Genomic DNA, 115,343 nt, shown 5'->3' on the forward strand with positions numbered 1-115,343 from the left:
ACGAAAATGCCGCCTCTCACATCGCGCTTGGTCAGTGCTATTCGAAGTGCTTCATCGATGGCGACAAACTGTCCCCAGAGCAGATCGCAGCCCAAGGCGACAACAAGAGCTTGATCCACATCGACTGGATGATCGGCACGAACCAGACCGATATCGACGGCATTTATGCGGATGGGCGTCGGGTGCCCGTGTTCCGCAAGGGTGAATGGGCGACGGGTGTATAGCCACTGAAGGAGTCGGTGAAACAGCGGCGCCGCTCGGCATGAAAAGCTGGTACCGGGAAAAAGCGAAAGCTAAAGAGTACGCGGATCGCCTGGCTTGAGAGGAAAAGAGCGAGCAGCCCCGTACGAAGCTACGCGCTATCCAGTTGAAAAAACGGACCTCGTAAAGCAATTCATGGTTGAAGAGTGATTTTGGCAGTATAAGGATGATACATCGGTCAGCCATATGCCTCAGAGGAGAGCGCTCGGCGAGATGAGTGTTCGATGTGAGCGCGTTCGGAGGCGTTTAGGTTCCTGGTGGTCCTCCCGGTCTTCAAAACCGGTGAGACCGAGTAACTCGGTCTGGCAGGTTCGATTCCTGTCCGCCTCCGCCAATCGCCGCAACCCCGACGCCACCGCGATGGTCGACGGCAAGCAGGACGTGCGATGACGACGCACGTCGTCGCGACGGCTGGTCACGTCGATCACGGCAAGAGCACCCTCATCCGCGCGCTGACCGGGATGGAGCCGGACCGCTGGGAGGAAGAGCGCCGACGCGGACTCACCATCGACCTCGGATTCGCCTGGACGACTCTGCCCTCGGGCCGAGAGGTCGCCTTCGTGGACGTCCCCGGCCACGAGCGATTCATCCGCAACGCATTGGCCGGCTTGGCGACAGCGCCGGTGGTGTGTTTCGTGGTGGCCGCCGACGAGGGCTGGTCGGCGCAATCCAGCGACCACCGCGATGCCATCGCAGCGCTCGGCATCCGCCACGGGTTGATCGTGGTGACGAAGGCCGACCGCGCGCCCGACCTCGTGGCGGCGACCATCGAGCGTGCCCGCAGCGAGCTCGCGCACACCGGTCTGCGTGACGCACCTGCGGTCGCCGTGTCGGCCGTGCAGAGCATCGGCTTGGACACACTCAAGCAGGTCCTCGACGACGTTCTGGCCGAAACGCCCGCGCCCGACGCCGACGGTCGGCTCCGGCTATGGATCGACCGCTCGTTCAGCGTCTCGGGGGCAGGCACGGTGGTAACGGGCACCCTGGTTGCGGGTACGCTGACCAAGGATGCTCGGCTCGTGGTGGTCGGCGATGGGCGGGAGCCGCGCGAGGTCGTCGTTCGTGGCCTGGAATCGCGGGACTCGGCTGCCGATGTCCTCCGCCCCATGAACCGGGCCGCGGTCAATCTGCGCGGTGTGGCTGCGGGGGAGATCCGTCGCGGCCAAGCACTGATCGCACCGGGCGCCTGGTTCTTCGCCACAGTCGTCGATGCGCGCCGTATCGGGGGGGCCGCGCTCGACGAAGTGCCTGAACAACTCACCGTGCATATCGGGACTGCGACCGTGCCGGCCCGGCTGCGCCGCTTCGATGCCGAGCACGCCCGGATCACTCTCGACTGGCCGCTGCCGCTGATCGTGGGCGACCGGCTGCTGCTCCGCGATCCGGGACGCCATCTCGTGCTCGGCGGCGTCGGTGTGCTGGATCCGGATCCGCCGCCGCTACCGCGCCGTGGAGATGGTGCCCGGCGCGGAGTAGCATTGGCCGCCATGCCACCCGAGGGCGACGTGCTGGCCAAGGTCGCGAGCCGTGGCGCTGTGGAGGCGGACTATCTGCGCCGGATCGGCCTCTTAGATGCCGACACTGCACCGCCACCCGAAGTCCGTGAAGTCAGCAATTGGTGGGTCCACCTTCCAACATATGATGACTGGCGGCTGAAGCTGCGGGTTATGGTGGAGAACGACGCCCAGCAAGATCAGCTGACGCTGGGCATCTCGCAAGGAGCCGCGCGCGACCCGCTTGGTCCGTCCGCAGCGCATTTCATCGATCAACTCGTCGCGGATGCCGGCCTCGAGTTGCACAATGGTTACGTCCGGCTGCCACGGGTCCGTGTCGATCTTGGCCGCGCCGAGGTCGGGGTGGCCAAGCTGGAGGCGCGGCTTCTCGCAAATCCCTTCCTCGCACCGCTGGTCGGCGATCTGGCCGCCCTCGGCTTGGGGGCTCGCGAGTTGGCCGCAGCCGAGCGCGCCCAACGGGTGTTACGTCTTCAAGGAGGTGTCGTGCTGCTGCCGTCGGCGCCGGAGCTTGCGATACAGGCTCTCGCGCAACTGCCGCAACCGTTCACCACCAGCCAGGCACGACAGGCCTTGGGGACCAGCCGTCGGGTGGCGATCCCGCTGCTGGAGCACCTCGACGGACGCGGCTGGACGCGCCGGATCGACGACGAGCACCGCGAAGTGGTGCGGTGAGTCGGGTCGAGGCCACAGGTGTCGAGACAGAACACCGAATGGTGAGCCTCTAGTCGGCTCCGTCGTTTTCGCGGCTCTGGACGTGCACGAAACCAAACCTGCCCTTGATGCACAGGTTACCGTGACTGACCGAGTGATCGTGGGGCGAAGTCACCTTAACGATCTTGTTGTCCTGGACGTGCAGGTTCACGTTGCAACCGACACCGCAGTAAGTGCAGACCGTGGTGGTCTGGGTCTGCTGCGACTCGTCCCAAGTGCATGCGGCGCGCATGTCGTACTCGGACTTGAACGACAGCGCCCCCGTTGGACACACCTCTACGCAGTTGCCGCAGAAGACGCATGCGGAATCCGGCAACTCCGCAGCGAACTCGGTGGAGATCTGGGAGTCGAACCCGCGCCCCGCGATCTGGATCGCAAAGCTGTTCTGCCATTGGGACCCGCAGGCATCCACGCATTTGTAGCAGAGGATGCACTTGCTGTATTCGCGCACATAAAGATCGTTGTCGATCTTGTCCGGTTGGCTCATCGTGGCCGCGATACTGCCGTTCCCGGCGTGATGCTCGCCCGGGTCGTGAACATCGCGCGTGAGGCTCTCGCCCGCTCGTTCGCCGTAACGATCCGAGTCGGCGTTGTAGCGCTCTTTCCACTCGGTGATCCGTGGCGTGGTGGACAGATCCACCGAGGAATCGAGCAGCTCCAGCACGAGGCGACGGCTGTGCCGCACCCGGTCGGTGTCGGTCATGACCTCCATGCCGGCCTGGACCTTACGGGAGCATGAAGGAACGAGAACGCGCGAACCTTTGAGCTCGACCATGCAGATGCGGCAAGCATTCTTCGGCGTGAGAGTATCGCCGTAGCAAAGTGTAGGCGTGTCCTTCCCCGCCGCGTTACAGGCAGTCAGGATGGTGCTTCCCTCCGGAACGCTCACCTGCTCACCGTCGATGGTGATCGTGACCAGCGGGACGGACATCCTCCCGGCAGCACCCGGATCGTGCGCGTTCATTTACTTGCCTCCAAGACCTTGAGCCGGTCGATCGCCGACTCGATGGCATTCCAAGCAGCCTGGCCCAGGCCGCAGATCGAGGAATCCTTCATCACCAAACCGACATCGCGCAGCAGGTCAATGTCGCGTCCCTTGGCCGCAGCATCGCGGCGGTTGTTCGCAATGCGCAGGAGCGCCTCCTCCTGACGCACCGTGCCCACGCGACATGGTACGCACTGGCCGCAAGACTCATCGCGGAAGAAGCGCGCGATGCGGAGCAGAATGGCAGGAAGTTCGACGGTGTCGTCGAAGGCCAACACCACGCCCGATCCTAGAGTGGTATTGTTGGCGCGAGCGCCTTCAAGGGTGAGCGGGATGTCGAGTTCGTCAGGGCGCACAAACCCGCCAGCCGCGCCACCCAGCAGCACTGCCTGCAGTTTTCGGCCTTGCGGAACGCCGCCGGCCAGCTTGAGAACATCGCCCAAGGTCGCGCCGAACGGCACTTCGTAGACGCCGGGCCGCACGAGATTGCCCGAAACACAGAACAGTTTGGGTCCAGTGGAGCCCTCGGTTCCGATCTTGGCGTACTCCGCGCCGCCCATCCGCATGATCAGCGGCACGTTGCACAGGGTCTCGACGTTGTTGACCACCGTCGGCTTGCCGAAGAGTCCGGCCTCGAACGGGAACGGCGGCTTGGACCGCGGTTCGCCGCGATAACCTTCGATCGAGTTGAAGATCGCGGTCTCCTCGCCGCAGATGTAGGCGCCGGCACCGCGGCGAATCTCCAGATCGAAGCTCCAACCCTTGCCTTGAATGTCTGCACCCAGGAATCCGCGTTCGCGGGCCTTTTCGATGGCGTTGTGCAGTAGCCGGTGAGCGCGTGGATATTCGCCGCGCAGGTAGATGTAGCCACGCTCAGCGCCGAAGGCATAACCAGCGATGGTCATCGACTCGATCAACGCGAACGGGTCGCCCTCGAGGATAGCGCGATCCTTGAACGTGCCGGGCTCAGACTCGTCGGCGTTGCAGACGAGATAACGAGGTGTCGCGGGCTGCTTGGCGGTGCTCTCCCATTTGACGCCGGCCGGAAAAGCCGCGCCGCCGCGACCCATCAACCGAGACTCCTTGACCTCGCTGATGACCTGCCCGGGTCCCATCTCGAACGCCCGCTTCAACCCAGCGTAACCATCCTTCGCAAGGTAGTCGTCGATGCTTTCCGGATCGACTTGGCCGACGCGCTTAAGCAGCATCAGCCCCTCTTGGCCGGCCTGTGGCACCGCCATGACCGGGGGCGCCTCGGCTGCGAGTGCCGCAGGACCGTCATTCAGCGCAAGCAAGACTTCATCGACGGTCGCGGGTCCGATCAGGTGCTCATGAGGCGGATCGCCAGCCTCCACCGCCATTGCAGCAGGTGCGCGCTCGCACACCCCGAGGCAGGGGCTATGCTTCCAGCCGTTCATGGCACCGGCTGGACCCAGCTGCTTCTCGAGGTCGGCACAGACTTCTTTCGATCCGCGCGCCATGCAGGCAATGTCGGTGCAGACATGCACGATGCGCTTCGGCCGCGCGTTAGTAGAGAACAGCGCATAAAACGTCGCGACGCTGTAGACGTCAGCTGCCGCCATATTGAGCCGTCTTCCGATATAGTTCAGCGCGCCGGGAGTGATCCAACCGACGCGGTCGTTCACTGCATGCAGCGCCTCCAGGACGAGATGCCGTTGTGACCGCGCGGCGTGCCCGGTGTGCGCACGCCGGTGGTCCTCCTCGTCGCGTTCGCCTCCATGCCAGCCGCCTGCGCCTGCCCCAAGGAACCGATCGACCGCATCCCGTTCTTCTGCGAACGGCTCGGCATTGGAGAATTTCAGGTCCACAGATATTCCTTCCTAACTCACGGCTGCGATATCTTTTTTCTTGCGATCGGGCTTGGAGAAAACGTTTCTCTCCCAGGTCGGAACTTCGTTGGTCTTCTCCACCTTGACCGCTGTCGCCTTGAACTCGGCCGTGCCAGCAATCGGGTCGTTCGCCTCGATGGTCAGCGCGTTGACGTCCACTTCGTCGGGGAAGTTGCAAGCCATGAAGAGCAATCCGGGACGCAGTCCCGGCTCCCTACGCACTGGCGCCAGCACTGAGCCACGGCGCGAAGTCACCCGCACCCATTCGCCTTCATTCACATCAAGTCGAACCATATCCTCCGGAGAGAGATCGATGCAGGCACCAAAGCGGATCGGCGAGTTGAAGCCGCCGGACTGCACACCGGTGTTGTAGTCCGTCAGCCGCCGGCCAGTTGTCAGGCGCAGCGGGAATTCGTCGTCGAGCTTGTCCACCGGCAGGCTGTGTTCGGGGGTGCCGAACGCCGCCAACAGCCCGCGCCTCTCGGGATCCTTGTCCCAAAGCCGGGCGTGCAGGAACGGTGACTCAGGCCCGTTCTCATCGGGGAAGGGCCACTGCAACCCACCTCGTTCATCGAGCTGCCGGTAGGTCATTCCAAAATGTCTGGGAGACACCGCGCGCAGATCATCCCACACCTGCTCCGCGGTCTGTATCGGCCAGTGGTACCCCATGCGCTGCGCGACCAGGCGCATGATCTCGATGTCGTCCTTCGCGTTACCAGGTGGCTCGAGCGCTTTTCGCACGCGCTGGACCCGCCGTTCACTGTTGGTGAAGGTACCCTCGCTCTCGCACCACGCCGCGGCGGACGGGAGCACGACATCAGCATAAGAGGCCGTTCTTGTGAGGAAGATGTCCTGCACGACGATATGGTCGAGGTTTTCCAGCCGTTTGCCAACCGCAGAAGAATCGGCGTCGGACTGCACCGGGTTTTCACCAATGATGTAGAGGTTGGTGAGATGCCCTTCATCCATCGCGTGCATCATCTCCGAAAGCGTCATACCGTACTTCGGCGGCATCGTGACGTTCCACAGACGCTCGAACTTCGCGCGATGCTCGGGATTCCCGACGTCCTGGAAGCCCGGAAGATTCTTGGGGATCGCCCCCATGTCGCCGCCGCCCTGAACGTTGTTCTGACCGCGCAACGGAACGAGGCCTGAGCCCCAACGGCCGACATGGCCGGTGAGCAGCGCGAGGTTGCACAACGAACGCACGTTATCGGTGCCGTTGTGATGCTCGGTGATGCCGAGCGTCCAGCAGATCTGTGCACGCTCCGCCTTCGCGTAGTCGTGCGCGAGCGCACGGATCAGCTCCGCAGGCACACCGGTTTCACGCGAAGTGACTTCCAGAGTCCACGGTTCGCACTTTTTGATGTAGTCATCGAAGCCGGTGGTCGCGTTCGCGATGAACTCCTTGTTGGTCAAGCCGGCGTGAATGATCTCGCGACCAATGCCGTAGGCCAGCGCCACGTCGGTGCCGACGTCCAGCCCGAGCCAGCTGTCAGCCCACTCCGCCGTCTTCGATCGACGCGGATCGACCGAATAGACCTTGGCGCCCTTGTGGATCGCCTTCAGCGCGTGATGGAAGAAAATCGGATGCGCTTCGCGGGCGTTCGAGCCCCAGAAGACAAGCAAATCCGCGTCCTCGGCTTCCCGATAGGATGAAGTACCACCGCCAGCTCCGAATACCGTCACCAGACCGGCGACGCTAGGAGCGTGTCAAGTTCTGTTACAGGAGTCGATGTTGTTGGTGCCGATCACCGTGCGCGCAAACTTCTGGGCGATGAAGTTCATCTCGTTGGTCGAGCGAGAGCACGAGAACATGCCGAACGCATCCGGGCCATGAGCCTCGCGGTTGCGGAGGAAGCCTTCTGCCGCACGATCGAGGGCCTCGTCCCAGGACGCAGGCCGCAGGATGCCGTTGTCGCGGACGAGCGGTTCAGTGAGTCTCGTGTAGTTCTGCTTCCCTTGCCGGCCCATAAACCTGTCTCCTGCGTACTGCTCGAAGTATTTGGTATACCACGATCAATGTGGATCCTCATATATGAAGCCGACTGCACATGCTGGGACTTCTGCCCATTATGCGGCGCGCAGAATGTCGCAGGCCCACGGCTCCTGTTCGATCACTGATTCCGCAGGGGACAGTGCCGCAGGTGCGCACGGTGGGGCGGCCCTGCCGATCGCAAGCGTCCGAACATTTGAGAGGACTGCCCGTATGAGAGCGGGCATAATCAGTAGAAGGAGTCCCACGATGTCTCGACGCAAGGAGCCGGTGATCCCGGCTGAGTTACTGGATCAATGCCTGCCAAGACGCGGCCTTGCGACAGCGCTGGATCAAGGCGATGCTCACCTGGTAATTTCGCCAGCGCGGCCTCGTCTTCGATCGTCAGGACCGGCATGTCACGACCGTTTTGGCCGCGGCGGCGTCAATCCGTTTCTGATCTGCGACTAGGGAGGCCGATATGGATGCAGGGACTTCCCTCCCCAGCCGAATTCCGTCCGTCGATGAAATTCTCAAAACGCCGCAGGCGCAGGAGGCGGCGGTACGGTTCGGGCGGACGCGCGCGGTGCACGCGATCCGTCATGCGACCGCTGTCGTGCGGCGTGAAATCGGCGCCGGCGCGGCGGTCGTACCCGATGCCGAAGCCATCGCAGTCGATGCTCTTTTGTGGCTTGAGACAGATGCCCGACCGAATGCGCGGGCGGTGTTCAACCTGACGGGGACCATCCTGCATACCAATCTCGGCCGTGCCATTCTTGCGGAAGCAGCGATTGATGCGGCGACAGTCGCGATGCGTGAAGCGCTCGCGCTGGAATTCGATATCACGCAGGGCAAGCGCGGCGAGCGCGACACTCTGGTCCGCGGCCTGTTGTGTGAACTGACGGGCGCTGAGGATGCGACCATCGTGAACAACAACGCGGCCGCCGTGCTGCTCGCACTCAATACACTGGCCAAGGGTAAAGAAGCTATCGTTTCGCGCGGCGAATTGATTGAGATCGGCGGCGCCTTCCGCATGCCGGAGATCATGGCGCGCGCCGGTACCAGACTGGTCGAGGTGGGCACCACCAATCGCACGCATGAAAAGGACTATGCGGCGGCGATCAACCCGAAGACTGGGTTGATCCTCAAGGTCCATACGTCGAACTATCGCATCGAGGGCTTCACCAAATCGGTGTCTGGCAAGGCCATTTCTGCGCTGGCGCGCGCGAGTCACGTCCCGCTCCTCAATGATCTTGGCTCAGGCACATTGGTCGATCTGGCGCGCTACGGCTTGACCCACGAGCAGACCGTGGCCGAGGCGCTGGCCGAAGGTGCGGACCTCGTGACTTTCTCTGGCGACAAGCTGCTCGGCGGGCCGCAGGCCGGGTTCATCGTCGGATCACGGGAATTGATTGCGCGGCTGAACCGCAATCCGATGAAGCGCGCGCTGCGTATCGACAAAATCCGCCTCGCGGCAATCGAGGCGACGCTGCGGCTGTATCTCGACCCGGACCGGCTGGCGGAGCGATTGCCGACATTGCGGATGATGGCGCGTCCGCTCGCCGACATCGAGGCCGCAGCAGACCGTCTCAAGCCTGCGGTCGCAGCGGCGGCGGGGCCGGACTTTGCCGCCGACGTGATTGCCTGTGCAAGCCAGATCGGTTCGGGAGCGTTGCCGACCGAAGTGATTCCAAGTGCCGGCATCGCCTTGCGCGCGGTGAACACGCGCGGCAAGGGCCGTGCGCTGATGACATTGGCTGCAGCGCTCCGCGCTTTGGATCAACCGGTCATCGGCCGGGTTGAGAATGATACTCTCATCCTCGATCTCCGTTGCCTCGAAGATGAAGCCGCGTTTGTGCGCAATCTTGTGGCTCTCCGTCCGGAGGAGCAGCGCTGATCGACTTGCGCGGATTCCTTGCGGATTTGCGGCAGCCGCACGAAGCGAAGGCCGCCGCATAAAGGCCGGTCCTCCGACGGCGAATTGACCCCAAGCCCGAGCCGGACGATCTGCGATGTTACGTCGTGACGCGCACCTCGGCCGGGCCAGCTTCAGTATGGCCGATGATCCGCGCGGCGCCGTAGCCCGCACGCCGGATCGCCTCAAGTGTGGCCTCTGCGTGATCAGCGGCGCAGGAAATCAGCAACCCGCCCGACGTCTGCGGATCCACAAGTAAGCTGCGTTGCCAATCGGGCAGTTCATCGGGCAAGCGGATCGCGTCGCCGTAGCTCGCCCAGTTTCGCGTAGATGCGCCGGTGATGTAGCCCTGCTGCGCAAGGCGGGCGGCTTCCGTGAACAACGGCACGTCAGTGGCTTTCAGCGTAACAGTGAGTTTTGAGCCACGGGCCATCTCCAGCGCATGACCCAGCAGGCCGAAGCCGGTGACGTCGGTGATGGCATGCACGGCTTTGTCGTCAGCAAGCTCAGCGCCGACACGGTTGAGCTGCGTGGTGGAGGCGACCATTTCGGCATAGCCCTCGCCTGAAAGCTCTCCCTTCTTGATGGCGGCAGAGTAGATGCCGACGCCGATCGCCTTGGTCAGGATCAGCGCATCGCCGGGTTTTGCATCGGCGTTGCGGCGAACTTTATCGGGGTGGCAGAGGCCGATGACGACAAGGCCGTAGATCGGCTCGGGTGCATCGATCGAGTGACCGCCGGCGACCGGAATCCCGGCAGCGCTGCAGACGGCGTTACCGCCCGCGATGATCTTGCGCACGTCCTCGACCGAGACCTTGTTGAGTGGCATCCCCAGGATTGCGAGCGCCATGATCGGCTTTGCACCCATGGCGTAAATGTCGGAGATCGCGTTGGTCGCAGCGATCCGGCCAAAGTCGAACGGGTCGTCCACCACCGGCATGAAGAAGTCCGTGGTGGCCACGACGCAGGTGGAATCGTCGATCTTCCACACTGCGGCGTCGTCGCCAGTCTCGATTCCGACCAGCAGTTGACGGAAAGGTGCGGCGGCAGGCTGGTTGGCGAGCAATTCCTGCAAGACGGATGGCGCAAGCTTGCAGCCGCATCCGCCACCATGGGCAAGGCTCGTCAGGCGCACGATGGGAGCATTCATTGTCAGGTCTCCTGGGGTTGCGCCGGACAGCGGCAGCCTCCTCAACATTCCGCGCACTGGGCGGAGCGGCCAGCGGCAATATATGCAGAAATCATAGCGAAGGATATCGGCAGCTTCATTTAAACAATTGGCATCTCAGTTCATATTTCCGTCCACCTCAAATTACGTCAAAGCTAAACTTCGTGATGTATCTTTTTCGACGCTGAGAAGCCGATGGCTTTCATATCTTGCTGCATATCGGCATCTCATGGCGCTTGCTCATTTATCCATCATGTAGAGGCTCGCCTTGCCAGACACGGGATCTTTAAGGCATTTCGTCGCAGCACCGCGCGTTGACGACAGGGCTAACGAGTCACAGAATAAAAGCGTGGCGGCACAAACTGCTCCCGCGGGCCGGGGCTTTCAAAACAGACAAAGCCAACGCGATATATCCGCGAGGAATGGCGCTGCTTTCCGCAAACATGCGATATCTTCAATCTCATCTATGAGAGATATAAAGGCACGCCGCCTTTCACGCGTCAGTCCGCCACCAGTTTCGTTGTTGCGCTTTTCGGTGCCGCCTGGGTGTTGGCCTGCCCTCCTCTGTCTGCAACCGCCGGCTCTTCCGAGACGCGGCAAAATCCCATTCCGCCCACGCTAAAGACCTGGTCCGGGGCAGAGAAAGACCCGTTTTTACTCGACGATTTGCACGGCAACCGACGCGATCTCCAGGCATTCGCCGGAAAAGTTGTGCTGGTGCATTTCTTCGCAACATGGTGTGAGCCATGTGTGAGCGAAATGGCGTCGCTACAGCGGCTCGCGACAACGACCCGCGGAAAGCCGCTCGCTATTCTCGCTATCGACGTCGCGGAGGTCGATCTTCGCGTCCGGGCGTTCTTCGCAAAGCACCCGGTCGATTTCACCATCCTGCTCGACCGAGATCGCGCTGTCAGCAAATCCTGGGACGTCACGGCGCTGCCGACCACGTTCGTGCTCGACGCCAATCTCGCACCGAAATTCTTCATCGAAGGCGATCTCGACTGGTCGCGTCCTGATGTTTTGGCCGCGATTGAATCGCTCTATCCCGCGGCGGACCAACCGCAGGAAAAAACAATCAGCAGCAAATGATCTAGAGATTCAAAAGGAGGAAAGTATGCAACGGCGAGAATTTCTAAAAGGCACAGCAGCCCTTTCATTGGCAGCCGCATTGCCCGGCACCGCCTGGGCGGAAGTCGTATTTGCACCCAAGCCAGGCGCCTGGCGAGCAGTCGATCTCGTCACAAAAATCACGGTCGAAAAACCTGACGGAAAGATGCAGGCCTGGATTCCATTGCCCTCCGTCACTGAATCCGAATGGATCCGAAACGGCGAAACGACATGGACCGGCAACACCGCTTCCGCGACGCGCGTGCGAGACCAAAAATACGGTGCCGAAATGTTGCATGTGACATGGAAAGAGAGCGAGGCGGCACCGGTTCTTGAAGTCACGAGTCGGGTCGAGATGCGCGACCGGGCGGTCGACCTTAGTAAACCCGGAAAGGTCGCCCCACTCAGCGCGGCCGAGCGCAAGCTCAATCTCGAGGGGACTGCCCTCATCCCGGTTGACGGCATCGTCAAGCAGACATCGGACAAGATCGTCGCAGCGGCCAACGCCAAGTCGGATATAGAGAAGGCTCGTGCGATCTATGACTGGGTGGTCGAGAACACGGTTCGCGTCGCCGCAACGCGTGGCTGCGGCGTCGGCGATATCGCGGCCATGCTCAAAACCGGAAATCTCGGCGGCAAATGCGCCGATCTCAACGCACTCTATGTTGGCCTCACCCGCGCTGCTGGTGTGCCCGCGCGTGACGTCTATGGCATTCGCGTCATCCCCTCGCAGTTCGGCTACAAGAGCCTCGGCGCCGGATCGGCCAACGTCACCAAGGCGCAGCATTGCCGCGCCGAGGTTTTCCTCGAGGGCTTTGGCTGGGTGCCGACCGACCCCGCCGACGTGCGCAAGGTGATGCTGGAGGAGCCTCCGACAAACCTCGCCATCAGTGACCCGAAAGTCGTCGCCGCGCACAAGACGCTGTTCGGCGCGTGGGAGGGCAACTGGATCGCCTACAACACCGCGCACGACATCGCGCTGCCGGGCAGCACGCACCCGAAGCTCGGCTTCCTGATGTACCCGCAGGCGGAGCGCGCGTCGCTTCTCCTCGACTGTCACGACCCGGATAACTTCAAATACGCCCTCACCGCGACGGAAGTGAAGCCGAGCTGATCGCACCGCGCTAACGGGTAGACCATGCTGATACAAATCCGGCCCTGACGGCTATTCCCGTCAGGGCCGGATCGTTTCACAACGCTCTACATGTTGGAAAAAGCGGACGGCCCAAACGTCGGTGCGCGTCGGGACTCAAATTCTTCGGTGAAGACATCAGTCCGAGTACTCCGCCTAAGGAGGATCTGATGAATAGGATATATCGTTACGACAGCTATTGTGTGCAAAGGAGCCGGCCTAAGCGATGGATCCGGTAGAGAATACGGTCCCACCATTTGGGGTTTCGTAGAAGACGACATCACATCGCACCAACCGCAATGCCGGCACTTCTGCAGTCATGCACCGTGCGGATCGATTGACTGAGCGACACCGGCCGTTTCAGCGGCAGCGACATGCAACGTCCCTTACTAAATGCGTCCCCTAATTCTTACGTGCATGATTGACTCAGAAGGTCTCACAAGAAATGCGTTCGTCGAGCCGGTACCATCCGCCAGGAACTGGACGCAAATATTGAGGCAGTACGAACGCTTGCACCTGAGAGTGCGACTTAGGCAGCCTGCAACCGTTCGCGACGCTTAGCACATTGCGCCATACCTGTTATCTATAGAAAACATGCCCAACGGGAATTCCAAATCCGCCCTGTCAGGCAGTAGGTTTCTGCGAAGCGCGGTTACGTCGGCTGTTGATGTCAAGACATCCAGTACCGCCCGCCCCCAAAAGCGATGCGAAAGGACTCTGACAATGAAAACCTCAAGGGCAGTTATTCTCGCCGCTGCTGTGTCGCTGGCGGCTGGCTCGGTCGCAGCTCTGGCGCAAAGGAATGGAGCCGTGAAAAATAGCGCGGCTGAAGTGGTTGACGCCCAGGGTCACCTGCGTGTGCCGACTGACTACCAAACTGCGTATCAGGCGCTCGGAGCTTGGGCCATCGCGGCAGACAATGGACAAGGTTCGAAAGAGATGCATTCCGTCTATGCTTCGCCAGGAGCGATCGATGCCTATCGAAAGTCCGGGCATTTTCCGGACAACACAGTGCTCGTGAAGGAAGTCTTCGAGACGGCGACGGGTGACATGACAACCGGCACCGTCAGTCATGCTGACAAACTCAAGGGCTGGTTTGTGATGGTGAAGGACAGCAAGAATAGTCATCCCGGAAACCCACTTTGGGGTGATGGATGGGGTTGGTCATGGTTCGACGCCGACAAGCCATTGAAAACAACTTCAACGGACTACAAGGTCGACTGCCAGGGCTGCCACGAACCGGCAAAGTCGACAGATTGGATTTACGTCAACGGATATCCAGTCCTACGACACTAAATTTTGTATGTGTGTCGAGCACATTGATGGCAGGAACGACAAAAGCCGTTCCTTTGTCTTTCGCTGTTCGAGGCGTGGCAGGTAAGGCATGTCGTTTTCCATCTACGATATCGCCGTACCAGTGATACTGCATGGCTTCGGCGTGATGGAGAACCACCTGCGGTCCTCGGTGATAGTATCCAGATAACGGCGCTCGATCTGCGCCTTCAACCGCGTGACTGTGGTGGGCGCTTCATCATCAAAAGCTCCGTCACATCATGCCGATCACCTACGGATGAGATCCCAACGTTCAGCCATTTCCCGTCAGGGTATGTACGGGCTTCGTCGTAGAGGTTGACCAGCTGCGAACGCCAGCCATAACGCCGCGCCTCAAACTTCTCCCGCTCTGCTGTCCCCAGGACTACCTCGACCGAAAATCGCTTGTATCCCGGCAAGAAGGTGCAAAATGCCTTCGTCTTCTTGTAACGCAGGGACCAACCGCGCGTCTTGCCGCGATAGAGCCATTCCGGAGCGAAAACACTGGGGTAGTATTCCTCGATCCAGTTCTGTAGCTCCGACCAATGCTTGAATGCCGCCGTCCCGATCCAGTGGCGGACGGTGTTGTCATTGGGTGGCGCCGATTTGTCGGTGATCCTGTCGCCGATCTGGGGGGATTGTTCCATGCCGCTTTCCTTTGCTTCGAATCGGTGTTGCACCCGATATTTCTTCGGTCCTCAGCTCGGTATTGAGGCTTAGGCACACTGCCCGTCAAAGCGGAAAACCAGGTCGCAGATTCTCGGACACAGAATTTGGACTCCCAACACGTGACGCTATGGCAAACAGAGTTCACCTGTTTTCCCGACATCAAGTATCGACCCACAGAATCCACTCCTGAGAGTATGCGCAAAGTCGACCGCTCAAAGCTCGCGCCAGAAATTGCATCTTTATGAACGGCGTCGGATGTTTAACGGCGTCGAAGCGCCGCTGGGCGATGTTCTGCATCTTGCTAGGGCTTGGTCTAAGTTCCCTTGGAAGCGCGATCACGAATATCGCCTTGCCGAATATCTCGCGCTCATTCGCAAGTAGTGATGCCGCAACTGTTTGGGTCGTGAATGCCTATCAGCTTTCGGCAACGGTCTGCTTGTTGCCCGTTGCTAGTCTGGCCGAGTCACTCGGTCTGAAGCGCGTTTATGCCACCGGCCTGGCCATTTTTGTTCTCGCGTCGTTGGCTTGCGCGTTCGCTCCAACATTGCCGATGCTGGTGAGCGCGCGCTTGATTCAGGGGGCTGGCGCGGCCGGGGTTGCTGTGGCCGGCGTTGCATTTGTGCGCGTGATCTATCCGCACCGCATGGTCAGTAAGGGACTCGCGTTGGTCGCATTAGCGGTGGCGATACCTGGAGCATTGGGCCCCACCATCGCGGCGACAATACTTGTCGTGGCAAAATGGCCCTGGTTGTTTTTGGTGAACGTGCCATTCGCCATCGCAGTACCGCTATTTATTGCCGCCGCACCATCAGACGTTCGGGTTGCTCGCCCGCTCGATCTGACGGGGACCGCTCTCAATGCGTTCGCGTTCGGACTTTTCGTCGTTGGGGTGGGCACGCTGGGTACCGGCGATGGGCGCATTGCGACAGCAGAGATCGTAGCGGGTCTCCTATGCTTTGGTCTCTTCGTTCGACAGCAACGGCGGCACCCTATGCCAATGTTGCCGTTCGATCTTTTCTGTATCCCAGTGTTTACCTTATCGATGTGGACATCTGTCTGCGCCTACGCAGCACAAATTCTGGCTTATGTCTCCTTGCCGTTTTTATTTGAGACGGCGCTGCATCTCTCGGCCGTGGAAACGGGCTTTCTTGTGACGCCCTGGCCGTTAATGACCGCCGTCACGGCTCCAATCGCCGGTCGCTTGACAAGCCGCTACCCTGGTTCAGTGATTTGCAGCATCGGTCTGGCGTTGTTAGCATCCGGCCTGCTTCTGATGGTCTTCTTGCCGATGACTCCGACGAAGTGGGATGTCGTATGGCGGCTTGCCCTTTGTGGTATGGGCTTTGGCCTTTTCCAGACGCCGAACAACACGACGATGATGACGGCTGGACCTATTGGTCGTAGCGGCGCCGCAAGCGGGATGAATGCCGCGGCTCGCTACGTCGGATGGTCACTGGGTTCCACCTTGGTCTCACTGATCTTCGGTTTGGGCAGAGATCGTGGCGCGGTGTTTTGTTTGGTTGCCGGAATGGCCTTTGCTCTGATGGGGGCCGCTACGAGCAGCGCTCGTCGGTTCAGATAAATGAACACTTCATCGTCAGTAAGATCGATGCAGGCCATACGCCCGCTCAGCTTCAAACGACTGGCAAATGAGCGCGTACGCCAGGAATCGCTCGACTTAACCTGAGGGATTAGATCGTGGGCAGTGCGTCCTTGATCCTGACCGACAGCGGCCTGGCGCTCTCCGAGCCTAGGGCCATCGGCGCGCGGGGCAGCACCAAGGTGCTCGCCGCGTCGAGCCTGGGCAGCTGCCTCGTGTTCGTCAGCAGTGCCGTCGTCACAGTCGCGCTCGCGGCGATTGGCCGAGACATGCGCCTGTCACCGCTCGAGCTGCAGTGGGTGATGAACGCCGAGCTCCTACCGCTCGCGGCCCTGACCTTGGTCGCCGGCGCTCTGGGTGACCGGTTCGGACAGAAGCGGATTTTCCTCGTAGGGATCGCTCTCTATGGCCTGGGCGCGGTCGCGACTGGTTTCGCGCCGAGTTTCGCGCCGCTCATCGCTGGCCGATTCCAGCAAGGCTTGGGCGAAGCGTTGATCCTGCCCAACGGCCTTTCCGTGCTCGGGCGGGCCTTTCCCGCCGACAAGAAAGCCCATGCGGTCGGTGTCTGGTCCGCGGCCGCAGCCGTCGCCTGCGGCGTCGCGCCTGCTATCGCTGGCGCAATCCTCGATCACGGGTCTTGGCGGATGACCTTTCTGATGCTGCTGCCCGTGGTTGCCGGCGCGCTGGCCATCGGCGCCGCGTGGATACCAAAAGACTCGCCAACCAGCCACGTCCGGGTCGATGTCGGTGGCGCGGTTCTCTCGACAGTCGGCCTCGGCGGGCTCGGCGCAGGGCTCACCAGCCTGACCAACGGATCCGGTCTGAACCTTTGGGTTCTCATCACTCTGATCGCCGGTCTGGGCGGCTTAGCCGGTCTCATCGTGACCGAACGGCGATTAGGCGACAACGCAATGCTGCCCCCGTCCCTCTTCACCTCACGATCGGTCGTCGGCGCGAACCTCTTCACCGCACTCCTCTACGGGGCGTTCACGGTTATGCTGACCTTGATCCCGTTCGTGATGATCCGGGGCGCCGACCTGCCGACGCTTGTCGCGGGGCTGGCCTTCATTCCCTTGCAGGTTCTTATTACGGTCGTCTCGCCGCTCGCCGGCATACTCTGCCGCCAGTTCGGCCGACGAACGCCATTGTTCGCCGGCGGCGCCATCGCCTCGTTGGGATGCGCGATGGCGCTCCGCATCGGTCCGAACGCGACCTATTGGGCGGACATCTTCCCGTCCATCCTGTTGCTGGCGCTGGGCATGAGCGTAGCGATCGCGCCGTTGACGACCCTCGTTCTCACCTCAGTCGAAGCAGATCGCGCCGGCACTGCGTCTGGCGTCAACAGCGCGGTCTCGCGCGCCGCGTCGCTCTTCGCCATCGCCCTCCTCGGCGGCGTCCTGCAGCAGGGTGGTCCTCAGTTGTTCTCAGGGTTCCATATGGCAATGGCTGTCGCCGCGGGCGCATGCGTTCTCGCCACGCTCACGGTGTTCATCATCGAACCGGGGCCCCATGTCGACTTCATCCCGCGAGACTGACGCGTTCGGCGCCCACGACCGGCAGGACTGCGAGGCCGGCGGGAATTATGAAGAATAGAAATCAACCGATAGGCAAATGGAGAAGACGATGAAGATCCGAGCCATCGTTGCCGCCACATGCGCGGCAAATCGCGAGCGCCGGTTATGCAATCTCTGTCATGACCGTGAGGTCGATCGCCGCGAGCGCTTTGTCCCTCGCTGATGTGGCTTGGTCCCCGTCGAGAAACGCCGTAGCCTGCACAGAAAAGAATTGCAGGGTTTTCAGCCCGATGCTGCTCAGCACCACCGACAGATACGGCGTGAGAAAATCGGGCTGGTTGGCTCGGTCGCCGGTAAAGACGCCACCGGAGGCGATGCCGATAAACACCGGACGATCCCGGAGCATTCCCACCTTCCCGGCCGGCGTCGATTTGAAGGTGCGACCCGCGCGCAGGATTTGATCGATCCACGCCTTGAGGACCGAAGGGACGGTGAGATTGTTCATAGGCGTGCCGATGACAATCACATCGGCCGCCTCGACTTCCTGAATAAGAGTCTCGGAAAGCTCCAGCGCGCCCTTCAGCGGGGCCGCCAACGTGGCCGGCGACGACAGGGTCGTCGCGTATTCGGGCGAAGCGTGCGGCAGTGGGGTCGCGGCAAAGTCTCGCCGGCTGATGCTCGCGCTGGGCGCAACCGCAAGGAGCTGTTTGACGATTGCCGCTGAAAGCTGGCGACTGTGCGATTCCAGGCGCGGACTGCAATCGATATGGAGGATGTTCATGCGATCGATCCCAATGGCTTTACTCGGCCGCCGTCACTTGCAGCGCGCTAAGTCGACGGGCACTCAGACAGGGCCGTCATACTCGCCACGTGCCGGATAATTATTGGCGGTGGTGAAGTCGATCGCCTGAAGCAATTCCGAGAACAGCGGACGTGCGTACGGCATTGTTTGAACCGAGCCGTAATACAAGGTGCCGTCCGGTCGGACGAGGAATACACCTGGCTCCGAAAATAGTGGCGGCTCTTCGATGTTAATCGATGACTTTCCGCGCGACGACGAAATATAGAGTCCCCATTGGCGGGCAACCGTGAGCGGAAGCGAATATCCGAAACGCAGGTTGCTGCCGACCTTACTTGCCATTTCCTGAGCGCGCTCGCCAACGTCAGAGCTGATGGCGATGACCTTTGTGCCGCGACGCTCGTATTCAGGGAGCAGCTTGTCTAGGTCACGCAGATACTTGAGGCAGACCGGGCAATGGAGCCCCCGATAAAAGCATACCAAAGTAAACAGCTCCGGCGCATCGGTCGCGAGATCAAAGTCGCCATGAGCAAGGGTCGGCACACGCAATTCAGGAACTGGTCGGCGAGGCAGCAGCATTCTCTTCTCCGGGGTTATTGTCTACGAGCAGCACTCGTCGGTTCAGATGGATCCAAACCTGCGGCACGCGGCTCTGGCCGAAGCCGACATTATTGGCGTATTGGCCGATGATCCGCGTGCCTGCGTTTGTTTCGAAATGGAGTTCAGATCGAGCCAGCCGGCTTAACGGCGGGAAAGTCCTTCTCGGGATCGAACACGTTGTTGAAAAAGTTCGTCAGGGAGTACATGGCGACCAGCGCGACGATCTCCATGACGTTCGCATCCGTGTAGCCGGCATCGCGGACGGCTTTCAGGTCGGCATCATTGACGCGACCGCGAGTCTCGATGACTTTGCGCGCAAATTGGACGGCGGCGTCCCGCTTCGGGTCGGTGGCATGGCCCTTCCGAGCGAGAATGATTTCATCGGCCGACAGTTTGGCCATATGCTCGGCCGTAAAGCTGTGAACTGTTAGGCAGTAGTTGCAGCCATTTACTTCGGAGACAGCGAGGCCGATGCTGTCACGGGTCTTCACATCGAGCGCCTTACTCAAGGAGCCGAGCAGCGCCGCCCATGAATTGAACGCGATCGGGCTCTGCGCGAACGTCGCCATCATATTTGGGGTAAACCCGATGTTCTTGGTGAACATATCGAGAGTCGGTTTCGAATCGGCCGGCACCTGTTCCGGCTTTAGAGCCACACATCTAGCCATCGTAGTCTCCGTGAGTTACTGCTAAAAAAAATTCAAACGAGATTCAGCACATCAGTCACCGGGCGGCGCGGCTTCTGCGCCCAGTTTCCCGGACGCTCCGCTCCAATGGACAACAGCATGACCGGAACCTCGTCCTCGGCCAGTCCGAACTCGCGGTGGACTGCTTCTGCATCGAAGCCGATCATCGGCGTAGAACCCAGGCCCAGCGAACGTGCTGCATAGATCATCGCCGCCGCGCCGAAGGTGGCCGTGCGTACGGCTTCGTCTCGTCGGCGCTGCGGGTACGCCATGTACAGATTGCGTGCGGGGATTTCCCATTCCGGCACCATCGCTGCCGGCATGACCCCCGCTTCTACTAGCGGCGCCAGGCGTTCTGGTATCACGCTGGTCTCGACCAACTGTCCAACGACGATAAAGGTAACCGCCGCTTCGGTGATCGCGGGCTGATTCCAAGCGATCGGCTTCAACCTGGCTTTGGCTTCCGGTGTGCGTACGGCGATGAAGCGCCAGTTCTGCAAGTGGAAGGATGTCGGCGCCGCAGTGCCGATTCGCACCAGCTCGCGGATTTGATCGTCGCTCAAGGTAGCTGCAGTGTCGTAGTACTTCGCGGAGCTTCGGCTCAAGATACATTCGATGACGGCGTTGGTCATGGTCATTCCGTTGGTCATGGTTAGTCTTATGGATGAGAGAATGGATTGAGGGGCGCGAGCGCTTCGCGCTTTGCTGGAAATGCCGGGGGATGGAGCCCTTTCGACATCTCATGCGAAGGGCCATGAATAGCCTCCCTGCTCGCCCCGGCGCGTCCGATAGGACGCAGCCGGCTGCGTGCGTCGAAGGCGCGTGTCGATTACGGACGAACGCGGATGATCGTTTTCCCGGGGCGCCGCTCGGTCGGGTTGAAGGCGGCGACGGCGTCATCGAGGCTCGAGACGTTGCCGATGTTTGTCCGCAATCGTCCGTCCCGCACCCGCTGGCCGATCTCACTCAGCTGAGCGCGATCGGCTTCGACAACGAAGTCGATCGCTAGACCATCGGTGGGTCGCGCCTCTGACGGCCCAACGATGGACACCAGCGTTCCTCCGGCTCGAACCAGGCGCGCAGACCTCTTTCCGATGTCGCCGCCGATGAGATCGAACACCAGATCGACTCCGCCGACGTCTTCCAGCTTGTCGTTGTCGAGGTCGACGAACTCCTGCGCGCCGAAGTCGAGCGCCTTCTGACGGTCGGCGGCGCGTCCGGTGCCAATGACGTAGGCGCCCGCCAATCGCGCGAGTTGCGCCACCATTGACCCGACTGCGCCGGCCGCGCCATGCGCGAGGACGCTCTGCCCCGCCTGAAGGCGGCCGTGCTGGAACAATCCTTGCCACGCGGTGAGGCCCGAGATCGGCAGGCTCGCGCCCACGGTGAAGTCGACGTCGCCTGGGAGCGGCGCGAGGTTTCGTGCCTCGATGGCGATGTACTCCGCCAGTGTGCCGTCGCGATGCCAGTCGGCGAGACCGAACACCCGCTGTCCTACCGATAGCCCCGTCGTGCCATAGCCGAGCGCGGTGACCACTCCGGCGAGTTCGTGCCCGGGGATCGACGGTGTTCGGTCTCGGTTGAGACGATCGGTCCAGGTTGAGGGCCATGCCAACTCAGTCCCGACGAAGCCCGACGCATGAACCCGAACGAGGACGTCGTTGATTGCTGCCTGCGGCTCGGGTCGTTCCACCAGCTTCATCCCGGCCGTTCCCGCAGCCTGGTTCGTTACCACGATTGCCTTCATCGTCCACCTCCTGGTGTGTGGTATGTCGTCATCTTCCGAATTCCTTTGCGAACGAGAAAATGCGACCGCGACACGCGATGGTCCAATGACCTCTGGCTATGAAATCGATGCCATCGACGTGGCTGCCAAGGTTTTCAACGCCCCGCTCTAAGAACGCCGACGAGAGCGATCCGTTGCCGGTCGAGGATCCTGGGACGGTCAAACCCGTTCAAGGAGAGCCACGGTCCCTTGATCACCATTGGCGCAGATGCTGACGATCGCGCGTGGTCCCCGGCCCGCGAGCAGAGTTCCTTCACGGTCTGGCGGCACAAACTCGCTGAGGATCCAGCGATCGGCGGCTCCGTCGGCGAAGATGTCCTCTGGACGACATCATTCACCGGATACCGAAGCCTCCTCAGCCTGAGATTCGGCAAGTTGGCGAACGTTGTTGAGGATGTCGGATGGCTCTTGGCGGATCGTAAAATCGGGCTCGACGAAAGCGCCTTTGACGACGCCGTCTTCATCGATCACGAACGTCGCCGGGATTGGCAGCATCCACTCGGTCGATCCATGACGGTGCCCGAAGTCGTAACCGAGCCCTGCGTAGTGCGCCTTGGTTTCCTCAGGGACGCGAAATAGAACGCCGTAAGATATTGCCACGCCATGGTCGACGTCCGCGAGCATCGTCAAGTCAAGATTCAACTGCCGTTTCAACTGCCTCGGCAAATCACGGGTCTCGGGAGACAGCACGACAAGATTCGCCTTTAGCTTATCAAATTCGGTCTTGACCGCCTGAAGAGCGCGAAGTTCCGCGTTGCAGAATGGGCACCATCCACCCCGGTAGAAGCTAACGACAAGCGGCCCTTCACTGCGAAGGTGTTCAGACGAATGAAGTCGTCCATGTGCATCGGGCAGAAGAAAATCTGGCGCCCGATCGCCAACGCGCAATGCGCGAGACGCGACATCAGTCGCGCGAAGCCAATCGACGAGATGGATGTACGCGTCCCGGTCGGTGTCACTGAACCCGGCCAGAAGCTCATTACGCACCTGATCGAGGGTCTTGGTTAAATGGTCAGACATTACTTCGACGCTCACACTGGGCATCTCAAGGAACGGGCAATATGCGAGGTCACGCGGCCACACCGCTCGCTTCGAGGCGGCTTTGACAGTCGGTCTGTAGGGGCGATCCCGTGTGATGAGACCAGTCGCGTAGCCGTGCAACCTTTACGAAAGCGTCAAGCGCCGGTGAGTAGCGGCGCCCCTGTACGGCGAGAAGCCGGACCTCTCGCCATATTGGATCCCCCTCAATCGGAAGTGCCTTGAGGGATGGGAGCCGGGGCATATGCTCAGGAGCAAGAACAATTCCGAGACCTGCCGCTGCCAAATGCTGCAGGTGCAGATCCCGACTACTGCGATGATTGTGATGCGGCGGAGCGTCGGGAAACAAGAGATGCTGGAATTTTGGAGCCACGTCGCAGTTGGAGCGATCCAGAATAGTGGCTCCGCGAAGAGCTTCCATTCCGACCACTGGAAGATCTGCAAGCTGATGCGACGGGGAGAGAACGGCGACATAGCGCTCCGCAAACAACGCCCAATCGTCGATACGTTCTGGCTTGTCGTCAAGATCACCAACCAAGGCGACATTTATGTCGCCTTCTAACAGAAGCTCAACAAGGCGACTTGGAGACTCCTCCCGCAGCTCGACATCGAGGGCAGGAACGAATTTGCGAATTTCAGCGATAGGCTCGAGAACGAGCGAAGCGGAAATGGATGGAGCGAGACCGATAGCGAGTGGTGCCACCTCCTTTTGCTGAAACTCCCGCGCGCGACGTCGAACAGCCTCCGCCGATGCAAGCGTGCGCTTAAGCATAGGCAGCACCGCCTTCCCTAGGTCAGTGAGGTGGGTGAGTTGTCGCTCACGGTAGATGAGCTGCCCTCCGAGCTCCTGTTCCAGCTTTTGCACGCCCTTGGTCAGTGCCGGTTGTGTGACGTTACACATCTCCGCCGCGCGCGTGAAATTCAGCGTGTTTGCAAGGGCTAGAAAGTACCGAACCTGCTGAAGCTCCATGGGATGTTCACCGTCAACTGATACTGTCTCGACTGACACGCGCGATGGCAACGCAACATCGCGTAGCGAGCGGAGGCGCGATATCCAAAGCCACGTTGCCACTGGTGGCGGCGCGATAAAACCCGCGTCAGCCATCCCTGGACGGTTGGACACGTTTTCTGGAATCCAAAGCACTCGAGCGTCGAGCAGCAGTGCGCCGCGCTCGCGCAAATCTATCAGAAGATGGGAAAGAGCTCGGCTGGGTTGCAGCATCGGGTGTAGTCGGCGCTGCCTGCGGTGAAGTGATCGACGGCACGAGAGCCCCTCAATCCGGATCGATATACGGGATCCGGAGTTGAGCCAGATCATCCTCGTAGATGGCCTGAGTGCTGGCGTTGTGGCCGGAGGCAGGGATGTCCGGGCGCTCGCGAATATCCGCACTCATGCCAAGAATTTGTCCAACCGGGCAGAGGTTCGCGGCCTCCAGCAAGAATGCGCGCTGTTTTGCGTCGAGTTCTCCCTCCAGCACGAGAGTGCGCTCGAACGAATCTCTTTCGCCCCGGAGGCCGTGGCTAAAGCTGACGCCCACCTCCACCCGCTCCAGCGGAATTTTTTGGCGCCGGGCCTGAAAACGAACAGTCATAGCGGTGCAAGCAGCGAGAGACGCACTAAGAAGGTCGTAAGGATTTGGACCGGGTGATACGTGGCCGACTCCATCTGGACCGCCGATAGGAAACTCGGATGCGTCGACACGACCAACGAGCGCGCCGTGATTAGTGGGGTCGCTCGCGACGAAAACTTCTCTGAGCTTGGATGCTTTGTCTTGTGGTGTCATCGAGCGTCCTTTTCATCGTACTGAGCGTGTCAAGCGAAGGCGTTGCCAACTGCCGTACCGTTCGGTCTTGATCGAGGCGGCCTGCCATCGGCAGCGATATTGGGATTCCTGCTATCTCGGCGCCGCATGCGCCCCGGTCGGCGCGTTTAAATTCGGCGGCCATGCGGGTAAAGCAATCATATCCATAACCGGCAGGAATGATCCGCGACGTCAGCGTCGACGCTCCCCGACGAGCAAATCCGTGTATGCCCGCAACGGGCTTAGCGGTGCTGGCGTTCAAGAACAACGCATTTGCTTCCAGCTGAAGTCTAAGTCGAACAGGATGCGAACGAGCGCACCCGAGTGACAATAACGACCGTCTATCGACTTCATGGCGAGAGGTGATTTCCCTCGCCGGCGCCGCAAAGTCATTCTCGATAGCAGGATAGCGGTCTAGCGGACGAAGTGTTTCCGCGAAGGTTCGACTCCGATTTCGAGGCGAAGCCAGTTGGGCGAGGTTTCAGCAGGTCCAGCGATTTGTCCAAAATCCGAGGTCGTCGGAACAGCAGTGCGAATGCCGCTGCCTGTATCGAGACCGGCCGACGATAACCGTCGATCCAATTCAATTGCAACATTCTCGGGAGACGAAAGTGAGTACGACTGACAGAACGGAGTATCCGGCTCCGGCGGCCCGGCTCGATCGCGGTTCGTTTCACCGCCTTGCACGATGCGGTGGCGCATCGATCGGTATACTGTTCGCGCTCACGCTGGCCGGCTGCAATGAGAAGGCGCAATCGCAGGCGGCGCCGTCTCCTCCGCCAGTGACGGTGGCGCAACCGGTCAAACGGACCGTCACCGACTGGGACGAATTCACCGGTCGCTTCGAGGCGATCGAAGAAGTTCAGATCCGTGCCCGCGTCGGCGGTTTCATCAACAGTGTTGAGTTCAAGGATGGTGCGATCGTCCACGCCGGTGATCTGCTTTACGTCATCGATCCGCGCCCGTTCGAGGCGGTCGTAGAGCAAGCCGAGGGGCAGCTCGCCGACGCACGCGCTAAAGGGGAGCTTGCCAAGCGCGACCTCGAGCGAGGCTTGACCCTCGTGCAGACCAGCGCGGTCTCCGAGCAAGTCGTGGATCAGCGCCGTCAGGCGCTGCAGGCGGCGCGTGCCGCCGAGACGCAGGCCGATGGCGCGCTGAAGGCGGCGCAGCTCAACGTCGAATTCACCCGCGTGGTGGCGCCGATCACCGGCCGCGTCAGCCGCCATCTGGTGACCCCCGGTAATCTCGTGCAAGGCAGTGAGGGCGGCGCGACGCTACTGACCTCGATTGTATCGCTCGATCCAATCTACCTTTATTTCGACGTCGACGAGGCGACCTATCAGCGCAACAGCCGGCTGTGGTTCGAAGGCAAGCGACCGAGCTCGCGCGACACGCCGAACCCGGTGCAGGTGACGCTGACAGGCGAGACAAAACCCTCGCATGACGGGAAGATGGACTTCCTCGATAATCGACTGGACGTCTCGACCGCGACGCTGCGAAGCCGCGCGATCATCCCGAACAAGGATCTCTCGATCCTTCCCGGTCAATTTGGTCGGGTCCGGATCATCGGCTCCGCGCCCTACGAGGCGCTGCTGATCCCCGACACCGCTGTCGCCACCGACCAGTCCCGCAAGATCGTATTCGTGGTCAAGGAAGACAACACGGTGGAGGCAAGGCCTGTTGTGCTCGGGCCTCTCGATGAAGGGCTGCGCGTGATTCGCGAAGGCCTCAAGGCAGAGGATCACGTCATCATCGATGGGCTGCAGCGCGCCCGCGTCGGCGCCAAGGTGACACCGAAAATGGCGCAAGCGCCGGCGAGCGATAAGCCAGCAGGTGCCAAGCCATGAATCTCGGAAAACTTTCCATCAATCAACCCATCCTGGCGATGGTGCTGTCGATCGTTCTTTTGATTGTCGGCGCGATCGCCTACCAGACGCTGCCGGTCTCCGAATATCCGCAGGTGGCACCGCCGACCGTTACCGTCACCACGCAATATCCCGGTGCCTCGGCGCAGACCGTATCCGACACCGTCGCCGCCCCGATCGAGCAGGAGATCAACGGCGTCGAAGACATGCTGTATCTCTACAGCCAGGCGACCTCGAACGGCCAGCTCACCATCACCGTCACCTTCAAGCTCGGCACCGACCTCGACAAGGCCCAGGTGCTGGTGCAAAACCGCGTCGCGATTGCGCAATCGCGGTTGCCCGAGGAGGTGCAGCGCAACGGCGTCGTCACCCGCAAGAACTCGCCCGACATCCTGATGGCTGTGTTCGTGCTGTCGCCCGACGACACATTCGATCAGCTCTACATTTCCAATTACACATTGCTGCAGGTCCGCGATCACCTTTTGCGCCTCGACGGCGTCGGCGACATCCAGATGTTCGGCGCGCGCGACTACTCGATGCGCTTGTGGCTTGATCCCGATCGGATGGCCAATCTCGGTTTGACATCGAGCGAAGTATTGGCAGCGATCCGGGCGCAGAACCTGCAGATCACAGGTGGGCAAATTGCGGAGCCACCGATCGCCGATCGCGCATTCCAGCCGAACCTCGTCTTTACTGGCCGCCTCAAAGATATCAGCCAATTCGAGGACATCGTGGTGAAGGCCGGATCCGACGGCCGCACTGTGCAGTTGCGCGACGTCGCCCGTGTCGAGCTCGGTGCACTGTCCTACGCCACCAGCAGCTTCATCCTGCGCAAGTCCGCTGTCGCAATGGTGGTAACGCAACGGCCCGGGTCGAACGCGCTCGCCACCGCGAAGCAGATCTCCGACACGATGGCGCAGCTCAAGAAGAGCTTTCCGAAGGGGCTCGACTACAACATCGGCTACAACCCTACGGAATTCATCGCCCAATCGGTCCATGAGCTGATCAAGACGATCTACGAGGCGATGGCGCTCGTCGTCATCGTGGTGCTGGTGTTTTTGCAGGGGTGGCGGCCTGCGATCATCCCGATCATCGCGATCCCGGTATCACTAATCGGCACCTTCGCGGTGATGGCCGCGCTCGGATTCTCGATCAACAATTTGACGCTGTTCGGTCTGGTCCTTGCAGTCGGCATTGTGGTCGACGACGCCATCGTGGTTGTCGAGAATGTCGAACGACATCTCCAGCGCGGGATGAGCCGGCGCGACGCGGCGCTCAGGACCATGGAAGAAGTCGGCGGTGCGCTGGTCTCGATCGCGCTGGTGCTCTGCGCAGTGTTCGTGCCAACAGCCTTCCTTGGCGGCATTTCCGGACAGTTTTTCCAGCAATTCGCCGTCACGATTGCGGTCGCGACTGCCCTCTCCTGCTTCTGCTCGCTGACGCTGTCGCCAGCATTGGCCTCGCAGATCCTTACTCCGCACGAAGAGAAACACCCGCCGGCGCGCTGGAACATCATCGCGCGCGGATGGGACAAATTTACCGCGTTGTTCAATCGCATCTTCGATCGCCTGGCGTACGGTTACGCGGCCGCCGCCGACTTCATGATCCGGCATACGGCGGCGATGCTTGTGATCTATTTGGCGCTGATTGGCAGCGCCGGCTGGCTGCTCGCCACCACATCGCAGGGCTTCATTCCAGACCAGGATCGCGGTTACCTCATCATCTCGGCGCAATTGCCAGGCGCGGCGTCGCTCGCGCGGACAACTGCTGTGGTCCGCGAAATCGAGCGCATTGCTCTAGATACACCGGGTATTGTCCGCGTCGGGGCGTTCACTGGCTTCTCCGGAGCGACGCGAACGCAGGCCGGCAATGCCGCGGCGTTGTTTCCGGTGTTCGACGAGCAGGAAGCACGGCAGAAGAAGGGGTTATCGGCCAAGGCGATCACGGCCAATTTGCGCAAGCGATTGTCGGTGATTCAGGGCGCTTTCATCATCGTCATTCCACCACCAGCGGTCCCAGGCATCGGCACCGGCGGCGGCTTCGCCATTCGCATCCAGGATCGACAAGGGCGCGGTCCCGAGCAGCTCGCTGCCGTGACAGACGAGCTCGTCGCCGCCGGGCGGAAGTCGCCAAACCTGACCTCGGTGTTCTCTCCGTTCACGGCCAACACGCCGCAGCTGTTTGTCGACATCGATCGCGTCAAGGCACAGAAGCTCGGGGTGCCGATCGCCAATGTCACCGACACGATCGAGACTTACTTCGGCTCGACCTATGTCAACGACTTCAACCTGTTCGGTCGCACCTATCACGTCACCGCGCAGGCGGATCTCCCGTTCCGCAAGGAGGCCGCGGATCTCGCGCGGCTGCGTACCCGCAACGCCGCCGGCGACATGGTGATGCTCGGAAGCGTCGTGGATTTCAGGGACATCTCCGGACCCGATCGTGTCGCGCGCTACAATCTCTACTCGGCCTCCGAACTGCAGGGTGAGCCGGCACCGGGCGTGAGCTCGGGGACGGCCCTCAACACCATCAAACAATTGGCTGACGAAATATTACCGACCGGCTTTTCCTTCGAATGGACCGATCTGTCCTATCAACAGGTGACCGGAGGCAATGCCGGCCTCTATGTCTTCCCGATCTGCGTGCTGTTCGTCTATCTGGTGCTGGCGGCGCAATATGGCAGCTGGACGCTGCCGTTCGCGGTGATCCTGATCGTGCCAATGTGCCTGTTCGCGGCCACCATCGGTGTGCGCATCATGGGCCAGGACGTCAATATCCTGACCCAGATCGGCTTCCTGGTGCTGGTAGGACTCGCGGCCAAGAACGCCATCCTGATCGTCGAGTTCGCGCGTGACATCGAGCTCGAAGGCAGGCCGCGGCTGGAAGCTGTCATCGAGGCCTGCCGGCTCCGCCTGCGGCCGATTCTGATGACATCGTTCGCTTTTATCTTAGGCGTGCTGCCGCTGGTGGTGTCCACCGGCTCCGGCTCGGAGATGCGCCAGGCGGTCGGCGTCGCCGTGTTCTTCGGTATGCTCGGCGTCACACTGTTCGGCCTTGTCTTCACGCCGATCTTCTACATGGTGGTGCGCAACCTCGCGGAAGGCAAGAACGAGGGCAAGCCGACCCAGATCACGGCCGCCGCCGCAGAGTGAGTTGCGACCACGCCGATGCGCAATGAAGCCGCAACACGATCTCCGCCCTCCTGAGACGCGTTCCGTACTCAGGATGGCGGGAACATCGCTTTCGAGGTGCGATGCGGCTCGTGGCATTCTTCACGATGCATCGCGCCACGAGGCAGGCGGCAATAACGATCGTCTATGGAGTCTATGGCGACAGGTGATTTCCCTCGTCAGCGTTCCAAGGTCATCTTCAAAAAGCGTGATCCGATCCATCTCATGATCGGAGCCGTGATGGCGCGGCGCCGGCTACAGGCGTCGTTTGAACGTTAGAAATTTGTACGAAAGAGAAGTCACTGATGTCCGAGGAAGCCTATGACATTGTCATCGTTGGCGCAGGCGCAGCCGGCTGCGTCGTCGCGAGTTATCTCGCCGAACACACCGATGCATCGATCGCGCTGATTGAAGCGGGCGACATAGATCGCGATCCGTTCATCCACATCCCTGCCGGCTTCGCCAATATCCTCGCGCACGATCGGCATGTATGGAAATATGAGACGGTCCCCCAGCATGGCATCAAGCGATCATTTCGCTCAGGCAAAGTGCTCGGCGGCGGCTCTTCGATCAATGCAATGTGCTACGTGCGGGGTCAGACGCGCGACTACGCCGCGTGGCAGGCTGCAGTCGGCGACACCGGCAACTGGTCGTATGACGACCTGCTTCCCGTCTTCATGGCGCAGGAGCACAATGACACCTTCCACGACGCATATCACGGCATCAATGGTGGCTTGGCGGTGCAGCTGCCCAAGGGCATCAACGCGTTGAACCAATATTGCCTCAAGGCCTTCCAGGAATATGGTGTCCCCTACAATCCCGACTATAACGGCGAGAGCCAGATCGGCGTCTCGCCTGTACAGTCTACGGTTGGAAATGCGCAGCGATGCAGCGCGGTCGATGCTTATCTGCGTCCCCACCTCGCCTCCGGCCGCGTGACCGTTCTCACCGGGAAGACGGTCGTTCGCATCCTCGTCGAGAACAAGCGGGCTGTCGGCGTCGAGCTCATGGACAATGAGATGATCATGGCCGGCGAGGTTGTGCTGTCGGCCGGCGCCGTCCACAGTCCAAAAATTCTCATGCACTCAGGTATCGGACCGGCCGAGCAACTGCGCCAGCACGGCATCGCGGTGATCGTCGATTCTCCGGAGGTGGGCGAAAATCTTCACGACCACCCGATGATCCCGGTCCGTGCCTACGTGAAAGGCGATCTCGGCTATCAGGCCGCCGCGCATGGCCTCGGCACCATAAAGGCAGGGGTGCGTTATCTCGTGACCAAGGATGGCCCAGCGTCGGGTAACGGCATTGAAACGGTAACCCACTGGAATCCGTCCGACTTCTCCGCCGACCCGACGATCCAATGTTATCACTCTCCAGTCATCTTGAACGAACAACTCAGCGCGACGGGCGACCGCTCGGGGGTCACCTTCGAACTCGTAGTGCTTCAGCCCAGGAGCCGTGGCTGGGTGCGGCTGGCCGACAGCGACCCGACGTCGATGCCCCTCATCAACCCGAACTTCGTCGGTGAGGAGGAAGACTTAAAGGCCGCGGTGGAATCGGTACACGCGATCCGCAAAGTCATGGCGCAGGAGTCGTTGGCGTCAGTCATCGAAGAGGAGATGGATCCCGGTCCGCGCATCCAGTCGGACGCTGAGATCGCCGACTGGGTGAAGCGTGTCGTGCAAACGATGTGGCATCCCGTCGGCACGTGCCGGATGGGCAAGGATGAGCGAGCGGTTGTTGATGCAAGGCTCAGGGTCCGCGGGGTCGACGGCCTCCGGGTGATCGATGCCTCGATCATGCCGAACATCACCAGCGGCAATACCGACGCCCCGACCCAGGCGCTCGCGCGCCACGCCACGGCGATGCTCGTGGAGGATCTGAAGCGGAACTAAAAGCGCTGAAGATCAGGATAAGCAAGAAGACGCGAGAAGGCGCCGCGAGGCGCCGCCTCGTGCCGATGGATAGTGCGCTCCACGCGAACTCCGATGATGGCGACCGAAGGACGCGCAAATGATGGTGGACGGGTCAGAGCAAACCTTCGAAATCGGCCCTTTCGAGATGAAGGTTGACCAAGAGGCCCAAGACAACAGCTTCTATCAGGCGCTTGCGCCCTTCGACTCTTTTGATGACGTTATGCGGCGGGATCGGTATCGCCCTCTACCTGATGACTGGATCATCGCCGTTACGGACGTCAGCCATTCGACCGAAGCTGTTGAACAAGGTCGGTACCGTGAGGTGAATACGGCCGGCGCAGCGGTTCTTGCTGCCATCAGCAATGCGCTGCCCGACCTGCAGTTTCCGTTCTCGTTCGGAGGAGATGGCGCGAGCTTCGCCGCGCCCGGGACCTATTCGTCCATTGTCCGGGATACGTTGGCAAAAACCGCCGCTTGGGCTGAAGACGCATTCGGTCTCACGTTGCGCATTGCGGTCATTCCTATGGCGGACATTCGCGCTCAGCACTTGGACGTCCTGGTCGCCCGCTTCGCGCCCTCTTCGAACGTCACCTACGCGATGTTTGCCGGCGGAGGGCTTGCCTGGGCCGAGCGCAAACTCAAGCAAGGCAGCTACGCGGTCCCACGCGCGCCCATGGGAGTAATGGCCGACCTCACAGGTCTTTCGTGCCGATTTGCGCCTATCAGTACCAAGAACGGCGTCATTTTGTCTCTTATCGTCGTTCCGCGCGATGATCCGACTTCGTTCGAGGAAATCATCCAGGAGCTCCTGCGGATGCTGCGTTCAGATGATCCCGACCTACATCCATTACCTGCCGAGGGCCCGCTTCCCGCCTGGACCGGCGGCGATCTTGATCATGCCATCAAGACAGGCAGCCGAAAGATCACTTTTGTTACTTGGGCCGCGGAGTGCTTGCGCTCCGTTCTGGCGCGGGTGCGCACCCAATTTGGAATTCCTACTGGCGGTTTTCATGAAGCTCGGTTCCGGCGAGAACTTGTGGAGAATACAGACTTCCGAAAATTCGATGACGGCCTACGTATGACAGTGGACTGCTCATCTGAACTCGCCGATGCCATAGACGCACGCCTGGAAGAGGCTCAGCGACGAGGCGCATGTTTTTTTGGAACGCATCGACAGTCAGCGGCAAATCTTACATGCTTTGTGCCATCACCCACGCAAGCTAATCACGTGCACTTCGTTGATGGCGCTTCCGGCGGTTACACCTTTGCCTCGGTCAAATTGAAGCGAAACGTTGCAAGCAGCCTCGGCGCGATGAACAAGGCTATCGGCACCTGGTAATGACTGCCACTATACACCTCGGCACCTCGTTCTCAGATACTCTTCTCCGCGTCGCTCTCCTTGGCTATCCGCCGATAGTCGCTCGGATCCCGTTTGTGCGCCTTTCGAAAAGCGCGCACAAAACTTGAACGGCTCTCGTACCCCGCATTCTGAGCAACGACGTCGATCGACATCGTCGTTGTCGTCAAATCGATCGCGGCCTGGCGCATTCTCAAGTCTCGCAAGATGACCATCGGGGATTGTCCAAAGATGTCCGAGAACCGCGCCATGAACGCTGAACGACTCAATCCCGCACTGTGTGCCAAGCTTTGAACTGAATGGGCAGCTCCCGGCCGCGCCACCATATCCGCAAAAGCGCGGGTGACCTGCCTGTCGGTGAGTATCGAGAATCGCTCGGTCCACTGCTGGGATGACCTGAGGGACCGTCGCACCAATGAGACAATGACTTGCTTGAGCAGAGACGCTGTCATGGCTCCAACGCCGACCTCTTCTTTTAGCAGTTCGTCCATAGCCTCGCGAAGCTTCAGATCAATCTTGTCCGCTGGCTCGAATTGCTCGACGACCGGCTCGCGGAGTTCTCCGAACAACCTCACAGAGTGACCAAAGGATGCGTTGAAAAAGCCGCATATCTGAACGATTTCGGGTTGTTCGTTCGGCGCTTCGATGCGGAGGATGCCGTCTTTTCGATTCCAGCAATCTCTCGAAATGAGCTTCGTCGGGCCACTTCCACTATCAACCTCGATCATGAACGGAGTGTTCGGCGGCATAATGATGAGCAAATGAGGGCTCAACGCCATCTTTGGTCCGCCGTTAATGGACATGCGTCCTACGCCGCTCAAGTTGTAGTGAATCGCGACTGCGTCGATATTTCCCAGTTCCACTCGATGGCCGTGCGGCACCAGAAGCTGAGTTAGCCCGATGACGTCGATGTTGAGCGCCTGCATCAGGTTGTTGAGGTCTGTTGCAGACAATTTGACGGTGGAGCCCGCGGGCAGCGAAACGTTGTGCCCGACGCGAGCCCGCCCTGGAACCGCTTTCGAAGTGTTCCGCATAAATGTAGTGGCCCTTTACTGCTTGGCTACTGGCACCGATCGTGCTCCGCAGCCTGTTCTCCAAGGATCAGCGAGGGCGTCGCCGTACTTGTTCGTACCACCGTACTTCCCGTCTTGCCATCGATTCTAGGGGGTCTTCAGACGTTCGCCGGCACTATCCAGGAAGCCCGTTACACAGCTTCGAAGAGGATCGAGTTTGTAATCCGAGACGACTTCATTCTGAGCGGTGATTTATTCCGATCGCAGCACGTGAACGCTCCCAAAGCTACTGTGCTCTCGGCTTTAGTCCCAGACCGACATCCCGCGCGCGCTGCAACACGTGCGGGATGACGGGGCAAGAACTAAGACGACGACTTCAGCAAATCTGTATCGATCGGCAGACTGCGGACACGCTTGCCCGTCGCAGCGAAAACCGCATTGGTCACTGCAGCACTTACAATGGCTGTCGGAGCTTCACCAACGCCACCCGGAGCCTCTGCATTCTTAATCAAATGCGTCTCCACCACCGGCACCTCGTCGATACGCATCGGCAAATACGTGTCGAAATTGCTCTGCTCAACGCGTCCATCGTTGAAGGTGATCGAGCCATGGAGCGCGGCGGTCAACCCGAAAAGCGTTCCCCCCTGAATCTGTGCTTCAATCGTATCGGGATTGACGTACATGCCGCAGTCAATCGCACAGACGATCCGCTTGACCTTGACAGTGCCATCGGCCGCGACTTCGACCTCGGCAACCTGCGACGTATAACTTCCGTATGCGAATTGGACCGAAATCCCGCGGCCATGCCGCGCGGGAAGTGGCGATCCCCACCCTGCTTTTTCTGCGGCAAGCAATAGAACTGCAAGCGCTCGCGGGTTGTGACCAAGCAGTCCCTTGCGATAAGCGACAGGATCCTGCTTCGCGGCATGCGCCAGCTCATCCATGAAGCTTTCGACCACAAAAATATTGTGAGTCGGTCCGACGCCACGCCACCAAGACGTCCGGACACCAGGAGGCTCGACCCGGACAAAGTCGACGTGGATATTGGGCAGTGCATAGGGCGGCTCGGCCGCCGCTTCAATGGCATCGGGGTCCAATCCGTCCTTGACGTAAGGGGGATAATAGCGAGCCATGACTGAGGAGCCGGCGATCCGATGCGTCCAGGCAACCGGCTTGCCGGCCGCATCAAGTCCTGCCGACAGCCGATCGAGATAGTACGGCCGATACATATCGTGCTGGATATCTTCCTCGCGGCTCCAGATCACCTTCACCGGACCATCGACGCGCTTGGCAATCTTGACGGCCAGCACCGTGCCATCGGCCTCCAGCCTTCGGCCAAAGCCACCGCCAATCAGATGATTGTGAATTTTGACTGCATCCTTTGGCAAGCCGGTCAGTTCGGCCACCATCGACTGCGTGATCGTAGGTGCCTGTGTGCCGACCCAGATGTCGCAACGATCTTTCCGCAGATGAACGGTGCAGTTCATCGGCTCCATCGCCGCATGGGCCAGAAAAGGCACCTGATAGATGGCGTCAAGCCGCTGCGCTGCCTCCGCAAATGCCTTCCCCACGTCACCCACGTTACGGGCGACGGCACCCGGTTTTTTGGATTCCTCCTCCAATTGCCTGACGATATCGGCGTTGCTGACCTTGCCGTTCGGTCCGTCGTCCCATTTGATGGCAGCGGCCTCAAGCCCCTTCTTCGCAGCACCCATATGGTCCGCGACCACGGCAACTGCTTCATCGATATTGACCACCTGCCGGACGCCCTTCACCGCCAGCGCGGCCTTCTCATCCACCGTTTTCGCTTTGCCACCGAGCACAGGCGAAATAGCAACCGCCGCAACTTTCATGCCCGGCAGTCGCGTATCGATGCCATAGAGCGCGCGCCCATCAACCTTTATTGCTGAATCCACGCGTTTGGCGCGCGTGCCGATCAGGGTGAAATCCTTCGGATCCTTCAATTTGACGCTTGCCGCAGGCGGCACAGGCAATTTCGCCGCGGCGTTCGCAAGTTCACCATAGCTCAGATGCTTCGAGCCTGACGCATGGAACACGACGCCATCCCCGGCGCGGCAAGTCGCTGGATCGACATTCCAGCGCTTTGCAGCCGCCGCAATCAGCAGATTACGCCCCACTGCCCCTGCTTGACGCAGCGGCGTCCAGAAGGCGCGGACAGAGGAGGAACCGCCTGTGTTTTGAATGCCTATGATCGAATTGACGTAAAGCGCCTCATTTGGCGGTGCATGCTGAAGCTGAATCTGCTCGAGCTTCACTTCCAGTTCTTCAGCGAGAAGCATCGAGAGCGACGTGTAAACCCCCTGCCCCATCTCGACCATCGGCATGATGAGGGTCACAGCGCCGGTTGGATTGATCCGTATAAATCCATTCGGCGCGAAAGCAGCGGTGATCTCGCTTTCGATCACCTGCGAAGCAGCCGCCGCGAAAACGGACTCCGTGCTTGCGCCGGTCAACGCAAAACCAAGCACCAAACCTGCGCCCTGAAGAAAGGCACGCCGGGACATTGCTGTTTCATCAACAATCTGCTCTCTCGAAATAAGCTCGTCCATGCCCTCAAACTCCCGCAGCGTGCTTGATCGCAGCGCGGATGCGCTGATAGGTGCCGCATCGGCAAACATTGCCCGACATCGCGGCGTCGATATCGTTATCCGTCGGCTTCGGCGTGTCCTTCAGCAGCGCCGCCGCCGACATGATCTGGCCGGACTGGCAGTAGCCGCATTGCACCACCTCCAGCTCCAGCCACGCCTTTTGCAAGGCTGCGCCCTGCGGCGTCCGGCCGATTGCTTCGATCGTGGTGACCGGGCTGTCTCCAACGCTGTCGACCGGCGTTTGGCAGGAGCGAACGGGCTGCCCGTCGACATGCACCGTGCAGGCGCCGCACAGCGCCTGGCCGCAGCCGAATTTGGTGCCGGTCATACCGAGCACATCGCGCAGCACCCACAGCAGCGGGATGTCACCGTCGACGTCGACGTTGTGTGGTGTGCCGTTTATCTTCAACGTGAAAGCCATAGATGCCTCTTTGTCGCCGGGGGTCGATAGGACGCAGCCGGCCAGTTGCGTGGATCAATGGGCGCGCGTCGCTCAGGGACGAACGCGGATGATCATCTTCCCTGCACGTCGTTCGGTTGAGTTGAAGGTGGCGATGGCGTCATCGAGGGGCGAGACGTTGCCGATGTTTGTCCGCAGTCGTCCATCGCGTACCCGCTGGATGATCTCACTCAATTGGGCACGATCGGCCTCAACAACGAAATCGACCGCCAGACCATCGACAGGCCGCACCTCGGTCGGGCCAGCGATCGTCACCAGCGTTCCTCCGGTTCTAATCAGGTCTTCGGACCGCTTCGCGATGTCGCCGCCGAAGACATCGAACACCAGATCGACGCCGCCGATGTCTTTGAGGGCGTCGCTCGCGAGATCGACGAACTCGTGTGCACCAAAGTCCTGCGCCTTCAGACGGTCCGCAGCGCGTCCGGTGCCGATGACGTGTGCGCCGGCCGATCGCGCGAGTTGCGTCACCATCGAACCGACTACGCCGGCGGCGCCGTGCACGAGAACACTCTGCCCTGCTCGAAGGCGGCCGTGCTGGAACAGTCCCTGCCACGCGGTCAGGCCCGACATCACCACACTCGCGCCCACCGTGAAGTCGACGTCGCCCGGGAGCGGCGCGAGATTGCGAGCCTCCACGGCCACATACTCGGCAAGGGTCCCGTCGCGTGTCCAATCCGTGAGGCCGAAGACCCGCTGCCCTACCGACAGCCCCGTCGTTCCATAGCCGAGGGCTGTGACCACTCCCGCCAGCTCGTGCCCAGGGATCGACGGTGTTCGATCACGGCCAAGGCGATCGGTCCAGGTCGGCGGCCACGTCAGTTCATCCCAGGTGAATCCCGACGCATGAACCTGAACGAGCACGTCGTTAATCGCTGGCAGCGGCTCGGGGCGCTCCACCAGTTTCATCCCGGCCGCTCCCGCCGTCTGGTCCGTCACAATGATCGCCTTCATGATAGTCTTCTCCTCAGGTGGAAACGTTGCGGCGTTGAAAAGCCTGTTGGGCCTCTAACGCAGGGCCATGGTCCGTTCCGAAAGCGAAATAACGCCTCGCAGCGATCCACGTGGCCTCGCTTCCTGAACTGCTCGATGCAGAGCGGGCTTACCCGGCGTCACATCATCGACGCCGTGCCCTGCATATCGATCGCCAACAACGCTGCCATCGCAACGCCCAAGAGACCGACGATCCTCATGATACTGTTGCCTATGCGGGCGAATTGGTGGCGCGCGTTGACGATTTAGCTGTCTCGCGGCGGATAGAATTGGGTCCAGACGAGTGGTGAGCCGACGAACACTAACTCATTGAGATTCGGGGCGGCTAAGTCGCCTGATGCAGTATATGCACGGAGATGGCGCGTCCTCGTCACGTTATTGGATATGGACCGAGCGAACACGGCCGTTACAGCAACCGCGCTGAAAACCGCGACGGTGATCGTTAGGATAATGCGCATATCTTTTTCTTCCGCACGACATTGCGTGAAATCCGTCCGAGCTGCGCTCGACGTTACTTGAGGAGACCTGCATTCTGAGTTGTCGCAGCGTGGGACGATTTTTTCCAATAGCTGGCGCCTATAATTTCCATGGCGTCAGGGAATACTGCTGCGACGTGAGAATGTTAACGCAGGGCAAGCACCGGATTGTCCCAATGCAGGCGCCGCATTTCATCATCAGCACGGGCGAAGCCATTGCTTACGGCGACGTTATTTTAGACTGTCGCAACGAGGCTCATATCGCCGACCTGATGCCAATACTCCGAAGATTACGACGCGCGGAGCGGTCGTCGCTGATCAAGTGAACCAGGCCCCTGAACGCAGGGATAGCGGGAATGGAAACAATAACGAGCGGGCATTTCTAATGCTCCCCTCCGCGGAATAGCTTTTCACCGTACCCGCCGAAGATCTTCGATGTCGTCTTAAGCCATCGAGATGGGTCCAGCCAAACTGACGTTTAAACGTTGATAGGCGATGGCCCGCATTCGGTGGGACGCTCGGATCTAATCAGCGACCCGCACCAGGAGCCACGTCATGCCGTTCCGCTTCGTCACAAAAGCCATCCACGCCTACCTCATCGACTATCCCGTCGCAATTGTACTGATCGGCGCACCATTCGTGCTGGAATTGGGTCATAGCAGCCCAATTGCGATGTGGCTCTCGGTCGTGACCGGTGTCGCGGCGTTTCTGCTTGCTGTGATCACCAATCACGAGACGGGGCTCATCAAACTCGTTCCGTACTGGATGCACCTGTGGGTCGATCGCGCGGTCGGTCTGGTATTTATAATCGCGCCTTTTGTCTTCAACTTTACCGGCCTTGATGCGTGGTACTACTGGGTGTTGGCCGCCGCCGTAATCCTCACGACATCTGTCCTCAATGCGCCCGAAGACGTGAGGGACCAGCACGGGATCGGCACACGCACCGCGGTGTGAGCTACAGTCGGCTTGGCACTCCGAGCGAGGATTCAACCGCAAGGATCGGAGTGCTAAATCGCATTGCCATGGCGAGAGGGTCGTGAGACCTTTACGGCTGCAACTCACTGACGTTCATCCGGTGGCTGAAGGCGTGGCCGGAGCAGATGTCTGCATTCTTGTTAAGTCATACCGGGACTTCAGAAGGTGTTTACCGATGCATTCGCCCTCAGCGAAGCAGAGCTGGCGCAGACCGCAAAAACCTTCGCGCATTCTCGGGCGAACTGTATCCGTTGGCCACGTGAGCGCGACGGACCAGATTGCGTTTATCTTTTTCGCATTGCCGTCGTTCGATCATTTCTAACGAATGTTATCGTATCCTATTCTATCCGATGCTACGCCAAACTACGCCCCGTCACTCCCACTCAATCGTACCCGGCGGCTTTGACGTCACGTCGTAGACGACGCGGTTGACACCCTTTACTTCGTTGATGATGCGTGTGGCCGTCTCGCCGAGGAATTTCATATCGAACGGATAGAAGTCGGCGGTCATGCCGTCAGTGGATGTGACCGCGCGCAAGCCGACTACGTGCTCGTACGTGCGGCCGTCGCCCATCACGCCTACGGTCTTCACCGGCAACAGCACGGCGAAAGCCTGCCAGATGGTGTCGTAAAGGCCGGCCTTGCGGATCTGATCGATGTAGACAGCATCCGCATTGCGCAGGATGTCGAGCTTCTCTCGCGTGATCTCGCCCGGACAACGGATCGCGAGGCCAGGTCCCGGGAATGGGTGGCGGCCAACGAAGACATCCGGCAGACCGAGTTCACGGCCGAGCGCGCGCACTTCGTCCTTGAACAGCTCACGGAGAGGTTCAACGAGCTTCATGTTCATGCGCGCCGGCAAACCGCCGACGTTGTGATGCGATTTGATCGTCACCGACGGACCGCCGGTGAACGATACGCTTTCAATCACGTCGGGATAGAGCGTGCCCTGGGCGAGGAAATCCGCACCACCAATCTTCTTCGCTTCGGCATCGAACACATCGATGAACAGGCGGCCGATGGTCTTGCGCTTGACCTCCGGATCGGTGACGCCGTCGAGCTCGCCGAGGAATTGCGCTGACGCGTCAACGTGCACCAGCGGAATGTTGTAGTGATGCCGGAACAGATCGACGACCGTCTTGGCTTCGTTGAGCCGCAGCATGCCGTGGTCGACAAACACACAGGTCAGCTGATCGCCAATCGCTTCGTGAATCAAGATAGCTGCAACGGACGAATCGACGCCGCCGGAAAGGCCGCAGATCACCCGCCCCTTGCCGACCTGCGCGCGGATCTTTTCGATAGCTTCCTCACGGAACGCACGCATGGTCCAGTCGCCCTTGAGGCCGACGACCTTGCGTACGAAATTACGGATCAGTTTCGCACCATCCCGGGTATGGACGACCTCGGGATGGAATTGCATCGCATAGAATTTACGCTTGTCATCCGCGATGACGGAAATCGGTGAGCCCGGTGCCTTGGCCACGCCACGAAAACCATCAGGCAGCTTCGTGACCCGGTCGCCATGGCTCATCCAGACGTCGTACTTGCCGCCCTTCTCCCAAACCCCGTCGAACAGCGCGCAATCGTCCGTGACTTCGATGGTGGCGCGCCCGAACTCACGATGATGACCAGCCTCGACAGTGCCGCCGAGCTGCTGCGCCATGGTCTGCTCGCCATAGCAGATGCCGAGCACCGGGACGCCCGCCGTCAGGATCGAGAGCGGCACCGATGGCGCGTCCGCGTCCAGCACCGAAGCCGGTCCCCCGGAGAGGATCACCGCCTTGGGTTTCATATCCTGAAAAGCCGCCTCAGCCTTCTGAAACGGCACGATTTCGGAATACACCCCATCCTCGCGGACCCGCCGCGCGATGAGCTGCGTCACCTGCGAGCCGAAATCGACGATGAGAATCTTTTCGTGGGCGGCCGCCACATCGGGCGTCGCCGGGCTGGTCTGGCTGTGTGCTGTCATAGACAGGAATTACGCGAGCCGAGGCTGCACCGCAATGGGTTCCTGTGCCAAACTGGAGACCTATTCCACCGCTTCCAGCTCGTCAGCCCCGGGTCAGGATCGCGGCGAAAAAACCGTCCGTTCCGGTCCGGCGCGGGGTCATCAGCAGCCCTTCGCTCGATTGCAGCGTGGCCTTCCCGAAGTCTGCAGCCCATTCGCCCAGCACCGCGACGGTCTTTGCAGGCGGGAGCACCTTGTATTCCGGGTGGCGCGCGACGAAAGCTTTCACCTGTTCGGTGTTCTCCTGCGGCAGAACCGAACAGGTGATATAGGCCACGCGACCGCCGGGCTTGACCAATAAAGCAGCACGATCAAGCACTTCGATCTGGTCCTTGATACGAACTTCGAGCGCACCGGGGCGCATGCGCCATTTGGCGTCCGGATTTCGCCGCCAGGTCCCGGTTCCGGTGCATGGCGCGTCGATCACCACGAGATCGGCCGAAGCCTTGATATCGGCCAACGTGTCGTCCGGCCCCTTAGGCGTGCGGACATCGGCATTGTGCACGCCGGCACGGGACAGCCGCTCATGGATCGGAGCAAGCTGGCGCTTATCACGATCGGTGGCGATCAGGCGCCCCTTGCCCTGCATCATGGCAGCCAGGGCCAATGTCTTTCCCCCGGCTCCGGCGCACATGTCGATGACCTGCTCACCAGGCTTCGCGTCGGTGAGCAATGCCGCAAGCTGCGAACCTTCGTCCTGAACCTCAACGCCACCCTTGATGAAAATCTCTTCGGCATGAATGCCAGGGTTACGCGCATCCGCGCCGAGCTCGATGCGGATACCCAACGGCGACCATGGCGTCGGCTTGGCGCCCAAATGCGCAATGGACGCCAGCGCCTTCTCGCGCTTGGCCCTCAGTGTATTGACGCGCAGATCGAGCGGCGCGCGGCTGGCCATCGCCGTCGCCTCCTCCATCCGCTCATCTCCGAAAACTTGAGTCAAATGCGGATCAAGCCACTCAGGATAATCGCCCGCGACATGGGCCGGCGCGCCGCTGAGAGAACGCGATGTGAGCGCGGCGCGTTCATCTGCCGACAATGCCTCTGGCGCAAAACGCTCCCCGGTGCAAAGCGCGGCAATCGCGTTGACGTCGAGACCTCGCTCCAACTTCAACATGCCGAGCAATCGTGCGCGCGACGTGTCGGCGTCCATCAGATAACTGCTCGAGGACCGACGGCGCAGAACATCGAAGACCAGGCCCGCAATGGCAGCCCGGTCGCCTGATCCCGCAAACCGGTGCGACGTCCCCCATTCCTTCAGCGCGTTCGCTGCGGGAACACGTTGTGCATCGATGGTCGACAGTATTTCGATGGCTGCGGACAACCGTGCGGCGGGCGTCATCTCTACTCTTCCTGGAAAGCGGCGGGACGGACGATCCAGCGCCAGACGCTCAACTAGCCGCCCCTTAGATGAGAAACAAGACACGGATCGCGAAATAGAGCCACATGGCAAACAAAACCAGTGCCCCAGCCGCGAAAAACAGCGATCCGCGAGCTTCAGAAGCCGAAACCAGAAATCCGGCCTGGCATATCTGCACCACCACAAACACCCAGGCCAGCATGACGATGATGAGATCCGCGTGGCGCGTTTCGATCGCCAATGCGACCAACACGTAGAACAGCGTGTGCAGGTGATATCCGAACCAATCGCCATCTGCCGGCTTTGGTCGCCCACTTCCGCGCCAGAATATCAAAAGAAACGTCAGGCCGACCAATACAAACGTCGGCACCAAAATCATCTGAACCAGCATAAAGAATCCTCAGCCTGAAATGCTCCGCCGTGCCGGACGCGCGGCTTGAGCGCGACCTGCGCTTGAACCTGATGGAATGATCAAGCGACCAATGGGCGAAAGGTTCCAATCCGCAAGCGGCTGCAACTCGTAGCCCACGACGGAGCTGACCGCGAACAACATGCGATCAGATCGACTTCAGGGGATTTGGATGATCAAAACCATTGTGACGATTTCAATCACCAAACCATTTTCTATTTTTTATGCGTGCACGCACGGCGGCGCATTTGAACCGCTGGATAATGATATGGAAAAGGCGGTGTCGGGCCGGTCGCGTTCTACAAGAAAGCCCGCGTGTCTCTAAATTGACCAAACGGCAGTGAGCAAGTGGCGGATGATCTGCAACGCCTGCGATGCAAGTCACGCTCAGCGGCGAAGACACCACAGCTGCCGACAGCCTTTGCTATACGGGTAATTTATTCAGAAATCCCTCACCCCTCGCTTCTGATCAGAAGCGAGGGGTGAGAAAAACCGTTAAGCCTTGTCTGGCCCGACGCGCACGAGCTGCTTGCCGAAGTTTGCGCCCTTCAGAAGTCCCATGAAAGCCTGCGGTGCACTTTCGAGACCTTCGGTGACGAACTCGCGATGCTTGACCTTGCCCTCGCGCAGCCACTGGGACATGTCGCGAATGAAGTCCGGATACAGCGCATCGAAATCGCGGACGATGAAGCCGCGGAAATTCAGGCGCTTCACCAGAATCGCACGCATAATGGAATTGGCCCATGGCGGCGTCGGCGTGTCCTTGCCGAAAATCGTGTTGTAGTCGGCAATCAGACCGCAGACCGGAATGCGCGAGAACGGATTCAGCAGCGGAAATACCGCGTCGAAGACTTTTCCGCCGACGTTCTCAAAATAGACGTCGATGCCTTTGGGGCATGCGCCCTTGAGCTTGTTCGCGAGGTCGGGATCACGATGATCGAGACATTCATCGAAGCCAAGCTCGTTTTTCACATAGTCGCACTTGTCCTTGCCGCCGGCGATTCCGACCGCGCGGGCTCCTTTGATCTTCGCGATCTGTCCGACCGCCGAGCCGACAGCGCCTGAGGCCGCGGCCACGACCACCGTCTCGCCTGCCTTCGGCTTTCCGATCTCGAGCAGACCCGTGTAGGCGGTCATTCCCGGCATGCCGAGCACACCGACCGCGGTCGAGATCGGCGCATTCTTTGGATCGACCTTGCGCAGGCCCTTGCCATCGGAGAGCGCATATTGCTGCCACCCCGAGTGGGAAAGAACAACGTCGCCTTTGGCAAAACCGGGATTGTTCGAAGCGACGACTTCACACACCGCGCCGCCTTCCATCACGCCATCCACGGGCACAGGTGCAGAATAGGAAGGACCATCGCTCATGCGCCCGCGCATGTATGGATCGAGCGAAAGCCAGATCGTGCGGAGCAACACCTGGCCCTCGCCCGGCGCCGGCACAGGATAGTCCTCAAGGCGAAAATTGCTTGCCGTCGGTTCGCCCGTGGGACGGGACGCGAGTACGATACGCTTGGCGGTTTGGGCCATGTTGTTTCCTCGTTGTGTCAAAACTTGAGAGGAGTTCTACCTAACCACCAGCCCGATTGCCAAGCGATGTTGGAACCCGCCGACAGCGCTTATCGGACGCAGCAGGTATGCTAACGCACAGCCGGTGTTTCGCTATGCGGTAATTCTCGCCAGCGCTTGATCGAACGCGACAGCCGCTTCGGACAACTCCTTGAAAGACCGGATGACGTGCGTTGTTTCGAGATTCTTCTCGGCAAAACCTTGCCTGACTTCCGAGAAGGATTTCCCGTCTTGAAGCATTCCTGCGGGCGCAACCACGTGGAATTCGTGCGCTTCAATTGGCGTATCTTTGGGCAGCCAGACACCGAGGCTGACAATACCGTTGCCGCGTCGATGCGAAATATACCGCTCCACCGCAACAGAGCCGTCCCTCTGATGGCCGCCCAGCTTGGCATAGCCTTGAGAGTCGAGCAGTCTGTGTGCCTTGAAGCCCTTCACGCCCTCCGACTTCGCTTTCGCGGTCTCTTCGGAGAGATCGTATTTGGCGGCCATCTCCTTTCCGATTGCCGCAAGCTGTTCCGACATCGCATGCTCGAACTCCTTGAGTTCTGAGCGGGCCTTTGACGGCTTGCGCGGCTTGGAGGCGTTGCGCTTCTCGAGCTCGGTCCTGCACTTCTCGACGACATCCGCGACGGACTTGCGTTCCGCGTTGGCCAGCAGATTCTTCAAATCCTGATCTGAAAGCGCGGCAATCCTGTCGTCAGTCCAATCGACCATGATGTTATGTCTTTCAAATGCTACAGGACTGGAATCGCCGAGACCTTCTTGGGTCGCGAGCGTCAAAGCTTACGTGATAGGTAAATGCTCAACCGGCCGGAACAAGCCAGTTAGCGATCAATAACTGCCGAATGTAGCGCGTTTACGCGCCGTCCGGCAGTCATTCAATCAGGCACCACCCGGATAGTTCGGGCTCTCGCGGGTGATCGTGACGTCATGCACGTGGCTTTCGCGCAGACCGGCGCCGGTAATGCGTACGAATTCCGCCTTCTGGTGGAAGTCTTCGAGGTTTCGCGCACCGACATATCCCATTGCCGCGCGCAGGCCGCCTGCGAGCTGATGCAGGACGTTAGCAACCGGCCCCTTATAAGCGACCTGGCCCTCAATGCCTTCCGGCACCAACTTGAGTGTGTCCTTGATGTCCTGCTGGAAATAGCGGTCCGCAGAGCCGCGCGCCATTGCGCCGACCGATCCCATGCCGCGATACGCTTTGTAGGAGCGACCCTGCCACAAAAAGACTTCGCCGGGTGTTTCGTCTGTGCCCGCCAGCAGCGAGCCGACCATCGCGATATCAGCGCCTGCCGCAAGTGCCTTGGCAAGATCGCCCGAATACTTGATGCCGCCGTCGGCGATCACCGGAATGTTCGCCTTCTTCGCGGCTTCGACCGAATCCATGATCGCGGTGAGTTGCGGCACGCCAACGCCAGCGACGATGCGCGTGGTGCAGATCGATCCCGGACCAATGCCGACCTTGACCGCGTCCGCACCAGAATCGATCAGTGCTTGCGTCGCTTCGGCGGTTGCAACGTTGCCCGCGACGACCTGCACAGCATTGGACAATTTCTTGATGCGACTGACCGCCTCTAACACCCGCACTGAATGCCCATGTGCCGTATCGACAACGATAACATCGACGCCGGCTTCGATCAGCCTTTCGGTGCGTTCGAATCCACCTTCACCAACGGTCGTGGCAGCCGCAACGCGCAAGCGGCCCTGTTCGTCCTTGGATGCCAGCGGATAGGCAACCGCCTTCTCGATATCCTTCACGGTAATAAGGCCGACGCAACGATACTGGTCGTCGACCACCAGCAGCTTCTCGATGCGGTTTTGGTGCAGAAGCTTTTTCGCTTCGGTCTGGCTCACGCCTTCGCGCACCGTAATGAGATTCTGGTGCGTCATCAGTTCGGAGACTTTCTGCTCCGGATCGGTGGCGAAACGCACGTCGCGGTTGGTCAGGATACCGACAAGCTTGCCCGGCTTCCCGTAGCCGCCGCCGGTGACAACCGGAACGCCGGAAATGCTATGGTCCTTCATCAATGTCAGTGCATCGACGAGCTTGGCATCCGGGCCGATGGTCAGCGGATTCACAACCATGCCGGACTCGAACTTCTTGACCTGGCGGACCTGCGCCGCCTGCCCTTCGACATCAAAGTTACGGTGGATCACGCCAATACCGCCAGACTGCGCCATGGCGATGGCCATGCGGGCCTCCGTCACGGTGTCCATCGCGGACGCGATAATCGGAACGTTTAGCGGGATGGCGCGGGTCAGATGGCTGCGGATATCGGCGTCCGATGGCAGAATATCGGACAAACCAGGCTTCAGCAGCACATCGTCAAACGTGAACGCTTCGCGAATGCCCTGATCCGAGTATCTTGCCATTGCCAACTCCGTTCGGCAGCCCGTGGCTGCGATAAAAATGTTCGGATGAGCGAAATCGGACGATACCTTTGGCATCGCCCGAATCGAAGCCCATCAATAGGGTTGGCGGTGGTCGATAGCATGTCATCATGACGTTTCAAAGCATTTCACGCCAAAATTGCGGGTTTTTGCGCATGGGAGTTCTGCAACAGGGCCTCTGGCGCGAAAAGAGAGGCGAACAGGTCCTCTCACGGCGAGTTTATTGACCTAACGGGCCCGGACTCGCCTATCAGTGCCCGGCATTCTCTTGCCGCCCACCATTTCGCTAAATCTTTCCATAAAGCTGAGCCGATGCAGAAGGAACGCCTGATACCCCTAATCGTGGCCTGTGCCCTGTTCATGGAGAACATGGACTCGACCGTGATCGCCACCTCTCTGCCCGCCATCGCCGCGGATATCGGCACCAGCCCGCTGACACTGAAACTTGCGATTACGTCGTACCTGCTCTCCCTGGCCGTCTTCATTCCGGCGAGCGGCTGGACTGCGGACCGCTTCGGTGCACGGACCGTATTCAGCGTCGCCATTGCCGTCTTCATGGTCGGCTCGATCGGTTGCGCTCTCTCCAGTTCGATCACTGACTTCGTGTTCGCGCGTATCCTGCAAGGCATTGGCGGCGCGATGATGACCCCCGTCGGACGCCTTGTTCTGCTGCGCTCCGTCGACAAGAGCGCGCTGGTCAATGCCATGGCGTGGGTAACCGTGCCTGCCCTCATCGGTCCGGTGATCGGACCGCCACTTGGAGGCTTCATCACCACCTATTTTTCGTGGCACTGGATCTTTCTGATCAATATTCCGATCGGGATGCTCGGCATCTTCATGGCGTTGAAATACATCGATCCGATCAAAAGCGAAAATCCCGAGCGCTTCGATGTCGTCGGCCTCGTGCTTGCCGGACTGGGTGTGGCGGGGGTGGCTTTCGGATTGTCCGTTGCCGGTCTCGGCCTGTTGCCGTGGGAAATCGTCTTCGCCTTGATCATCGGCGGCGGTGTTGCGATGGCCCTCTATCTGCGGCACGCGAAACGCACTGCCTCACCCGTGCTGGATTTCACGTTGCTGAGGTTGCCTACATTGCGGGCGTGCCTGACCGGTGGCTTCATGTATCGCCTCGGCATTGGTGCGCTACCCTTCCTGCTGCCGCTGTTGATGCAAATCGGATTCGGCCTGTCGCCGTTCAAATCAGGCTTGGTCACGTTTGCATCTTCGCTCGGCGCACTCGGCATGAAGACGCTCGCGGCTCGCATCATCCGGACCTTTGGCTTCCGCAACATCATGGTCATCAATGCCGTGGTGAGCTCATTTTTCCTCGGCGCCTGTGCTCTGTTCACTCCGTCTACACCGCTCCTGTTGATCATGATCATCCTGATCGTCGGCGGATTTTTCCGCTCGCTTCAGTTCACGGCGATCAACACGCTCGCCTATGCTGATGTCGAGCCCGGAGAAATGAGCCGCGCGACCACGATCGTCAGCGTCAACCAGCAGCTCGCGATATCGGCAGGCGTTGCCGTGGGCGCGCTCGTGGTCGAAGCGACAATGCTGCACAACCAGTCACCACAGTTGGGAGCCGGCGATTTCTGGCCCGCGTTCGTGGTGATCGCGATCTTGTCGGCGGCCTCGGCCTACGCGTTCTGGAAGCTCCCTGAAGACGCTGGCCATCTGGTGTCAGGGCACAAGATTCCATCGCTTGAAGGACCGAAAGCACCTGAAGTGGCCGCGAGCGAAAGCACGCAGGAAGCACGCGACCAGAAGCTCGGGTAAAGCGTTTTCGAACGAAATGACAACGGTTCTGATTGAATCAGAACCGAAGCTCTCGGCTTTGGGCCATCACTCTCTGGACGCGCGAAAGCCCATCGCGAGCACGTAACGCTCGGAGGAATCCTGCCGGCTCGCGGCCGGCTTCACGTGCTTCACGGTCGTGTAGTCGCGCTTGAGCTGTGCGAGCAGATCAGCATCCGCTCCACTTTGGAACACCTTGGCGAGGAATGTCCCCCCGGGATTGAGTACTTCAGCGGCGAACTCCGCCGCGCTTTCCACGAGGCCAACGATCCGCAATTGATCGGTCTTGCGATGGCCGGTGGTGTTGGCCGCCATATCGGACATCACGATATCCGCACCGCCGCCAATCATCGCGCGCAAGCGATCCGGGGCTTTTTCGTCGAGAAAATCCATCTGCGCGAAGTCGACGCCGGGAATTTCGGGCATCTCCAGCAAGTCGATGGCAACAACCTTGCCTTTGCCCTCCAGTGAACCGACGCGCTTGGCCGCGATCTGGCTCCATCCGCCCGGAGCCGCACCAAGATCGACGACGACCTGTCCAGCCTTCAGAAAGCGGTTCTTCTCATCCATTTCCTGCAGCTTGTAAGCTGCGCGCGAACGAAATCCATCGCGCTTGGCCTGTGCCACGTAGGGATCGTTCAATTGGCGCTCGAGCCAAAGCTTTGAGGACAGCTTCCGCTTGCCGCCGGTCTTGACGGTGACGTGGAGCCGCCCGGTGGTGTCTTTTGCCATTGAATCCGCTTTCAGAGCGTCATATTGCGCGATGCCGGAAGGGATACGACGTTTCGCCAGCCGCGTCACCGCTAGTGTCCAGAATCCAAAGTCCGCCTCATCGTGCAGCGCGCTCCGTAGCGGGCTTTGGATTCGAAAGGACACTAGCAAATCTATGATTCTAGTGTGGTTCAGGTTCAGAAGTTCGCCAGAAGGACCTCGCAAGAAAATCGAGCGAACTTCTGAACCACCACACTAGGCTGCGGGCATCACTCCGTCCTTCCGCATCATCTCGACCAGCATGCCTTCGCGCAGGCCGCGATCCGCCACCCGCAACCGCGGCAGCGGGAATGCAAGGCGGATAGCGTCGAGGATGGCGCATCCGGCAAGCACCAGATCGGCCCGTTCCGTGCCGATGCACGGGTTGAGCGCGCGGTCTCTGTAGGTCATCGCGAGCAGTCGCTCGATGGCGGAGTCCAACTCGCCGTCATTCATCCATAGGCCATCGACCTTGCGGCGATCGTAATGCGGCAGGCCAAGATGAACTCCGGCAACCGTTGTGACCGTGCCCGAGGTTCCAAGCAGATGCATACCGCATAAGTCATTGCCATACCGATCGGCGAACGGCGCAAGGTGGCCTGCAACCGCCTCGATCATCGCCTCGTAGCACTGGCGCGTCACATTCGTGCCGCCGAACCGCTCAGCGAGGGTCACAACGCCGAGCGGCAGCGAGACCCAGGGCCCTTTCACAGGTGCGGCATCTGCGGCGCCGCCTGTCCGCTCAATGCGAACGATTTCCGTCGACCCGCCGCCGATATCAAAGAGAATTGCTCCCTTCGCTTTTGAATCGAGCAATGGCGAGCAACCGATCATGGCGAGCGTCGATTCAGTCTCCCGATCGACGATTTCAAGTTGAATGCCGGTTTCTTGCGCGATCACGCTGAGGAACGAATCGGAGTTCTCGGCCGCGCGACAGGCTTCCGTTGCGATGGTTCGAAGACGTTTGACGCCTCTCGCACGAATCTTGTCGCTGCAAACGGTCAGAGCCCCGACGGCGCGTGAAATCGCGGCGTCGCTGATGCGTCCCGTGGTCGAAACACCCTCACCTAACCGGATGATACGAGAAAATGAATCGATGACGCGAAACCCTTCCGGAGCCACGCGCGCGACCAGCAAACGGCAGTTGTTCGTACCAAGGTCGAGAGCTGCATAAGCGGGGGCCGCGACGAAAACGCGATCGTGAATACGATCACGTCCATCGTCCTCTGCGACCGACCTTGGCAGGTCCACGCACGGCTGGGAGCCGTGGCGCAACTGCGCTTCTTCCGCCATATCAACCCATCTCTGCGCAGCCGCTCGGCGGTGCGCCAATTCCTGTTCGATATGGACAGTAACAGTGTGGTGATTGGGTGCAACACCAGTGGCAGCAATAGAAGCACAATCGATTATTGTGGTTAGGGCACCGCAGCACTATTTCTGGGATCGATTCCGCCCAAAACCCAGCCTTTATCGCCGTAAAACCGGGTCTGTCATCGGATTTTCATATGCAAGATCACGTCTCTCGCCCTACCGCTGAAAACCATGCCGCATTGCAAAAATTTGGAGTTGGCCAGCCCGTACGCCGCAAGGAAGACGACACCCTTGTGCGAGGCAAAGGGAAATACACCGACGATTGCACCCTTCCCGGTCAGGCCTATGCCTGGATTGTGCGCAGCGCGCACGCTCATGGTGTCATAAAAAGCATCGGCACTGATGCCGCCAAGAAGATGCCCGGCGTCCTCGGCGTCTGGACCGGTCAGGACCTGATCAGCGCGGGATACACGCCGTTCACGTCCGGCGTGCCGCTGAAAAGCCGAGATGGCTCACCACTGCTCCAGACCAGCCGCCCGGCGCTTGCCACCGATAAGGTGCGTTTCGTTGGCGATCCTGTCGCGTTCGTTGTTGCGGCGACGCTCGCTGAGGCTCGCGATGCAGCCGAGGCAGTGGTCCTCGACATCGATGCGCTTCCGGCAGTCACGAGCGCCGAAGCGGCAACGAAACCAGGAGCTCCGCAACTTTACGATCATATCGCCAACAACGTCGCTCTCGACTTCCACTCAGGCGACACGGCCGCGCTGGACGCAGCTTTTGCGAAAGCGGCCCATATCGCGCATCTCGATATCGTGAATACGCGCCTTGCGGTTGTTGCCATGGAGCCGCGCTCGGCCCTTGCGCATTACGACAAGACCACCGAACGCTATACTATCGAAGTTGCAACGCAGGGCGTGGCCGGAAACCGCACGTCGCTCGCGAAGACTATGAATGTCTCTCCCGACAAAATTCATCTGCTGACGCACAATGTCGGCGGGTCGTTCGGCATGAAGAACGCGAACTATCCCGAGTATGTTTGCATCCTTCACGCAGCGAAGGAACTTGGCCGTCCGGTGAAGTGGACGGACGAGCGCTCGACCAGCTTTCTCTCCGACAGCCATGGACGCGCGCAGGACATTCACTGCGAACTGGCGCTCGCCGCCGACGGCGGCTTCCTCGGCGTGCGCGTCCGCGGTTACGGTAATTTCGGTGCTTATGTCACCGGCTTCGCGCCGGTGGTGTTGTCGCTCAACATCGCCAAGAACATTGCCAGCGTTTACCGGACGCCGCTGATCGAAGTCGATATCAAATGCGTGGTCACCAACACCACGCTGATGGGCGCGTACCGCGGCGCCGGTCGCCCGGAAGCCAACTATTTCATGGAACGCTTGATCGATCGCGCCGCCGACGAGATGGGCATCGACCGCCTGACGCTGCGCAAGCGCAATTTCGTCAAGTCTTCGCAAATCCCCTACGCGGCCGCCAATGGCTTCACCTACGACAGCGGCGATTTCCCTGGCGTGTTCAATAAAGCGATTGAAACAGCAGACCTCGCAGGCTTTGCAAAGCGCAAGCGCGAGAGCCGTAAGCGTGGGAAGTTGCGCGGCATTGCTGTGGGATCCTACCTCGAGATCACAGCGCCGCCGAGCGTCGAATTGGGAAAGATCACGTTCGAGACTGATGGCACGGTAAAAATCACCACCGGCACGCTTGATTACGGACAGGGTCACGCAACGTCCTACGCACAAGTATTGGCGACGCATCTCGGTGTCCCGTTCGATGCGATCACGCTTGAGCAAGGCGACAGTGACACCGTTCATACCGGCAACGGCACCGGCGGATCACGGTCGATCACAGCCAGTGGAGCAGCCATTGTCGGAGCATCGCGGCTCATTGTTGAAAAGGGGAAACAGGCAGCCGCGCATGTGCTGGAAACATCCGAAGGCGATATCGAATTCGCCGATGGGCGCTTCACGATCGCAGGCACCGATCGCGGCATCGGCGTCATGGAGCTCGCGGCCAAGCTGCGAGGCTCCAAGCTGCCGGAGGGCGTGCCGTCATCGCTCGACGTCGATCACACAGCGCAGCCTATTCCTTCGACATTTCCCAACGGCTGCCACGTGGCCGAGGTCGAAATCGACCCGGAGACCGGTGTCGTCCAGATCGTCAATTATACGGGCGTCAATGACTTCGGCACGGTGGTCAATCCGATGCTCGTCGCCGGCCAGATCCATGGCGGTGTCGCGCAAGGTATCGGCCAAGCCCTGATGGAATGCGTCAGCTACGATTCAAACGGCCAGCCGATCACCGGCTCGCTTATGGATTACGCGATACCGCGTGCCCGCGACATTCCATCGATGACGATTGGCAGTCATCCCTCACCCACCGCATCCAATCCGCTTGGTACCAAAGGATGTGGTGAAGCCGGCTGCGCCGGCGGCCTTGCCACCATTGTGAACGCTGCAATCGATGCGCTGTCCGACTATGGCGTCACGCAACTCGACATGCCGCTGACGCCGGAAAAGATTTGGCGGGCCATTCAGGAAGGCAGCAAGGCGAAATCGGCCTGACGGCTGCTGTCACGAAGACCCGGGGTCTTTCCCCGGGCTTTTCCAGGCTATGCGGCCACCGTTTCGCGAGGCTGGTAAATCGCCACATGCCGGCAATGCGCAATGGGCGTCTTTCCGTTTGCGACGATCAGGCCATCCAGTTCGACAAACTTATGGCCTTTGCGATCGTAATTGCCGGTCACTTTGGCGCGTACGGTCAGCACATCCTCGACGGAGGCTGTTGCAAGATATTGGATTGTGCTGCCGACATGAATCCATGGCCCCAGAATGGCGTTCTCCATGAGCGCCCAGTTCATGGTGCGCAGGAGCATACCGGTGTGAACGATCTTCTCGTTTGCATAGAGCGGATCGGTTTCACGAACATCACGCAAGTAATCGAGCGAAGGTTGGGCTCCCAGCGTGTAAGGCGGTATCCCGAGCCACTTTCCCTGCTCGTAGGAACTGGTGTTGACCGGTTCGCGTTTCGCCACCACGGAAACATCCTGGAAATCGGTCAGTGAAATCGTCTTCGTCCCAGACGACATTGACGCATGCCCCATCGCACACAATTCGCCACGGCTTTCGACCTTGATCGCAATGCCCGTATCAGTGTCTGCAGCAGAGACGACAGCGGTCTCGCCATCATAGACCGGCTTGAGAAAGCGACCGTCCATCAGACCGTGTTCAAGAAAGGCCTTCCCCCATTTCGCCACCGGCATATGGCTCATATAGGCGAAGACATCGACGCCGGGGACCAGACCGCCCTGAAACCCGAACCTGCGCGCGACCGTATCGTCGTGCATCTTGTTTTCCGAATTTTTGGCGAGGTTATAGGCGGAAACGGTATGGGGCTTCAGTGCGGTCATCGGCGTCCTCGGGATTTTCTCGATTGTTGAGGAAGATGGTACGCAAAGTTCCGGTCCTGACAAGCGGTGCCCGTGCATGCCTCTTAACCGGGCCCCTGCGGCTTTTGCTCGCCATTCGGCCCGCCTTGCGCTACCAGCATCGGCAATGACCCCAGACGACCCCGCCCAATCGCGCACAATCCGGATTTACGTAGATGCCGACGCCTGCCCGGTGAAAGACGAGATTTATCGCGTCGCCGAGCGGCACCGGCTACCAGTCAGCGTCGTCGCGGGAAATTTCATTCGCGTGCCGAACGACCCGCTCATCGAGCGCATTGCTGCGGGGTCGGGAATGGATGCCGCGGACGACTGGATTGCGGAACGCGCGCAAAAAGGCGATATCGTCATCACAGCCGACATCCCATTGGCAGCGCGCTGCGTCAAAGCTGGTGCAGATGTCATTGCACCGACCGGAAAGCCTTTTTCGGAAGATTCCATCGGAATGACATTGGCGGTCCGCAATCTGATGACAGACCTGCGCTCCAGCGGTGAAGTCACCGGAGGACCACGCTCGTTCTCTCCGAAGGATCGCTCGGCGTTCCTCTCCACCCTCGATCAAACCATTCGCCGCATTCAGCGCGGGCAGCAGAAATAAAGCAATTCGACCACATGGCGCCTCCCCTTATTCAATTGAAAGACATCGCGTTGACCTTCGGCGGCACCCCGCTGCTGACGGGCGCCGAGCTATCCGTATCGACCGGCGAGCGCGTCTGTCTGATCGGACGCAATGGCTCAGGTAAGTCGACCCTGCTGAAGATCGTCGCGGGACTAGTGGAAGCGGATCGCGGCAGCCGCTTTGTGCAGCCGGGCGCGACCATTCGCTATTTGCCGCAGGAGCCGGATTTCACCGGTTGTGCGACGACGCTGGCTTATGTGGAAGCGGGCCTCAATCCCGGCGATGATCATTATCAGGCGCAATACCTCCTGGAGCAGCTCGGACTCACCGGCACTGAAGACCCGACAAACCTCTCGGGCGGAGAAGCACGTCGCGCGGCGCTGGCCCGCGTCCTCGCCCCCTCACCCGATATTCTTCTCCTCGACGAGCCCACCAACCATCTCGATCTCACCACGATTGAATGGCTGGAAGGCGAGTTGGCCGGCCGCCGTAGCGCGTTGGTGATGATCAGCCACGACCGGCGTTTTCTCACCAATCTGTCTCGCGCGACCGTCTGGCTCGATCGCGGCCAAACCAGACGAATCGAAAAGGGCTTCGAAGCATTCGAGGCCTGGCGCGACGACGTTCTCGCTGAAGAGGAGCGCGACCAGCACAAGCTCGACCGCAAGATCGTCGCAGAAGAACACTGGTTGCGCTATGGCGTGTCGGGCCGCCGCAAGCGCAACGTCAAGCGCCTCGGCAACCTTCATGCGCTGCGCGATCAGCGCCGCGATTATCGCGGCGCTGCCGGCAAAGCCAGCCTCGCAGCAGCGGAAGCCGATACGTCCGGTAAACTTGTGATCGAAGCCAAGCGCATCGAAAAGTCTTTCGGCGAGCGCAAGATCGTGGATGATTTCTCGATCCGCGTGACGCGTGGCGATCGGTTGGGCATCGTCGGCCCCAACGGCGCTGGCAAAACCACGCTCATCAATATCCTGACCGGAGCGGACGCACCGGACAGCGGTTCGGTGCGTCTCGGCGCCAATCTGGAGATGGCGACCCTCGACCAGCATCGCGAGAGCCTCGATCCGAAAACGACGCTATCCGAAGCCTTGACGGGCGGACGCGGCGACAGCGTCATGGTCGGCGGCAAGCCAAAACATGTCGTCGGCTACATGAAGGACTTCCTGTTCTCTCAAGAGCAGATCCGTACACCGCTCGAAGTGCTGTCCGGCGGTGAACGCGGCCGGCTGATGCTGGCGCGTGCGCTGGCAAAGCCGTCGAACCTGCTGGTGCTGGACGAACCGACCAACGATCTCGACCTTGAAACCCTCGACGTCCTCGAGGAGATGCTGGGTGATTACGACGGCACGGTCATTCTCATCAGTCACGACCGCGATTTCCTCGATCGCGTGGTGACCTCCGTCATTGCCCCGGAAGGCAATGGGAGATGGGTCGAATATGCCGGTGGCTACTCCGACATGCTGGCCCAGCGCGGCTCCGACCTGCAGGAGAAGGCCGTCAAAGCCGTTGCATCGGATGAAACCAAGCCTGCAAAGACAGTTGCGACATCATCCGCTCCTGCCTCCAAGCGCCGCCTCAGCTTCAATGAAAAGCACGCGCTGGAGACATTGCCCAAGACCATGTCGAAGCTGCAGGCGGAGATCGCCAAACAGCAAAAGCTGCTGGATGATCCTCAACTTTATACGAAAGACAGGAAGGCCTTTGACGCGGCATCAGCCGCTATTGCGAAGGCCCAGAGCGAGCTCGATGCCGCCGAAGAAAAGTGGCTGGAGCTGGAGATGCTGCGCGAGGAGATCGAAAGCGGCGCGTGATTTTCATTTGCCGGTATATTTCCGCAACTCGCCGTCAAGCGCATCGCGAAAGGCCTTGATAGGCTTTGCCAAACGGCCTGCAGGCGGACGGTGAACGATCCAGGCACGCACGGCGGGCTCGAACCCCTCTACCCTGATCGCCTTTAGCTTCGTCCGGTACGGACTCTGCTTGAGCGCAACCGGTGTGACCACACCGACGCCAAGCCCGCGTGCAACCAGCGACAATCGAAGCTCAGAATCCAATGCTTCGACGGCGACATGGAACGGCAGGTGTGCGGCGTCGAGGTGACGTTTGAGCGTGCTGCGAAAGCCGCAGCCGTCCTGATTGATGACCCAGGACATCCGCGAGATTTCCGCAAGACTGACGACGTCGGCAATGTCCTGTTCGCGTGGCACGACGAGAACCACGGGATGAACGCCTAGATCATCGCATTCGAGATCCGCAGGAGGCGCGGTGCCGTCCGGCAGACAAACTGCCGCGGCGTCGAGTTGATTGCGGCTGACCCGCTCGACGTGATCGGGCGACCAACCAGAAATCACCCGGATGCCGAGCGCCGGGAATTCCGACCGAAGCGCATCCAAAGGGCTGCTGAGACCCGTCTCCGAGAGATACGGCGTGATACCCAACCGGAATTCGCCGCGGACCAAACCGTCTGCCGCCACACCGGATTTCAGGTCCTCCAGACTTCGTAAGACGCGACGGCCATGCTCGTAGGCTTCGCGCCCCGCAGGCGTCGGTCTCAACGGCTTCGACTGGCGATCGAGCAGCTCCGCGCCCAGCAGATCCTCAAGATTCTGGACCCGCCGCGTCACGCCCGGCTGCGTCAGATTGAGCCGTGCCGAAGCCGCAACAATCGAGCCCGTCTCCACCACAGCGACGAAAGCGACCAGATCATGCGTGTTCATATGTAACTCGCATATTGATTATCAACATAATTCAATTGTCGCATATTATCACGACTGTTTAAAGGGCCTCCGTTCACCCGAGAGGCCCTCATGTCCGCATGCCAAATAACCACCGTCGCTGACGGCCGGAGCGTTCCGCGCCCTTTCATCTGGCTCGGCGCGATCGCCACAGGCGTCATCGTCACCAATCTGTTTGCCCCGCAAATTCTTGTCGGGCTGATCGCGTCCGCCCTCGGCATGACGACGGCCTATGCAGGCATGGTCGGCACTCTCACTCTGCTGGGGTACGCATTCGGGCTGTTCTTTCTGGTGCCCCTTGCTGACATCTTCGAAAACAGACGCCTGATCGTGCTCACTCTCTGGGGCACCGTGATTACAGCTGCGTGCACCGCAGCTGCGCCAAGCGCAGGCTTCCTGCTGATCGCGGTGTTTCTGTTAGGCGCATTCTGTTCCGCAATTCAGATGCTGGTCCCGCTGGTGGCCTCTATGGCGCAGCCGTCTGAGCGGGGCCGGGTCATCGGCGACGTCATGAGTGGCCTGATGGTCGGCATCCTGCTGTCGCGCCCTGCCGCGAGTTTCATTTCGGACGTGTGGAACTGGCGCGGCTTCTACGTAGCCTCGTCTCTCGCCGTCGCCATCCTCGCCATCGCATTGTCGAGGCAGCTGCCGCCGCTGTGTCCCAAGGCGCAGATGAGCTACCTTCATCTGCTGGGGTCGTATTGGACCTTGATACGCGAGGAGCCGGTGTTGCGGGTTCGCTCTTGGACCGCCGCATTGTCCATGGCTGCGTTCTCGGCATTTTGGGCGGCAGTCGCGCTCAAGCTTGCGCAATCCCCCTTCAATCTCGGCGCAAGCGGCATCGCGATTTTTGCACTCGTTGGAGCAGCCGGCGCGATCGCAACACCATTGGTCGGCCGACTGGGTGATGCGGGGCACATACGCGTCACCCTGTGCGCCTCTCATGCCCTGATCATTCTCTCGCTTGCTCTGTCAGCTTCTATTGACCTCCTCGAAACGAAGACCTGGTCACTTGTCGTGCTGGGCGCTGGCGCTGTCGTGCTTGATCTCGGGGTGACCGGCGATCAAATCCTTGGCCGACGCGCCGTCAACCTGTTGCGAGCGGAAGCAAGAGGACGTCTGAACGGGCTGTTCGTCGGGATATTCTTTATCGGTGGCGCGATTGGTACAGCGACAGCTGCTTTTGCCTGGGCGCACAGTGGATGGATTGCAGTGTGCACGATAGCGGCCGCATTCGGCCTGCTGGCGTTGATCACCGATATGGCAACATCCGTCGGCACATCCTAAGAGATCGATTTTGATCGCTGGGGTGCGCTGCTCAGCCAGGCGAGCGCACCTCGCCCTGCTGCCGCACCCGTTGCAAAGCAGGCTTGCAGCAAATATCCGCCGGTCGGCGCTTCCCAGTCGAGCATCTCGCCCGCAACAAAAACCCCGGGCAGTTTACGAAGCATGAAACCGCCGTCGATTTCATCAAACGCGACTCCACCCGCCGTCGAAATGGCACGCTCAAGCGGCGCAGTCCCGACGAGCTTCACCGGAACGTCGTTGATGAACCGCGCGAGGTCGACAGCCGACATCGTTGACGGATACAACTCCAGCGCAATCGTCGCTTCCTGCAGCAGTCCGATCGCCACCGGCGAAAGGCTGAGCTGCTTTCGAAGATAGGTCGAAAGCGACTGCTTGTTTCGCGGCGCGCTCAATCTGGCCACGAGATCCGAGATCTCCAGATCGGCCCGCAGGGCCACACGCAGAGTTGTCTCACCCAAAGCATCAATCGCATCGCGCAGTGGCGCGGAGATCGCGTAAACGGCCCCGCCCTCGATACCGGCTCGCGTGATGACCATATCGCCACGCGCGATGTGCGCCCCCGATGAAAGCGTCACGCCCTTGAGAGGATGCCCCTCATACCGGTCACGAAACACGTCCGACCACGCGACGCGGAAGCCGCAATTGGCCGGCTGCAGCGTGGTGCTCGCAATCTCTTTGGATTGCAACACACCAACCCAATTGCCATCCGATCCGAGGCGCGGCCAGCTCCCGCCGCCCAATGCCAGAACGGTGGCGTCGGCCTTTACGTTGTGCTCGCCTTCGGGACTCTCGAAGCGCAGTTCGTCGTTGTCTGTCCATCCCGTCCATGTATGGCGCAGAGCGAACTGCACGCCCGACTGATCGAGACGCCGCAGCCAGGCGCGCAACAACGGCGACGCCTTGAACGCCTTCGGAAACACCCGGCCACTGGTGCCGACGAATGTCGGCTGCCCGAGATGCTCGCTCCACGCGCGGAGAGATTCCGGCGGAAAAGCTTCAATGGCCTCGCGCAAGTTCGGCATTGCCGTGCCGTAGCGCGCAAGAAACGCATCGAGCGGCTCGCTGTGGGTCAGGTTAAGTCCGCCCCGCCCGGCCAACAGAAACTTTCGCCCGACGGACGGCATCCGGTCATAGACCGTGACGCGCATGCCGTTCATCGCGAGGATCTCGGCCGCCATCAACCCCGCAGGGCCGGCACCGATGATTGCAACGTCCAACGTGATCAACCGCCCATCGGGGGCAGCTTGATGCCCGCGGCTTTCGCTGCCTGCTCGACATACTTGTAGGTCTGGAAGAACGCGCCTCCAAGGTCGCGGGCTTTCGACATGTCCGCGATCTTTTCAAAGTTCGCAGCAACCGCATCCGGCGTCCATTCGGACTGGGGCAGATTGAGACCTTCTGTCTCCACGATCTTGATCACGGCAAATGAGCCCGCGCCTGCGCCCATGATCGTGCGTGTGGGCGCGTCCTCGCTGAGCATGTACATCACCGCCGGCGTAATCGCTTCCGGCTTCATCAACGCCAGCACATCGGGCGGGATCAGGCCTTCCGTCATGCGCGTTGCCGCCGTCGGCGAGATGGTGTTGACGCGAATGTTGGTCTTGCGCCCTTCTTCGGCCAGCACATTCATCAAGCCGACGATGCCGGCCTTCGCTGCACCGTAGTTGGCCTGACCGAAATTACCGAACATCCCGGACGATGATGTGGTGACGACGATGCGGCCGTAGTTGCGCTCCTTCATCCCATCCCAAACTGCTTTGCAGCAGTTGAACGTTCCCGTGAGATGAACGCTCACGACCTTGGCGAAATCGTCCGGCTCCATCTTGCCGAACGACTTGTCACGCAGAATGCCCGCGTTCGCGACCATGAGGTCAACGCTGCCCCACTTGGCGGTGGCTTGCGCGACCATGTCCTTGACCTGCTCGTAGCTGGACACGTCGGCGCCGTTCACCATCGCCTCGCCGCCCGCCTTGCGGATTTCCTCCACAACCTCCTCGGCCGGGCTGACCGATCCGCCGCTCCCATCGCGTGCCGCGCCCATATCATTGACGACGACACGGGCGCCGAGCTTGGCCAAGCCAAGTGCATGCGCTCGTCCGAGGCCTGCGCCCGCACCCGTCACAACCGCAACGCGTCCATCGAACCTGATTGCCATGATCGTCGTCCCTTTTGAATCCGAGTTAGTTGAAGATGTGCAATGCGAGCCAGTCGGCAACCAAAGCGGGCTTCTGCTCGTTCTCGATTTCGAGCGTGACCGCTGTCCGCGCCAATAACTCCTTTGGCGACCGCATAGTTGCTTCGGACATCACAAATCGCGCACGGACGCGCGCGCCGGCACGCACAGGCGTCAGAAACCGAACCTTATCGAATCCGTAATTGATCGACATCGCCGTGTCGTTGAGTGTCGGCATCGCTTCATAGGCCATGGCGGACAAGAGCGACAGCGACAGAAAGCCGTGAGCGATCGTGCCGCCAAACGGCGTTTCGCGCTTTGCGCGCTCCGGATCGACATGGATGAACTGATGATCGTTGGTCGCGTGGGCGAATTGATCGATCTGTTTCTGGTCGACCGTATGCCATCCCGACACCCCAAGCTCGGTGCCCGTGAGCTTCAGGTAGTCTTCGCGATCCATTGCAACGCCCATCGTGTCCCCTCTGTGGCTGCACCAGTGTGGTAATTCGCACACTAGGGGTTCGCACATTCCACAGAACGGCGTTGGGGCCAAGAGAAAACTTTACTTGCAATGCGTCGGAGCACACCTGCGAATCCGTCATACGACGAAAGTCAGATGTGCATTAAGCGCGGAATTCAGTCGATTCTCGCTAGGAGGAGTTGGAAATCTCCTCCACCGCTGCTAGCGCCCAACCTGTAACTCGGGAAAATCCTCTTCCCGGAATTCGTGACCGCGCATGGGATCCTTGCGATCGTTGTCGTGCTCCAGGCGACGAAGCTGCACGCGACGGATCTTGCCTGAGATCGTCTTCGGCAATTCCGACACCAGTTCGATGCGGCGAATCCGCTTGAACGGCGCAAGGCGCGAATGCGTGTACTGGAAAATCGAGAGCGCGGTCTCACGAGAAATAGTCGTGCCCGCAACCAATGACACGTAGGCCTTCGGAAGCGCGAGGCGAATGGGATCGGGCGTCGGCACCACCGCCGCTTCGGCCACGACGTCGTGCTCGAGCAATACGCTCTCGAGTTCGAATGGGCTGATGCGATAGTCGGACGATTTGAAAACATCATCCGAACGGCCGACAAATGTCAGATAGCCATCGTCATCGAGAAACGCGACGTCTCCGGTCTGATATGTGTCGCCGTCGGCGCCTTTAGGCTTACCATCTTCGCCTTGATAGCCAAGCATCAATCCCGCTGGCCGATCCGCGCCAAGAACGAGGCGAATTTCTCCCTCTTTGGCCGGATTGTTGTCGGCATCCGTGACCTTGACCATGTAGCCCGGCAAGGGCCGGCCCATCGACCCAACTTTCACCGGCTGTCCCGGTGAATTGCCCGCAAGGGCCGTCGTCTCCGTCTGACCGTAGCCGTCGCGAATTGTCAGTCCCCAGGCCGCCTTCACTTGATCGATGACTTCAGGGTTGAGCGGCTCACCTGCGCCGCACACCTCCCGCACAGATACTTTGTAATCCGCCAGCTTCTCCTGGATGAACAGCCGCCAGACGGTCGGTGGCGCACACAACGTCGTCACGCCACAGCGAGCGACGGTTGCGAGCAAAGTCTTGGCGTCGAACCGCGGCTGGTTGCAGATGAAGATCGTCGCGCCGGCATTCCAGGGCGAGAAGAAGCAGCTCCACGCATGCTTCGCCCATCCCGGCGAAGAAATGTTGAGATGAACATCACCGGGCTGCAAGCCGAGCCAGTACATCGTTGACAGCGATCCGACCGGATAGCTGCGATGGCTGTGCAGAACAAGCTTTGGTTTCGCCGTGGTGCCGGAGGTGAAGTACAGCAGCATCGGATCATTGGCGCCGGTCGGCTCGTCCGGTGCAAACGTCTCGGGATATTTGGCTACATCCTCGTAGCGCCGCCAGCCCTCGTGGTCCGAGGTCGCCGCAACAACGATTCTTGTAAACCCTTCGCCGCCCAGGCCTTCGAACTTGGCAACCTGGTCCTGGGAAGCCACCACGACTTTCGCTTTGCCGCGATCAAGGCGATCGCGCAATTCGTCGGCGGTGAGCAGCGTCGTCGCCGGGATGATCACAACGCCGAGCTTCATGGCGGCAAGCATGGTTTCCCACAACGGCACCACATTGCCGAGCAGCAGCAACAGATGATCGCCGCGCTTCAGTCCGAGATCGCGCAGAAAATTCGCGGTTTGGTTGGACCGCCGCGAGAGCTCGCTGAATGACAGTTTGGTTTCGGTATTGGTCGCGACGTCGACAATCCAGAGCGCGGTGCGGTCTTTGCTCTCTGGATCCGTCGCCAGCCCCGCATCGAACCAGTCGAGGGCCCAGTTAAAGTGGGATTCGTCCGGCCAACGGAAATCCCGAAACGCCGTGTCGTAATCGGTGCGATGTTTGAGAAGGAAGGAGCGCGCGTCCCGGAACGTCGTCATCGCGCTCTCCTACTTCGCCAGATGCCGCACGTGCTTGATGATCCCTGAAAAGTCGACGCCGCCGTGGCCCGCCTTCTCGAAAGCATCGTAGATGCTCTCAGCATGGGCTCCGAGCGGCGTGGCCGCGCCGGCCGATTTGGCGGCTTCCTGCGACAGGCGAAGGTCCTTCAACATCAGCGCAGCCGCAAAGCCGGGTTTATAGTCATTGTTGGCGGGCGATGTCGGGACCGGACCCGGTACCGGGCAATAGGTCGTCAGCGACCAGCACTGGCCCGATGACGTTGATGCCACATCGAACAAGGCTTGATGCGAAAGGCCGAGTTTCTCGCCGAGAGCGAACGCTTCCGACACGCCGATCATGGAGATGGCAAGGATCATGTTGTTACAGATCTTGGCCGCCTGCCCCGCGCCCGCCTCGCCGCAGTGCACGATCTTCTTACCCATATTTTCCAGAATTGGTTTGGCGTCGGCAAAGGCCTTGGCGTCGCCGCCGGCCATGAACGTCAGCGTCGCGTTTTTCGCGCCGACAGTCCCACCTGAGACCGGTGCGTCGACCGACGGCAAATTGTGTTCTTTCGCGTGGGCATGGGCGTGGCGCGCACTTTCCACATCGATAGTCGAGCAATCGATCATCAGCGTGTTCTTGCCGACCAAGGGAACGAGTTCTGTCCACACACTCAGGACGTGCTTGCCTGCAGGCAGCATGGTGACGACGATTTCCGCATTCTTGACCGCATCTGCTGCACTTGCCGCGATACTGACGCCGTCTGCCTTGGCTGCGTCCTTCGACGCCTGCACGAGGTCGAAGCCTTGAACCTTGTGTCCCGCCTTAACGAGGTTGGCAGCCATCGGGCCACCCATATTGCCCAGACCAATGAATGCGATGTTTGCCATGTTTCTCCCCTCGCTTTTGAATTTGAGAATCAGTCTGGAAACACCAGCTGATATTTTTTGTGTGGCTCGAAGTACGTCGCGACCATCTCCGGCGTCACGTCCTCAAGACGTGCCGGAGACCATTTCGGATTGCGGTCCTTGTCGATAACCGCCGCGCGAACGCCTTCGATGAATTCCGCACTTTCGAAAACAACCAGAGCCGCGCCGTATTCGCGGACAAGGCATTCCTTGAGCGATTTCGACGTACGGCCAAGCCGCAACAGCCGCAACGTCACCTTCAATCCGATCGGCGACTTGTCGGACAGCGCTTTCAGTGTCGCGAGCGCGAACTCGGAGCCGTCCTGCTTGAGTGCAGCGACGATCTCCTCCATCGTGTCGAAGGCAAAGCAACGATCGATCTGCTCACGATGTTGCGCAATCGAGGCAGTTGCGTCTTTCACCGCGTACCCCTGCAAGATCGCGCGAACATCATTCGCACTCGCACGCAGCGGCGCATTGGTCAGCGCATCACGCAAGGCCGGCCAGTCAGCCGAATTGATCAGGACGTCAGCGACGCCGGCGTAGACCGCATCCGCGCCGCTCATCGGCTGGCCGGTCAGCGCATAGTAAGTGCCGAGTTCGCCCGGCGTATGTGACAGCAGCCACGTGCCTCCGACGTCCGGGAAAAACCCCAGACCGACTTCAGGCATCGCGATTCTCGTTTTCTCGGTGACGATCCGATGCGGTCCATGAGCGGAAAGGCCAACGCCCCCGCCCATCACCAGCCCATCCATGTAAGCAATATAGGGCTTTGGATAGACCGGGATACGCGCGTTCAGGATGTATTCCTCGCGCCAGAAGACGGCCCCGAGGTCACCACCGACCTTGGCGCTCTCGTAAAGCCCTCGGATATCGCCGCCGGCGCACAATCCGCGCTCGCCCGCGCCTTCCAGCAGCACCAGCGAGACGCCGGGATCGGATTCAAAGCTATCAAGCGCCGCGACGATGCCTCGGGTCATCTCCAGCGTCAGCGCATTGATGGCCTTCGGACGATTGAGGCGGAGCACTCCGGCTGCCCCCTCGCGACGAACGATCAAGTCACCATCCACATTGTTCATAGCAGCAAGGGGCGCATTCATCGCGCCGCCTCGATCAGTTTCCGCGACACGATCAACCGCATGATTTCGTTGGTGCCTTCCAGAATTTGGTGCACGCGCAGGTCCCTTACGATCTTCTCGATTCCGTATTCGGCAAGGTAGCCGTAACCGCCGTGCAATTGCAGCGCCTGATTGGCAACGTCAAAGCCTACATCGGTGCCGAACCGCTTGGCCATCGCGCAGAGCATGCTCGCATCCGGATCCTTGCGGTCGAGCGCAGCCGCCGCCCGCCACAAAAACGTGCGCGCGGCCTCCAACTCGGTCGCCATATCGGCAAGCCGGAACTGCAACGCCTGGAACTCGTCGAGGCGTTTTCCAAAGGCCTTGCGCTCTTTCATGTAGTAAAGCGACTTGTCGAGGGCAGACTGCGCGCCGCCCAGCGAGCATGCGGCGATGTTCAGCCGACCGCCGTCGAGCCCCGCCATGGCGATCTTGAAACCGATGCCCTCATCGCCGAGGCGATTGGCAACCGGCACACGAGCGTTCTCGAAGATCACCGCGCGCGTCGGCTGCGCGTTCCAGCCCATCTTGCGCTCATTGCCGCCGAACGACACGCCCGGCGTGTCGCCTTCGATCACCAGTGTCGAAATCCCTGACGGGCCTTCGCTGCCGGTGCGAACCATAGCGACATAAAGATCGCTGGCGCCTGCGCCGGAAATGAACTGTTTTTGTCCGTTCAGAACATAATGATCGCCATCACGAACCGCGCGGGTGCTGAGCGCCGCGGCGTCCGATCCCGAGCCCGGTTCCGTGAGGCAGTAGCTTGCCAGCAGCTCCATGGTGCAGAGCCGCGGCAGCCATTGTTGCCGCTGCGCCTGCGACCCATACGCATCGATCATCCACGCAGACATGTTGTGGATCGAGATGAACGCCGACACCGTCGGACATCCCATCGCGAGAGCCTCAAAAATCAAGGCTGCGTCGAAACGCGTGAGTGCGGAACCACCCACATCGTCGCGGATGTAGATTCCGCCGATGCCAAGCGCGGCAGCTTCGCGCATGACATCGAGGGGGAAATATCGCTCCTCGTCCCATTTGACGGCGAAGGGAGCGATTTTCTCAGCCGCGAATTCGCGAGCCATGTCGCGAACCGCTGTCTGATCCTCAGTGAGAGCGAACTGCATCCGCGCCCGCCTCGCTTGCCGTTAGCTGGTCGGCATCGCGAACTGGGCACCTTCCTTGACACCGGATGGCCAGCGCGAGGTCACCGTCTTGGTTTTGGTGTAGAACCGCACCGAGTCCGGTCCGTACTGGTTGAGGTCTCCGAAACCGGACCGCTTCCAGCCGCCGAAGGTGTAGTACGCGACCGGCACAGGAATCGGCACGTTGATGCCAACCATGCCGACATTCACCTTGGCTGCGAATTCGCGAGCGGCGTCGCCATCGCGGGTAAAGATCGCAACACCGTTGCCGTATTCATGCTCGGACGGCAAAGCCACCGCTTCATGGAAGTCGTTGGCGCGAACGACGGACAGCACCGGGCCGAAGATCTCTTCCTTGTAGATCCGCATATCCTTGGTGACGTTGTCGAACAGACAACCGCCCATGTAGAAGCCCTTCTCGTAGCCCTGCATCTTGAAGCCGCGGCCGTCGACGGCGAGCTTGGCACCTTCCTTGATGCCGATCTCGACGTAGTCGCGCACGCGATCAAGCGCCGCCTTGGTGACGAGCGGACCGTAATCTGCGGTCGGATCGGTAGAGAGGCCGATCTTGAGGTTTTCGACGCGTGGAATGAGCTTTTCCATCAGCCGATCAGCGGTGGTCTTACCGACCGGCACCGCCACCGAAACCGCCATGCAGCGCTCTCCGGCTGCACCGTAACCCGCACCGACCAGCGCATCGGCCGTCTGATCCATGTCGGCGTCCGGCATGATGATCAGATGGTTCTTCGCACCACCGAAGCACTGGCACCGCTTTCCGGTCGCCGCTGCACGCTCATAGATGTACTGCGCAATGGCCGAGGAGCCGACGAAGCCGACCGCGGCGATGTCGTGGTCATCCAGGATCGCATCCACCGATTCCTTGTCGCCATTGACAACATTCAGGATGCCCGCCGGCAAGCCCGCCTCGATCATCAGCTCGGCAAGCTTCATCGGCACGCCCGGATCACGCTCCGACGGCTTCAGAATGAACGCATTGCCGCAGGCGATCGCCGGCGCGAACTTCCACATCGGAATCATTGCCGGGAAGTTGAACGGCGTAATGCCGGCGACAACGCCCAGCGGCTGCCGCATTGAATAAAGGTCGATACCGGGGCCCGCACCTTCGGTGTATTCGCCCTTCATCAGGTGCGGAATACCAAGCGCGAACTCGACAACCTCGACGCCGCGCAGGATATCGCCCTTGGCATCGGGGATGGTCTTGCCATGTTCACGAGCAAGCAGTTCGGCCAACGCATCGTTGTCGCGAGCGACGAGCTCCAGGAAGCGCATCAGAACACGAACGCGGCGCTGCGGGTTGGTCGCCGCCCATGCCGGCTGTGCAGCCTTGGCATTTTCGACGGCGGCCCGGACTTCCGCTTTCGTTGCCAAGGCAACCTGAGCCTGAACATCGCCCGTCATGGGCTCAAACACATCCGCCGTGCGGCCTGATGTGCCTTTTACGTGTTTGCCGCCGATAAAGTGCCCGATCGATCGCATGCGTAACCTCCAGAAAGAAACTGGGAGGCTTTTAGCACCGTCCCATGAGAAATTGGAACGGGGTTCTGTGCACAGCTTGGTCGCACGGAGCGCAAAGGACGCCGTTGATAATATTCGATTTTCTTAGGTCGGCGCCCGTATGACGCCCATAAAACGTCAATCGAATAATCGGCCGACCAATAAAAATGACCATTTGGTCTCAAGAACGTCTCGCGGCATCCTCGGTGACAGCCGCGTCGGCGGTCTTGGCCGCACGCTTGCGACGCCGCGGTTCGGAGGGGCTGTCAGCCTTCTGCGCCGCGGAACGTCCCGCATCGAGGATTTCGTCGGATAGCTCACCCGTGCCGGCCATGCGGGCCATCAACAGCGCCCCCATCATGGTGGCCAGCGCGCCGATCGCCTCCCGCCGCGCATCTTTTTTGCTCTGCCCAGATATCTCGCCGGCAATGACGTCGATCATTCTCTCCAGCTTGGCGGCAACCGCCTTGCGGATTTTGGGATTGGCTCGGGAGACCTCAGCGCCCAGCGCCGGAAGTGCACAACCATTGCCAACGTCGTCGCGGTGAGCGGCTGTCAAATACCCGTTCACCACCGCAGCGAGCCCCTCGCCCTCCGGCGCTTCATCTGCCCGCTTGCGCCAGCGCTTTGCTGCCAGCTCCATCGCATGAATAAAAGCCTCGCCGATCAGCGCATCGCGCGACGGGAAGTGCGCATAAAATCCGCCGTGCGTAAGCCCGGCCTCTTTCATGAGCTCAGCAACGCCAAGGCCTGCTGCGCCACGCTCGCGCAACCGCACCGATGCGTTTCTCACGATCCGCTCGTGCGTCTCAGCTTTATGATCTTTTGAATAGCGCATCGGCGCCTCATCTATAATATGTCACCGGTCATATATAGCACGAATTGCGCGGCAAATGAGGTTTTTCAGGCCAAATGGCTGCCATGCACCTCGTTTGACAAAGCACCATGATCGCGCACCATCGCATTCCCTTCCACGTTCCAACATTAAGCTTCGGTAACATGCAAACGATCAACGACTACTGCGACGTTGCGCACCGCGACAACGGCATTGCACAATTGACGATCCGAAACGCCGGCTCGCTCAACATCGTCAACTCGGACGTCATCTCCGGAGTTCGGGCCGGGCTCGAAACGCTCGCCAAAGACGACAGCATTCGCACTCTCATCCTTGCGGGATCCGGCGAGAAAAGCTTCATCGGCGGAGCCGACATCAAGGAAATGGTGACGCTCAACCAGGCTTCAGCCGAAACGTTCATCAAAGGACTGCGCGATCTTTGCGAGGCGGTTCGGCAATTCCCTTCGCCCGTCATTGCACGATTGAAAGGTTGGTGTCTCGGCGGCGGACTCGAGGTGGCGGCGGCCTGCGATCTGCGGATCGCTGCGCAAGACGCAAAGTTCGGCATGCCCGAAGTCAAGGTCGGCATCCCCTCGGTTATTCATGCCGCGCTTTTGCCGCGGCTGATCGGCTGGGGACGCGCCCGCTGGTTGATCCTGACAGGAGCGAACATCGATGCGGCAACTGCACTGAGCTGGGGCCTGGTCGATCAGGTCGTCGCGGAAACGGACCTCGACACCGCCATCATGGCCGTCGCCTCGTCGATCGCCGAGTGCGGGGCTGAGGCAATGCGCAGCCAGAAGGCCCTGCTGAAACAATGGGAGGAAATGCCATTGACGGAATCCGTCAATCTAAGCGTCGGCGTTTTCGGCCAGGCTTTTCTGACCGGCGAACCGCAGCGCCACATGAGAGCCTTCCTCGACAAGAAGAAGTAACTGCTTTCAAACGAAATTTCGTTCGTTTTAAACAGAACGGGCGCTTGTTCCACGCATCTGCTCCCTATTTTATTGTGCAGATGCGATTGCAATTTTCGCCCCCCTTCATATGATATCCGTCATCTAAATCACAATGCCCTGCCTGCGTGCCGGCAACAGGAGAGCCTCATGTCAACGTCAGATCCCGTCGTCATCGTTTCTGCTGCCCGTACGCCACTCGGCCGTTTCCAGGGTGAACTGTCGCCGTTCAGCGCCCACAATCTCGGTTCGCATGCCATCGGCGCAGCCCTCGAGCGCGCAAAGCTGTCGCCGGACCGGATCGATGAGGTCTTCATGGGCTGCGTTCTTCCCGCTGGCCAGGGACAGGCTCCCGCCCGCCAGGCCGCGCGCGGCGCGAAACTGCCGGACGGGACCGGCGCAACCACCATCAACAAGGTCTGCGGCTCGGGCATGAAGGCGACGATGCTGGCCCACGATATCATCAATGCCGGTTCGGCTGAAATCGTCGTGGCCGGCGGCATGGAAAGCATGACCAACGCCCCCTACCTGCTGGCAAAAGCGCGCGGCGGATATCGCGTCGGGCACGACCGCATCATCGATCACATGCTGATGGACGGCCTTGAAGACGCCTACGAGACCGGCCGTTCGATGGGTGATTTCGGCGAAGCCACTGCCGAGACCTATCAGTTCACACGCAAGGATCAGGACGAGTACGCAATGGAAACCCTGACCCGCGCCCGCAAGGCGGTCGAGGGCGGCGCGTTCAAGAACGAGATCGCGCCTATTTCAGTGAAAGAGAAGGCCGGCGTGCGGGTGGTCGAGAACGACGAGCATCCGCTGAAGGTTGATCCTGCAAAAATTCCGAACCTGAAGCCGGCATTCCGCGCGAACGGCACGATTACGCCTGCGGCCTCTTCGGCCAATGCCGACGGCGCGGCCGCGCTGGTGCTGACGCGCCGCTCAATCGCCGAGCGCGAAGGCCTGCCGATCATGGCGGAAATCAAGGGCCACTCGACCCATAGTCAGGAACCGGCGTGGTTCACCACCGCTCCGATCCCGGCGATCAGGAAGCTGCTCGAGAAAATTGGCTGGAGCGTCAACGACGTCGATCTCTTCGAGATCAATGAGGCGTTCGCTGTCGTCCCGATGGCGGCTGCCCGCGACCTCGGAATTCCGCGCGAGAAGTTGAACATCAATGGCGGCGCCTGTGCCCTTGGTCATCCGATCGGCGCAACAGGCGCCCGCCTGATCGTGACGTTGCTCCATGCCATGGAGAACAACAACGTCAGCCGAGGTATCGCCTCTCTGTGCATCGGCGGCGGCGAAGCCACTGCCATCGCGATCGAGCGCAAGACGCACTAACGCCATCGCGCGGCCTTCAAGGCAGGGATCGCCGAGTTCTTCATCCGGCGATCCAGACGACGTCTGACAACAGGGTATCACGCCGTGAAACAGAGCAGCACCACACGCCGAATTGTCGTCACCGGGATGGGAGCCGTGTCCCCGCTGGGTTGCGGCGTTGAAGGAAACTGGTCGCGCCTCATTGCGGGCCAATCCGGCCTTCGCGCACTCTCGGACAACATCGGCGCTGATCTGCCGGCCAAGGTTTGCGGCGTTGTACCCGACATCGCTGAGGATCCCGAGTTTGGCTTCGATGCCGATCGTGCGGTGCCCCGAAAAGACCAAAAGAAAATGGACCGCTTCATCCAGTTCGCGATGATGGCGGCCAACGAAGCGGTCGCGCAAGCCGGATGGACACCCGATAACGCGATCGCAAGTGAGCGGACCGCGACGATCATTGCATCCGGCGTTGGCGGTTTTCCTGCGATCGTCGATGCCGTCCGTACCACGGATGAGCGTGGCGTGCGTCGCCTTTCCCCGTTCACGGTGCCGGCCTTCCTCGTCAATCTTGCCGCGGGACAAGTTGCGATCCGTCACGGCTTCAAGGGGCCGCTGGGCGCGCCGGTCACGGCCTGTGCCGCGGGCGTACAAGCCATCGGCGATGCAGCGCGTCTGATCCATTCCGGCGAAGCCGACATTGCAATCTGCGGCGGCGCTGAAGCCTGCATCGATCGCGTCAGTCTCGGCGGATTTGCGGCTGCGCGCGCCCTCTCCAGCAGGTTCAACGACGAGCCACAGCGGGCGTCCCGTCCGTTTGACAAGGACCGCGACGGGTTCGTCATGGGTGAAGGTGCTGGTATTCTGGTGATCGAGACCCTTGATCACGCGCTCAATCGCGGCGCAACCCCGATTGCCGAGCTGGTCGGATATGGCACCACCTCTGACGCCTATCACATGACGGCCGGGCCCGAGGATGGCGACGGAGCGCGGCGCGCCATGGAAATCGCAATCCGTCAGGCTGGAATTGCACCGATTGAGATTCAGCATCTCAATGCCCATGCCACATCGACGCCGGTCGGCGATAATGGTGAGCTTGCTGCCATCAAGGCCCTGTTCGGCACCAAGGGCGCCATTGCGGTGAGCGCTACGAAATCCGCGACCGGTCATTTGCTCGGGGCAGCCGGTGGTCTCGAAGCCATTTTCTCGGTACTTGCGCTGCGCGATCAAATTGCACCACCAACTCTGAACCTCGATCACCCGGACGCGGAGGCTGAAGGGATTGATCTCGTGGCCAAGACAGCACGGCCCATGGCCATTGAGCATGTCTTGTCGAACGGCTTCGGTTTTGGCGGCGTCAATGCCAGTGTCATATTCCGCGCCTGGTGATCGCTGCCCGATCAGCCAGCGATCATATCTTTGACGCGCTGGAGAAATTTCTCCACATCGAACGGCTTGGTCATCATGTCCATACCGGGATGGAGAAAGCCTTTCGCCATCGCGGCATTTTCTGCATAGCCGGTGATGAAAAGGATCTTCAGATCCGGCTTCAGCTGGCGCGCTTGATCGCCTAACTCGCGCCCGTTCATTCCCGGCAAGCCGACATCTGAAACCAGCAGATCGATCCGTTGATCGTGCGTGATGATGTGAAGACCTGACGGGCCGTCAACAGCTTCCAGCACGCGATAGCCCTGGTCTTCCAGCGTTTCGACGATCACGTTGCGAACGACCGGCTCGTCTTCCACCACGAGCACCGTTTCACCGGATGCCTGATGCTCGCCGCTCACGCTCAACAAAGACGCGTCAGTCGACGTGCCGCCAGCGTAGCGAGGCAAATAGATTTTGACCGATGTGCCATGCCCCGGCATGCTGTCAATCGAGACATGGCCGTTCGATTGTCTCGCGAAGCCATAGATCATTGACAGGCCGAGCCCGGTCCCCTGCCCGATCGGCTTCGTCGTGAAAAAAGGATCGAATGCTCTCTCCACAATCTCGGATGTCATGCCCATACCCGTGTCCATGACATCGATGCAAACATAGTCCCCAGGTGAAAGGGCCGGGTTGCTTTCCAGCACGCCGTCAAGCCGCACGTTCTTTGTCTTGATCATGAGCCGCCCGCCTTCCGGCATGGCGTCGCGGGCGTTGATCGCAAGATTCAGCAAGCCGCTTTCGAGTTGATTTGGATCGCACAGAGTGCACCACAATCTATCGGATGGCACGATCTCGAGATCGATGCCTTCCCCGATCGTCCGCCGCAACAGATCTTCAAGCGACGCTATCAATTGGTTGGCGTCCACCGACTTCGGGCTGAGCGGCTGTCGCCGCGCAAAAGCGAGCAATCGGTGCGTGAGCGCCGCTGCACGATGGGCTGACGTCATGGCAGCGCCGATGTAGCGCTCGACATTGTCGGTCTTTCCCTTGTTCAACTTCGCTTGCATCAGATCCAGTGACCCGATGATACCGGTCAACAGATTGTTGAAGTCGTGAGCGATGCCGCCGGTGAGCTGACCGACGGCCTCCATCTTCTGCGACTGACGCAAGGCTTCTTCGGTGGCCTTCAACCTTTCCGCTGCCGCCCGCTCCTCGGTGACGTCGCGGGCAACAGCATAAATCTGGCCGGCGTCTGGAACCGCAGTCCACGACAACCAGCGATAGGAGCCATCCCGATGGAGGGCACGCCCCTCAAACCGGATCGTCGGCCTGCCACGATTGAGATTATCGAGTTCAGAGACCACCTTCTCGCGATCATCCGGATGCTCGAGCCACTCCGACTTCCTGTTGATCAGTTCCTGCTCGGTCCACCCGAGCGTCTTCGTCCACGCCGGGTTGACACTTCGCAACGTGCCATCGAGATCTGCCACCGCCAGGAGATCCCGTGACACATTCCAGATGCGGTCACGCTCACGGGTTTTTTCCTGGACCCGCTCGGCGAGCGTCGTATTCAAAGCTGCAAGTTCCGCCGATATTGTTTTTTGATCGTGAACATCTGTACCGGTGCCGATCCAACGGATGATCCGCCCGAGTTCGTCGCGCGCAGGCACAGCTCGCCCGAGAAACCAGCGATAAATCCCGTCTTTGCGGCGCAAGCGAAATTCAACTTCGTAGGTCTCGCCCAATTCGAGAGCGCGCGTCCAGGCTGCGAGAGCCACCGGCACATCATCCGGGTGAATGATCTTGGCCCACTTTCTCCCATCAAGATCGCCAACCGCGGCCCCCACGTATTCGTAGACACGCGGGTTGAACCAGGTCGCCATTCCATCCGCCTTAGCGGTCCAGACATGATGCGGCACGGCATCCGCGAGTGTCCGAAACTCCTCTTCGCTTTCCCGCAAGGCCTTCTCGGCCATCACCTGCTCGGTGATGTCGGTATGAGCGCCAACCAAACGCAACGGCGTGCCATCTGCATCCCGCTCGATAATCGCCTTGACTGAAATCCACCGAACCTGCCCGTCGTTCGGACGAATGATCCGATAAGTTGACGAATAGTCGCGGATGTTGCCTTTCACTGCGTCGCGGAATTGTTTCTCCGCGGCGACGCGATCCTCGGGATGAACGCGCTTGACCCAGTCTTCATGTGTCTCGTGAGCCGCTTCCGGCGGGAGGCCGTGAATCGCGAGGTACTCCGGCGACCTCCGATTGCGAAATCTGCCTCGCAGATCGACTTCAAGTCCGCCGATCCGGCCGATTTGCTGGACACGCGTGAGTTCACTCTCCCGCTCACGCAAGGCAAGTGATGCGGTGTACTCCTTGGTCACGTCGCGGCATATCACCAGCACGCCACCAATTTCGCCATCGCTGTCGATGGGACTGTAGCTGTAGGTCCAGTAGACTTGCTCGAGCTTGCCATGGCGCGTCACGGGAATGAGTTGGTTCTCGTGCCATGTCGCATCCCCGCCTCTCATGACTTGGTCAATCTGAGGCCCGATGACATCCCATATTTCACCCCAGCACTCACGACCGCGTTGACCGAGGGCACTGGGATGCCGCTCCGGCCCCATCGTGGCGCGATATGCATCATTGTAAAACTGGATGAGTTGTGGTCCCCACCATATGAACATCGGGTAATTGGTATTGAGCAAGAGCCTGACCGTTGTTTTCAGGCTTAGAGGCCAACTCTCGGGTTGGCTGAGCGGCGTGGATGACCAGTCGAAGGCGCGCATAAGCGCACCCATCTCGCCGCCGCCGGCAAGAAAGTCCGGAGAACTTGCCTGGTTCGTATCAAGCATCTGGCGTGTTTGACGAAACCCCTGCCACAGGAATTCGGTTTAACTGTCTAAAACGTCGATGGAGCCCGTTGGTTCCATCCCGCCCGCCACTTCTCGATCCTCGCCGGTGCAATGGAACCCAGCGTTCCACTTGCACTTATTCCTATGTCGGCCCGACCAAACTCGGAGGGAGTGCATGGCCCGCAAATATTCAAAGGCTGCGTCGAAGAAAGTCGCGCGTGCGGTACGCAAAACGAAAAAAGGAACACTAAAAAGCGGCCGCTCCGGCAAGAAAGTCAAAAGCCGGAAGCAAGCCATCGCCATCGGCCTTTCCGAAGCGCGAAAGGAAGGAAAGAAAGTCCCCCAAAAGGCGAAGAAGACCTCCAAAACATCGAGTTCAAAGAAGAAGAGCTCCAAAAAGAGAAGCTCAAAGAAGAAATCACGAAAGACCGGAAAATCCCGGTCTTGAGTTAGGCAACTAGGCGAACGGCATCATTGAAGAAGTCCGGCCCCCCGAAATTTCCGGACTTCAATGCCATGATCATGTCGCCTCTTTTCGATCCGATCGTTCGCAGCACCGGCACGCCGGTGGCAATTTCCGGGCCGACAAGGAATGCCGGGATCACGAGCCGATCCACCACGGCTCCCGACGTCTCACCGCCGGCGATGATGAGGCGCCGCACGCCTTGCGACAGCAGTCCCTCGCTGATCTCAGCCATGGCCTGCTCGATGGCGTGACCGGCAGCATCGCGGCCATATCGCGATTGCAAAGCCGAAACCTGATCGGGTGTTGAGCTGCTTGCAATCAGGATCGATGATTTGCCGAGATGGTCTTTAGCCCATGCAAGCGCACGCTGAACCTCCGATCCGCCTTTGACAATCTGCTCGGGATCGAGGCGCAACACGGCCATCGTTTTCTCGGCTTCGGCGATCTGCGTCAGCGTCGCTTGAGAGCAGCTTCCGGCAAGACACGCGACAGGACCACCAACAGGCTTGCTGTCGATCGTGGATGCAGAGGCGTCCTTCACCTTTCCGGATGCAATCAGGCCGCGCGCCAACCCCAATCCCATGCCGGACGCACCGACAGATAGGTCATAGTCGAGCGCCGCCTGGCCGATGGCCTCTAGTTCGTGATCGAACACCGCATCGACGATCGCGCTGTGATGTCCCTCGCCGGCAAGATCCGCAATGCGCTTGCGGATCGCGTCAGGGCCGCGAACCACCGTCGCCAGATCGACGAGGCCGACCTTGTCACGGCTCTGTCGACCCAGCACGCGCACCAGATTGGAATCGTGCATCGGATTAAGCGGATGATCCTTCAACGGACTTTCATTCAGCGGCACGCTGCCGACAAAGAGATTGCCTTGATAGACCGTTCGTCCGGTCCCCGGAAACGCCGGAGTCACCAGCACAATGGGATCGCCGGAATCATCGCGCAGCGCATCCATGACGGGACCGATATTGCCAGCATCCGTGGAATCGAATGTCGAGCAGATCTTGAACAGCACGTGCGACGCACCGCGCGCGCGCAACCATTTGTCCGCGGCGCGCGAACGCGCGACAGCCTGGGATGCCTCGATGGATCGGCTCTTGAGCGAGACCACGACGGCATCAACATTTGGAAGCGCCAGCGCATCATCGGGGACACCAATGGTCTGCACGGTTCGCAAACCGCTGCGCGTCAGCATATTCGCGAGATCGGAAGCCCCCGTATAGTCGTCGGCAATACAGCCCAGTGCCAATGTCACGACCGAACTCCCGACTTTTCTTTGGCGTAAGGCGCAAACCAGCCCAGACCATCAACGGTTTTTCCTTTAGGCCGGTATTCGCAACCGACAAATCCGCTGTAGCCGAGGCGATCCAGTTCCTCGAACAGGAAAGGATAATTCAATTCCTCGCCTGCGGGCTCGTTGCGTGACGGCACACTCGCGATTTGAATATGCCCGATCATCGGCATCATCTGCTGGAGCGCAATCGTGACATCGCCATTAACAATCTGACGATGATAGATGTCGAACTGAAGTTTCAGGTTCGGCAGCTTCATCTCGTTGATCAGGTCCCTGGCGAAATCGAAGTTGTTGAGAAAATATCCCGGCACGTCGCGCGGATTGATCGGCTCGATGACCACATCGACATTTTCCTTAGCGAGCGCTTCAGCCGCCCACGCCACACCCCGGCGAAACGACTTCACCGCCTCCGGATCGTTGCGATCCGCGATGCCGGACATCAGATGCACCCGCTCGACACCGGTCGCTGCAACATAGGGCAACGCCTGCTTGATGCTGTTTTGCAAATCCGTGAAGTGATCGGGCCGCGCAGCAAAGCCCTTCTCGCCCGCATCCCAGTTGCCCGGCGGCAGGTTGAACAGCGCGAGGGTGAGACCATTGCTCTTCAATCTGTCAGCAATCGCTTCCGGCGGATGATCGTAGGGAAACAGAAATTCAACGTTGGCGAAGCCGGCATCGGCCGCGGCAGCAAAGCGATCGAGAAACGACCACTCGTTGAACATCATGGTGAGATTGGCAGCGAAACGGGGCATGGATGTTTCCGTTGTTCTTGCTTGTTGCGGCTATTCTTACTTGAGTATTAACCCGGTTCGCCGGGAATTTTCGTGCCGGTGTTTCGTGCATAGACGCGCGCCACGGATATATCGTCGTCGCGCCCCATTCCAGACGCCGAGGCCATCAGGAACATCTGCAGTGCAGCAGCCGCAACCGGTACCGGGTATTTCGCATTCCGTGCCATGTCCTGGATGATGCCAAGATCCTTCACGAAGATGTCCACCGCACTCCGCGGCGTGTAATCGCCATCAAGCACATGCGGAACGCGGTTTTCGAACATCCATGAATTGCCGGCCGATGCCGTGATGACGTCATAGACTTTGCGGATATCGAGACCTTGCTTGGCTGCAAAGGTGATCGCTTCGCTCGCTGCTGCGATATGCACGCCGGCAAGCAACTGGTTGATCATTTTGAAGGCGGCGCCCTGTCCCGGTTCATCGCCGAGTTCGTAGAGCTTGGCGGACATCGCATCGAGCGCAAGTCTTGCTTTGGCGAACGCGGCCTTGCTGCCTGACGCCAAAACGGTGAGTTCGCCTTGCGCGGCGCGTTGGGCTCCGCCGCTGATCGGCGCATCGAGATAGTGTCGCCCCGTTGCCTCGAGCTGCTTCGCCAGCCGCCGGGCGATATCCGGGTCCATGGTCGCGGATGAAATGAACACCGCCCCCTTAGGCAGCGTCTCGGCAACGCCCTGCGGTCCGAAAAGAATCGTCTCCGTCTGCGCCGCATTGACGACGACGCTGACGACGGCATCGGCATCCCGTGCGGCTTCCGCCGGCGTCGCGGCCGAACGTCCCTTTTCCGCCACCAGCCGGGCGACAGCATCGGCGGATACGTCGCAACCGACGACATCGAAACCCGCGCGCTTTAAGGACAGCGCCATTCCCAGCCCCATCGACCCCAGGCCGATAACGGCAATACGGCCCAAACGTGAATCAGCCGATGCGGCTTTAGCGGGGTCAGTCATGGATATGTCCTTGGATCGCTTCTTTTTGGCGGGCTCCGCGGCAGGCGCGGTTTGTGGGTTGGTAACACGACTTTGCGGCCCAACCAAAAAGCCATTTCAGCAAACTATAAAACATGTGAAAAAGCGCCAGTAAGAGGATGGCAACATGACAGAAACCAGGCTTCGCGAGCAGATTTGCGCATACGGACGCTCGCTGTTCGAACGCGGGCTAACGCCGGGCTCTTCCGGAAACATCAGTATCCGCCTCGACGACGGTGGCTGGCTGGTGACGCCGACCAACGCGTCCCTCGGATTTCTGGATCCAGCCCGAATTTCAAGGTTAGACGCCTCCGGCCGCCTCACCTCCGGCGATGCGCCGACCAAGGAAATCCCCCTGCATTCGGCGCTTTATGAGACCCGCGGGTCAGCACGTGCCATTGTGCACCTGCACTGTTCGCATTGCGTTGCACTATCGATGCTCCCGGAAGTTGATCCACATAACGCGCTTCCGCCAATGACCCCTTATTATGTCATGCGTTGTGGCGCGACCGCCCTGCTGCCTTACTACCGTCCCGGTGATGCGGCGGTGGCCGACGCCATTCGGGGACTGGCCGGGAAATACTCCTGCGTGCTGCTTTCCAATCACGGTCCCGTTGTCGCGGGCGACACGCTGGAAGCGGCCGTATTCGCGACCGAAGAGCTGGAAGAAACGGCGAAGCTCTACCTCATGCTGCGTGGTATGAATCCGCGCGGTCTGACCAAGGAACAAGTCGCGGATCTTGTCGCGACATTCAAGATATCATTGCCGGAGACCTCAACTTGACCGTTACCATCTTTCACAACCCTGCATGCGGCACATCCCGCAACACCCTCGCCATGATCCGGCAGAGCGGCGAAGACCCCGTCGTGATCGAGTATCTCAAGACGCCGCCCAGCCGTGAGCGCCTGGTTGAACTCGCGAAGGCTATGAACAGCCCGGTACGCGCGTTGCTTCGCGAGAAGGAAAAACTTTGCGCAGAGCTTGGTCTCGCCGATCCTGCTCTGACAGACGACGAACTGCTCGAAGCAATGACGAAGCATCCGGTGCTGATCAATCGTCCGATTGTTGAAACGCCCAAAGGCGTGCGGCTGTGCCGTCCCTCCGAGCAGGTGCTCGACCTGCTGCCTCATCCTGTGACGTCTTTTCAGAAAGAGGATGGAGAGGTAGTAACACGTTCCGCTTCCTAGCAACGCGACAATTGGGCGCGGGATAGCAAAGCACTATCCTGCGCGGAGGCGCGATGTTGTTACTGCACTGACACACAAAATCCGGACAAACGGCGCATGGTTCACGGAGATGATTTCCATGCGCATTTTTTCGCTATCGACCTCCATTCTCGCTCTCACCCTTCTGCCTCATATTGCATCAGCGCAAACCGCTGCTCAGTCTTTCCCGGCAACACTGGCTGGACACGCCGTGATGCCGGCGGAATCCTTCGTCGATGCACCAGCAGACGCACCTGCCGATCTCAAAACTTCCGGCAAGTTCACCACTGGCACGCGCATAGACGCGGTCGGCACCATCGAAGGCAAATCCTTCGATCGTCCCACCGGCGTCAAGCTTCCATTCAAAGGGCAACCGCTACAGGGTCATTCCGGCATCAAGAAGATGGCGGACGGGACCTTCTGGGTTCTGACCGACAATGGCTTCGGCAGCAAGGCGACGTCGCCGGACTCGATGCTGTTCCTCAACCATTATCGTATCGACTGGGCTAAGGGGACGCTGGAGAAGATCGCGGCGATCTTCCTGCATGATCCCGATAAGAAGGTCCCCTTCCGTATTGCCAACGAAGGTACCGAAAAGCGCTATTTGACCGGTGCGGATTTCGATACCGAAAGCTTCCAGCCCATCGGCGATAAGATATGGATCGGTGATGAATTCGGCCCTTATCTCTTGCGGGTCGACAACACCGGAAAGATTGAAGCTGTCTTCGAGACGATGATCGATGGCAAGCCGGCGCGCTCTCCGGACCACTATTCGATCACTGCGCCTGCAACGCCAACCGCTCAGGTCGCGTTCAACGTCCGCCGCTCAAAAGGCTATGAAGGCATGGCGGCCTCGCCGGACGGCAAGTTCCTCTATCCGCTCCTCGAAGGCCCGATCTGGGACGCCGAGAAGAAGGACTGGGAAAAGACCGCAGACGGCAAGGAGTATCTACGTATTCTTGAATTCGATGTCGGTGCCGGCAAATGGACCGGCCGGCATTGGAAATATGTCCTGGACGAGAACGGATTCGCGATCGGTGACTTCAACATGATCGACGCGACAACCGGCATGATCATCGAGCGCGACAATGGCGAAGGCACCGCAGACAAGGCTTGCGAGGGCGGAAAGAAGCCGGACTGCTTCCATGACCTCGCGAAGTTCAAGCGCGTCTACAAGATCGAGATGTCTGAAGCGAATGCGAACAGCGCGGTTCGCAAGATCGGCTATATCGATCTGCTAAAAATCAACGATCCCGACAAGAAGGCGCGCAAGCCTCTGAACGACGGCGTTCTCAAATTCCCGTTCTGGACCATCGAGAATGTCGATATCGTCGATCCACAGCACATCATCGTCGGCAACGACAACAACCTGCCCTACTCATCCAGCCGGGAACCGAACAAGGCAGACGACAATGAGTTTGTTCTACTCAATGTTGCTGAATTTCTGAAGGCGCGATGAACTCCAAAATAGCGAAGGCCGCCTCACCAAGGCGGCCTTTCTTTATCACTGCACCATCAAGAACGGCTTTGTCTAACCAGCTGAGTTCGCGCCGACCTTATCGATGACGAACACGATCCGTGCCTCGTTCTGCTCCAGGATTTCGACCCGATCTCCCGTTTCACGGATCAAGTTTGGAATGTCGATAACGGACAGTGGATCGGTGCAATGCACTTCAAGACGGTCTCCGGCCGCGAGGCCCTTAAGAGCTTTGCGCGTCCTGTACACCGGAAGCGGACATTTAAGCCCCATCAGATCAAGCTTGGTCGCGTTCATCGGCAATCAGCTTTCCAACGCCTTGCTGGCCACGAGTTCATCGATCGGCGCTGCGAATTCAAGGATCATGGTCGCAATCGCCGGGATATCATCCAGGTCAGCCAGCGGCAGGCGCGTGTCGATCTTTTGGTCCGTCGCGATGCCGACGATCGCCGGATCATCAGGAAACAGCAATGGCTTGCCGTTGGCTGCGCGATGAACTTCGATCTTGGGGTGCGTATCGGCCTTGAAACCTTCGACAACGACCAGATCGACCACGGACATCCGCTTCAGGTGTTCCCGCAGAGCCGGTTCGGGCGCGTCGCGGAGTTCATGCATCAACGCCCAGCGCCGGCCTGATGAGACCAGAACCTCGGTCGCACCCGATTGTCGATGAACCCACGAATCCTTTCCCGGCACATCGACATCAAAGTTATGATGGGCGTGCTTGATGGTGGAAACTCTGAGACCCTCGGCAACAAAATGGGGGATGAGGCGCGTCAGCAAGGTCGTCTTGCCCGCTCCGCTCCACCCCGCCAGTCCAATAACCTTCATTCCGTCCTCCAGCCCTCTTTCAAGGGCAGTTCAACGCCAGTGTCCCGAATCTGAAGTTCGCTTCATAATGCAGCGCACCCCGGAGCAAACTTCGGAACCACCACACGAGGCCGTCCATATCATATACATAAGGTCCAGCGACCGAATTGTTGGACCGACACCGAGTAATCCGGCCAGATCCCTGGCCCGAAGAGCAGATGGAATGACTGACAATTTCCCAAAAACACTAGGCGTTCTGCTCGCAGGCGGACTGGCGCGGCGAATGGGCGGCGGCGACAAGTCATTGCGGACAATCGGCGGCCGGACGATCATGGAGCTCGTGATCGCGCGATTGGCGGCCCAATGCGATCAGCTCATCCTCAACGCCAATGGCGACCCGTCCCGCTTTGCTGCGTTTGGTCTCCCGGTCGTTGCTGACAATATCGAAGGCTTCGCAGGCCCGCTGGCCGGCGTGCTGGCAGCACTCGACTGGACTGCGGAACACCGGCCCGATGTCGACTGGGTGCTCAGCACCGCCACCGACTGCCCGTTTCTCCCGCGGGACCTGGTACAACGCCTTCATCAGGCGAGAGCCGCGGAAGGTCGTCAAATCGCTGTCGCGGCGTCCGGCGGACATCTCCACCACGTGGTTGCCCTATGGAGCGTGTCGCTCCGCGACCAATTGCGTGATGCGCTGGTGAAAGAGGACATTCGTAAGGTCGGCCTCTGGATGTCACGCTATGAGCCCGCGACCGTCACCTGGCCGGATACACCTCTCGATCCGTTCTTCAACGCCAACACGGTCGAAGATATCGCCGAAGCGGAACGGCTTGCCGCTCTGGATCAAGAATCCCACTAAGCGAAAGCTATTCTATCATCGACGCATAGAGCTCGGATTCGTGGCGGGCTTGGCGCAGCTGCTTCAACAGCTCATCCGTTTTAAACTTCCGAGCCACCGATGCCAGAGCGACGAGTTGATCCGCTTCCGGTGGTGCTGGCAGCAACAACAGAAATACCAGGTCGACCAACTGACCATCGATCGCCTCAAAGTCTATTGCTGGCTTGAGCCTCGCCATCACACCATGAGGCTTCTTCACCATCGGCAATCGAGCATGCGGAATGGCGACACCCCGCCCCATGCCGGTCGAGCCCAAACCTTCGCGTTTCAGCAACTCCGCCGCGACGTATTCCGGCTGTAAGCCAAGACTGGATGCGGCCTTCTTCGACAACTCCTGAAGAAGTTGCTGTTTATTTGTCGCCCGCACATCGCAAACAACATCGCGCGGGGCGAGGAAATCAGAAATCGTCATTGGAGCTCCGGGACTGCGAAATCCAGAACGTGCCGCCATCGGTTGCATCATTGTCAGTCCGGAGCACGAAACCTGTAACCGATACCTGTCTCGGTCAAAACATACTGCGGTTGTTCCGCATCACCTTCGATCTTCTGTCGAAGCTGGCGAACATACACACGCAGATATTGGGCGTCCGTCAGCTCATCCCAGAGTTCATGCAGCAGAAACTTGTGAGTGAGGACCTTGCCGGCATGCTGTACCAGGATGCGTAGAAGATCATATTCCTTTGGTGATAATTTGACGTCTCTGTCGCCAACCTTCACGATCCGCCGCACCAGATCCACGGAGAGATCCCCCGTGCGGAAGATCGGGCGTTCGCCATGGACCTGTAACTGATGACGAAGTGCTGCGCGTATACGTGCCAGAAGCTCGTCCATGCCGAAGGGCTTGGTGACGTAATCGTCGGCGCCGAGATCAAGCGCCTGAACCTTACCGGCTTCGTCGCCCCGGCTCGAAAGAACAACGATAGGAACGCTGTCGTTGCGGGCCCGGATCGTGCGCAGCAGGTCGTGCCCCTGAATATCTGGAAGCCCAAGATCGAGGATGACCAGATCCGGCTTGCTTTCGAGCAATTCCAGCGCCGTCTTGCCATTCGGCGCATCAAGGATTTCGTAACCTTGGGTGCTCAGCCCCATTCGCAACAGCTTGCGGATGGGTGGCTCGTCGTCGACCACAAGGATTTTCAGCGGAGCGGCGCTCATGCTGCGGTATCCAGTTTTTCAGTGATTTTGGGGATGGGAAGTTTGATCGCGATAATTGCGCCTGTCCGATCGGTTCTGTTTTCGGCTGAAATCGTCCCATGCATGGCCTCTATGAAGCCGCGGGAGATTGCGAGTCCAAGCCCCGTGCCGGGTCGAACATGATCGCCCTTCTGCACGCGATAGAATTTATCGAAGACATTCTCAAGCTCATCCGCCGGAATGCCATCGCCCTCATCAAGGATCTGCAGTGAAACTGAATGTGCTTCCCGCCAGCTCTGGACCTGAATGAGACTGCCGACGGGCGCGTATTTTGCGGCATTGTCGAGCAGATTGAACAACACTTGCTCAAACAAAACCGCGTCCAACTGCAGCATCGGAAGCTCCGCCGGAAGCGCGAGCTCGACGCGATGGTGAATGAGAATTTTACTCGCCCGCCGCAAAGCACTGCCAACCACCTCACTCAGATCATGCGGCGCTGCATTGGGGATGATGGCTCCCGATTCGAGTTTGGTCATGTCGAGCAAGTTGGCGATGAATCGATTGAGCCGCTCGGATTCCTCGACAATCGTCGCAAGCAAATCGCCCTTTTCGGCGTCAGTCAGCCGGGTTGACAGATCTCGCAACGCACTCGCGGAGCCCAAAACTGACGATAGCGGCGTCTTGAGATCGTGAGAGATCGACGTCAACAGCGCCGACCGCAATCGATCGGTCTCGACCATTCGCTTGACGTGATCGATATCCTCGACAAGCCGCACGCGCTCAATGGCGAGCGCCGCCTGATCCATCAAGGCATCCAGCAGCCGCGTCTGATCAGGTGTCAGAATGGGCCCGGAGCGGTCATCATCAATGCCAACAACTCCGATCGGGCCCCGCCCCGTTCGTATCGGCAAAAACAGCCTTTTTGCGCCCGGCAGCGTATCCGACCCCCGTCCCGCGGGCCGGTCGTTGCTCCACGCCCAATTCGCAGCTGCAAGGTCCGCCTGATCGAGTTCGTCCTCAGGCGGGTAGCCCGCCTTCACCGCGATCGTGCCGTTCTCCGGCAGAAGCAAGACGACGCGAACCCTCAGCATCAATGCGGTCTGGTAAGCCGTGGCCCACAACACGTCATCCAGCGTGCCCGTTCCCGCGAGCTTCCGGCTGAATGAATAAAGATACTCCGTCGTGCGCGCCCTGCTCGTTGCAACCAATGCCTGCGTCCGCACGCGCGCGGCGACGTTCGAAACGAGAACAGCAATCAAGATAAAGAAGAAGAACGCAGCGATATTGGTCGGATCGGAGATGGTGAGTGTGTAGGTCGGCGGTAGAAAAAAGAAATTATAGCAAAGGGAGGCCGCGATACTCGACAGCAATGACGGCAACAGGCCATAGCGGACTGCAACACTCACGACGACCGTCAGAAAGACCAAGTCGACATTCTCGATACCGAGGACAGGACGGATCAGCAGGCTCACGCCGAGAGCAATGCCTGCGAGCAACAGTGCCATGCCGTAAGGAAGCGGATCCCAGGGCGCTGACGATTCAGCCGTCCGCACCCCTTTTGGAAGTGAAGCATTCTGCTCGAGCTTGTCACCGGCAATCACGTTTACGCTGATGTTGCCCGCACGCCGCACGAGATCGTGGACGATTGAGCCCCGGACAAGTTCAAACCACCACGCCCGGCTCGATTTTCCGATGACAATTTGGGTGACATTATTTGCGCGCGCAAAATTCAGGACGTCATCCGCAATGCGCGTCTCGACCGCGGGAATTGTCAGAACGTCTGCTCCGAGCGTTTCTGCAAGCCGCATGGTGGCCGCAAGACCATCACGCTCAACATCCGTTAACTGCAGACTTCTACGCGTCTCAATGCAGATTGCCGTCCAAGGCGCATGCAGACGGTCCGCCAGGCGTTTGGTGTAACGCACGAGACCAGCCGAGCGCGGGTCTTCACTGAGGCAGACAAGAATCCGCTCCCCCGCTGCCCATGGGCCGGAGATCGCGTTGGCCTGCATGTGGTTGAGCAGTTGCTCGTCGACCCGTTCGGCCGTCCGCCGCAGCGCCAGTTCACGAAGCGCCGTCAGGTTGCCGGGAGAAAAGTAATGCTCCAGCGCCCTTTCAGCTTGCTTTGGCATGTAGACCTTTCCCTCGCGAAGGCGCTGGATAAGATCGTTGGGGGTGAGGTCGACCAGCTCGATATCATCGGCACGATCGATAATCGAATCCGGAACCGTCTCGCGCACGCGCACGCGCGTGATTTGCGCGACGATGTCGTTCAGGCTTTCGATGTGCTGGATATTGACGGCAGTATAGACGTCGATACCGTTGTCCAGCAATTCCTCGACATCGAGATAGCGTTTGGGATGGCGACTGCCCGGCGCGTTTGTATGCGCAAGCTCATCGACGATGGCGATCTTGGGACGCCGCACGATCAACGCGTCCAGATCCATTTCTTCAAGAACTTGCCCCCTGTAATCCAATTGCTTGCGGGGCAGAACGTCGAGACCATTCAGCAGCGCCTGGGTTTCCACTCGACCGTGGGTCTCGACGACACCAACCACGACATCCACGCCGGCTTTCAACTTGGCGTGAGCGCTTTGCAGCATCTCATAGGTCTTGCCAACGCCAGGGGCCGCCCCGAGAAATATCTTGAGGCGGCCTCCATGTCCTTCTTCGCGCCGGGCGGCTTCTAGCAAAGCCTCCGGTGACGGTCGTTGTTCAGAATCGCGAGTGATGATCGCCATCAGCCATTTTAATCCTCAAACCGCCCGACATCGGGGGCTTTAGTTCGCGGCTGCACGATCGAGCGCCAAATTCAGCGCCAACACGTTCACGCGGGGCTCACCAAGAATTCCGGCAAGGCGTCCCTCGGTCTGATCGTTCACGAGCTTGCGAACACTATCCTCAGACATTTTACGCGCTTTCGCAACGCGGGGCACCTGAAACAACGCGCCTTCCGGGGAGATATGGGGATCAAGGCCACTGCCCGTGGTTGTCACCAGGTCCACGGGGACCGGCATCGCGGGGTTCTCCGCCTTCAGCTTCTCGACATCTTCGGTCAGGCGATCGTTGAGTGCCTTGCTCGTCGGCCCCAGATTGGAGGCGGCTGAGCTTGCCGCGTTGTATGGCGCAGGCACGGTCTTGGTCGAATCGTTCGGATCGGCGGCCGTGGTCACGGACGGACGGCCGTGGAAGTAGCCGTCACCCTTGAACTCCTGACCGATCAGGGCCGATCCAATCGTCTTTCCATCCTTCTCGATCAGGCTTCCCTGTGCTTGATAGGGAAAGAGCGTTCCCGCGATACCGGTCATGGCCAACGGATAAGCAAGACCGGTGATAGCGGTCAATCCAATGACCATAACGAGGGCCGGACGAATTTCCTTCAACATGACTTGCCTCCTCAGGCCAGATGCAAGGCGGTGACGACAATGTCGATCGCCTTGATGCCAACGAATGGGATAACGATGCCGCCGACGCCGTAGATGAGCAGGTTACGGCTCAAGAGTGCGCCGGCACCGATGGCCTTATAGGCGACGCCTTTCAGGGCGAGCGGAATCAGGGCGATGATGATGATCGCATTGAAGATGATCGCTGAAAGGATCGCACTCTGCGGGCTTGAAAGATTCATGATGTTCAAGGCCTGCAGCTGCGGATAGAAGGCGAGGAAGATCGCGGGAATGATGGCGAAATACTTCGCCACGTCATTGGCGATCGAGAACGTGGTGAGAGCACCACGGGTCATCAGCAATTGCTTGCCGATCTCCACGACTTCGATCAGCTTGGTCGGATTCGAATCAAGGTCGACCATATTGCCGGCTTCGCGCGCCGCCTGTGTGCCGGTATTCATCGCCACACCGACATCGGCCTGCGCCAGCGCCGGTGCGTCGTTAGTACCATCACCGCACATGGCAACGAGCTTGCCCTTCGCCTGCTCATCACGAATGAGCTTCAGCTTGTCTTCAGGCGTCGCCTGAGCCAGGAAGTCATCGACCCCTGCTTCCGCCGCGATGGCAGCAGCCGTCATGGGGTTATCGCCGGTGATCATGACCGTGCGGATACCCATGCGGCGCAGTTCGGCAAAGCGTTCGCGAATCCCGCCCTTGACGATATCCTTCAAATGGATGACGCCCAGCAGCTTTCCATCGCGCGCGACGGCAAGCGGCGTGCCGCCCGACTTCGCGATCTCATCCGAAATCGCTCGGATCTCCCGCGCGACATCCGTATCGGCCGAAGGAATCACGCGGACGGCACTGCCTCCTGCAGCAGCCAAGGTTCGAGGTACCGGGCCGCTGACATAAGCCAGGATCGCATCGACCGCGCCCTTACGGACCGACGAGCCGCCGGCATCGACACCGCTCATACGCGTCTGCGCGGTGAACGGAATGAAGGTCGCTCCGAGTTCAGCCATGTCACGGCCGCGGATGCCGTATTTTTCCTTGGCAAGGACCACAATGGAGCGTCCTTCCGGCGTCTCGTCTGCAAGCGAAGCAAGCTGTGCAGCGTCAGCAAGGTCTTGTTCGGTCACTCCGGTCACCGGCCGGAATGAGGTCGCCTGACGGTTGCCGAGCGTGATCGTGCCGGTCTTGTCGAGCAACAGCGTGTCCACATCACCCGCCGCTTCCACCGCACGGCCGGACATCGCCAGCACGTTGAAACGCACCAGACGATCCATGCCCGCAATGCCGATTGCAGACAACAGCGCACCGATCGTTGTCGGGATCAGCGTCACGAACAGCGCAACGAGCACGATGACCGAGATCGATCCCCCGGCATACGCCGCATAGCTCGGAATCGTGACGGTCGCGAACACGAAAATGATCGTGAGGCCGGCGAGAAGGATATTGAGCGCGATCTCGTTCGGCGTCTTCTGGCGTTCCGCACCCTCAACCAGCTTGATCATACGGTCGATGAATGTCGAGCCCTGAGCCGCAGTGATGCGGACGCGGATCCAGTCCGACAACACCTGGGTGCCACCCGTTACGGCGGAACGATCGCCACCGGATTCACGGATCACAGGGGCGGATTCGCCGGTGATCGCCGCTTCGTTCACGGAGGCCACGCCTTCGATGACTTCGCCATCCGACGGGATGGTGTCACCGGCTTCCACCAGGACGATGTCCCCGACTTTCAGGCTCGTGCCCGGAACCATGCGATAGGTCAGATCCGAACCGGTCAGGAGCTTAGCCTGGGTCTCAGTCCGGGTCTTCTTCAGAGACTCGGCCTGGGCCTTGCCCCGTCCTTCCGCAACGGCTTCCGCGAAATTTGCGAACAACACCGTGAACCAGAGCCAGAGAATAATCTGGAAGGCGAATCCGAGGTCTTCTCCACCGCTTAAAAGATTGCGGATGAAAATGACCGTCGTCAGCGCCGCGACAACTTCCACCACGAACATGACCGGGTTCTTGACCATCGCCCGAGGGTCGAGCTTGGTAAAAGAAGCGCCGATCGCGGGAAGAACGATCTTCGGATCGAGCAAGGCAGAGCCCGCGGTCCGCTTCTGTGGGTTTAACGTATCCATGGATGTAACTCCGAAATGATATCGATCAGAACAGGGTGTTCGCATTCATCGCGAGATGCTCAACGATCGGCCCCAGCGCGAGCGCGGGGAAGAACGTGAGACCGCCGACGATGAGGATCACACCCACAACTAGTCCGACGAACAGAGTGCCTGTGGTTGGGAACGTGCCTGCCGAAGCCGGGATCGACTTCTTCTCGACGAGCGAGCCGGCAAGCGCCATGGCCGGCACGATCATGAAGAAGCGACCGACCAGCATCGAGCAGCCGAGCGTCAGGTTGTAGAACATCGTATTGCCGGTGAGACCGCCGAAGGCTGATCCGTTGTTCGCGGTGGCTGAGGTGAAGGCATAGAGCACCTCCGAGAAGCCATGCGGACCGGCATTCGCCATTGAAGCAACAGCCGACGGCAGCACGACAGCGACTGCGGTCCAGCCGAGATACATCAACGGCAGGATCAAGATCGCGAGCATCGCCATCTTGACCTCACGCGACTCGATCTTCTTGCCGACATACTCCGGCGTACGGCCAACCATCAGGCCGGCGACGAAGATCGACAGAACGACGAACAGAAGCATGCCGTAAAGGCCTGCGCCGACACCGCCGATGATCAATTCACCGAGCTGCATGTTGATAAGCGGGATCATGCCACCGAGCGCGGTGAACGAGTCGTGCATGGCATTGACAGCACCGCAGGAGGCTGCGGTCGTAACCACGGCGAACAGAGCCGAGGCAACGATGCCGAAGCGGACCTCTTTGCCCTCCATATTGCCGCCGGTCAGGCCGAGATTGCTCAGGATCGACGTCCCTGAGGCTTCCGCCCAGTAGGTGACGATCACGCCGGCGATGAACAGCACACCCATGGCGGCGAAAATCGCCCAACCCTGTCGTTGATTGCCGACCATCCGGCCGAACACGTTGGTCATCCCCGCGCCGATCGCGAAGATCAACGCCATCTGAATGAGGTTCGTCAGGGCGGTTGGGTTCTCGAACGGATGAGCCGCGTTGGTGTTGAAGAAGCCACCGCCGTTGGTTCCCAGCATCTTGATTGCGGCCTGGGATGCGACCGGTCCGACGGCGATCGTCTGCTTGGCGCCTTCCAGCGTTGTAGCACCAACATAAGCGCCGAGCGTCTGGGGCATTCCCTGCCAAACAAGAATCAGGGTGGCAACGACACAGATCGGCAGAAGGATGTAGAGCGTCGTCCGCGTCAGATCGACCCAGAAGTTTCCGACCGTTCGCACGGATGAGCGGGCGAAACCGCGGATCAGCGCCACGGCGATGGCAACGCCAGTCGCGGCCGATACGAAGTTCTGAGATGTCAGACCCATCATCTGGGTCAGATAAGACATCGTGGTCTCGCCGCCGTAGTTCTGCCAATTCGTATTGGTGACAAAGCTCACCGCTGTATTGAACGACAGATCCGGCGCAACAGCCGCCTGCTCTGCCGGATTGAAGGGCAACCCAGCCTGAAGGCGCATCAGCGCATACAGAATGACGAAACCACCGATCTGGAAGAACAGCATCGAGATCGCATAAGTGAGCCAATGTTGCTCCCGCTTCTCATCGACGCCCGCGACCCAGTAAAGACCGGCCTCGATGGGACGAATAACCGGCGAAAGAAATGTTCGTTCGCCGTCGAAGACCTTTGTCATATAGCCGCCGAGCGGCCTTACGAGCGCGACAATGATCGCGCAAAACAGCAGAATTTGAATCCAGCCAATGAAAGTCATGATTGTGCGCCTCTCAGAAACGCTCAGGCCGCAACAGAGCGTAGGTCAGGTAAAACAGCAGCCCTGCGGAAACGAGGCCGGCAAGTGTGTAATCGAAGATCATGGTCGCTCTCCTCAGAGTCGATCGCAGGCGTAGGCGTAGCCCACGGCCAACGCGAAGAAGCCCAAACCGAGGGCCAGCATGATGAAGTCCAGCATTGGAATGCTCCTTGCGGCACGACGACAGCATCAAGCGATCGGTGCACTATCGGGCGTAAACTCTCGGCATCTCAAAACGCGGGAATCCCCGCGCTTTTGTGCAACGATGGAATGGCAGCCGGAGCATAGGTTTTCGAGATAGGAGCGCCCGCGACGTTATAGGAATCCCATAAAGACGCCTGCCCTCGCGCCCTGAGTCATCGCCAGAAAAGACGTGTCAAGCCGCTGCAATTCATGAGGTTTTCGCTAAATCTCGTTTGCCACCACGTTTGTCGTGAGCCCGCCCATCACAGAAATATGCGACAGATGACAACGGACGTTCGGCCGTTATTGGTACGGGCCATCCGCTCATGGCGCCGGTACACTTATACGGCGGCTATATCTTCGCTGTTGTTTCCCTCTCGCATTCAAATGGCGCTTTGCACACTTTGAGCTTCGATCGCGTTCGCGCGCTCGACTTGCAGTAGGAAGGTGCAAAGCGATGTTCTATCACGCCAGCCGAACCAAACGGCTCATCGCGATCACAAACCGACTGTGCGACGCCAATGGTCTCACGGACGATCTTGTGACGACAATCGCGACGGAAGCCTGTCGTGGTGACGAAAACGATCGGGACGACATCCCTGTCCAACTGCAAAAACTGATTGCCGCAGGCGCATGGACAGATGCAGGACTTACGCTGATCGCAGACAAGTTGCCGCAATGGAAGCTTCGCCGCCTCGTTTATGATGAAGGTCAGTGGCACTGCGCCCTCTCCCTCCAGCCTGACTTCCCCGAATGGCTCGACGATGCGATCGAGACCCATCATTGGGACCTCTCACTCGCTATCCTGAGCGCGGTCGTCGAAGCGCTCCGACAATCGCCGGAAACACCCAAGGCGGCTCGCAAGCCGACAGTGCCCCGGGTCCGGACACCGCGTGATGAGACGGTTCTCTGCGAAAATTTCGCCTGAGCATTTAACTCGTCTCATCGCTAAGTGGGGGCGCAATGGCACAATCGCCGAATATGCCAAACGACACGCGATCTATGCAGGTCCTCGTCCGATTTTTCCTGAGGATCGCCGTTCTCAGCGTTTTCGCAGCGCTTGGAAGCGTTTCCTTCACCAGGAGCATGGCCGCCCTGCTCTGGTTATCCGCGATCCTCTGTGTGGTCGCCGGATCGTTACGAAGAGAGACGTTATTCGACTCCGCTCTCACGCACTGGGATGAAGGCGTGGCCTATGCTGCGCTCTATTGTCTCACATCTGCTTTCAACAGTGCAGCAGCGTCGTAAAACGATGGCTTGTTTGCCCTTGCAGCACCCCGCTTATGTTTTCCCTATGAAATCGCACAGACTCCGCTCTCGAAATCATATGCCTTGGAGCAGACATTTCTCGCGTGAACAGAGATCGCTCCGATTCACGTTACTCAGGAGATAAACCGTGAAGCAGACTGAACCTCCCTCGTGTAGCTCGTCACTCGTTTTCATCGGCAAGAACAGCCGAGGCAACTGGGTTGCACAGGAAAAAAATGGACTCTTTGGTGGCCTGTTCGTGAATCGCGCTGAGGCTGTCCGATATGCCCTCTTCGAAAACGGCCATCATCCCGAAGCGATCGTGTCGACGCCATACGTCCTCGAGCTCGACATTTCCGGCCGTAACGTCAACCGACCCGAGCTTGCAATCGCAAGCAACGGCGCCTTCGGCGCCCAGGACTTGCGCCAACGGCGGGTCGCGTAACGTATCTCCCAATTCTTCTTGTTCAGGAGACATCAGTGTTTCAAACCCCTGACCTCGCTCGTGAGCAAATCGTCAGAACAATGATCGAACTGACGCGGCCATCAAGCCTTCATCGTATCGTTGTCGCGGGGAGCGACAGCGCGGACATCGATCTCGATCTCCGCCGTCGCGGATTCTTCCGTGTGACAACGATGGGCCGATGCATTCCGCGGGCTCAATATACGGTCGGCCTGATTGCAGGCCGCCATTCGCTTCAAGCGCTCGAAGCGATGCTGGCGCAGATGACGCATTTCCTGAGCACGACGGCAACGATAGCCGTCGTGATCAACTCCCGCGAAAACGGCATGAGCATGAAAATTCGCGAGCGGCTGGAACGCCTCGGATTCAGGATCGAGGCCGGCGTCAGATGCCGCGACAGCTTCGTGCTGTCGGCACGCCGGCAAAACTTCAGTCACATGGCAAAGGCCGCGTAAAACAGATGACGCTTGCAATGCATTCTCCCTCTTCCTGGCTGCGGGGTTACATTCCCGATCTTCCTACGCCGTTCGACAGTATTCACGAAATCGATCTCACATCGTTTCGTCAGCTGTGCGAACGGCAGATTGCAGCCGGCGCAACGGCTCTCGTGGTCGGCGAGCTTACCGGCGAGGATTCGACACTCAGTCCTGCCGAGCACTCAGCCCTCGTCCGCACAGCGGTGCAAGCCGCTTCCGGGCGCGCGGCGGTGATTGCGGGGGCCGGATCGAATTCGACGAGCCAGGCGATTGAGCTGACCAAGCAAGCGGAGGCAGACGGGGCTGACGCGGTCTTGTCTGTTGTTCCGTATTACAACAAGCCGACGCAATCAGGAATCTGTGCGCATTTTTATGCCATTGCAGACTCCACTGCGTTACCGATTGTTCTGCATGATGTCCCTTCCCGAACGGTCCGCGACCTGTCCGACGACTCCATCACGCAACTTGCCGAGTCACCGCAGTTTATCGGCTTGAGAGATGCCACGGGGGATATCACGCGCCCGCTGCGGTTACGATCGCTGCTGAGACCCGAATTTCGGCTCCTCTCAGGAGACGATACGACCGCACCGGCATTCCTTGTCCATGGCGGGGACGGCTGTGTCTCCATGACGTCGAATGTGGCGCCCGACCTCTGCCAGCAGATGTACCGAAGCTGCCGACAGGGAGAGCGACAGGTTGCCAGAAATCTTGCTGTGCAACTCGGACTTCTCACGGCCGCTCTGTCACGCGAGCCGACGCCCGCGCCCCTGAAATATGTCCTGAGCCTCCTTGGACTGATGTCACCTCGCGTACGCTTGCCGTTGGTTGAGCTGCCGAATGACGCGAAGAGCGATATCGCCGCAGCGGTAGAAAGCTTGTTCAAGGAGTGTGGGTTTTATCCTGTGGTTGGCCCCACGCCCAGTTTGCAGCCTTCGGCTTCAACCCTCTGAGCGCCGACTGGGCCAGAGAATTCTCCATGAACGTCAAGACCGAAATCAGCGATTGGCACTCCAGGACCGTGCGCGCCTGGCTGTTGGCGTTGCTGCGGTTTACAACGACGCTCGATGCCGATGACAAGCTCGCGGTATTTGCGGCGGCCGCCGAAATTGACAGACTCGGCGCCCGGCACTCCGGCCCGTGCGGCTTCAGGTTTTTCCATAGAACCAGCGTCGAAGTCTGCGCAGCCGTCGAAAACCCGCGGCAGGCGGGCAGTATCGCAGTGCTGCGCCGTCATCTCGAAAGGATCAAGGATGAACGCATCAAGCGCGCGTTCGTGGCCGTGCTCGAGCTCGAAGAAGCAACCACCAAGCCCAAGATCAGGTCCATCAAGGCAAGATCACGCGATGATCTATGGAAGGGTCTTCGCTGCTGAATGCAGCTTGACTGGCTCGCGGCCATCTCCTGCGATCCCGCCGTCGCGATCGTACGGCGCGCAATGCCGGCAAAAGCCCCGCATCATCAGCTCACGCTAAAGCCTTCGGCTCTGCGATTTGATGATGACCTCGTGCATCCAATGCAGAAAGCGACCAATTTGATTCAATGTATTGCGCACATGGACCTGCAGGCGCTTAAACTGCACATCCCGTGAATGATAGACGATCGGCTCTTGGTTACGGGTAATAAGATACGCACGATAATCATCGTCGCTGATGTCCCGGTACTTTCCTGCACCCGGGTGAAGGATAGCCATCTTCAGTCTCCCAACATCCGCCGCAGCACGCAGACTGCTCTGTGTCAGAAGGTGCGAAAACGGTCATAGGAAATCGAGACGGTCCGTCAGGCGACTTCATAAAGGCGACATAAAAGAAGCGACGGCGAACGCGCGCGCCGAAAATCACAATCGTGCGATGTCCACTTCCGACAATGTTGCGCCGCCAAAGAATTTTTCTGAAGCGCTTTGATCTTGCGCAGTTCCACGGCTTCGCTAGGCTTGTGAATGTAAAACTTCAAAAATCGGGCTCCACCGGGAGGATAAATCAATGTTTTACGCTGCTAAATTTCGTGCTCTCAGTTCAGTTGCTGTTGCCGCGTTCCTGTGTGCATCCGCAGTTTCCGCGTCTGCCCAGCCTTCGGATAACCTAGATAAGCTCGGCGCATTCAAGACCACCGGCGTTACCGACATTCCCACCGTTCCTCAGACCGGCCGCAAGGTTGACGCGATCAAGGCCAACCTTGCGAAGGTCAAGCTTCCGCCAGGCTTCAAAATCAGCCTCTATGCTCTCGTACCCGACGCGCGGCATATTGCCGTCGGACCGCAGGGCGTGGTTACCTTCGTGGGCACCCGCAAGAACAAAGTCTATGCCGTGACAGACCGCGGCAAGGCAGGCTTTGCCGAGGAAGTGAAGGAATTCGCCCCCTCAGTGAAGTTTACAATTCCGAACGGCGTCTGCTTCTCGAAGGATGGCGTCCTCTATATTGCGGAGCAGAATCGGGTCCTCAGCTTCCCTGCAGCCGAATTTTTCTACGAGAGCCCCGACATTGCCGTCGGGCAAGTCGTGCCTCAGGGCGAGCTTATCCCGAAAGAAGACGAGAGCTTCAATCACACTGCGCGAGTCTGTCGCATCGGGCCGGACAACAAGCTGTATATTACCCTGGGACAACCCTTCAACGTCCCTGCAAAGGACAAGCTTGAGGGATTTGCCAAGGCCGGCATCGGTGGCATCATCCGAATGGATCAGGATGGCAAGAACCGTGAGGTTTTTGCGGGCGGCATCCGAAATTCGGTCGGTATGGACTTCAATCCGAAGAACGGCCAGCTCTGGTTCACGGATAACCAGGTCGACGGTATGGGAGACGGCATTCCCCCCGGCGAGCTGAACCGCATCACGCAGGCCGGTCAGAATTTCGGCTTCCCGTATTACGGCGGCGGTAAGGTCCGCACCGTCGAATACAAGGCCGATACGCCACCCGCGAACGTGGTCTATCCCGAAGTCGAGATGGACGCCCATGCCGCCGACCTTGGAATGAGCTTCTATACCGGCAAGTCATTCCCGGCGAAGTATCGGGGCGGCATCTTCTCCGCCCAGCATGGCTCGTGGAATCGCACCGAGCCGGTCGGCGCCCGCATCATGTTCACCCCCTTGAAGGCTGACGGCAGCGCCGACAAGACCGAAGTCTTTGCGTCAGGCTGGCTGACCTCCGACGGTGAATATCTCGGACGCCCCGTCGATGTGGAGCAGCTGCGTGACGGCTCCCTGCTCGTCTCCGACGATCTCGCAGGTGCGCTCTATCGCATCACATACAACGGGAAGTAGAACTCTACACTTACACATTCTGCCGTGAGCTCACCCGCTCACGGCAGAATTTTCTCACTTCGGTGCTAATCAGCTTCAGAGGACAACGAGATGACCGGACGGCAGCTTTCTTTTCCACTACTGCTGATATCCCTAAGTCTCGCTGTGACCTCGGCTCATGCCGACGGTGATGCCAAGGCTGGCCGCAAGAAAGCCCAGCAATGCGCGCCCTGCCACGGGATCGACGGCCTGTCCAAGATGCCCGTAGCTCCGAATATCGCAGGCTCGCCTGCCATGTACCTGGAAAAGCAGCTCAAGGCCTTCCGCTCCGAAGAGCGCAAGGACGAGACCATGTCTGTGGTGGCCAAGCCCTTGTCCGACAATGACATCGCGGATCTGGCGGCCTGGTACTCGGGGCTAACCGTCGACGTGACGCTGCCGCACTGATCTCCCCGGACGAAGCAAGCTAGCGAACGCGCGCCAGATAATAAGCAAGGTCGACGATTTGCTCGTCGGTCACCGGCTGAAGCACCTCGGCCATGGTCGCATCGTAACCGTGGCGGCTGTTGTCCTTGTACTCCCGCATGGTTTTGACGAGGTAGTCCTCACGCTGATTGCCGATCCGCGGCACGTTCTCCTGTCCGGAAAAGTCCGGCGTGTGGCAAACGTTACAACGGTGCTGTTGAACCAGTGCCAGTCCCCGCTGCATGCGTGCGGGATCGCCGGCGTCCGCCGGTGGCGTGGGCTTCGGCAGGGTGCCGATGTAATCCGAGAATGTCCGCAGATCATCGTCGGTCAAATCCTTCGCCATCTCGTTCATGATGTCGAAGGTCCGCAATTTCTCACGAAACATATAAAGCTGGATCAGCGCGTAAGCCGGCCGCTGCCCACCCAGTGATGGCGTGTTCTCGGTCTCGGACGTCCCCTTCTCTCCATGGCACGCAAGACACGGTGCGACACGATCCTGAAATGAGTCGGCTCGGGCAGCCATCGTTGCAAGGAGGAACGCAAGAACAGTCAAGGGAATACGCATCGGCCAATCCAAATTTTGTAAGCGCAGAAGCTATAGAAGCGAAATGCGAAAAGAAAAAGTCGGGAGCAGCTCTACGCTCCCGACTTCATTGTTTTCATGCGCCGGTTACTTCGAAGCCGACTTCTGCTTGCCGTAGCTGACGCGGTACACCGCGCCGTTCCAGTCGTCCGAAACCAGCAATGATCCATCCTTCATCTGCTGCACGTCCACGGGACGGCCGAGATACTTGTTGTCTTCGATGAAGCCGGTCAGGAACGGCTCAACCGACTTTACGGTGCCGTCCTTGTTCAGTTTCACCGCAACAATGTCTCCGCCCTCTTTCTTGCTCTTATTCCAGGAGCCGTGGCGCGCAACGAAGATCGTGTTCTTATAGCTGCTCGGGAACATGCTGCCGGTGTAGAACCGCATGCCGAGGGAGGCCGTGTGCGGGCCCATCAAGCCGACAGGTGCGGTGAACTGGCTGCAGGACTTGCCCCAACCGAACTCTGGATCGGTGAAGTTGCCCTGGTAGCAGTAAGGCGCGCCGAAATCTTCGCCGGTCTTGGCGACGCGATTGAGCTCGTCCTGCGGAATGTCTTCGGACAGCCAGTCACGGCCGTTATCCGTGAAGTAGAGCTGCTTGGTCTCGGGATTCCAGTCGAATCCGACCGTATTGCGAACGCCTTTTGCGATCACCTCTGCGCCGCTGCCGTCGAGATTGATGCGCCGGATCTGGCCGTGTGCGTCGTCATGAAGCACGTTGTTGCCCGGCTGACCGATCGGCACGTACAGCTTGTTGTCGGGACCAACCGCAATGAATTTCCAGCCGTGGGCCTCGTCCTTCGGCAGGTTGTCGTAGATCATCGTCGGCTTCGGCGGATTTTCGAGATTGTCTTCCACCTTGTCGATCTTGGAGATCTTCGACAGCTCGGCGATGTAGAGCGTGCCGTTATGGAAAGCGACGCCATTGGGACGATAGAGACCGGACGCAAGGACCTTTACGGTCCGCTTCCCGTCCTTGTTGGTGATCGCATAGACCTTGTCGACCAGACGGCTGCCGACGAAGACCGTACCCTTGTCACCCTGTGCCATCGAGCGGGCATTCGCCATGCCGGAAGCGTAGACTTCGACGTTGAAGCCTGCCGGGACCTTGAGCTTTGCAGTCGGCAGCTTATCGGCAGCCGCCGGAATAGGAGGCGCGGCAACTGGAGCCAGCTTGGCCGCTTCAGGGGTGTCAGGCCGCCCAATCAGCGGCGACCCCGGAGGAAGTGCGGGCGCAGCAGCTGGGGCTGCAGCCGGTGCCGGCGCTACGGCGGGTGGACTGGCTGGCTGCTGGCTGTTTGCTGCAAATGCGAACACGCCTGTAAAGACACTCGCGAGCAACACGCTACGCGAAACAGACGAAAACACTTTCATATACTTCCTCCCTCTTCAAAGCTTATTAGAAGCCGATGCTTGCGCCGCGCACTCTCCAAATTTCCAACGTGCTTTGCAATCAGAAACTCTTATGTGCCTGCTGGTGCGGTGGATCTGACGTTCGTATCAGAATTAACCGCGAATCCATCATACGAACGTCAGATCCAAAACCGCACTAGGTTCATATTTTTGCTAGTGTCCCTTAGGTTCTGACATTCGTAAACGAGCTAGCCGCAAGCTGATACGAATGTCAGAACTGGGACACTAGCTCCGCAATTGCGGTTGCGACGGCATCCCTTATGCCCGGATCGTAAAGGGAATGCCCGGCCGCATCGACAATACGCAAGCTTGCATCAGGCCACACCGCTGCCAACGCGTGCGCGGTGTTGGGCGGGCACAAAAGATCATAGCGCCCCTGCACGATGAGCCCGGGAATGCCTTTCAGTTTGCCTGCATTTGATAAAAGTTGTCCCGGCTGCATGAAGCAGTCGTTGCGGAAGTAATGCGCTTCCATGAATGGCGTCGACGGTAATGCGCGAGAACTGTTGTTAACCGAATCGAGATCGAGCCGCGCTTTCGCTGGCTTGAGGTCGGAAAGAATCCGCTCCGTGTCATGCCAAGCGCGGGCTGCCGGTCCATGAATTGCGCGATCGGGGTCAAGAATGCGGCGCCAGTAGGCATCAAGCGGCTGATCGCGCTCGTCCGGTGCAAGCAAGCTGAGAAAATCATCGTTCAAGGCGGGATAGAACCGGCGCAATCCGCCGGTGAAAGTCCATTCCAGCTCAGCGCGCGTGCCGAGGAAAGTTGCCCGCAATACGATACCGCTGACGCGGTCTGGATGTGCTTGAGCGTAGGCAAGCGCCAATGTTGCGCCCCAAGACCCGCCAATAACAAGCCAGCGCTCGATACCCAGCATCTCACGGATTGCTTCCATATCCGCGATCAGATGAGGAAGCGTATTTGCGTCGCGCGATCCCCTGGGGCGGCTTCGACCCGCGCCCCGCTGATCAAACAGCACGGCATGAAAACGTTGCGGATCGAACAGCTTTCGGTGGTCCGGCTGGCAACCACTTCCCGGCCCGCCATGCAGATACACGGCCGGAATTCCATCGACGCGGCCGACGGTCTCGACGTAGATTTCGTGACCATCACCGACCGGCAGATGCCTCGTCGTCAGGGGAGCAAATGGATCAGCCTGTTTGCCGGACGGCACTGCCTCTCCGGCGTCAGCTGCCATGGACATCTTCCGTTTCCAGCGTGCCGCCGGCGAAGTTACGATAGATAAACCGGCGATTATCCTCCGCGGACTCCGTCAACGCCGCCTTGAAAATTTCCTCGTGAACCGGAGACAGTGCGCAGGCCGGATCGGTGTTGCCGGCATTTCCAGTCAACGCAAAAGCCTGACAGCGGCAGCCACCGTAGTCGATCTCCTTGTACGCGCAGCTCTGGCAGGGTTCGGGCATCCAGCCCGTGCCGCGGTAGCGATTAAAGGCCTCGGAGTTCTGCCAGATCCAGGCCACCGAATGATCGCGGACGGACTCAAAATGCAGGCCCGTAATCGTCTCGGCCGCATGGCAAGGGAGCACCTTGCCCGACGGCGAAATATTGAAGAACTGCCGCCCCCAGCCGCCCATACACTTCTTCGGTCTTAGCGCATAGTAGTCCGGCACCACATAGTCGATGGCGAGAATGCCCTTCAGCCTTTCCTGCGCTTCCTCGACAACCCGTGAAGTCTCTTCGATCTGCTCCATGGTCGGCATCAATGCGGCGCGATTTTTCAACGCCCAGCCGTAGTATTGGACGTTGGCGACCTCCAGCCGATCAGCATCGAGATCGACCGCCATCTGGATGATTTCGGGAAGCTGAAACAGGTTTTGGCGGTGCATCACCGCATTGACCGTCAGCGGCAGGCCAAGCTGCCTCGCCCATCCCGCAGCCTCGATCTTTTTCGCATGTGCGTTCTTCAGCCCAGCAACACGATCAGCAACGACGTGTTCGCTGCCCTGAAAACTGATCTGGACGTGCGACAATCCGGCATCCGCCAGCGCTGCGAGCTTGTCTTTCGTCAACAGCACGGCAGACGTAATCAGGTTGGAATAAAGCCCAACGTCCGTTGCGTGCTGAATCAGCTCGGCCAGGTCTTTCCGCGCCGTCGGCTCACCGCCGGAAAAATGGATTTGCAACACCCCGATCTGGGCAAGTTCGCTCAGAACTCGCTTCCACTCCTCGGTCGAAAGCTCACCGGCGTTGCGTTCAAGCTCGACGGGATTGGAGCAATAAGGGCATTGCAACGGACAGCGGTGCGTAATTTCCGCCAAAACAGCCAGCGGAATGCCAAAGGTCTCCGCCTGCGACCTGCGCGTCTCCAGGACCGCCAATCCGTCAGCAGGATCGGCGTGGACGGGGCTCGCGTCGGTCAGCGTCGGACTCATGATTTTGTGTCCTGTGCTTCGGCCAAAAATCCCTTCTCCGCAAGGTCCTTCAACATGGCGATCACATCGGTGGCGATCAGCACACGATCAGCAACATACTTTTCCGCCAGCGTATCAATGATTGCATCGACACTCCGAACGCCATCGCACAGCTGGAGGATCTCGACCGCAATGTCGTCGGGAGCCAGCACGCGCTCCGGGACCAGGATCACCCATCGCTGCCGTGTCTCATCGAAACGCAGCTTCGCGTGCCGGGCCAGCACCGGGTGACTACCTTCAGTTATGTCGATCAGACGATTTCGCAATGGCTTCAATCCTGTTCCGGCACAAAGGCCCCCGGCGGTATGTGGCCGTCGACATAGGCGTGATAGAGCGCATCGAGCTGAACCCACAGCACATTGGTCTTGAAGATGAGTGCATTGCAAACCGCCTCACGCTGTTCCGGCGTGGTTGCATGCACCTTGACGAAATCGAGCGCGAAATTGGCGTCACGCGGGGCCTGTTCCAGGCGCCGCTTGAAGTAGCTCATGATGTTCGGATTGACGAAATCGTAGTGCGCGAGCATTCCGGAAATGCGCTCTTCATGGAGGTTCGGCGCGAACAATTCGGTCAGCGACGATGCGATCGCTTCAAGCGGTGTCTTGTCCCGGACGAAATGGACATAGGCGTCCACCGCGAAACGCGTTGCCGGAAGAATCCCCTCGGCCGACTCCACATAATTGCTGTCGAGGCCAAGCCCTTCGGTCAGCTTGAGCCAGCGTTCGATACCGCCTTCGGTGCCGAAATTGCCGTCGTGATCCTCGATCCGATGCCGCCATTCCAGGCGGATATTGCGGTCGCGAAAACGGGACAGGACCACGGCGTCCTTGATGGGAATGGAGCTCTGATAATAGTAGCGATTGAGCGCCCAGGCCTGCACCTGCCCCTTGTTGAGCTTGCCGCCGTGCAGCAACCGGTGAAACGGATGCAGGTTGTGATAGCGCGTTTCACCAATGTGCCGCAGCGCAGCCTCCAGGTCTTCCGCGCTGGCGAGTGGTGTTCCTTTTGCTAACGAAAAGGCTGTTGTCGTTCTCAAACGATAATCTCCATCCCGTCCGAGGGAATGACCCATCCGGCCTGCTCGATCTGCACGCGCTCCGCAGTCTCGGGCAGCAGCGCCAGATTGGAATTGTTGATGTGAAGAAAAACCTTACGGGCGATCCCGAGGCCGGCAAGCGCTGCGATTGCCCCATCCGCGCCTGACATGGCCATGTGTCCCATCCGCTGCCCTGTCTTGCTGCCAAGTCCTGCGGCGATCAGTTCATCATCGCGCCAGACCGTTCCGTCGAAAAACACCAGAGGCGCGTCTTTCAGACGCATCTTCAGCTCTGGGGTCATGGCGGCGCAAGCGGCAAGAAAAAAGAAGTATTGGCCACTCCGCTTGTCCGCAATCCGCAGCCCCACGGTGTCGCCCGCCTCATCGTCCACCGCAGGTGCAGCAGCGTCTTCAAGATACCAGGCACGTTTACCAGGAACGAGGAATGGCAAAACTTCCAACCCCGACGGCGAGCCGTTCGCCAACTTGGGCTCGAACGTGGCATCGAATTCGATCGGTTCGCGACGCACCCGCTCCGCACTCAGAACATTGAAGATGCTGTTGTCCCTCAGCGTCGCAAGAACGCGTTGGTGAGCGTAGATGGTAAATGGCCAACCCTCACGCAGGGACAGCAACCCCGCGACGGCGTCGACCTCGCCATTGGTCAGGATGACGCCTGCGATCGGGCTATGGCGTAATTGATCCGGCTTTGGATGAAGTTGCGGGGTCGCGATCACCTGTTGGCGCAGGTCAGGTGAAGCATTGATCAGAAACCAGTGTTTGTGGTCAGCGCTGACCGCTATCGATGCCTGCGTGGCTCGCAAGTCCGGCCGCTCAAGACGTGTGATTCGGCAGACCTCACAGTTGCAGTTCCATTGCGGGACGCCGCCACCAGCCGCCACCCCGAGAACGACAACGCGCAACATCAAAACGCCTCCGGCAATCCCGGTTCGCGGAATCCAGACCCAGACACAAACAAGGCCGGCTGCGAAAGAACTTCACCCATTGGGCGAGCCCTTACGCAAACCGGACCAATTGTCTTTTAAACTGAAGAAATTTGCAGACTTACTTGCGCGCCGCGCAGGCGTACATGTTGATTTCCATGCCAACCGGCACTTCAACAATCTTTGGAGCTTTCCAGGCCATTTTGGTTCTCCTTCCCAATTCAATCCTGCGACTGGGTTTCGCTGCCCCGTCGAGAGTCAGGTTAACACGGAGATGACCAAATGCGAGGTGCAATTTTGCCCTTCATTGGCACAAAATTGTTATTCGCCCTACCCAGGATTGCAAAGCAACATCAGACAAATGCTGCTCTGCAATAATTTTATCGAGATCACTCAGCCTTGGCGAAGCGATCATCCAGGGCGTAGCCCGCTCCGCGAACGGTGCGGATGGGATCCTGCTCCCGGCCAAGGTTCAGGAGCTTCCTGAGCCGGCCGATATGAACGTCCACGGTGCGCTCATCGATATAGATGTCGCGTCCCCAAACGCCGTCGAGCAATTGCTCCCGGCTGAAAACACGTCCCGGATGTTCCAGGAAGAACTCCAGAAGACGGTATTCGGTGGGCCCCAGATCAATCGGGCGGCCGGAACGGGCCACACGGCGCCGATCGCGGTCCAACTCGATATCGCCGAAAGCCAAAACCGTGGCGAGACGCTCCGGGCTGGCCCGTCGCAGCAAGCCCTTCACCCGCGCCAGCAATTCCGGGACCGAGAACGGCTTGACGATGTAATCGTCAGCGCCCGTCGCGAGACCCCTCACCCGCTCGCTTTCCTCGCCACGCGCGGTCAGCATGATGATGGGGATCTGCTTCGTTTCAGGCCTTGCCCTTAGACGACGGCAAAGCTCGATCCCCGACAAACCAGGCAGCATCCAATCGAGCACGATCAGATCCGGAATATGCTCCTTGAGTCTGGTGTCGGCGTCGTCCCCGCGTGCAACGGTTTCGACATCGTAGCCTTCGGCATCCAGATTGTAGCGAAGCAGCGTCGTCAACGCTTCTTCATCCTCGACGACAAGAATTCGGGCGCTCATGTCCGATCCTTCAATTTATATCCTTCCAATCAGCTGCCTGAGACAGCCGTCGCAAAACTCGTCATATCGCCTTTGGGGCGCTGATCGAGCATCTGTTGTCCTTCGATCATGTAGAAGACCGTTTCGGCAATGTTGGTCGCATGGTCCCCGATCCGTTCGATGTTCTTGGCGCAGAACATCAAATGGATGCAGAAGCCGATATTGCGCGGATCTTCCATCATGTAAGTCAGCAGCTCGCGGAACAGCGAGGTGCAGATCGCGTCGACTTCTTCGTCGCCTTTCCAAACCGCCATGGCGGCCGGCAGGTCATGCGCGGCATAAGCGTCGAGCACCGACTTGACCTGAGACTGCACCAGGTCGGTCATATGCTCGAGACCACGGATCAGCTTCAACGGATGGAAATCGCTGTCGAGTGCAGCAACGCGCTTGCCGATATTCTTCGACAAATCGCCCATGCGCTCCAGGTCGGTCGCAACCCGCAGCGAGCCGACGATCTCGCGAAGGTCGACAGCCATTGGCTGACGGCGAGCGATCGTCAATACTGCACGCTCTTCGATGGCATGCTGCAACTTGTCGATATCGAGATCAGCGGCGACCACGCGCTTGCCCAGCGCGACGTCCCGACGGATCAGAGCATCGACGGAATCCACGATCTGACGTTCCGCCAGACCACCCATCTCTGCAACGAGCCGATTAAGCTCCTGGAGATCTTCGTCGAACGCCTTGGCGGTATGATCTGTTCCCATAATAATTCTCCACGCGGTAAGCGTCAGCCGAAACGGCCGGTGATGTAGTCTTGCGTCCGCCGATCCGTCGGCGACGTAAAGATCTTGTTTGTTTCATCGAACTCGATGAGCTGGCCGAGATACATGAACGCCGTCTTGTCGGACACGCGCGCCGCCTGCTGCATGTTATGCGTAACGATCGCGATCGTGTAATTTTCCTTCAGTTCCTGGATCAGTTCTTCGACCTTTGCAGTGGAAATCGGGTCAAGCGCCGAGCAAGGCTCGTCGAACAAGATCACTTCCGGCCGCACGGCGACCGTTCGCGCGATACACAGGCGCTGCTGCTGGCCGCCCGAAAGGCTCAGGCCGCTCGCATTCAGCTTGTCCTTCACTTCATTCCAGAGCGCACCGCCACGCAGCGCAGTCTCAACGCGCCCGTCCATTTCCGACTTCGATATCTTTTCATAAAGACGGATGCCGAATGCGATGTTTTCATAGATGGTCATCGGGAACGGCGTCGGCTTCTGAAACACCATGCCGATCCGAGCACGCAGCAGATTCAGATCGAGCTTCGGGTCCAGGATGTTGGTGTTGTCCAGCATGAGCTGTCCCACCGCGCGCTGACCCGGGTAGAGATCATACATCCGGTTGAAGATACGCAACAACGTCGACTTGCCGCATCCCGACGGTCCGATGAACGCGGTCACCCGGTTCTCGCCCAGCGTCAGGTTGATATTCTTGAGCGCGTGATGCTCGCCGTAATAGAAATTCAGGTCGCGCACCGTCACTTTTGGACGCGCGTCGGGCACCGCCATCATAGATGGAGCCGGGTTTGTGGAATGACTGGTGGACACAGAAAGCTCGCTCATTTTGCTGTCCTCTCGGCGACAAGAATGCGTGCGCCAATGTTAAGGGCAAGTACGGTCAACGTGATGATCAATGCGCCACTCCACGCGAGTTCTTTCCAGTACGCATAGGGGCTTTGGACGAAGTTGTTGATGGTCACCGGCAGGTTGGCCATCGTCTTGGTCAGATCGAGGCTGAAGAACTGGTTGCTGAGTGCCGTGAACAGCAGCGGCGCAGTTTCACCCGCGACACGTGCGGTCGCAAGCAGGATGCCGGTAATCAGACCAGAGCGTGCGGCACGATATGCGATACGCTTGATCACGAGGGACCGTGGCAAGCCCAGCGCCGAAGCAGCTTCGCGAAGCTGGCTCGGCACCAGCCGCAACATGTCTTCCGTCGTGCGCAGCACAACCGGAATGACAATCACGGCGAGAGCCAGCGTACCGGCAAGCGCGGAGAACCCACCCATCGGCACAACGACCGCGCCATAGATGAACAAACCGATGATGATCGAAGGCGCACTCAGCAGAATGTCGTTGATGAACCGGATCACCGAGGTGAGTTTGTCGTGCTTGCCGTATTCGGCGAGATAAGTCCCAGCAAACAGTCCAATCGGAGCACCGATACCGACACCCAACACGGTCATGATGAGCGAGCCGACGATGGCGTTCAGCAGTCCGCCCTCAGTAGAACCCGGGGGCGGCGTATTTTCAGTAAAGAGCTGAAGTGAGAGGCCCGCAAGGCCGTTATAAAACAGAGTGAACAAGATCAGAGCCAGCCAGGTGACGCCGAACAGAGCGGCTCCCAGGCACAAAAATCTGACGATGATGTCCGAGCGGCGGCGGGATGCGTAAATCGGGTTCATGAGTTTAGCCTCCCGCCTTCTTCTCAAGGCGCATCAGCATCAAGCGAGCTCCAGCGAGCACGAAGAACGTCAGAACGAACAGCAGCAAGCCAAGCAACATGAGGCCTGATTGATGCAACCCGTCGCTTTCAGCGAATTCGCTCGCGATCGCCGCCGAAATCGTCGTTCCAGGAGCGAAGATAGAAGACGAAATGCGGAACGAGTTACCGATAATAAACGTCACGGCCATCGTCTCGCCAAGCGCGCGTCCGAGCGCCAGCATGACGCCGCCGATCACACCGACACGGGTGTATGGAATGACGACGCTGCGCACGACTTCCCAGGTCGTGCAGCCCAAGCCGTAAGCCGCTTCCTTGAGCACCGGAGGCACCGTCGCGAACACGTCGCGTGAAATCGCGGTGATGAACGGCAGCACCATGATCGCCAGGATCAACGACGCATTGAAAAGGCTGAGGTAGGACGGCGGGCCAGCGAAAATCGCTCCGAGGACAGGCACGCCGTCGAAGATCTTGATCATAAAGGGTTGAAATGTGTTGGCCAGGAATGGCCCGAGCACGAAGAAGCCCCACATGCCGTAGATGATGGATGGAATGCCCGCGAGCAGCTCAATTGCCATACCAATCGGGCGGCGCAGCCATTGGGGGCAAAGCTCCGTCAGGAAGACTGCAATGCCGATACCGACCGGGATGGCAATGCACATTGCAATGACCGATGTGATCAGGGTGCCGTAGATCGGCCCCACCGCACCGAGCACCGGCGGATTTGCAGACGGCGCCCAGCGCTGCGTCCACAGGAAAGAAAATCCATACTCCCGCATCGCAGGCCACGCGCCCGCGATCAGAGATAAAATAATGCCCCCGAGGATGAGAAGCACGCCGATCGCGCAGGCGCGCGTGGTCCAGTAGAATGCCTTGTCCCCGAATTTGAAGGCGCTCAACGCCTTGGCGCGGTCGTAAGGCCCTGCAGCTTCCATCGAAGTGCTTTGTACAGCCATCTCTGCCACGCTGATTCCCCTTGCTCTCAATGAACTCTGTTTGAAACCGCTACCCGGAGACTAAGCGGAGGAGAAGTCGCCCTCTCCTCCGCAAATGTCTTAGCTCTTGATGTCAGCCGACCAGGTCTTTTCGATCTGCTTGACGACCGTTTCCGGCATCGGAATGTAGTCGAGCTCTTCAGCCATCTTGCCGCCCTTCTCGAACGACCACTTGAAGAACTTCAGAGCTTCAGCCGCTGCAGCCTTATCGGTCGGGGTCTTGTGCATCAGGATGAAGGTTGCAGCCGTGATCGGCCAGGAAGTATCGCCCGGCTGGTCGGTCAGGATGACGTAGTAGCCAGGAGCGTGCGACCAGTCGGCGTTCGAAGCGGCAGCCTGGAATGCAGCAACAGTCGGCTGCACGGTCTTGCCAGCCTTGTTGATCATCGCGGCGTAGGTCAGCTTGTTCTGCTTCGCATAGGCGTACTCGACGTAGCCGATCGAGTTCTTGGTCTGGCCGATGTTGCCGGCAACACCTTCGTTGCCCTTGGCGCCAACGCCGGTGGGCCACTCAACCGCAGTGCCGGAACCAACCTTGGTCTTCCACTCTGCGTTTGCCTTCGACAGATAATCGGTGAAGTTGAAGGTCGTTCCCGAACCGTCCGAACGGCGCACAACGGTGATCGCATCCGTCGGCAGCTTCAGCTTCGGATTCAGCTTGGCAATCGCGGCGTCGTTCCACTTGGTGATCTTGCCGAGATAGATGTCGCCTAGCACTTCACCCGAGAGCACGAGCTCACCGGACTTGATGCCTTCGAGGTTCACGACCGGCACGATCGCGCCCATGACCATCGGCCACTGCGCCAGACCATCCTTGTCGAGCTGCTCAGCCTTCAGCGGCGCATCGGTCGCACCGAAGGTCACGGTCTTGGCCTGGATCTGCTTGATGCCGCCGCCCGAACCGATCGACTGATAGTTCAGACCGTTGCCGGTTTCTTTCTTGTAGGCGTCAGCCCACTTCGAATAGACCGGGAACGGGAACGTCGCTCCCGCGCCAGTGATGTCAGCGGCAAAAGCCGACGTCGATGCGGCCACAAGACCGGCAGCGACGATTGTTTTGATGAAATTCACAGGTTCTCTCCATCTTGTGAGCGGGCATGCGACTTCTTGAGATCGCCTCCCGAGGCCGCCTGTCTAAAGGTCCGGCATAGAGCTTTTATGGAGGTTGGATGACAGTCATATGACAGCAAACGGCGGCATCACTTAACTTGCGAGCGCCAAAATAAACATCTGAAATATATAAGAAAATACCAATATCTGGATTCGAGGGCATCGCTCGGACACCCCTCGCCATGGGAGTGTTAACGCCGTTATGTGACAAGGGAACGACGACAAACACCCGCTTCGCACGCGCCTCCTGCCAACGGGAAATCGCTGCAAAGACGCGACACGCCGCGAAGAGTCTTAACGAATGGTTACGCGTCCGGCAGGACCGATCACGTAACAAGAACCACAGCGGCACCCCCTATTATAGGACGATGCGCATCGCGCGATGCATTAAGGTTCTGTCGGAAAATCTCGGCAAACAAACAAAACTGGAGCCGCTCCTCTTCCGAAGAAGAAGAGCCTCCCGAAAAATGCCTGCCGACGATAAAGCCGCGCTCGCGCTAACCCACCATTTACAGATAGGCAGCCAGACCACCGGCGCTGTTCAGCGTACTCTGCACCGACAGCATCGTTCTGTAGTTCTGGATGAGCTTGTTCGTGACGTCGTCGGTCACGCCGAGGACCTGTTTCTCCTCGTCGCTCATGTTCAGATAGCCCTGGATCACGCCTCCCGGCCCGGACGACGAACTATCTCCTGACGACGAGTTCATAGCACCAAGGATGTTCGCCCGCGTACGCCGCTCAAGTTCGGTCTTGGCCGCGTAGGCCTCCTGACTTGAGAACGAGGAGCCCTGATTCAGAACGATCGTCGCCAGCGTTCGGTTATCGAAATTTGAAAAATCGACAAGCTGACCGGTCTTTCGCGATGGGTCAAAAACCAATTCCGATCCATTGTCCCGGGCGTGGTTCTCCTGGTCATCAAGCATCGCGCGGGCATAGTCGGCGACATCTTGGGTGGTGGAATCAGGGCCGATGGCACCGGTGGTGGGAGCCGACTGATCGAGCAGCGCACGGATTGGATCATTGCTGTTACCGGTGTCGGGCGCCTTGCCGAACGATGCCCTTGCAGCAGAAAGCCCATCCTTGATGGCTTGATTCTGATCCTTCCAGGCATCTGTCGCCTTTTCAGCATCGCTCGCTTGATCCATGTAATCCGACGCCGCCTGGTAAAGGCCCGCATAATCGCCCGTATGGCGGGCAATCACCACGTGCGACGCCATTGCGTTGTTGAAGCGCGAGTTCAATTCAGCCGCGGCAGCCGCCTTCTCATCGGCACTGAAGACACCGTCGTCATTGGAAGCAACCTGCGACAAGGTCTCTCTGCTCTGGCCGCTCAAATCGACCGCAACCTTCCCGTCGAGCATAGCGGAAGAAATGCCAAGCTCGTCGTACTGGTCATCGAACCAGGCCCGAATGGCATCGAGGGGATCCGACGGCGCATCGGCCGGGTCGGAGGAATCAGCTGCGTCCGGCGCATCCGCGGCTGGCGCATCATTGGCGCCGCCTGTCTCATCGGAAGCCGATGCATCTTCAGCTGCGGCGACGCGTGCGTTTGGATCCGCAACGTCTGCAGATGGATCCGCAACGTCCGCAGACATGCTGGCAAAAAGAGCCTTTGCTTCGTCAGACACCGTTACAGAATCGGAAAAAGTCCGCGCTTCGTTCGGATCCTCGTCCATGTACTGCACCAAACTTGGCTGAGCGGCAGCCGCTGCATAGCTGTTTCGCGCAGAATTCAACAGCGAAGGAGAATAGGATCCGATGGTCGACGACATAGCGAGAGCTCCCAGCAAGCATTAGCTTGCCGAGAACCCTGCAGGCTCTATGCCAAGCAACAAATGACTGGAATCCGGGGACATTTTGCAGATGCGCTGCATATTCCGTCGCTCCACCCGGCAATTTTTGCACCGCGGCCCGGTGCATTCTACCCAGTTGACTAGTCCGCACCGAACATCGCAGTTGCTCCAGAATCAAAGCACCCGGCCTTGTTCTATTTCCAATAAGGCCGTGCCTTGCTGAAGCTCTTATGGGCCTGCTCGGCCGCAACAAGAACAGCCGCCTCCCGCGCCTCTTCGTGACCAACCACCAAGCCAGCGGCGAACGTTGCTTCTGAGATTTCCGCCGCGATCTCTTTTGAGCGTGATATATGCACGGAGATATCATTGAGATCGCCGAGACAGTTCTGGATATCCTTGACTGCAGCAACAAACTTCCGCTGACGCTTTTGCAGCTTTTTTCCCGGAAACAGCGCCTCAAAGAATTCCGACGCATAACGCACTTTCTTGGCCTGAATCCGCAGCTTGTGTCGCTGCGTGGCGTCGAGTTCAAGCAAGCGGCGTCCTCGCTTGCGGATTTTCCGCCACCGCCGATTCAACTGCGCAACGGCCGTCGCCTCAACCGGCTGCTCACATCTTTCACGCAACAGCATATCTTGCGGCCTGCGCCAGCGCCCGATTTCAAGCCATTCCGCAACGTTGAGCGTGAGATTGCGAAACCGCTGAGAGCACACTGCCGCCTTTGCCCGCTCAAGCGCAGCATCCCGCCGCTTTGAAAGTTCGGCGGCTAACGGCCGCAGTTCGGCTGAATGAGCGGAGCCCTCAAGTGGATGAACAACCCCATTCACAAAAACATCCAGCTCCCGCGAAGGGCTAAGTTCGGCCGTCAGCCATTTCAGTTCGACCTTGATATCATCCGTCTTCTTTCCAGGGATGATATCCGAGAAGAGCGAGATCGCTGTGCGCAAACGACGCAGCCCGACGCGCATCTGGTGAATCCCTTCGGGGTCTGATGCAAGAACCGCGGATCTATTTGCGACAACCTGCTTGAGACACATGCTGGCAACGAGCCGAAACGCGTCTGATGTCCTCATCCCGGCTTCAATCGTAACACTGTCGGTTTTCTCGACCGCGGCCTTATAGCCGTCCAGCAATTCATAACCGCGCTGAGACTTGCTCTTCACCGCCAGATCCGCATGGGCGGAACGCGACAATGAACGAGCAATCCTGAACAAATGCGCCCTGCTCCCTCGCTTGAGCTCCAGCTCTGCCTCATTCAGCGCAATCGTATCCTTGCCTGTATCGATCGAGCCGTGATCGACCGACAACATAATCTCGTAGTCCTTGGTTATGAGCGGATAGGTACTGCGCCGAACACGCGTCTCAAAGACAGGACGCAATTCGTTCAGAAAATTTTCGTCGATGAAAGATTGCAGTGCGGTCCCTCGCGCGACGTCCAAATCGGGACGGTCCCCACCGATTTCGGCTTCCCATTCACCGCGCTCAAACAACGTGCCGTCAGACGCCTTGATGGTCTGCACGTAATGGTCGCCGACGCGTCGCACGCGCAATGTCACGCCATGCTTGTGTAATTTGAGCCGATCTGTATCGAAATAAACCGAGGTGAGATCCTCGCTTTGGGCAGGATCGTTGTCATTGCTCGAAAGCGGCAGCTCCTTGAGCTCCCCGGGCAATTCGAGTTTGATCTCGACTTCCTTTGGCGATGACATGGCGGGGCGCACCAGACGTATAAGTAAGTCATAAAAACCGCTGCGAAGTGGCTTCAGTTCCTCGTAGCCCAAGACAACCAACCCATCGAGGGTAGAACAGGTAAGCGCTTCAGCCAATCGTTTCATCGGGATGCGTGACAATTTGGCAGCTTCCCAATACCGCCATACAGCAGCCCTCGAAGCTATCTACCAAGGGTCGCGATGCTGCGCACCAGAGTCATAGCAGATCCGCGGAAGAGCACGCTTCGCCTGGCTACTTGAACCAAATGCTCTCAGGAAAATCATACGCGCTTTAAGGCTTCGGAGCCTCAACCCATACGTCGCTGTGCTTCATGCGTTCGATAAGCTCGCGTGGATCAAACTTCCTGTAATTCGCGGGAATCTCGAACAAATTTGCGGGTTGAGGTCCTTCCTGCACGTTTGCGAGAGAAAACGTTGCTATCTTTTCTGCCTGGATCTTCAACGGAAATCTGAGGCCGGGATCGATCCATCCCATGAGATCCTGCCCCGCCGAATGCGCATGGTAAGCAACGGCTGTACGGTCACCAATTTTTTCCTCGCTAATCCGCTGACAGTCCCAATGATCACCCTGCTCCGATGCTCCTGAGACGATCGCCATCCGCTGCCATTCGCCGCATGGATTCTCCGGTTCGACGCCAATCAATAAACGTGTCAACGGACTGGACTGCCGTGCTTCCATGAAGATGCCGCTGGACGGCTTGACGAGATATGCCGTCCCTTTCTCGCTATCGACCAAAAAGTAATCTCCGGGAAAGCGAGACGCTTCAATGCGGACTTTGGTATTCGAGGCGTAGATTTTTCCGGAAGACGTTGGCGGATGCGCCATGACCTGTCCGGCGGCTGTTTCAGAGAAGTCGGCCGAGAACTGCTGGGCGCCCGCCACCGCGCTGGTGCACATAATCATCGCACAAGTCAGAAAGCAGCGTGCGATGCCGGGAACTACTGACAGCTTCATCATCACACCAAACTCTATTCTGGAAAAAGAACAGCGCCGACCAGGCAAGAAGCCGGATCGGCGCCGTCACTTACTTTCAAGACCACAGGCACAAGACGCTCAAACTCACAATACAAGGCCCATGACCTATCGCGGTATTACTCAGTGAAATTCTGAACAACCGCGTTGTCGAAATCGAATGCATCGAACAGGTCCGTGAGCGCCGGGCTGTTGGTCGGCACATACGGATTGTTCTTCTTGACAGTCGGGTTCGGCAGGTTGTCGCGGCTGCGGCTGGTGATCGGCTTGAGCTTCCAGTTACGCTCGATGAACTTCAGCAGCGAAACATGGTCGCCATAGCCGTGATGGATCTTACCGCCGGTCGAATACGGCGAGAGGATCAGCAGCGGCATACGCGGTCCGTCGCCGAAGTAGTCGATCGACTGGATGTAGCCCGAGTCCCAATAACCGCCGGCTTCATCCCAGGTGACGAACACCGCGGTTTCCGCCTTCAGCTTCGGGTTGGCATCGAGTGCGCCGAGAACGTTGAGCACGTAGGCTTCGAACAGATCGACCTTCGAGCTCTGCGGATGGCCATCGAGGATACCGTCAGGCTTGCCGAACGAAACTGCCGGCAAGGTGTTGTCCTGGATCGACTGGACCAGGTCAGAGGTGTCCTTGATGTGAGCCGTCCGGATCGCTGGGTCAGCCATGATCGAAGTTGCGTACTGGAACGGATTGCAGATCTGGCAATAAGCCACACCCACCGCGTTCGCCGGATCGGCAAGTGCTGCTGCGCCCAGATCCGGATTGGTCGGATTCTTGGAAACGGCGGCATTCGACA

The 115,343-nt window shown here is 59.5% G+C and carries 104 protein-coding genes and 1 tRNA gene (1 of these 105 running past the window's edge); 36 read left to right on the forward strand and 69 right to left on the reverse strand.

The window, feature by feature from the left end; genetic code table 11:
- The 3 genes from ACP0KA_RS00005 to selB all read left to right on the forward strand — a co-directional run.
- On the forward strand, positions 1-224 hold a 224-nt coding region (locus tag ACP0KA_RS00005; protein ID WP_424626787.1), incomplete at its 5' end, for an aminopeptidase.
- Between the two features lie 275 nt (positions 225-499).
- Positions 500-595: transfer RNA gene (locus tag ACP0KA_RS00010), tRNA-Sec, on the forward strand.
- A gap of 52 nt (positions 596-647) precedes the next feature.
- Positions 648-2,447, forward strand: coding sequence for a selenocysteine-specific translation elongation factor (gene selB / locus ACP0KA_RS00015; protein WP_424626788.1), 1,800 nt, complete (start codon positions 648-650; stop codon positions 2,445-2,447).
- Positions 2,448-2,496: 49 nt separating this feature from the next.
- Here the strand turns inward: selB and ACP0KA_RS00020 are convergent, their stop codons facing one another.
- The 4 genes from ACP0KA_RS00020 to ACP0KA_RS00035 all read right to left on the reverse strand — a co-directional run bounded on the left by ACP0KA_RS00020 (position 2,497) and on the right by ACP0KA_RS00035 (position 7,714).
- Positions 2,497-3,450 carry a 2Fe-2S iron-sulfur cluster-binding protein gene (locus ACP0KA_RS00020; protein ID WP_424626789.1) on the reverse strand — a complete coding sequence of 318 codons (954 nt, stop codon included), beginning with the start codon at positions 3,448-3,450 and terminating at the stop codon, positions 2,497-2,499.
- Complete coding sequence (locus tag ACP0KA_RS00025; protein ID WP_424626790.1) at positions 3,447-5,300, reverse strand: NAD(P)H-dependent oxidoreductase subunit E; 1,854 nt, start codon at positions 5,298-5,300, stop codon at positions 3,447-3,449. The genes ACP0KA_RS00020 and ACP0KA_RS00025 overlap by 4 nt, the downstream gene beginning before the upstream one ends.
- A 12-nt stretch (positions 5,301-5,312) precedes the next feature.
- Positions 5,313-7,295 carry a molybdopterin oxidoreductase family protein gene (locus tag ACP0KA_RS00030; protein WP_424626791.1) on the reverse strand — a complete coding sequence of 661 codons (1,983 nt, stop codon included), beginning with the start codon at positions 7,293-7,295 and terminating at the stop codon, positions 5,313-5,315.
- A gap of 251 nt (positions 7,296-7,546) precedes the next feature.
- Positions 7,547-7,714, reverse strand: coding sequence for a hypothetical protein (locus ACP0KA_RS00035; RefSeq protein ID WP_424626792.1), 168 nt, complete (start codon positions 7,712-7,714; stop codon positions 7,547-7,549).
- Positions 7,715-7,777: 63 nt separating this feature from the next.
- On the opposite strand from ACP0KA_RS00035, the gene selA reads away from it, so the two are divergent.
- On the forward strand, positions 7,778-9,193 hold the full coding sequence (selA, locus tag ACP0KA_RS00040) for an L-seryl-tRNA(Sec) selenium transferase (RefSeq protein ID WP_424626793.1): 1,416 nt from the start codon (positions 7,778-7,780) through the stop codon (positions 9,191-9,193).
- Between the two features lie 118 nt (positions 9,194-9,311).
- Here selA and selD read toward each other — a convergent pair whose 3' ends face one another.
- Entirely contained in the window at positions 9,312-10,361 is a 1,050-nt protein-coding gene (gene selD, locus ACP0KA_RS00045) for a selenide, water dikinase SelD (RefSeq protein WP_424626794.1), read from the reverse strand.
- A 729-nt stretch (positions 10,362-11,090) separates the two neighbouring features.
- On the opposite strand from selD, the gene ACP0KA_RS00050 reads away from it, so the two are divergent.
- The 3 genes from ACP0KA_RS00050 (at position 11,091) to ACP0KA_RS00060 (ending at position 13,914) form a co-directional block, all read left to right on the forward strand.
- The gene (locus tag ACP0KA_RS00050; protein WP_424626795.1) at positions 11,091-11,468 is read left to right on the forward strand and encodes a TlpA disulfide reductase family protein; all 378 of its coding nucleotides are present in this window, start codon (positions 11,091-11,093) and stop codon (positions 11,466-11,468) included.
- Between the two features lie 25 nt (positions 11,469-11,493).
- Complete coding sequence (locus ACP0KA_RS00055; protein ID WP_424626796.1) at positions 11,494-12,600, forward strand: transglutaminase-like domain-containing protein; 1,107 nt, start codon at positions 11,494-11,496, stop codon at positions 12,598-12,600.
- Between the two features lie 741 nt (positions 12,601-13,341).
- Positions 13,342-13,914, forward strand: a complete 573-nt coding sequence (locus tag ACP0KA_RS00060) for a cytochrome P460 family protein (protein ID WP_424626797.1) — start codon at positions 13,342-13,344, stop codon at positions 13,912-13,914.
- 206 nt (positions 13,915-14,120) lie between these two features.
- Here the strand turns inward: ACP0KA_RS00060 and ACP0KA_RS00065 are convergent, their stop codons facing one another.
- Positions 14,121-14,576 (reverse strand): DUF3788 domain-containing protein, encoded by a 456-nt coding sequence (locus ACP0KA_RS00065; protein WP_424626798.1) that lies wholly within the window; start codon positions 14,574-14,576, stop codon positions 14,121-14,123.
- A 263-nt stretch (positions 14,577-14,839) separates the two neighbouring features.
- Between ACP0KA_RS00065 and ACP0KA_RS00070 the strand changes: the two genes are divergently transcribed.
- Together ACP0KA_RS00070 and ACP0KA_RS00075 are read left to right on the forward strand one after the other, a co-directional pair.
- Positions 14,840-16,180 (forward strand): MFS transporter, encoded by a 1,341-nt coding sequence (locus tag ACP0KA_RS00070; protein WP_424626799.1) that lies wholly within the window; start codon positions 14,840-14,842, stop codon positions 16,178-16,180.
- 116 nt (positions 16,181-16,296) lie between these two features.
- Positions 16,297-17,733 (forward strand): MFS transporter, encoded by a 1,437-nt coding sequence (locus ACP0KA_RS00075; RefSeq protein WP_424626800.1) that lies wholly within the window; start codon positions 16,297-16,299, stop codon positions 17,731-17,733.
- Between the two features lie 142 nt (positions 17,734-17,875).
- Here ACP0KA_RS00075 and ACP0KA_RS00080 read toward each other — a convergent pair whose 3' ends face one another.
- The 6 genes from ACP0KA_RS00080 to ACP0KA_RS00105 form a co-directional block, all read right to left on the reverse strand.
- On the reverse strand, positions 17,876-18,493 hold the full coding sequence (locus ACP0KA_RS00080) for an FMN-dependent NADH-azoreductase (RefSeq protein WP_424626801.1): 618 nt from the start codon (positions 18,491-18,493) through the stop codon (positions 17,876-17,878).
- 63 nt (positions 18,494-18,556) lie between these two features.
- On the reverse strand, positions 18,557-19,090 hold the full coding sequence (locus ACP0KA_RS00085; protein ID WP_424626802.1) for a peroxiredoxin-like family protein: 534 nt from the start codon (positions 19,088-19,090) through the stop codon (positions 18,557-18,559).
- 143 nt (positions 19,091-19,233) lie between these two features.
- Positions 19,234-19,779: a carboxymuconolactone decarboxylase family protein gene (locus ACP0KA_RS00090; protein ID WP_424626803.1), complete on the reverse strand. Its 546-nt coding sequence runs from the start codon at positions 19,777-19,779 to the stop codon at positions 19,234-19,236.
- A gap of 32 nt (positions 19,780-19,811) precedes the next feature.
- The gene (locus tag ACP0KA_RS00095) at positions 19,812-20,447 is read right to left on the reverse strand and encodes a nitroreductase family protein (protein WP_424626804.1); all 636 of its coding nucleotides are present in this window, start codon (positions 20,445-20,447) and stop codon (positions 19,812-19,814) included.
- Positions 20,448-20,626: 179 nt separating this feature from the next.
- A complete protein-coding gene (locus ACP0KA_RS00100) occupies positions 20,627-21,544 on the reverse strand; it encodes an NADP-dependent oxidoreductase (RefSeq protein WP_424626805.1) in 918 nt (305 codons plus the stop codon).
- Between the two features lie 369 nt (positions 21,545-21,913).
- Positions 21,914-22,471 carry a peroxiredoxin-like family protein gene (locus ACP0KA_RS00105; protein ID WP_424631452.1) on the reverse strand — a complete coding sequence of 186 codons (558 nt, stop codon included), beginning with the start codon at positions 22,469-22,471 and terminating at the stop codon, positions 21,914-21,916.
- Between ACP0KA_RS00105 and ACP0KA_RS00110 the strand changes: the two genes are divergently transcribed.
- Positions 22,412-22,591 carry a hypothetical protein gene (locus tag ACP0KA_RS00110; RefSeq protein WP_424631715.1) on the forward strand — a complete coding sequence of 60 codons (180 nt, stop codon included), beginning with the start codon at positions 22,412-22,414 and terminating at the stop codon, positions 22,589-22,591. The two genes, ACP0KA_RS00105 and ACP0KA_RS00110, sit on opposite strands and share 60 nt — an antisense overlap.
- Positions 22,592-22,652: 61 nt before the next feature.
- Here ACP0KA_RS00110 and ACP0KA_RS00115 read toward each other — a convergent pair whose 3' ends face one another.
- Complete coding sequence (locus tag ACP0KA_RS00115) at positions 22,653-23,843, reverse strand: LysR family transcriptional regulator (protein ID WP_424626806.1); 1,191 nt, start codon at positions 23,841-23,843, stop codon at positions 22,653-22,655.
- A 52-nt stretch (positions 23,844-23,895) separates the two neighbouring features.
- Positions 23,896-24,405, reverse strand: a complete 510-nt coding sequence (locus tag ACP0KA_RS00120; RefSeq protein ID WP_424626807.1) for an OsmC family protein — start codon at positions 24,403-24,405, stop codon at positions 23,896-23,898.
- 629 nt (positions 24,406-25,034) lie between these two features.
- Between ACP0KA_RS00120 and ACP0KA_RS00125 the strand changes: the two genes are divergently transcribed.
- From ACP0KA_RS00125 to ACP0KA_RS00140, 4 genes are all read left to right on the forward strand, one after another.
- Complete coding sequence (locus ACP0KA_RS00125) at positions 25,035-26,270, forward strand: efflux RND transporter periplasmic adaptor subunit (RefSeq protein ID WP_424626808.1); 1,236 nt, start codon at positions 25,035-25,037, stop codon at positions 26,268-26,270.
- A complete protein-coding gene (locus ACP0KA_RS00130) occupies positions 26,267-29,440 on the forward strand; it encodes an efflux RND transporter permease subunit (protein WP_424626809.1) in 3,174 nt (1,057 codons plus the stop codon). The genes ACP0KA_RS00125 and ACP0KA_RS00130 overlap by 4 nt, the downstream gene beginning before the upstream one ends.
- A gap of 323 nt (positions 29,441-29,763) precedes the next feature.
- Positions 29,764-31,353 carry a GMC family oxidoreductase gene (locus tag ACP0KA_RS00135; protein WP_424626810.1) on the forward strand — a complete coding sequence of 530 codons (1,590 nt, stop codon included), beginning with the start codon at positions 29,764-29,766 and terminating at the stop codon, positions 31,351-31,353.
- Between the two features lie 118 nt (positions 31,354-31,471).
- The gene (locus ACP0KA_RS00140) at positions 31,472-32,713 is read left to right on the forward strand and encodes a DUF3095 domain-containing protein (protein WP_424626811.1); all 1,242 of its coding nucleotides are present in this window, start codon (positions 31,472-31,474) and stop codon (positions 32,711-32,713) included.
- A gap of 32 nt (positions 32,714-32,745) precedes the next feature.
- Here the strand turns inward: ACP0KA_RS00140 and ACP0KA_RS00145 are convergent, their stop codons facing one another.
- The 4 genes from ACP0KA_RS00145 to ACP0KA_RS00160 form a co-directional block, all read right to left on the reverse strand.
- Entirely contained in the window at positions 32,746-33,765 is a 1,020-nt protein-coding gene (locus tag ACP0KA_RS00145; RefSeq protein WP_424626812.1) for a helix-turn-helix transcriptional regulator, read from the reverse strand.
- 341 nt (positions 33,766-34,106) lie between these two features.
- Positions 34,107-36,314 carry a molybdopterin cofactor-binding domain-containing protein gene (locus ACP0KA_RS00150; protein ID WP_424626813.1) on the reverse strand — a complete coding sequence of 736 codons (2,208 nt, stop codon included), beginning with the start codon at positions 36,312-36,314 and terminating at the stop codon, positions 34,107-34,109.
- Between the two features lie 4 nt (positions 36,315-36,318).
- Complete coding sequence (locus ACP0KA_RS00155; RefSeq protein WP_424626814.1) at positions 36,319-36,774, reverse strand: (2Fe-2S)-binding protein; 456 nt, start codon at positions 36,772-36,774, stop codon at positions 36,319-36,321.
- A 72-nt stretch (positions 36,775-36,846) separates the two neighbouring features.
- Positions 36,847-37,764 carry an NADP-dependent oxidoreductase gene (locus tag ACP0KA_RS00160; RefSeq protein WP_424626815.1) on the reverse strand — a complete coding sequence of 306 codons (918 nt, stop codon included), beginning with the start codon at positions 37,762-37,764 and terminating at the stop codon, positions 36,847-36,849.
- A 1,070-nt stretch (positions 37,765-38,834) separates the two neighbouring features.
- On the opposite strand from ACP0KA_RS00160, the gene ACP0KA_RS00165 reads away from it, so the two are divergent.
- Positions 38,835-39,233: an SPW repeat domain-containing protein gene (locus tag ACP0KA_RS00165; RefSeq protein ID WP_424626816.1), complete on the forward strand. Its 399-nt coding sequence runs from the start codon at positions 38,835-38,837 to the stop codon at positions 39,231-39,233.
- Between the two features lie 394 nt (positions 39,234-39,627).
- Here the strand turns inward: ACP0KA_RS00165 and guaA are convergent, their stop codons facing one another.
- The 3 genes from guaA to ACP0KA_RS00180 all read right to left on the reverse strand — a co-directional run bounded on the left by guaA (position 39,628) and on the right by ACP0KA_RS00180 (position 43,013).
- Positions 39,628-41,223, reverse strand: a complete 1,596-nt coding sequence (gene guaA, locus ACP0KA_RS00170; protein WP_424626817.1) for a glutamine-hydrolyzing GMP synthase — start codon at positions 41,221-41,223, stop codon at positions 39,628-39,630.
- An 82-nt stretch (positions 41,224-41,305) separates the two neighbouring features.
- Positions 41,306-42,604, reverse strand: a complete 1,299-nt coding sequence (locus tag ACP0KA_RS00175) for an RsmB/NOP family class I SAM-dependent RNA methyltransferase (protein WP_424626818.1) — start codon at positions 42,602-42,604, stop codon at positions 41,306-41,308.
- Positions 42,605-42,668: 64 nt separating this feature from the next.
- Positions 42,669-43,013: a hypothetical protein gene (locus ACP0KA_RS00180; RefSeq protein ID WP_424626819.1), complete on the reverse strand. Its 345-nt coding sequence runs from the start codon at positions 43,011-43,013 to the stop codon at positions 42,669-42,671.
- A 190-nt stretch (positions 43,014-43,203) separates the two neighbouring features.
- On the opposite strand from ACP0KA_RS00180, the gene ACP0KA_RS00185 reads away from it, so the two are divergent.
- The gene (locus ACP0KA_RS00185; protein WP_424626820.1) at positions 43,204-43,356 is read left to right on the forward strand and encodes a hypothetical protein; all 153 of its coding nucleotides are present in this window, start codon (positions 43,204-43,206) and stop codon (positions 43,354-43,356) included.
- Between the two features lie 170 nt (positions 43,357-43,526).
- Here ACP0KA_RS00185 and ACP0KA_RS00190 read toward each other — a convergent pair whose 3' ends face one another.
- From ACP0KA_RS00190 to guaB, 3 genes are all read right to left on the reverse strand, one after another.
- Entirely contained in the window at positions 43,527-44,561 is a 1,035-nt protein-coding gene (locus ACP0KA_RS00190; protein WP_424626821.1) for an NADP-dependent oxidoreductase, read from the reverse strand.
- Between the two features lie 132 nt (positions 44,562-44,693).
- The gene (locus tag ACP0KA_RS00195; RefSeq protein WP_424626822.1) at positions 44,694-45,317 is read right to left on the reverse strand and encodes a hypothetical protein; all 624 of its coding nucleotides are present in this window, start codon (positions 45,315-45,317) and stop codon (positions 44,694-44,696) included.
- 168 nt (positions 45,318-45,485) lie between these two features.
- Positions 45,486-46,979, reverse strand: coding sequence for an IMP dehydrogenase (gene guaB / locus ACP0KA_RS00200; protein WP_424626823.1), 1,494 nt, complete (start codon positions 46,977-46,979; stop codon positions 45,486-45,488).
- Between the two features lie 330 nt (positions 46,980-47,309).
- Between guaB and ACP0KA_RS00205 the strand changes: the two genes are divergently transcribed.
- Positions 47,310-48,773: an MFS transporter gene (locus tag ACP0KA_RS00205; RefSeq protein WP_424626824.1), complete on the forward strand. Its 1,464-nt coding sequence runs from the start codon at positions 47,310-47,312 to the stop codon at positions 48,771-48,773.
- Between the two features lie 66 nt (positions 48,774-48,839).
- Here ACP0KA_RS00205 and ACP0KA_RS00210 read toward each other — a convergent pair whose 3' ends face one another.
- Both ACP0KA_RS00210 and ACP0KA_RS00215 read right to left on the reverse strand, forming a co-directional pair.
- On the reverse strand, positions 48,840-49,523 hold the full coding sequence (locus tag ACP0KA_RS00210; protein ID WP_424631453.1) for an RlmE family RNA methyltransferase: 684 nt from the start codon (positions 49,521-49,523) through the stop codon (positions 48,840-48,842).
- A 234-nt stretch (positions 49,524-49,757) separates the two neighbouring features.
- Entirely contained in the window at positions 49,758-50,834 is a 1,077-nt protein-coding gene (locus ACP0KA_RS00215) for a Ppx/GppA phosphatase family protein (protein WP_424626825.1), read from the reverse strand.
- Between the two features lie 212 nt (positions 50,835-51,046).
- Here ACP0KA_RS00215 and ACP0KA_RS00220 point away from each other — a divergent pair, with 212 nt between their 5' ends.
- Positions 51,047-53,422 carry a xanthine dehydrogenase family protein molybdopterin-binding subunit gene (locus ACP0KA_RS00220; protein ID WP_424626826.1) on the forward strand — a complete coding sequence of 792 codons (2,376 nt, stop codon included), beginning with the start codon at positions 51,047-51,049 and terminating at the stop codon, positions 53,420-53,422.
- 47 nt (positions 53,423-53,469) lie between these two features.
- Here ACP0KA_RS00220 and ACP0KA_RS00225 read toward each other — a convergent pair whose 3' ends face one another.
- The gene (locus ACP0KA_RS00225; RefSeq protein WP_424626827.1) at positions 53,470-54,267 is read right to left on the reverse strand and encodes a hypothetical protein; all 798 of its coding nucleotides are present in this window, start codon (positions 54,265-54,267) and stop codon (positions 53,470-53,472) included.
- 145 nt (positions 54,268-54,412) lie between these two features.
- On the opposite strand from ACP0KA_RS00225, the gene ACP0KA_RS00230 reads away from it, so the two are divergent.
- Positions 54,413-54,901 (forward strand): YaiI/YqxD family protein, encoded by a 489-nt coding sequence (locus ACP0KA_RS00230; RefSeq protein ID WP_424626828.1) that lies wholly within the window; start codon positions 54,413-54,415, stop codon positions 54,899-54,901.
- Positions 54,902-54,915: 14 nt separating this feature from the next.
- Positions 54,916-56,736 carry an ABC-F family ATP-binding cassette domain-containing protein gene (locus ACP0KA_RS00235; RefSeq protein WP_424626829.1) on the forward strand — a complete coding sequence of 607 codons (1,821 nt, stop codon included), beginning with the start codon at positions 54,916-54,918 and terminating at the stop codon, positions 56,734-56,736.
- Positions 56,737-56,739: 3 nt separating this feature from the next.
- On the opposite strand, the gene ACP0KA_RS00240 is transcribed toward ACP0KA_RS00235, so the two are convergent.
- Positions 56,740-57,642, reverse strand: coding sequence for a LysR family transcriptional regulator (locus ACP0KA_RS00240; RefSeq protein ID WP_424626830.1), 903 nt, complete (start codon positions 57,640-57,642; stop codon positions 56,740-56,742).
- A gap of 90 nt (positions 57,643-57,732) precedes the next feature.
- On the opposite strand from ACP0KA_RS00240, the gene ACP0KA_RS00245 reads away from it, so the two are divergent.
- Positions 57,733-58,947, forward strand: a complete 1,215-nt coding sequence (locus tag ACP0KA_RS00245) for an MFS transporter (RefSeq protein WP_424626831.1) — start codon at positions 57,733-57,735, stop codon at positions 58,945-58,947.
- Here ACP0KA_RS00245 and ACP0KA_RS00250 read toward each other — a convergent pair.
- The 9 genes from ACP0KA_RS00250 to ACP0KA_RS00290 all read right to left on the reverse strand — a co-directional run bounded on the left by ACP0KA_RS00250 (position 58,944) and on the right by ACP0KA_RS00290 (position 69,064).
- On the reverse strand, positions 58,944-60,185 hold the full coding sequence (locus tag ACP0KA_RS00250) for a TIGR03862 family flavoprotein (protein ID WP_424626832.1): 1,242 nt from the start codon (positions 60,183-60,185) through the stop codon (positions 58,944-58,946). The genes ACP0KA_RS00245 and ACP0KA_RS00250 overlap by 4 nt on opposite strands.
- A gap of 5 nt (positions 60,186-60,190) precedes the next feature.
- Positions 60,191-61,123, reverse strand: coding sequence for an SDR family NAD(P)-dependent oxidoreductase (locus tag ACP0KA_RS00255; RefSeq protein WP_424626833.1), 933 nt, complete (start codon positions 61,121-61,123; stop codon positions 60,191-60,193).
- Positions 61,124-61,148: 25 nt separating this feature from the next.
- Positions 61,149-61,613: a MaoC family dehydratase gene (locus ACP0KA_RS00260; protein WP_424626834.1), complete on the reverse strand. Its 465-nt coding sequence runs from the start codon at positions 61,611-61,613 to the stop codon at positions 61,149-61,151.
- A 210-nt stretch (positions 61,614-61,823) separates the two neighbouring features.
- Positions 61,824-63,539, reverse strand: coding sequence for an AMP-binding protein (locus ACP0KA_RS00265; protein ID WP_424626835.1), 1,716 nt, complete (start codon positions 63,537-63,539; stop codon positions 61,824-61,826).
- A gap of 9 nt (positions 63,540-63,548) precedes the next feature.
- Positions 63,549-64,433 (reverse strand): 3-hydroxyisobutyrate dehydrogenase, encoded by an 885-nt coding sequence (gene mmsB / locus ACP0KA_RS00270; RefSeq protein WP_424626836.1) that lies wholly within the window; start codon positions 64,431-64,433, stop codon positions 63,549-63,551.
- Between the two features lie 29 nt (positions 64,434-64,462).
- Positions 64,463-65,551: an enoyl-CoA hydratase/isomerase family protein gene (locus tag ACP0KA_RS00275; RefSeq protein ID WP_424626837.1), complete on the reverse strand. Its 1,089-nt coding sequence runs from the start codon at positions 65,549-65,551 to the stop codon at positions 64,463-64,465.
- Entirely contained in the window at positions 65,548-66,693 is a 1,146-nt protein-coding gene (locus ACP0KA_RS00280; protein ID WP_424626838.1) for an isobutyryl-CoA dehydrogenase, read from the reverse strand. The genes ACP0KA_RS00275 and ACP0KA_RS00280 overlap by 4 nt, the downstream gene beginning before the upstream one ends.
- A gap of 21 nt (positions 66,694-66,714) precedes the next feature.
- The gene (locus ACP0KA_RS00285; protein ID WP_424626839.1) at positions 66,715-68,208 is read right to left on the reverse strand and encodes a CoA-acylating methylmalonate-semialdehyde dehydrogenase; all 1,494 of its coding nucleotides are present in this window, start codon (positions 68,206-68,208) and stop codon (positions 66,715-66,717) included.
- 199 nt (positions 68,209-68,407) lie between these two features.
- Entirely contained in the window at positions 68,408-69,064 is a 657-nt protein-coding gene (locus ACP0KA_RS00290) for a TetR/AcrR family transcriptional regulator (RefSeq protein ID WP_424626840.1), read from the reverse strand.
- A gap of 161 nt (positions 69,065-69,225) precedes the next feature.
- Between ACP0KA_RS00290 and ACP0KA_RS00295 the strand changes: the two genes are divergently transcribed.
- The 3 genes from ACP0KA_RS00295 (at position 69,226) to fabF (ending at position 72,723) form a co-directional block, all read left to right on the forward strand.
- Positions 69,226-69,996 carry an enoyl-CoA hydratase gene (locus ACP0KA_RS00295; protein ID WP_424631454.1) on the forward strand — a complete coding sequence of 257 codons (771 nt, stop codon included), beginning with the start codon at positions 69,226-69,228 and terminating at the stop codon, positions 69,994-69,996.
- 168 nt (positions 69,997-70,164) lie between these two features.
- Positions 70,165-71,358, forward strand: coding sequence for an acetyl-CoA C-acyltransferase (locus tag ACP0KA_RS00300; protein ID WP_424626841.1), 1,194 nt, complete (start codon positions 70,165-70,167; stop codon positions 71,356-71,358).
- Positions 71,359-71,442: 84 nt separating this feature from the next.
- Positions 71,443-72,723, forward strand: a complete 1,281-nt coding sequence (gene fabF, locus ACP0KA_RS00305) for a beta-ketoacyl-ACP synthase II (RefSeq protein ID WP_424626842.1) — start codon at positions 71,443-71,445, stop codon at positions 72,721-72,723.
- A gap of 11 nt (positions 72,724-72,734) precedes the next feature.
- Here the strand turns inward: fabF and ACP0KA_RS00310 are convergent, their stop codons facing one another.
- Complete coding sequence (locus ACP0KA_RS00310; protein WP_424626843.1) at positions 72,735-75,560, reverse strand: PAS domain-containing protein; 2,826 nt, start codon at positions 75,558-75,560, stop codon at positions 72,735-72,737.
- A gap of 175 nt (positions 75,561-75,735) precedes the next feature.
- Between ACP0KA_RS00310 and ACP0KA_RS00315 the strand changes: the two genes are divergently transcribed.
- Positions 75,736-76,008, forward strand: a complete 273-nt coding sequence (locus tag ACP0KA_RS00315) for a DUF6496 domain-containing protein (RefSeq protein WP_424626844.1) — start codon at positions 75,736-75,738, stop codon at positions 76,006-76,008.
- Position 76,009: 1 nt separating this feature from the next.
- Here the strand turns inward: ACP0KA_RS00315 and otnK are convergent, their stop codons facing one another.
- Genes otnK through ltnD form a run of 3 tightly spaced genes read right to left on the reverse strand, consistent with a single transcriptional unit; the run spans position 76,010 to position 79,064 of the window.
- Positions 76,010-77,287 (reverse strand): 3-oxo-tetronate kinase, encoded by a 1,278-nt coding sequence (gene otnK, locus ACP0KA_RS00320; RefSeq protein ID WP_424626845.1) that lies wholly within the window; start codon positions 77,285-77,287, stop codon positions 76,010-76,012.
- The gene (gene otnI / locus ACP0KA_RS00325; protein WP_424626846.1) at positions 77,284-78,078 is read right to left on the reverse strand and encodes a 2-oxo-tetronate isomerase; all 795 of its coding nucleotides are present in this window, start codon (positions 78,076-78,078) and stop codon (positions 77,284-77,286) included. The genes otnK and otnI overlap by 4 nt, the downstream gene beginning before the upstream one ends.
- A gap of 47 nt (positions 78,079-78,125) precedes the next feature.
- Entirely contained in the window at positions 78,126-79,064 is a 939-nt protein-coding gene (gene ltnD, locus ACP0KA_RS00330) for an L-threonate dehydrogenase (RefSeq protein WP_424626847.1), read from the reverse strand.
- A gap of 145 nt (positions 79,065-79,209) precedes the next feature.
- Here ltnD and ACP0KA_RS00335 point away from each other — a divergent pair, with 145 nt between their 5' ends.
- The 3 genes from ACP0KA_RS00335 to ACP0KA_RS00345 all read left to right on the forward strand — a co-directional run bounded on the left by ACP0KA_RS00335 (position 79,210) and on the right by ACP0KA_RS00345 (position 81,747).
- Positions 79,210-79,866 carry an aldolase gene (locus tag ACP0KA_RS00335; protein WP_424626848.1) on the forward strand — a complete coding sequence of 219 codons (657 nt, stop codon included), beginning with the start codon at positions 79,210-79,212 and terminating at the stop codon, positions 79,864-79,866.
- Positions 79,863-80,270 carry an arsenate reductase (glutaredoxin) gene (gene arsC / locus ACP0KA_RS00340; protein ID WP_424626849.1) on the forward strand — a complete coding sequence of 136 codons (408 nt, stop codon included), beginning with the start codon at positions 79,863-79,865 and terminating at the stop codon, positions 80,268-80,270. Before ACP0KA_RS00335 ends, arsC begins: the two co-directional genes overlap by 4 nt.
- Before the next feature lie 118 nt (positions 80,271-80,388).
- The gene (locus tag ACP0KA_RS00345) at positions 80,389-81,747 is read left to right on the forward strand and encodes an esterase-like activity of phytase family protein (RefSeq protein ID WP_424626850.1); all 1,359 of its coding nucleotides are present in this window, start codon (positions 80,389-80,391) and stop codon (positions 81,745-81,747) included.
- A gap of 72 nt (positions 81,748-81,819) precedes the next feature.
- Here the strand turns inward: ACP0KA_RS00345 and ACP0KA_RS00350 are convergent, their stop codons facing one another.
- Together ACP0KA_RS00350 and mobB are read right to left on the reverse strand one after the other, a co-directional pair.
- Positions 81,820-82,062, reverse strand: coding sequence for a sulfurtransferase TusA family protein (locus ACP0KA_RS00350; protein WP_424631455.1), 243 nt, complete (start codon positions 82,060-82,062; stop codon positions 81,820-81,822).
- Between the two features lie 6 nt (positions 82,063-82,068).
- Positions 82,069-82,596, reverse strand: coding sequence for a molybdopterin-guanine dinucleotide biosynthesis protein B (gene mobB, locus ACP0KA_RS00355; RefSeq protein WP_424626851.1), 528 nt, complete (start codon positions 82,594-82,596; stop codon positions 82,069-82,071).
- A 202-nt stretch (positions 82,597-82,798) separates the two neighbouring features.
- Between mobB and mobA the strand changes: the two genes are divergently transcribed.
- Positions 82,799-83,434 (forward strand): molybdenum cofactor guanylyltransferase MobA, encoded by a 636-nt coding sequence (mobA, locus tag ACP0KA_RS00360; RefSeq protein WP_424626852.1) that lies wholly within the window; start codon positions 82,799-82,801, stop codon positions 83,432-83,434.
- A gap of 7 nt (positions 83,435-83,441) precedes the next feature.
- Here mobA and ACP0KA_RS00365 read toward each other — a convergent pair whose 3' ends face one another.
- From ACP0KA_RS00365 to ACP0KA_RS00395, 7 genes are read right to left on the reverse strand one after another with little or no spacing between them, the layout of a single operon-like run.
- On the reverse strand, positions 83,442-83,885 hold the full coding sequence (locus ACP0KA_RS00365; protein WP_424626853.1) for a PTS sugar transporter subunit IIA: 444 nt from the start codon (positions 83,883-83,885) through the stop codon (positions 83,442-83,444).
- Between the two features lie 53 nt (positions 83,886-83,938).
- A complete protein-coding gene (locus ACP0KA_RS00370; RefSeq protein ID WP_424626854.1) occupies positions 83,939-84,628 on the reverse strand; it encodes a response regulator transcription factor in 690 nt (229 codons plus the stop codon).
- Positions 84,625-87,348, reverse strand: coding sequence for a DUF4118 domain-containing protein (locus ACP0KA_RS00375; RefSeq protein WP_424626855.1), 2,724 nt, complete (start codon positions 87,346-87,348; stop codon positions 84,625-84,627). The genes ACP0KA_RS00370 and ACP0KA_RS00375 overlap by 4 nt, the downstream gene beginning before the upstream one ends.
- A 39-nt stretch (positions 87,349-87,387) precedes the next feature.
- A complete protein-coding gene (locus tag ACP0KA_RS00380; protein ID WP_424626856.1) occupies positions 87,388-87,993 on the reverse strand; it encodes a K(+)-transporting ATPase subunit C in 606 nt (201 codons plus the stop codon).
- An 11-nt stretch (positions 87,994-88,004) separates the two neighbouring features.
- A complete protein-coding gene (kdpB, locus tag ACP0KA_RS00385; protein WP_424626857.1) occupies positions 88,005-90,122 on the reverse strand; it encodes a potassium-transporting ATPase subunit KdpB in 2,118 nt (705 codons plus the stop codon).
- A 25-nt stretch (positions 90,123-90,147) separates the two neighbouring features.
- Positions 90,148-91,851: a potassium-transporting ATPase subunit KdpA gene (gene kdpA, locus ACP0KA_RS00390; protein ID WP_424626858.1), complete on the reverse strand. Its 1,704-nt coding sequence runs from the start codon at positions 91,849-91,851 to the stop codon at positions 90,148-90,150.
- A gap of 13 nt (positions 91,852-91,864) precedes the next feature.
- The gene (locus ACP0KA_RS00395; protein ID WP_213739054.1) at positions 91,865-91,954 is read right to left on the reverse strand and encodes a K(+)-transporting ATPase subunit F; all 90 of its coding nucleotides are present in this window, start codon (positions 91,952-91,954) and stop codon (positions 91,865-91,867) included.
- A gap of 576 nt (positions 91,955-92,530) precedes the next feature.
- Here ACP0KA_RS00395 and ACP0KA_RS00400 point away from each other — a divergent pair.
- The 5 genes from ACP0KA_RS00400 (at position 92,531) to ACP0KA_RS00420 (ending at position 95,632) form a co-directional block, all read left to right on the forward strand.
- Positions 92,531-93,001: a hypothetical protein gene (locus tag ACP0KA_RS00400; protein WP_424626859.1), complete on the forward strand. Its 471-nt coding sequence runs from the start codon at positions 92,531-92,533 to the stop codon at positions 92,999-93,001.
- 468 nt (positions 93,002-93,469) lie between these two features.
- A complete protein-coding gene (locus tag ACP0KA_RS00405; protein ID WP_424626860.1) occupies positions 93,470-93,766 on the forward strand; it encodes a hypothetical protein in 297 nt (98 codons plus the stop codon).
- A gap of 35 nt (positions 93,767-93,801) precedes the next feature.
- Entirely contained in the window at positions 93,802-94,239 is a 438-nt protein-coding gene (locus tag ACP0KA_RS00410; RefSeq protein ID WP_424626861.1) for a hypothetical protein, read from the forward strand.
- A 17-nt stretch (positions 94,240-94,256) separates the two neighbouring features.
- Positions 94,257-95,210 carry a 4-hydroxy-tetrahydrodipicolinate synthase gene (dapA, locus tag ACP0KA_RS00415; RefSeq protein ID WP_424626862.1) on the forward strand — a complete coding sequence of 318 codons (954 nt, stop codon included), beginning with the start codon at positions 94,257-94,259 and terminating at the stop codon, positions 95,208-95,210.
- 26 nt (positions 95,211-95,236) lie between these two features.
- Positions 95,237-95,632, forward strand: coding sequence for a hypothetical protein (locus ACP0KA_RS00420; RefSeq protein ID WP_424626863.1), 396 nt, complete (start codon positions 95,237-95,239; stop codon positions 95,630-95,632).
- Positions 95,633-95,728: 96 nt separating this feature from the next.
- Here ACP0KA_RS00420 and ACP0KA_RS00425 read toward each other — a convergent pair whose 3' ends face one another.
- Positions 95,729-95,950 carry a hypothetical protein gene (locus ACP0KA_RS00425; protein WP_424626864.1) on the reverse strand — a complete coding sequence of 74 codons (222 nt, stop codon included), beginning with the start codon at positions 95,948-95,950 and terminating at the stop codon, positions 95,729-95,731.
- 289 nt (positions 95,951-96,239) lie between these two features.
- Here ACP0KA_RS00425 and ACP0KA_RS00430 point away from each other — a divergent pair, with 289 nt between their 5' ends.
- Both ACP0KA_RS00430 and ACP0KA_RS00435 read left to right on the forward strand, forming a co-directional pair.
- Entirely contained in the window at positions 96,240-97,514 is a 1,275-nt protein-coding gene (locus ACP0KA_RS00430) for a PQQ-dependent sugar dehydrogenase (protein WP_424626865.1), read from the forward strand.
- Positions 97,515-97,604: 90 nt separating this feature from the next.
- A complete protein-coding gene (locus ACP0KA_RS00435; RefSeq protein WP_424626866.1) occupies positions 97,605-97,940 on the forward strand; it encodes a c-type cytochrome in 336 nt (111 codons plus the stop codon).
- Positions 97,941-97,959: 19 nt separating this feature from the next.
- Here ACP0KA_RS00435 and ACP0KA_RS00440 read toward each other — a convergent pair whose 3' ends face one another.
- From ACP0KA_RS00440 to ACP0KA_RS00525, 18 genes are all read right to left on the reverse strand, one after another.
- Positions 97,960-98,526 carry a c-type cytochrome gene (locus ACP0KA_RS00440; RefSeq protein WP_424626867.1) on the reverse strand — a complete coding sequence of 189 codons (567 nt, stop codon included), beginning with the start codon at positions 98,524-98,526 and terminating at the stop codon, positions 97,960-97,962.
- Between the two features lie 105 nt (positions 98,527-98,631).
- A complete protein-coding gene (locus ACP0KA_RS00445; RefSeq protein ID WP_424626868.1) occupies positions 98,632-99,921 on the reverse strand; it encodes a PQQ-dependent sugar dehydrogenase in 1,290 nt (429 codons plus the stop codon).
- A gap of 250 nt (positions 99,922-100,171) precedes the next feature.
- On the reverse strand, positions 100,172-101,158 hold the full coding sequence (gene pip, locus ACP0KA_RS00450; protein WP_424626869.1) for a prolyl aminopeptidase: 987 nt from the start codon (positions 101,156-101,158) through the stop codon (positions 100,172-100,174).
- Positions 101,148-102,353, reverse strand: a complete 1,206-nt coding sequence (gene pqqE / locus ACP0KA_RS00455; protein WP_424626870.1) for a pyrroloquinoline quinone biosynthesis protein PqqE — start codon at positions 102,351-102,353, stop codon at positions 101,148-101,150. Before pqqE ends, pip begins: the two co-directional genes overlap by 11 nt.
- The gene (gene pqqD, locus ACP0KA_RS00460) at positions 102,350-102,658 is read right to left on the reverse strand and encodes a pyrroloquinoline quinone biosynthesis peptide chaperone PqqD (protein WP_424626871.1); all 309 of its coding nucleotides are present in this window, start codon (positions 102,656-102,658) and stop codon (positions 102,350-102,352) included. Before pqqD ends, pqqE begins: the two co-directional genes overlap by 4 nt.
- A gap of 5 nt (positions 102,659-102,663) precedes the next feature.
- Positions 102,664-103,428 carry a pyrroloquinoline-quinone synthase PqqC gene (pqqC, locus tag ACP0KA_RS00465; RefSeq protein ID WP_424626872.1) on the reverse strand — a complete coding sequence of 255 codons (765 nt, stop codon included), beginning with the start codon at positions 103,426-103,428 and terminating at the stop codon, positions 102,664-102,666.
- Complete coding sequence (pqqB, locus tag ACP0KA_RS00470) at positions 103,425-104,354, reverse strand: pyrroloquinoline quinone biosynthesis protein PqqB (protein WP_424626873.1); 930 nt, start codon at positions 104,352-104,354, stop codon at positions 103,425-103,427. Before pqqB ends, pqqC begins: the two co-directional genes overlap by 4 nt.
- A gap of 139 nt (positions 104,355-104,493) precedes the next feature.
- The gene (gene pqqA, locus ACP0KA_RS00475; RefSeq protein ID WP_012029362.1) at positions 104,494-104,574 is read right to left on the reverse strand and encodes a pyrroloquinoline quinone precursor peptide PqqA; all 81 of its coding nucleotides are present in this window, start codon (positions 104,572-104,574) and stop codon (positions 104,494-104,496) included.
- A 187-nt stretch (positions 104,575-104,761) separates the two neighbouring features.
- Positions 104,762-105,463, reverse strand: coding sequence for a phosphate regulon transcriptional regulator PhoB (phoB, locus tag ACP0KA_RS00480; RefSeq protein ID WP_424626874.1), 702 nt, complete (start codon positions 105,461-105,463; stop codon positions 104,762-104,764).
- Between the two features lie 29 nt (positions 105,464-105,492).
- The gene (gene phoU / locus ACP0KA_RS00485) at positions 105,493-106,209 is read right to left on the reverse strand and encodes a phosphate signaling complex protein PhoU (protein ID WP_424626875.1); all 717 of its coding nucleotides are present in this window, start codon (positions 106,207-106,209) and stop codon (positions 105,493-105,495) included.
- Between the two features lie 23 nt (positions 106,210-106,232).
- Positions 106,233-107,057 (reverse strand): phosphate ABC transporter ATP-binding protein PstB, encoded by an 825-nt coding sequence (gene pstB, locus ACP0KA_RS00490; protein WP_424626876.1) that lies wholly within the window; start codon positions 107,055-107,057, stop codon positions 106,233-106,235.
- On the reverse strand, positions 107,054-107,899 hold the full coding sequence (pstA, locus tag ACP0KA_RS00495; RefSeq protein WP_424626877.1) for a phosphate ABC transporter permease PstA: 846 nt from the start codon (positions 107,897-107,899) through the stop codon (positions 107,054-107,056). The genes pstB and pstA overlap by 4 nt, the downstream gene beginning before the upstream one ends.
- A gap of 4 nt (positions 107,900-107,903) precedes the next feature.
- Positions 107,904-108,893 (reverse strand): phosphate ABC transporter permease subunit PstC, encoded by a 990-nt coding sequence (gene pstC / locus ACP0KA_RS00500; RefSeq protein WP_424626878.1) that lies wholly within the window; start codon positions 108,891-108,893, stop codon positions 107,904-107,906.
- Positions 108,894-108,992: 99 nt separating this feature from the next.
- Complete coding sequence (gene pstS / locus ACP0KA_RS00505; RefSeq protein ID WP_424626879.1) at positions 108,993-110,003, reverse strand: phosphate ABC transporter substrate-binding protein PstS; 1,011 nt, start codon at positions 110,001-110,003, stop codon at positions 108,993-108,995.
- A gap of 548 nt (positions 110,004-110,551) precedes the next feature.
- Positions 110,552-111,814: a hypothetical protein gene (locus ACP0KA_RS00510; RefSeq protein WP_424626880.1), complete on the reverse strand. Its 1,263-nt coding sequence runs from the start codon at positions 111,812-111,814 to the stop codon at positions 110,552-110,554.
- 215 nt (positions 111,815-112,029) lie between these two features.
- A complete protein-coding gene (locus tag ACP0KA_RS00515; RefSeq protein WP_424626881.1) occupies positions 112,030-113,544 on the reverse strand; it encodes a CHAD domain-containing protein in 1,515 nt (504 codons plus the stop codon).
- Positions 113,545-113,836: 292 nt separating this feature from the next.
- The gene (locus tag ACP0KA_RS00520; protein ID WP_424626882.1) at positions 113,837-114,526 is read right to left on the reverse strand and encodes a hypothetical protein; all 690 of its coding nucleotides are present in this window, start codon (positions 114,524-114,526) and stop codon (positions 113,837-113,839) included.
- A 131-nt stretch (positions 114,527-114,657) separates the two neighbouring features.
- Positions 114,658-115,343, reverse strand: the 3' portion of a protein-coding gene (locus ACP0KA_RS00525) for an alkaline phosphatase family protein (protein ID WP_424626883.1). Its footprint extends 1,390 nt past the window's final position; the window shows 686 of its 2,076 coding nt (coding positions 1,391-2,076); the start codon falls outside the window, past its right edge — the gene reads right to left on this strand; its stop codon occupies positions 114,658-114,660.

Source organism: Bradyrhizobium sp. SYSU BS000235 (assembly GCF_049747295.1).
Classification (GTDB): domain Bacteria; phylum Pseudomonadota; class Alphaproteobacteria; order Rhizobiales; family Xanthobacteraceae; genus Afipia.

Excerpts from the sequence above, each read along its gene's own strand:
- selB (WP_424626788.1), top strand. The coding sequence starts at position 648 with ATGACGACGCACGTCGTCGCGACGGCTGGTCACGTCGATCACGGCAAG.
- ACP0KA_RS00020 (WP_424626789.1), bottom strand. The coding sequence starts at position 3,450 with ATGAACGCGCACGATCCGGGTGCTGCCGGGAGGATGTCCGTCCCGCTG.
- ACP0KA_RS00035 (WP_424626792.1), bottom strand. The coding sequence starts at position 7,714 with ATGCCGGTCCTGACGATCGAAGACGAGGCCGCGCTGGCGAAATTACCA.
- selA (WP_424626793.1), top strand. The coding sequence starts at position 7,778 with ATGGATGCAGGGACTTCCCTCCCCAGCCGAATTCCGTCCGTCGATGAA.
- selD (WP_424626794.1), bottom strand. The coding sequence starts at position 10,361 with ATGAATGCTCCCATCGTGCGCCTGACGAGCCTTGCCCATGGTGGCGGA.
- ACP0KA_RS00055 (WP_424626796.1), top strand. The coding sequence starts at position 11,494 with ATGCAACGGCGAGAATTTCTAAAAGGCACAGCAGCCCTTTCATTGGCA.
- ACP0KA_RS00060 (WP_424626797.1), top strand. The coding sequence starts at position 13,342 with ATGAAAACCTCAAGGGCAGTTATTCTCGCCGCTGCTGTGTCGCTGGCG.
- ACP0KA_RS00065 (WP_424626798.1), bottom strand. The coding sequence starts at position 14,576 with ATGGAACAATCCCCCCAGATCGGCGACAGGATCACCGACAAATCGGCG.
- ACP0KA_RS00070 (WP_424626799.1), top strand. The coding sequence starts at position 14,840 with ATGAACGGCGTCGGATGTTTAACGGCGTCGAAGCGCCGCTGGGCGATG.
- ACP0KA_RS00080 (WP_424626801.1), bottom strand. The coding sequence starts at position 18,493 with ATGAACATCCTCCATATCGATTGCAGTCCGCGCCTGGAATCGCACAGT.
- ACP0KA_RS00085 (WP_424626802.1), bottom strand. The coding sequence starts at position 19,090 with ATGCTGCTGCCTCGCCGACCAGTTCCTGAATTGCGTGTGCCGACCCTT.
- ACP0KA_RS00090 (WP_424626803.1), bottom strand. The coding sequence starts at position 19,779 with ATGGCTAGATGTGTGGCTCTAAAGCCGGAACAGGTGCCGGCCGATTCG.
- ACP0KA_RS00095 (WP_424626804.1), bottom strand. The coding sequence starts at position 20,447 with ATGACCAACGGAATGACCATGACCAACGCCGTCATCGAATGTATCTTG.
- ACP0KA_RS00100 (WP_424626805.1), bottom strand. The coding sequence starts at position 21,544 with ATGAAGGCAATCGTGGTAACGAACCAGGCTGCGGGAACGGCCGGGATG.
- ACP0KA_RS00110 (WP_424631715.1), top strand. The coding sequence starts at position 22,412 with ATGAAGTCGTCCATGTGCATCGGGCAGAAGAAAATCTGGCGCCCGATC.
- ACP0KA_RS00115 (WP_424626806.1), bottom strand. The coding sequence starts at position 23,843 with ATGCTGCAACCCAGCCGAGCTCTTTCCCATCTTCTGATAGATTTGCGC.
- ACP0KA_RS00120 (WP_424626807.1), bottom strand. The coding sequence starts at position 24,405 with ATGACACCACAAGACAAAGCATCCAAGCTCAGAGAAGTTTTCGTCGCG.
- ACP0KA_RS00130 (WP_424626809.1), top strand. The coding sequence starts at position 26,267 with ATGAATCTCGGAAAACTTTCCATCAATCAACCCATCCTGGCGATGGTG.
- ACP0KA_RS00135 (WP_424626810.1), top strand. The coding sequence starts at position 29,764 with ATGTCCGAGGAAGCCTATGACATTGTCATCGTTGGCGCAGGCGCAGCC.
- ACP0KA_RS00140 (WP_424626811.1), top strand. The coding sequence starts at position 31,472 with ATGATGGTGGACGGGTCAGAGCAAACCTTCGAAATCGGCCCTTTCGAG.
- ACP0KA_RS00145 (WP_424626812.1), bottom strand. The coding sequence starts at position 33,765 with ATGCGGAACACTTCGAAAGCGGTTCCAGGGCGGGCTCGCGTCGGGCAC.
- ACP0KA_RS00150 (WP_424626813.1), bottom strand. The coding sequence starts at position 36,314 with ATGGACGAGCTTATTTCGAGAGAGCAGATTGTTGATGAAACAGCAATG.
- ACP0KA_RS00155 (WP_424626814.1), bottom strand. The coding sequence starts at position 36,774 with ATGGCTTTCACGTTGAAGATAAACGGCACACCACACAACGTCGACGTC.
- ACP0KA_RS00160 (WP_424626815.1), bottom strand. The coding sequence starts at position 37,764 with ATGAAGGCGATCATTGTGACGGACCAGACGGCGGGAGCGGCCGGGATG.
- ACP0KA_RS00165 (WP_424626816.1), top strand. The coding sequence starts at position 38,835 with ATGCCGTTCCGCTTCGTCACAAAAGCCATCCACGCCTACCTCATCGAC.
- guaA (WP_424626817.1), bottom strand. The coding sequence starts at position 41,223 with ATGACAGCACACAGCCAGACCAGCCCGGCGACGCCCGATGTGGCGGCC.
- ACP0KA_RS00175 (WP_424626818.1), bottom strand. The coding sequence starts at position 42,604 with ATGACGCCCGCCGCACGGTTGTCCGCAGCCATCGAAATACTGTCGACC.
- ACP0KA_RS00180 (WP_424626819.1), bottom strand. The coding sequence starts at position 43,013 with ATGCTGGTTCAGATGATTTTGGTGCCGACGTTTGTATTGGTCGGCCTG.
- ACP0KA_RS00185 (WP_424626820.1), top strand. The coding sequence starts at position 43,204 with ATGATCAAAACCATTGTGACGATTTCAATCACCAAACCATTTTCTATT.
- ACP0KA_RS00190 (WP_424626821.1), bottom strand. The coding sequence starts at position 44,561 with ATGGCCCAAACCGCCAAGCGTATCGTACTCGCGTCCCGTCCCACGGGC.
- ACP0KA_RS00195 (WP_424626822.1), bottom strand. The coding sequence starts at position 45,317 with ATGGTCGATTGGACTGACGACAGGATTGCCGCGCTTTCAGATCAGGAT.
- guaB (WP_424626823.1), bottom strand. The coding sequence starts at position 46,979 with ATGGCAAGATACTCGGATCAGGGCATTCGCGAAGCGTTCACGTTTGAC.
- ACP0KA_RS00205 (WP_424626824.1), top strand. The coding sequence starts at position 47,310 with ATGCAGAAGGAACGCCTGATACCCCTAATCGTGGCCTGTGCCCTGTTC.
- ACP0KA_RS00210 (WP_424631453.1), bottom strand. The coding sequence starts at position 49,523 with ATGGCAAAAGACACCACCGGGCGGCTCCACGTCACCGTCAAGACCGGC.
- ACP0KA_RS00215 (WP_424626825.1), bottom strand. The coding sequence starts at position 50,834 with ATGGCGGAAGAAGCGCAGTTGCGCCACGGCTCCCAGCCGTGCGTGGAC.
- ACP0KA_RS00220 (WP_424626826.1), top strand. The coding sequence starts at position 51,047 with ATGCAAGATCACGTCTCTCGCCCTACCGCTGAAAACCATGCCGCATTG.
- ACP0KA_RS00225 (WP_424626827.1), bottom strand. The coding sequence starts at position 54,267 with ATGACCGCACTGAAGCCCCATACCGTTTCCGCCTATAACCTCGCCAAA.
- ACP0KA_RS00230 (WP_424626828.1), top strand. The coding sequence starts at position 54,413 with ATGACCCCAGACGACCCCGCCCAATCGCGCACAATCCGGATTTACGTA.
- ACP0KA_RS00235 (WP_424626829.1), top strand. The coding sequence starts at position 54,916 with ATGGCGCCTCCCCTTATTCAATTGAAAGACATCGCGTTGACCTTCGGC.
- ACP0KA_RS00240 (WP_424626830.1), bottom strand. The coding sequence starts at position 57,642 with ATGAACACGCATGATCTGGTCGCTTTCGTCGCTGTGGTGGAGACGGGC.
- ACP0KA_RS00245 (WP_424626831.1), top strand. The coding sequence starts at position 57,733 with ATGTCCGCATGCCAAATAACCACCGTCGCTGACGGCCGGAGCGTTCCG.
- ACP0KA_RS00255 (WP_424626833.1), bottom strand. The coding sequence starts at position 61,123 with ATGGCAATCAGGTTCGATGGACGCGTTGCGGTTGTGACGGGTGCGGGC.
- ACP0KA_RS00260 (WP_424626834.1), bottom strand. The coding sequence starts at position 61,613 with ATGGGCGTTGCAATGGATCGCGAAGACTACCTGAAGCTCACGGGCACC.
- ACP0KA_RS00265 (WP_424626835.1), bottom strand. The coding sequence starts at position 63,539 with ATGACGACGTTCCGGGACGCGCGCTCCTTCCTTCTCAAACATCGCACC.
- mmsB (WP_424626836.1), bottom strand. The coding sequence starts at position 64,433 with ATGGCAAACATCGCATTCATTGGTCTGGGCAATATGGGTGGCCCGATG.
- ACP0KA_RS00275 (WP_424626837.1), bottom strand. The coding sequence starts at position 65,551 with ATGAATGCGCCCCTTGCTGCTATGAACAATGTGGATGGTGACTTGATC.
- ACP0KA_RS00280 (WP_424626838.1), bottom strand. The coding sequence starts at position 66,693 with ATGCAGTTCGCTCTCACTGAGGATCAGACAGCGGTTCGCGACATGGCT.
- ACP0KA_RS00285 (WP_424626839.1), bottom strand. The coding sequence starts at position 68,208 with ATGCGATCGATCGGGCACTTTATCGGCGGCAAACACGTAAAAGGCACA.
- ACP0KA_RS00290 (WP_424626840.1), bottom strand. The coding sequence starts at position 69,064 with ATGCGCTATTCAAAAGATCATAAAGCTGAGACGCACGAGCGGATCGTG.
- ACP0KA_RS00295 (WP_424631454.1), top strand. The coding sequence starts at position 69,226 with ATGCAAACGATCAACGACTACTGCGACGTTGCGCACCGCGACAACGGC.
- ACP0KA_RS00300 (WP_424626841.1), top strand. The coding sequence starts at position 70,165 with ATGTCAACGTCAGATCCCGTCGTCATCGTTTCTGCTGCCCGTACGCCA.
- ACP0KA_RS00310 (WP_424626843.1), bottom strand. The coding sequence starts at position 75,560 with ATGCTTGATACGAACCAGGCAAGTTCTCCGGACTTTCTTGCCGGCGGC.
- ACP0KA_RS00315 (WP_424626844.1), top strand. The coding sequence starts at position 75,736 with ATGGCCCGCAAATATTCAAAGGCTGCGTCGAAGAAAGTCGCGCGTGCG.
- otnI (WP_424626846.1), bottom strand. The coding sequence starts at position 78,078 with ATGCCCCGTTTCGCTGCCAATCTCACCATGATGTTCAACGAGTGGTCG.
- ltnD (WP_424626847.1), bottom strand. The coding sequence starts at position 79,064 with ATGACTGACCCCGCTAAAGCCGCATCGGCTGATTCACGTTTGGGCCGT.
- ACP0KA_RS00335 (WP_424626848.1), top strand. The coding sequence starts at position 79,210 with ATGACAGAAACCAGGCTTCGCGAGCAGATTTGCGCATACGGACGCTCG.
- ACP0KA_RS00345 (WP_424626850.1), top strand. The coding sequence starts at position 80,389 with ATGCGCATTTTTTCGCTATCGACCTCCATTCTCGCTCTCACCCTTCTG.
- ACP0KA_RS00350 (WP_424631455.1), bottom strand. The coding sequence starts at position 82,062 with ATGAACGCGACCAAGCTTGATCTGATGGGGCTTAAATGTCCGCTTCCG.
- mobB (WP_424626851.1), bottom strand. The coding sequence starts at position 82,596 with ATGAAGGTTATTGGACTGGCGGGGTGGAGCGGAGCGGGCAAGACGACC.
- mobA (WP_424626852.1), top strand. The coding sequence starts at position 82,799 with ATGACTGACAATTTCCCAAAAACACTAGGCGTTCTGCTCGCAGGCGGA.
- ACP0KA_RS00365 (WP_424626853.1), bottom strand. The coding sequence starts at position 83,885 with ATGACGATTTCTGATTTCCTCGCCCCGCGCGATGTTGTTTGCGATGTG.
- ACP0KA_RS00370 (WP_424626854.1), bottom strand. The coding sequence starts at position 84,628 with ATGAGCGCCGCTCCGCTGAAAATCCTTGTGGTCGACGACGAGCCACCC.
- ACP0KA_RS00375 (WP_424626855.1), bottom strand. The coding sequence starts at position 87,348 with ATGGCGATCATCACTCGCGATTCTGAACAACGACCGTCACCGGAGGCT.
- ACP0KA_RS00380 (WP_424626856.1), bottom strand. The coding sequence starts at position 87,993 with ATGTTGAAGGAAATTCGTCCGGCCCTCGTTATGGTCATTGGATTGACC.
- kdpB (WP_424626857.1), bottom strand. The coding sequence starts at position 90,122 with ATGGATACGTTAAACCCACAGAAGCGGACCGCGGGCTCTGCCTTGCTC.
- kdpA (WP_424626858.1), bottom strand. The coding sequence starts at position 91,851 with ATGACTTTCATTGGCTGGATTCAAATTCTGCTGTTTTGCGCGATCATT.
- ACP0KA_RS00395 (WP_213739054.1), bottom strand. The coding sequence starts at position 91,954 with ATGATCTTCGATTACACACTTGCCGGCCTCGTTTCCGCAGGGCTGCTG.
- ACP0KA_RS00400 (WP_424626859.1), top strand. The coding sequence starts at position 92,531 with ATGTTCTATCACGCCAGCCGAACCAAACGGCTCATCGCGATCACAAAC.
- dapA (WP_424626862.1), top strand. The coding sequence starts at position 94,257 with ATGCATTCTCCCTCTTCCTGGCTGCGGGGTTACATTCCCGATCTTCCT.
- ACP0KA_RS00420 (WP_424626863.1), top strand. The coding sequence starts at position 95,237 with ATGAACGTCAAGACCGAAATCAGCGATTGGCACTCCAGGACCGTGCGC.
- ACP0KA_RS00425 (WP_424626864.1), bottom strand. The coding sequence starts at position 95,950 with ATGGCTATCCTTCACCCGGGTGCAGGAAAGTACCGGGACATCAGCGAC.
- ACP0KA_RS00430 (WP_424626865.1), top strand. The coding sequence starts at position 96,240 with ATGTTTTACGCTGCTAAATTTCGTGCTCTCAGTTCAGTTGCTGTTGCC.
- ACP0KA_RS00435 (WP_424626866.1), top strand. The coding sequence starts at position 97,605 with ATGACCGGACGGCAGCTTTCTTTTCCACTACTGCTGATATCCCTAAGT.
- ACP0KA_RS00440 (WP_424626867.1), bottom strand. The coding sequence starts at position 98,526 with ATGCGTATTCCCTTGACTGTTCTTGCGTTCCTCCTTGCAACGATGGCT.
- ACP0KA_RS00445 (WP_424626868.1), bottom strand. The coding sequence starts at position 99,921 with ATGAAAGTGTTTTCGTCTGTTTCGCGTAGCGTGTTGCTCGCGAGTGTC.
- pip (WP_424626869.1), bottom strand. The coding sequence starts at position 101,158 with ATGGCAGCTGACGCCGGAGAGGCAGTGCCGTCCGGCAAACAGGCTGAT.
- pqqE (WP_424626870.1), bottom strand. The coding sequence starts at position 102,353 with ATGAGTCCGACGCTGACCGACGCGAGCCCCGTCCACGCCGATCCTGCT.
- pqqB (WP_424626873.1), bottom strand. The coding sequence starts at position 104,354 with ATGTTGCGCGTTGTCGTTCTCGGGGTGGCGGCTGGTGGCGGCGTCCCG.
- pqqA (WP_012029362.1), bottom strand. The coding sequence starts at position 104,574 with ATGGCCTGGAAAGCTCCAAAGATTGTTGAAGTGCCGGTTGGCATGGAA.
- phoB (WP_424626874.1), bottom strand. The coding sequence starts at position 105,463 with ATGAGCGCCCGAATTCTTGTCGTCGAGGATGAAGAAGCGTTGACGACG.
- phoU (WP_424626875.1), bottom strand. The coding sequence starts at position 106,209 with ATGGGAACAGATCATACCGCCAAGGCGTTCGACGAAGATCTCCAGGAG.
- pstB (WP_424626876.1), bottom strand. The coding sequence starts at position 107,057 with ATGAGCGAGCTTTCTGTGTCCACCAGTCATTCCACAAACCCGGCTCCA.
- pstA (WP_424626877.1), bottom strand. The coding sequence starts at position 107,899 with ATGAACCCGATTTACGCATCCCGCCGCCGCTCGGACATCATCGTCAGA.
- pstC (WP_424626878.1), bottom strand. The coding sequence starts at position 108,893 with ATGGCTGTACAAAGCACTTCGATGGAAGCTGCAGGGCCTTACGACCGC.
- ACP0KA_RS00510 (WP_424626880.1), bottom strand. The coding sequence starts at position 111,814 with ATGTCGTCGACCATCGGATCCTATTCTCCTTCGCTGTTGAATTCTGCG.
- ACP0KA_RS00515 (WP_424626881.1), bottom strand. The coding sequence starts at position 113,544 with ATGTCATCGCCAAAGGAAGTCGAGATCAAACTCGAATTGCCCGGGGAG.